100 protein-coding genes and 7 pseudogenes (1 of these 107 cut by a window edge) are annotated in these 111,989 nt (G+C 71.6%); 70 read left to right on the forward strand and 37 right to left on the reverse strand.

Translation table 11 applies throughout. The features are described from left to right. The 11 genes and pseudogenes from map to ABZV31_RS10055 all read left to right on the forward strand — a co-directional run. On the forward strand, positions 1-812 hold the 3' portion of the coding sequence (map, locus tag ABZV31_RS10005) for a type I methionyl aminopeptidase (protein ID WP_355890619.1). Its footprint begins 25 nt before the window's first position; the window shows 812 of its 837 coding nt (coding positions 26-837); its start codon lies beyond the left edge, outside the window; the stop codon is at positions 810-812. A 141-nt stretch (positions 813-953) separates the two neighbouring features. Further along, the gene (gene infA, locus ABZV31_RS10010) at positions 954-1,175 is read left to right on the forward strand and encodes a translation initiation factor IF-1 (RefSeq protein WP_003948620.1); all 222 of its coding nucleotides are present in this window, start codon (positions 954-956) and stop codon (positions 1,173-1,175) included. A gap of 82 nt (positions 1,176-1,257) precedes the next feature. Then, positions 1,258-1,371, forward strand: a complete 114-nt coding sequence (gene rpmJ / locus ABZV31_RS10015) for a 50S ribosomal protein L36 (protein ID WP_003998809.1) — start codon at positions 1,258-1,260, stop codon at positions 1,369-1,371. A 188-nt stretch (positions 1,372-1,559) separates the two neighbouring features. Continuing rightward, positions 1,560-1,940, forward strand: coding sequence for a 30S ribosomal protein S13 (gene rpsM / locus ABZV31_RS10020; RefSeq protein ID WP_355890622.1), 381 nt, complete (start codon positions 1,560-1,562; stop codon positions 1,938-1,940). Positions 1,941-2,004: 64 nt separating this feature from the next. Beyond that, a complete protein-coding gene (gene rpsK / locus ABZV31_RS10025) occupies positions 2,005-2,409 on the forward strand; it encodes a 30S ribosomal protein S11 (RefSeq protein ID WP_003956432.1) in 405 nt (134 codons plus the stop codon). A 143-nt stretch (positions 2,410-2,552) separates the two neighbouring features. After that, entirely contained in the window at positions 2,553-3,575 is a 1,023-nt protein-coding gene (locus ABZV31_RS10030) for a DNA-directed RNA polymerase subunit alpha (RefSeq protein WP_003966937.1), read from the forward strand. Positions 3,576-3,788: 213 nt separating this feature from the next. Then, the gene (gene rplQ / locus ABZV31_RS10035) at positions 3,789-4,352 is read left to right on the forward strand and encodes a 50S ribosomal protein L17 (protein WP_355890625.1); all 564 of its coding nucleotides are present in this window, start codon (positions 3,789-3,791) and stop codon (positions 4,350-4,352) included. A gap of 74 nt (positions 4,353-4,426) precedes the next feature. Further along, complete coding sequence (gene truA, locus ABZV31_RS10040) at positions 4,427-5,293, forward strand: tRNA pseudouridine(38-40) synthase TruA (protein WP_355890628.1); 867 nt, start codon at positions 4,427-4,429, stop codon at positions 5,291-5,293. Next, a pseudogene (locus ABZV31_RS10045) lies at positions 5,294-5,475 on the forward strand (hypothetical protein); the annotation flags it as partial. It lies immediately after the preceding gene. A 17-nt stretch (positions 5,476-5,492) separates the two neighbouring features. Further along, positions 5,493-5,654, forward strand: a pseudogene (locus tag ABZV31_RS10050) (UDP-glucose 6-dehydrogenase); the annotation flags it as partial. 168 nt (positions 5,655-5,822) lie between these two features. Continuing rightward, entirely contained in the window at positions 5,823-6,578 is a 756-nt protein-coding gene (locus ABZV31_RS10055) for a polyprenol monophosphomannose synthase (RefSeq protein ID WP_355891203.1), read from the forward strand. Between the two features lie 17 nt (positions 6,579-6,595). Here the strand turns inward: ABZV31_RS10055 and ABZV31_RS10060 are convergent, their stop codons facing one another. Beyond that, a complete protein-coding gene (locus tag ABZV31_RS10060; RefSeq protein WP_355890631.1) occupies positions 6,596-7,474 on the reverse strand; it encodes a hypothetical protein in 879 nt (292 codons plus the stop codon). A 347-nt stretch (positions 7,475-7,821) separates the two neighbouring features. Between ABZV31_RS10060 and rplM the strand changes: the two genes are divergently transcribed. From rplM to glmM, 3 genes are all read left to right on the forward strand, one after another. Further along, positions 7,822-8,265 carry a 50S ribosomal protein L13 gene (gene rplM / locus ABZV31_RS10065; protein ID WP_355890633.1) on the forward strand — a complete coding sequence of 148 codons (444 nt, stop codon included), beginning with the start codon at positions 7,822-7,824 and terminating at the stop codon, positions 8,263-8,265. A gap of 42 nt (positions 8,266-8,307) precedes the next feature. Beyond that, positions 8,308-8,820 (forward strand): 30S ribosomal protein S9, encoded by a 513-nt coding sequence (rpsI, locus tag ABZV31_RS10070; protein WP_355890636.1) that lies wholly within the window; start codon positions 8,308-8,310, stop codon positions 8,818-8,820. 303 nt (positions 8,821-9,123) lie between these two features. After that, positions 9,124-10,482, forward strand: a complete 1,359-nt coding sequence (gene glmM, locus ABZV31_RS10075) for a phosphoglucosamine mutase (RefSeq protein ID WP_355890639.1) — start codon at positions 9,124-9,126, stop codon at positions 10,480-10,482. A 148-nt stretch (positions 10,483-10,630) separates the two neighbouring features. Here glmM and coaA read toward each other — a convergent pair whose 3' ends face one another. Continuing rightward, positions 10,631-11,599: a type I pantothenate kinase gene (gene coaA, locus ABZV31_RS10080; RefSeq protein WP_355890642.1), complete on the reverse strand. Its 969-nt coding sequence runs from the start codon at positions 11,597-11,599 to the stop codon at positions 10,631-10,633. Between the two features lie 237 nt (positions 11,600-11,836). Between coaA and ABZV31_RS10085 the strand changes: the two genes are divergently transcribed. Both ABZV31_RS10085 and glmS read left to right on the forward strand, forming a co-directional pair. Then, the gene (locus tag ABZV31_RS10085) at positions 11,837-12,631 is read left to right on the forward strand and encodes a hypothetical protein (RefSeq protein WP_355890645.1); all 795 of its coding nucleotides are present in this window, start codon (positions 11,837-11,839) and stop codon (positions 12,629-12,631) included. Between the two features lie 101 nt (positions 12,632-12,732). Then, positions 12,733-14,580 (forward strand): glutamine--fructose-6-phosphate transaminase (isomerizing), encoded by a 1,848-nt coding sequence (glmS, locus tag ABZV31_RS10090; RefSeq protein WP_355890648.1) that lies wholly within the window; start codon positions 12,733-12,735, stop codon positions 14,578-14,580. On the opposite strand, the gene ABZV31_RS10095 is transcribed toward glmS, so the two are convergent. From ABZV31_RS10095 to ABZV31_RS10110, 4 genes are all read right to left on the reverse strand, one after another. Further along, the gene (locus tag ABZV31_RS10095; protein WP_355890651.1) at positions 14,541-14,756 is read right to left on the reverse strand and encodes a DUF397 domain-containing protein; all 216 of its coding nucleotides are present in this window, start codon (positions 14,754-14,756) and stop codon (positions 14,541-14,543) included. The two genes, glmS and ABZV31_RS10095, sit on opposite strands and share 40 nt — an antisense overlap. 138 nt (positions 14,757-14,894) lie before the next feature. Further along, positions 14,895-15,053 carry a hypothetical protein gene (locus ABZV31_RS10100; RefSeq protein ID WP_355890653.1) on the reverse strand — a complete coding sequence of 53 codons (159 nt, stop codon included), beginning with the start codon at positions 15,051-15,053 and terminating at the stop codon, positions 14,895-14,897. Between the two features lie 153 nt (positions 15,054-15,206). Next, complete coding sequence (locus ABZV31_RS10105) at positions 15,207-15,425, reverse strand: DUF397 domain-containing protein (protein WP_355890655.1); 219 nt, start codon at positions 15,423-15,425, stop codon at positions 15,207-15,209. 9 nt (positions 15,426-15,434) lie between these two features. After that, the gene (locus ABZV31_RS10110; protein WP_355890657.1) at positions 15,435-16,286 is read right to left on the reverse strand and encodes a helix-turn-helix transcriptional regulator; all 852 of its coding nucleotides are present in this window, start codon (positions 16,284-16,286) and stop codon (positions 15,435-15,437) included. Between the two features lie 236 nt (positions 16,287-16,522). Here ABZV31_RS10110 and ABZV31_RS10115 point away from each other — a divergent pair, with 236 nt between their 5' ends. Then, on the forward strand, positions 16,523-16,930 hold the full coding sequence (locus ABZV31_RS10115) for an ATP-binding protein (protein WP_355890660.1): 408 nt from the start codon (positions 16,523-16,525) through the stop codon (positions 16,928-16,930). Between the two features lie 156 nt (positions 16,931-17,086). Here the strand turns inward: ABZV31_RS10115 and ABZV31_RS10120 are convergent, their stop codons facing one another. Further along, positions 17,087-17,293: a hypothetical protein gene (locus ABZV31_RS10120; protein ID WP_355890662.1), complete on the reverse strand. Its 207-nt coding sequence runs from the start codon at positions 17,291-17,293 to the stop codon at positions 17,087-17,089. A 212-nt stretch (positions 17,294-17,505) separates the two neighbouring features. Here ABZV31_RS10120 and ABZV31_RS10125 point away from each other — a divergent pair, with 212 nt between their 5' ends. The 6 genes from ABZV31_RS10125 to tsaE all read left to right on the forward strand — a co-directional run bounded on the left by ABZV31_RS10125 (position 17,506) and on the right by tsaE (position 23,708). Beyond that, positions 17,506-17,877 carry a holo-ACP synthase gene (locus ABZV31_RS10125; RefSeq protein WP_355890665.1) on the forward strand — a complete coding sequence of 124 codons (372 nt, stop codon included), beginning with the start codon at positions 17,506-17,508 and terminating at the stop codon, positions 17,875-17,877. A gap of 163 nt (positions 17,878-18,040) precedes the next feature. Further along, complete coding sequence (locus ABZV31_RS10130) at positions 18,041-19,543, forward strand: NAD(P)H-hydrate dehydratase (RefSeq protein ID WP_355890666.1); 1,503 nt, start codon at positions 18,041-18,043, stop codon at positions 19,541-19,543. Positions 19,544-19,608: 65 nt separating this feature from the next. Continuing rightward, entirely contained in the window at positions 19,609-20,466 is an 858-nt protein-coding gene (locus ABZV31_RS10135; RefSeq protein WP_355890669.1) for a L,D-transpeptidase, read from the forward strand. A gap of 59 nt (positions 20,467-20,525) precedes the next feature. Next, positions 20,526-21,707, forward strand: a complete 1,182-nt coding sequence (gene alr / locus ABZV31_RS10140) for an alanine racemase (protein WP_355890672.1) — start codon at positions 20,526-20,528, stop codon at positions 21,705-21,707. Positions 21,708-21,853: 146 nt separating this feature from the next. Beyond that, positions 21,854-23,095: an alpha/beta hydrolase gene (locus ABZV31_RS10145; RefSeq protein WP_355890675.1), complete on the forward strand. Its 1,242-nt coding sequence runs from the start codon at positions 21,854-21,856 to the stop codon at positions 23,093-23,095. Positions 23,096-23,183: 88 nt separating this feature from the next. Next, positions 23,184-23,708 carry a tRNA (adenosine(37)-N6)-threonylcarbamoyltransferase complex ATPase subunit type 1 TsaE gene (gene tsaE, locus ABZV31_RS10150; RefSeq protein WP_355890678.1) on the forward strand — a complete coding sequence of 175 codons (525 nt, stop codon included), beginning with the start codon at positions 23,184-23,186 and terminating at the stop codon, positions 23,706-23,708. 188 nt (positions 23,709-23,896) lie between these two features. Here the strand turns inward: tsaE and ABZV31_RS10155 are convergent, their stop codons facing one another. Next, on the reverse strand, positions 23,897-24,430 hold the full coding sequence (locus ABZV31_RS10155; protein WP_355890681.1) for a hypothetical protein: 534 nt from the start codon (positions 24,428-24,430) through the stop codon (positions 23,897-23,899). Positions 24,431-24,564: 134 nt separating this feature from the next. Here ABZV31_RS10155 and tsaB point away from each other — a divergent pair, with 134 nt between their 5' ends. Genes tsaB through ABZV31_RS10175 form a run of 4 tightly spaced genes read left to right on the forward strand, consistent with a single transcriptional unit; the run spans position 24,565 to position 27,143 of the window. Next, a complete protein-coding gene (gene tsaB, locus ABZV31_RS10160) occupies positions 24,565-25,218 on the forward strand; it encodes a tRNA (adenosine(37)-N6)-threonylcarbamoyltransferase complex dimerization subunit type 1 TsaB (protein ID WP_355890684.1) in 654 nt (217 codons plus the stop codon). 59 nt (positions 25,219-25,277) lie between these two features. Further along, positions 25,278-25,796, forward strand: coding sequence for a ribosomal protein S18-alanine N-acetyltransferase (rimI, locus tag ABZV31_RS10165; RefSeq protein WP_355891206.1), 519 nt, complete (start codon positions 25,278-25,280; stop codon positions 25,794-25,796). Then, positions 25,789-26,889, forward strand: a complete 1,101-nt coding sequence (tsaD, locus tag ABZV31_RS10170; RefSeq protein WP_355890687.1) for a tRNA (adenosine(37)-N6)-threonylcarbamoyltransferase complex transferase subunit TsaD — start codon at positions 25,789-25,791, stop codon at positions 26,887-26,889. Before rimI ends, tsaD begins: the two co-directional genes overlap by 8 nt. Beyond that, complete coding sequence (locus tag ABZV31_RS10175) at positions 26,886-27,143, forward strand: hypothetical protein (protein WP_355890689.1); 258 nt, start codon at positions 26,886-26,888, stop codon at positions 27,141-27,143. The genes tsaD and ABZV31_RS10175 overlap by 4 nt, the downstream gene beginning before the upstream one ends. A gap of 108 nt (positions 27,144-27,251) precedes the next feature. Here the strand turns inward: ABZV31_RS10175 and ABZV31_RS10180 are convergent. Next, positions 27,252-27,500: pseudogene (locus tag ABZV31_RS10180) on the reverse strand (fibronectin type III-like domain-contianing protein); the annotation flags it as partial. Between the two features lie 61 nt (positions 27,501-27,561). Here ABZV31_RS10180 and ABZV31_RS10185 point away from each other — a divergent pair. After that, positions 27,562-27,828, forward strand: a complete 267-nt coding sequence (locus ABZV31_RS10185; RefSeq protein WP_355890692.1) for a Uma2 family endonuclease — start codon at positions 27,562-27,564, stop codon at positions 27,826-27,828. 6 nt (positions 27,829-27,834) lie between these two features. On the opposite strand, the gene ABZV31_RS10190 is transcribed toward ABZV31_RS10185, so the two are convergent. Next, positions 27,835-29,124: a class I SAM-dependent methyltransferase gene (locus ABZV31_RS10190; protein WP_355890695.1), complete on the reverse strand. Its 1,290-nt coding sequence runs from the start codon at positions 29,122-29,124 to the stop codon at positions 27,835-27,837. Here ABZV31_RS10190 and ABZV31_RS10195 point away from each other — a divergent pair. The 4 genes from ABZV31_RS10195 to groL all read left to right on the forward strand — a co-directional run bounded on the left by ABZV31_RS10195 (position 29,107) and on the right by groL (position 33,411). After that, positions 29,107-30,045 carry a polysaccharide deacetylase family protein gene (locus tag ABZV31_RS10195; protein WP_355890698.1) on the forward strand — a complete coding sequence of 313 codons (939 nt, stop codon included), beginning with the start codon at positions 29,107-29,109 and terminating at the stop codon, positions 30,043-30,045. The genes ABZV31_RS10190 and ABZV31_RS10195 overlap by 18 nt on opposite strands. Positions 30,046-30,047: 2 nt before the next feature. Beyond that, on the forward strand, positions 30,048-30,854 hold the full coding sequence (locus ABZV31_RS10200; protein WP_355891209.1) for a polysaccharide deacetylase family protein: 807 nt from the start codon (positions 30,048-30,050) through the stop codon (positions 30,852-30,854). 490 nt (positions 30,855-31,344) lie between these two features. Continuing rightward, a complete protein-coding gene (gene groES, locus ABZV31_RS10205; RefSeq protein WP_009190181.1) occupies positions 31,345-31,653 on the forward strand; it encodes a co-chaperone GroES in 309 nt (102 codons plus the stop codon). 132 nt (positions 31,654-31,785) lie between these two features. Beyond that, on the forward strand, positions 31,786-33,411 hold the full coding sequence (groL, locus tag ABZV31_RS10210; RefSeq protein ID WP_355890700.1) for a chaperonin GroEL: 1,626 nt from the start codon (positions 31,786-31,788) through the stop codon (positions 33,409-33,411). A gap of 190 nt (positions 33,412-33,601) precedes the next feature. Here the strand turns inward: groL and ABZV31_RS10215 are convergent, their stop codons facing one another. From ABZV31_RS10215 to ABZV31_RS10225, 3 genes are read right to left on the reverse strand one after another with little or no spacing between them, the layout of a single operon-like run. After that, positions 33,602-33,844 carry a hypothetical protein gene (locus ABZV31_RS10215; protein WP_355890703.1) on the reverse strand — a complete coding sequence of 81 codons (243 nt, stop codon included), beginning with the start codon at positions 33,842-33,844 and terminating at the stop codon, positions 33,602-33,604. A 51-nt stretch (positions 33,845-33,895) separates the two neighbouring features. Further along, positions 33,896-34,360, reverse strand: a complete 465-nt coding sequence (locus ABZV31_RS10220; RefSeq protein ID WP_355890706.1) for an ATP-binding protein — start codon at positions 34,358-34,360, stop codon at positions 33,896-33,898. Beyond that, a complete protein-coding gene (locus tag ABZV31_RS10225) occupies positions 34,357-34,797 on the reverse strand; it encodes a hypothetical protein (protein ID WP_355890709.1) in 441 nt (146 codons plus the stop codon). Before ABZV31_RS10225 ends, ABZV31_RS10220 begins: the two co-directional genes overlap by 4 nt. A gap of 149 nt (positions 34,798-34,946) precedes the next feature. Between ABZV31_RS10225 and ABZV31_RS10230 the strand changes: the two are divergent. The 6 genes and pseudogenes from ABZV31_RS10230 to ABZV31_RS10255 all read left to right on the forward strand — a co-directional run. Then, positions 34,947-35,471: pseudogene (locus tag ABZV31_RS10230) on the forward strand (DUF5753 domain-containing protein); the annotation flags it as partial. Then, a complete protein-coding gene (locus ABZV31_RS10235; RefSeq protein ID WP_355890712.1) occupies positions 35,468-35,674 on the forward strand; it encodes a DUF397 domain-containing protein in 207 nt (68 codons plus the stop codon). The pseudogene ABZV31_RS10230 and the gene ABZV31_RS10235, both read left to right, overlap by 4 nt. Positions 35,675-35,912: 238 nt before the next feature. After that, the gene (locus ABZV31_RS10240) at positions 35,913-36,674 is read left to right on the forward strand and encodes a class I SAM-dependent methyltransferase (RefSeq protein WP_355890714.1); all 762 of its coding nucleotides are present in this window, start codon (positions 35,913-35,915) and stop codon (positions 36,672-36,674) included. After that, entirely contained in the window at positions 36,671-39,322 is a 2,652-nt protein-coding gene (locus tag ABZV31_RS10245) for an SUMF1/EgtB/PvdO family nonheme iron enzyme (protein WP_355890717.1), read from the forward strand. The genes ABZV31_RS10240 and ABZV31_RS10245 overlap by 4 nt, the downstream gene beginning before the upstream one ends. Continuing rightward, positions 39,319-39,585, forward strand: a complete 267-nt coding sequence (locus ABZV31_RS10250) for a hypothetical protein (RefSeq protein WP_355890720.1) — start codon at positions 39,319-39,321, stop codon at positions 39,583-39,585. Before ABZV31_RS10245 ends, ABZV31_RS10250 begins: the two co-directional genes overlap by 4 nt. Further along, entirely contained in the window at positions 39,582-40,937 is a 1,356-nt protein-coding gene (locus ABZV31_RS10255; protein WP_355890723.1) for a hypothetical protein, read from the forward strand. Before ABZV31_RS10250 ends, ABZV31_RS10255 begins: the two co-directional genes overlap by 4 nt. 123 nt (positions 40,938-41,060) lie before the next feature. Here ABZV31_RS10255 and ABZV31_RS10260 read toward each other — a convergent pair. The 4 genes and pseudogenes from ABZV31_RS10260 to ABZV31_RS10275 all read right to left on the reverse strand — a co-directional run. Beyond that, positions 41,061-41,390, reverse strand: a pseudogene (locus tag ABZV31_RS10260) (RloB domain-containing protein); the annotation flags it as partial. Positions 41,391-41,932: 542 nt separating this feature from the next. Beyond that, positions 41,933-42,640: an ester cyclase gene (locus tag ABZV31_RS10265; RefSeq protein ID WP_355890725.1), complete on the reverse strand. Its 708-nt coding sequence runs from the start codon at positions 42,638-42,640 to the stop codon at positions 41,933-41,935. Positions 42,641-42,793: 153 nt separating this feature from the next. Beyond that, a complete protein-coding gene (locus tag ABZV31_RS10270; RefSeq protein ID WP_355890728.1) occupies positions 42,794-43,567 on the reverse strand; it encodes an SDR family oxidoreductase in 774 nt (257 codons plus the stop codon). Between the two features lie 202 nt (positions 43,568-43,769). Next, entirely contained in the window at positions 43,770-44,438 is a 669-nt protein-coding gene (locus tag ABZV31_RS10275) for an MOSC domain-containing protein (protein ID WP_355890730.1), read from the reverse strand. A gap of 80 nt (positions 44,439-44,518) precedes the next feature. Here ABZV31_RS10275 and ABZV31_RS10280 point away from each other — a divergent pair, with 80 nt between their 5' ends. Then, complete coding sequence (locus ABZV31_RS10280) at positions 44,519-45,415, forward strand: LysR family transcriptional regulator (RefSeq protein ID WP_355890733.1); 897 nt, start codon at positions 44,519-44,521, stop codon at positions 45,413-45,415. Positions 45,416-45,497: 82 nt separating this feature from the next. Here ABZV31_RS10280 and ABZV31_RS10285 read toward each other — a convergent pair whose 3' ends face one another. Further along, positions 45,498-45,827 (reverse strand): WhiB family transcriptional regulator, encoded by a 330-nt coding sequence (locus ABZV31_RS10285; RefSeq protein WP_355890736.1) that lies wholly within the window; start codon positions 45,825-45,827, stop codon positions 45,498-45,500. A 381-nt stretch (positions 45,828-46,208) separates the two neighbouring features. Between ABZV31_RS10285 and ABZV31_RS10290 the strand changes: the two genes are divergently transcribed. The 4 genes from ABZV31_RS10290 (at position 46,209) to ABZV31_RS10305 (ending at position 50,990) form a co-directional block, all read left to right on the forward strand. Then, on the forward strand, positions 46,209-46,820 hold the full coding sequence (locus ABZV31_RS10290) for a response regulator transcription factor (protein ID WP_003948568.1): 612 nt from the start codon (positions 46,209-46,211) through the stop codon (positions 46,818-46,820). Between the two features lie 612 nt (positions 46,821-47,432). Further along, a complete protein-coding gene (locus ABZV31_RS10295) occupies positions 47,433-48,020 on the forward strand; it encodes a sigma-70 family RNA polymerase sigma factor (RefSeq protein ID WP_355890739.1) in 588 nt (195 codons plus the stop codon). Positions 48,021-48,174: 154 nt separating this feature from the next. Next, entirely contained in the window at positions 48,175-49,683 is a 1,509-nt protein-coding gene (guaB, locus tag ABZV31_RS10300) for an IMP dehydrogenase (RefSeq protein WP_355890742.1), read from the forward strand. Positions 49,684-49,865: 182 nt separating this feature from the next. Then, a complete protein-coding gene (locus ABZV31_RS10305) occupies positions 49,866-50,990 on the forward strand; it encodes a GuaB3 family IMP dehydrogenase-related protein (protein ID WP_355890745.1) in 1,125 nt (374 codons plus the stop codon). A 72-nt stretch (positions 50,991-51,062) separates the two neighbouring features. Here ABZV31_RS10305 and ABZV31_RS10310 read toward each other — a convergent pair whose 3' ends face one another. Beyond that, positions 51,063-52,271 (reverse strand): nucleotide sugar dehydrogenase, encoded by a 1,209-nt coding sequence (locus tag ABZV31_RS10310; protein ID WP_355890748.1) that lies wholly within the window; start codon positions 52,269-52,271, stop codon positions 51,063-51,065. Between the two features lie 272 nt (positions 52,272-52,543). Between ABZV31_RS10310 and ABZV31_RS10315 the strand changes: the two genes are divergently transcribed. From ABZV31_RS10315 to ABZV31_RS10340, 6 genes are all read left to right on the forward strand, one after another. Then, the gene (locus ABZV31_RS10315; RefSeq protein WP_355890751.1) at positions 52,544-54,250 is read left to right on the forward strand and encodes a glycerol-3-phosphate dehydrogenase/oxidase; all 1,707 of its coding nucleotides are present in this window, start codon (positions 52,544-52,546) and stop codon (positions 54,248-54,250) included. Between the two features lie 359 nt (positions 54,251-54,609). Next, positions 54,610-56,682: a serine/threonine-protein kinase gene (locus ABZV31_RS10320; protein WP_355890754.1), complete on the forward strand. Its 2,073-nt coding sequence runs from the start codon at positions 54,610-54,612 to the stop codon at positions 56,680-56,682. A gap of 152 nt (positions 56,683-56,834) precedes the next feature. Next, complete coding sequence (locus tag ABZV31_RS10325) at positions 56,835-59,480, forward strand: protein kinase (RefSeq protein ID WP_355890757.1); 2,646 nt, start codon at positions 56,835-56,837, stop codon at positions 59,478-59,480. Positions 59,481-59,615: 135 nt separating this feature from the next. Next, a complete protein-coding gene (locus tag ABZV31_RS10330; RefSeq protein ID WP_355891212.1) occupies positions 59,616-61,241 on the forward strand; it encodes a protein kinase in 1,626 nt (541 codons plus the stop codon). 58 nt (positions 61,242-61,299) lie between these two features. Next, positions 61,300-62,934, forward strand: a complete 1,635-nt coding sequence (locus ABZV31_RS10335; protein ID WP_355890759.1) for a serine/threonine-protein kinase — start codon at positions 61,300-61,302, stop codon at positions 62,932-62,934. 137 nt (positions 62,935-63,071) lie between these two features. Beyond that, positions 63,072-64,736 (forward strand): serine/threonine-protein kinase, encoded by a 1,665-nt coding sequence (locus tag ABZV31_RS10340; RefSeq protein WP_355890761.1) that lies wholly within the window; start codon positions 63,072-63,074, stop codon positions 64,734-64,736. On the opposite strand, the gene ABZV31_RS10345 is transcribed toward ABZV31_RS10340, so the two are convergent. Continuing rightward, a complete protein-coding gene (locus tag ABZV31_RS10345; protein ID WP_355890764.1) occupies positions 64,652-66,043 on the reverse strand; it encodes a hypothetical protein in 1,392 nt (463 codons plus the stop codon). The genes ABZV31_RS10340 and ABZV31_RS10345 overlap by 85 nt on opposite strands. Before the next feature lie 233 nt (positions 66,044-66,276). On the opposite strand from ABZV31_RS10345, the gene ABZV31_RS10350 reads away from it, so the two are divergent. Next, positions 66,277-67,890: a succinic semialdehyde dehydrogenase gene (locus ABZV31_RS10350; RefSeq protein WP_355890766.1), complete on the forward strand. Its 1,614-nt coding sequence runs from the start codon at positions 66,277-66,279 to the stop codon at positions 67,888-67,890. Positions 67,891-67,938: 48 nt separating this feature from the next. After that, complete coding sequence (locus ABZV31_RS10355) at positions 67,939-69,753, forward strand: GMC family oxidoreductase (protein WP_355890768.1); 1,815 nt, start codon at positions 67,939-67,941, stop codon at positions 69,751-69,753. Between the two features lie 149 nt (positions 69,754-69,902). Here the strand turns inward: ABZV31_RS10355 and ABZV31_RS10360 are convergent, their stop codons facing one another. The 4 genes and pseudogenes from ABZV31_RS10360 to rpmG form a co-directional block, all read right to left on the reverse strand. After that, entirely contained in the window at positions 69,903-70,871 is a 969-nt protein-coding gene (locus tag ABZV31_RS10360) for an LAETG motif-containing sortase-dependent surface protein (protein ID WP_355890771.1), read from the reverse strand. A 495-nt stretch (positions 70,872-71,366) separates the two neighbouring features. Continuing rightward, positions 71,367-71,444 (reverse strand): annotated as a pseudogene (locus ABZV31_RS10365) (30S ribosomal protein S18); the annotation flags it as partial. Next, a pseudogene (locus ABZV31_RS10370) lies at positions 71,432-71,584 on the reverse strand (50S ribosomal protein L31); the annotation flags it as partial. The pseudogenes ABZV31_RS10370 and ABZV31_RS10365, both read right to left, overlap by 13 nt. A gap of 5 nt (positions 71,585-71,589) precedes the next feature. Further along, positions 71,590-71,754 carry a 50S ribosomal protein L33 gene (gene rpmG / locus ABZV31_RS10375; protein ID WP_355890774.1) on the reverse strand — a complete coding sequence of 55 codons (165 nt, stop codon included), beginning with the start codon at positions 71,752-71,754 and terminating at the stop codon, positions 71,590-71,592. Between the two features lie 84 nt (positions 71,755-71,838). Between rpmG and rpmB the strand changes: the two genes are divergently transcribed. Next, on the forward strand, positions 71,839-72,075 hold the full coding sequence (rpmB, locus tag ABZV31_RS10380; RefSeq protein WP_355890776.1) for a 50S ribosomal protein L28: 237 nt from the start codon (positions 71,839-71,841) through the stop codon (positions 72,073-72,075). Further along, entirely contained in the window at positions 72,075-72,380 is a 306-nt protein-coding gene (gene rpsN, locus ABZV31_RS10385; RefSeq protein WP_355890779.1) for a 30S ribosomal protein S14, read from the forward strand. The genes rpmB and rpsN overlap by 1 nt, the downstream gene beginning before the upstream one ends. Positions 72,381-72,950: 570 nt before the next feature. On the opposite strand, the gene ABZV31_RS10390 is transcribed toward rpsN, so the two are convergent. Further along, the gene (locus tag ABZV31_RS10390) at positions 72,951-73,238 is read right to left on the reverse strand and encodes a chorismate mutase (RefSeq protein ID WP_355890782.1); all 288 of its coding nucleotides are present in this window, start codon (positions 73,236-73,238) and stop codon (positions 72,951-72,953) included. 413 nt (positions 73,239-73,651) lie between these two features. Between ABZV31_RS10390 and guaA the strand changes: the two genes are divergently transcribed. Beyond that, on the forward strand, positions 73,652-75,238 hold the full coding sequence (gene guaA / locus ABZV31_RS10395; protein ID WP_355890785.1) for a glutamine-hydrolyzing GMP synthase: 1,587 nt from the start codon (positions 73,652-73,654) through the stop codon (positions 75,236-75,238). 27 nt (positions 75,239-75,265) lie between these two features. Here the strand turns inward: guaA and ABZV31_RS10400 are convergent, their stop codons facing one another. After that, complete coding sequence (locus ABZV31_RS10400) at positions 75,266-75,739, reverse strand: pyridoxamine 5'-phosphate oxidase family protein (RefSeq protein ID WP_355890788.1); 474 nt, start codon at positions 75,737-75,739, stop codon at positions 75,266-75,268. 162 nt (positions 75,740-75,901) lie between these two features. Here ABZV31_RS10400 and ABZV31_RS10405 point away from each other — a divergent pair, with 162 nt between their 5' ends. Beyond that, complete coding sequence (locus ABZV31_RS10405) at positions 75,902-76,690, forward strand: class II aldolase/adducin family protein (RefSeq protein WP_355890791.1); 789 nt, start codon at positions 75,902-75,904, stop codon at positions 76,688-76,690. Between the two features lie 49 nt (positions 76,691-76,739). On the opposite strand, the gene ABZV31_RS10410 is transcribed toward ABZV31_RS10405, so the two are convergent. Beyond that, positions 76,740-77,624: a DUF4429 domain-containing protein gene (locus ABZV31_RS10410; RefSeq protein ID WP_355890794.1), complete on the reverse strand. Its 885-nt coding sequence runs from the start codon at positions 77,622-77,624 to the stop codon at positions 76,740-76,742. A gap of 161 nt (positions 77,625-77,785) precedes the next feature. On the opposite strand from ABZV31_RS10410, the gene ABZV31_RS10415 reads away from it, so the two are divergent. Together ABZV31_RS10415 and ABZV31_RS10420 are read left to right on the forward strand one after the other, a co-directional pair. After that, complete coding sequence (locus ABZV31_RS10415) at positions 77,786-79,063, forward strand: hypothetical protein (RefSeq protein ID WP_355890796.1); 1,278 nt, start codon at positions 77,786-77,788, stop codon at positions 79,061-79,063. Between the two features lie 264 nt (positions 79,064-79,327). After that, positions 79,328-79,858, forward strand: a complete 531-nt coding sequence (locus ABZV31_RS10420) for a DoxX family membrane protein (protein ID WP_355890799.1) — start codon at positions 79,328-79,330, stop codon at positions 79,856-79,858. A 1-nt stretch (position 79,859) separates the two neighbouring features. On the opposite strand, the gene ABZV31_RS10425 is transcribed toward ABZV31_RS10420, so the two are convergent. Continuing rightward, positions 79,860-80,105, reverse strand: coding sequence for a hypothetical protein (locus ABZV31_RS10425; RefSeq protein WP_355890802.1), 246 nt, complete (start codon positions 80,103-80,105; stop codon positions 79,860-79,862). Further along, on the reverse strand, positions 80,092-81,669 hold the full coding sequence (locus ABZV31_RS10430) for a PspC domain-containing protein (RefSeq protein WP_355890804.1): 1,578 nt from the start codon (positions 81,667-81,669) through the stop codon (positions 80,092-80,094). The genes ABZV31_RS10425 and ABZV31_RS10430 overlap by 14 nt, the downstream gene beginning before the upstream one ends. Positions 81,670-81,867: 198 nt before the next feature. Between ABZV31_RS10430 and ABZV31_RS10435 the strand changes: the two genes are divergently transcribed. Both ABZV31_RS10435 and ABZV31_RS10440 read left to right on the forward strand, forming a co-directional pair. Further along, positions 81,868-83,160, forward strand: coding sequence for a PspC domain-containing protein (locus ABZV31_RS10435; protein WP_355890807.1), 1,293 nt, complete (start codon positions 81,868-81,870; stop codon positions 83,158-83,160). Continuing rightward, entirely contained in the window at positions 83,157-83,888 is a 732-nt protein-coding gene (locus ABZV31_RS10440; protein ID WP_355890810.1) for a response regulator transcription factor, read from the forward strand. The genes ABZV31_RS10435 and ABZV31_RS10440 overlap by 4 nt, the downstream gene beginning before the upstream one ends. A 30-nt stretch (positions 83,889-83,918) precedes the next feature. On the opposite strand, the gene ABZV31_RS10445 is transcribed toward ABZV31_RS10440, so the two are convergent. Further along, positions 83,919-84,980, reverse strand: coding sequence for an NlpC/P60 family protein (locus tag ABZV31_RS10445; protein WP_355891215.1), 1,062 nt, complete (start codon positions 84,978-84,980; stop codon positions 83,919-83,921). Between the two features lie 433 nt (positions 84,981-85,413). On the opposite strand from ABZV31_RS10445, the gene ABZV31_RS10450 reads away from it, so the two are divergent. Continuing rightward, complete coding sequence (locus ABZV31_RS10450; protein ID WP_355890813.1) at positions 85,414-85,767, forward strand: hypothetical protein; 354 nt, start codon at positions 85,414-85,416, stop codon at positions 85,765-85,767. 3 nt (positions 85,768-85,770) lie between these two features. On the opposite strand, the gene ABZV31_RS10455 is transcribed toward ABZV31_RS10450, so the two are convergent. Together ABZV31_RS10455 and ABZV31_RS10460 are read right to left on the reverse strand one after the other, a co-directional pair. Continuing rightward, positions 85,771-86,109 (reverse strand): hypothetical protein, encoded by a 339-nt coding sequence (locus ABZV31_RS10455; RefSeq protein ID WP_355890816.1) that lies wholly within the window; start codon positions 86,107-86,109, stop codon positions 85,771-85,773. A gap of 135 nt (positions 86,110-86,244) precedes the next feature. Beyond that, positions 86,245-87,435 carry an NlpC/P60 family protein gene (locus ABZV31_RS10460; RefSeq protein WP_355890819.1) on the reverse strand — a complete coding sequence of 397 codons (1,191 nt, stop codon included), beginning with the start codon at positions 87,433-87,435 and terminating at the stop codon, positions 86,245-86,247. A gap of 477 nt (positions 87,436-87,912) precedes the next feature. Between ABZV31_RS10460 and pcrA the strand changes: the two genes are divergently transcribed. Further along, entirely contained in the window at positions 87,913-90,393 is a 2,481-nt protein-coding gene (pcrA, locus tag ABZV31_RS10465; RefSeq protein WP_355890822.1) for a DNA helicase PcrA, read from the forward strand. Between the two features lie 99 nt (positions 90,394-90,492). On the opposite strand, the gene ABZV31_RS10470 is transcribed toward pcrA, so the two are convergent. Beyond that, positions 90,493-92,031 carry a M23 family metallopeptidase gene (locus ABZV31_RS10470; RefSeq protein WP_355890824.1) on the reverse strand — a complete coding sequence of 513 codons (1,539 nt, stop codon included), beginning with the start codon at positions 92,029-92,031 and terminating at the stop codon, positions 90,493-90,495. Between the two features lie 313 nt (positions 92,032-92,344). Continuing rightward, positions 92,345-93,214, reverse strand: a complete 870-nt coding sequence (locus ABZV31_RS10475) for an alpha/beta fold hydrolase (RefSeq protein ID WP_355890827.1) — start codon at positions 93,212-93,214, stop codon at positions 92,345-92,347. 574 nt (positions 93,215-93,788) lie between these two features. Here ABZV31_RS10475 and ABZV31_RS10480 point away from each other — a divergent pair. Beyond that, the gene (locus tag ABZV31_RS10480; RefSeq protein WP_355890830.1) at positions 93,789-94,205 is read left to right on the forward strand and encodes a cobalamin B12-binding domain-containing protein; all 417 of its coding nucleotides are present in this window, start codon (positions 93,789-93,791) and stop codon (positions 94,203-94,205) included. 191 nt (positions 94,206-94,396) lie between these two features. On the opposite strand, the gene ABZV31_RS10485 is transcribed toward ABZV31_RS10480, so the two are convergent. Further along, entirely contained in the window at positions 94,397-96,028 is a 1,632-nt protein-coding gene (locus ABZV31_RS10485; RefSeq protein WP_355890832.1) for a DUF5691 domain-containing protein, read from the reverse strand. A gap of 348 nt (positions 96,029-96,376) precedes the next feature. After that, positions 96,377-97,732 (reverse strand): SWIM zinc finger family protein, encoded by a 1,356-nt coding sequence (locus ABZV31_RS10490; RefSeq protein WP_355890835.1) that lies wholly within the window; start codon positions 97,730-97,732, stop codon positions 96,377-96,379. Between the two features lie 133 nt (positions 97,733-97,865). Between ABZV31_RS10490 and ABZV31_RS10495 the strand changes: the two genes are divergently transcribed. From ABZV31_RS10495 to sucD, 7 genes are all read left to right on the forward strand, one after another. After that, positions 97,866-99,083 carry an AAA family ATPase gene (locus ABZV31_RS10495; RefSeq protein ID WP_355890838.1) on the forward strand — a complete coding sequence of 406 codons (1,218 nt, stop codon included), beginning with the start codon at positions 97,866-97,868 and terminating at the stop codon, positions 99,081-99,083. A 141-nt stretch (positions 99,084-99,224) separates the two neighbouring features. Continuing rightward, positions 99,225-101,720: a DUF5682 family protein gene (locus tag ABZV31_RS10500; protein WP_355890840.1), complete on the forward strand. Its 2,496-nt coding sequence runs from the start codon at positions 99,225-99,227 to the stop codon at positions 101,718-101,720. Beyond that, the gene (locus ABZV31_RS10505; protein WP_355890843.1) at positions 101,717-102,892 is read left to right on the forward strand and encodes a VWA domain-containing protein; all 1,176 of its coding nucleotides are present in this window, start codon (positions 101,717-101,719) and stop codon (positions 102,890-102,892) included. Before ABZV31_RS10500 ends, ABZV31_RS10505 begins: the two co-directional genes overlap by 4 nt. 228 nt (positions 102,893-103,120) lie before the next feature. Next, the gene (locus ABZV31_RS10510) at positions 103,121-104,158 is read left to right on the forward strand and encodes a hypothetical protein (RefSeq protein ID WP_355890845.1); all 1,038 of its coding nucleotides are present in this window, start codon (positions 103,121-103,123) and stop codon (positions 104,156-104,158) included. 221 nt (positions 104,159-104,379) lie between these two features. Beyond that, positions 104,380-106,383 (forward strand): hypothetical protein, encoded by a 2,004-nt coding sequence (locus ABZV31_RS10515; RefSeq protein ID WP_355890848.1) that lies wholly within the window; start codon positions 104,380-104,382, stop codon positions 106,381-106,383. A 733-nt stretch (positions 106,384-107,116) separates the two neighbouring features. Continuing rightward, positions 107,117-108,298, forward strand: a complete 1,182-nt coding sequence (gene sucC, locus ABZV31_RS10520) for an ADP-forming succinate--CoA ligase subunit beta (protein ID WP_355890851.1) — start codon at positions 107,117-107,119, stop codon at positions 108,296-108,298. 21 nt (positions 108,299-108,319) lie between these two features. Continuing rightward, a complete protein-coding gene (gene sucD / locus ABZV31_RS10525; RefSeq protein ID WP_355890854.1) occupies positions 108,320-109,204 on the forward strand; it encodes a succinate--CoA ligase subunit alpha in 885 nt (294 codons plus the stop codon). Positions 109,205-109,409: 205 nt separating this feature from the next. Here the strand turns inward: sucD and ABZV31_RS10530 are convergent, their stop codons facing one another. Next, positions 109,410-110,366: a sigma factor-like helix-turn-helix DNA-binding protein gene (locus ABZV31_RS10530; protein ID WP_355890858.1), complete on the reverse strand. Its 957-nt coding sequence runs from the start codon at positions 110,364-110,366 to the stop codon at positions 109,410-109,412. Positions 110,367-110,537: 171 nt separating this feature from the next. Between ABZV31_RS10530 and ABZV31_RS10535 the strand changes: the two genes are divergently transcribed. Next, positions 110,538-111,989: DUF6350 family protein (locus ABZV31_RS10535; protein ID WP_355890861.1), on the forward strand; the 1,452-nt coding region annotated here is incomplete at its 3' end.

Here is a 111,989-nt window from a genome sequence, read left to right on the forward strand (position 1 = left end):
AGATCGCCAAGATGCGTGCGGCCGGGCTGGTCGTCGCTGCCATCCACGCGGCCACCCGCGAGGCGGCCGTGCCCGGGGCATCCACGAAGGACCTGGACGAGGTTGCGCGGAAGGTCCTCGCGGAGCACAACGCCAAGCCGAACTTCCTCGGCTACGGCGGCTTCCCCGCGACGATCTGCACGTCCGTGAACGAGGTCGTCGTCCACGGCATCCCGTCCGACGACGTGGTCCTCAAGGACGGGGACATCATCTCCATCGACTGCGGCGCGATCGTCGACGGCTGGCACGGCGACGCCGCCTACACCGCGTTCGTGGGCTCCGGTCACGCCCCGGAGTTGGTCGAGCTCTCCCGGGTGACCGAGGAGTCGATGTGGGCCGGCATTGCGGCGATGAAGCAGGGCAACCGGCTGGTCGACATCTCCCGGGCCATCGAGACGTACATCCGCCGCCAGCCGAAGCCCGGCGGCGGCCGGTACGGGATCATCGAGGACTACGGCGGCCACGGCATCGGCACCGAGATGCACATGGACCCGCACCTGCTGAACTACGTCGACCGGCGGCGGGGGAAGGGGCCGAAGCTCGTGCCCGGCTTCTGCCTGGCCATCGAGCCCATGGTCTCCCTGGGCACGCCGAAGACCCGGGTCCTCGAGGACGACTGGACGGTCATCACGACGGACGGCACCTGGTCCTCCCACTGGGAGCACTCCGTGGCGCTGACCGAGCAGGGTCCGCTGGTGCTCACCGCCCCCGACGGCGGCAAGGCCAAGCTCGCCGAGTACGGCATCACGGCCGCCCCCGACCCCCTCGCATAATGATCTCCGGCGTGGGGCAGACTGCTCCGATTCGTCTTTCCGGGTGTGCTGACGTAGACTGACTCGTCGGCTCTTGTGCACCCGCATGTCCGCATGCGCTCGTACAGGGCCGATCAAGGTAGTCGATTCGAAGGGCGAAGCGTGGCCAAGAAGCAAGGTGCCATCGAGATCGAGGGCACTGTCGTCGAGTCTCTGCCGAACGCCATGTTCAAGGTCGAGCTCCAGAACGGCCACCAGGTCCTGGCACACATCAGCGGCAAGATGCGTATGCACTACATCCGCATCCTCCCTGACGACCGGGTCGTGGTGGAGCTGTCTCCGTACGACCTGACGCGTGGCCGGATCGTCTACCGCTACAAGTAGATCTTGCCCGCACCCCGCGTCAGTGGGGTGTGCATCCCGCTTGCGCGGGGTGGTGGCACTGACCCGGAGAACCTCACATCCCATGAAGGTCAAGCCGAGCGTCAAGAAGATCTGCGACAAGTGCAGGGTGATCCGCCGTCACGGCCGGGTCATGGTCATCTGCGAGAACCCGCGCCACAAGCAGCGCCAGGGCTGACGCACGACCGCACCCTCTGCGATTCGCAGAACTTCGCGCGACGCGAGCTGAATATGTTCATACGCAGGGCCCGGAGCCGATCGGTTCCGATACCCCCGGCTCGGAGGCCGGGGACCCAGTCCGTACCTGATACGGCGGCTGGGAGCCGGTTCTGCGGAAGACCTCCGAAGACCAACTGGAGCCATTGAATGGCACGCGTTTCCGGTGTTGACATCCCGCGCGAAAAGCGCGTGGAGGTCGCCCTCACCTACGTGTTCGGCATCGGCCGGACCCTTTCGAAGCAGACGCTGGCTGCTACCGGCGTGAACCCGAACACCCGCGTTCGCGACCTCTCCGAGGAGCAGCTCGTCGCGATCCGCGAGTACGTCGACAACAACATCAAGACCGAGGGTGACCTCCGTCGCGAGATCCAGGCCGACATCCGCCGCAAGGTCGAGATCGGCTGCTACCAGGGTCTGCGTCACCGCCGCGGTCTGCCCGTCCGCGGCCAGCGCACCAGCACCAACGCCCGCACCCGCAAGGGCCCGCGTCGCGCCATCGCCGGCAAGAAGAAGCCGGGCAAGAAGTAGTCCGCAGCGGACCTCATTCCACGGTCTTCGCTGTAGGACCGACCACCTCCCGAGGAGTTAGAGGATGCCCCCCAAGGGACGTCAGGGCGCTGCCAAGAAGGTGCGCCGCAAGGAAAAGAAGAACGTCGCTCACGGCCACGCGCACATCAAGAGCACGTTCAACAACACCATCGTTTCGATCACCGACCCGTCCGGCAACGTGATCTCCTGGGCCTCCGCCGGCCACGTCGGCTTCAAGGGCTCCCGGAAGTCCACGCCGTTCGCCGCGCAGATGGCCGCCGAGTCGGCCGCCCGCCGCGCCCAGGAGCACGGCATGCGCAAGGTCGACGTCTTCGTCAAGGGCCCGGGCTCCGGTCGTGAGACCGCGATCCGCTCCCTGCAGGCGACCGGCCTCGAGGTCGGCTCCATCCAGGACGTCACGCCGACCCCGCACAACGGCTGCCGTCCGCCGAAGCGTCGCCGCGTCTGACGCTTCGCGGTCCGCGGTTCCGGGCGGTACGGCTCCTTCGGGTCGTACCCCCCGTACCCTTGCAGTACCCGCCCCTGCCGAAGGGGGCGGCTTGGTCGGGCGTCATATAGCGGGCGCCCCCGACTGAAGGATCTGATCCACACATGCTGATCGCTCAGCGTCCCTCGTTGACCGAAGAGGTCGTCGACGAGTTCCGCTCCCGGTTCGTGATCGAGCCGCTGGAGCCGGGCTTCGGCTACACCCTCGGCAACTCCCTCCGCCGTACGCTCCTGTCGTCGATCCCCGGCGCTGCTGTCACCAGCATCCGCATCGACGGCGTCCTGCACGAGTTCACCACCGTGCCGGGCGTCAAGGAGGACGTCACCGACCTGATCCTCAACATCAAGCAGCTGGTCGTCTCCTCGGAGCACGACGAGCCGGTCGTGATGTACCTGCGCAAGCAGGGTCCGGGTCTGGTCACCGCCGCCGACATCGCGCCCCCGGCCGGTGTCGAGGTGCACAACCCCGACCTCGTCCTCGCCACGCTCAACGGCAAGGGCAAGCTGGAGATGGAGCTGACCGTGGAGCGCGGTCGCGGCTACGTCTCTGCCGTGCAGAACAAGCAGGTGGGCCAGGAGATCGGCCGTATCCCGGTCGACTCGATCTACTCGCCGGTTCTCAAGGTCACCTACAAGGTCGAGGCCACGCGTGTCGAGCAGCGCACCGACTTCGACAAGCTGATCGTCGACGTCGAGACCAAGCAGGCCATGCGTCCGCGCGACGCCATGGCGTCGGCCGGCAAGACCCTGGTCGAGCTGTTCGGTCTGGCCCGCGAGCTCAACATCGACGCCGAGGGCATCGACATGGGTCCGTCCCCGACGGACGCCGCCCTGGCCGCCGACCTGGCGCTGCCGATCGAGGAGCTGGAGCTCACGGTCCGCTCCTACAACTGCCTCAAGCGTGAGGGCATCCACTCCGTGGGTGAGCTCGTCGCCCGCTCCGAGGCCGACCTGCTGGACATCCGCAACTTCGGTGCGAAGTCCATCGACGAGGTCAAGGCGAAGCTGGCCGGCATGGGCCTGGCCCTCAAGGACAGCCCGCCCGGATTCGACCCGACCGCCGCGGCCGACGCCTTCGGCGCCGACGACGACGCGGACGCGGGCTTCGTGGAGACCGAGCAGTACTGATCGGTCCCACGAGACCGTTTTCGGCTGCGGGCCGGCTGTGGCCGGTCGCGCCCACGCGGCCGAGCCGCATAATGTAGCGGCCCCGCGCCCCTTTGGGGCGCACCCCCGCCCCTCCTTCGCGGGAGGGGCTGGTTGTTGCCGGTGAGCGCCCGCTCATCGGGCCCTGACCCCGGTACCTGATACGGCCGGGGCAGATACCAAGGAGAAACAGAAATGCCGAAGCCCACCAAGGGTGCCCGTCTGGGCGGCAGCGCCGCGCACGAGAAGCTGCTCCTCGCGAACCTCGCGAAGTCGCTGTTCGAGCACGGCCGTATCACCACCACCGAGGCGAAGGCCCGCCGCCTGCGCCCGTACGCGGAGCGTCTGATCACCAAGGCGAAGAAGGGTGACCTTCACAACCGCCGTCAGGTGCTCCAGGTCATCACGGACAAGAGCGTCGTCCACACGCTCTTCACCGAGATCGGCCCGCGCTACGAGAACCGTCCGGGTGGTTACACCCGCATCACCAAGATCGGTAACCGCCGTGGCGACAACGCGCCCATGGCTGTCATCGAGCTGGTCGAGGCGCTGACGGTGCAGCAGAAGGCGGTCGGCGAGGCCGAGGCGGCGACCAAGCGCGCCGTCAAGGAGTCCGAGGCTGCCAAGGCCGACGAGACCAAGGCCGACGAGACCAAGGCCGACGAGACCAAGGCCGACGAGGCCCCGGTCGAGGACGCCAAGGCCGAGGCCACCGAGGCTCCGGCCGAGGAGGCTGCCGAGGAGTCCAAGGACGCCTGAGGCACTGCCGAGCGTTGACAGCGGGTCCGTCCCTCGGGGCGGGCCCGCTTTCGCGTACCTGAGAGGATCCCTGTGTGAGTGACGAAGTACAGCCCGGTTACGTCCGTATCCGTCTCGACCTCTCCTACGACGGCACCGACTTCCACGGCTGGGCCAAGCAGGTCGGCGGGAAGCGGACCGTGCAGCAGGAGATCGAGGACGCCCTCCGTACGGTCACGCGGTCGAAGGACACGACCTACGAACTGACCGTGGCCGGGCGGACCGACGCCGGGGTGCACGCGCGCGGGCAGGTGGCGCACGTCGATCTGCCCGAGGAGCTGTGGGCGGAGCACAAGGAGAAGCTGCTCAAGCGGCTCGCCGGGCGGCTGCCCAGGGACGTACGCGTCTGGTCGCTCACCGAGGCCCCGGCCGGCTTCAACGCCCGTTTCTCGGCCGTCTGGCGCCGGTACGCCTACCGCGTCACCGACAACCCGGGCGGTGTGGACCCGCTGCTGCGCAACCACGTCCTCTGGCACGACTGGCCGCTCGACGTCGACGCCATGAACGAGGCCGCCCGGCGGCTGCTCGGCGAGCACGACTTCGCCGCCTACTGCAAGAAGCGGGAGGGCGCGACCACCATCCGTACGCTCCAGGAGCTGAGCCTGGTGCGCGGCGAGGACGGCATCATCACCGCCACCGTCCGGGCCGACGCCTTCTGCCACAACATGGTGCGCTCGCTCATCGGGGCGCTGCTGTTCGTCGGTGACGGGCACCGCCCGCCGGACTGGCCCGCCAAGGTGCTCGCCGCGGGGGTGCGGGACTCCGCCGTGCATGTCGTGCGGCCGCACGGGCTGACGCTGGAGGAGGTCGGCTATCCGGCCGACGAGCTGCTGGCCGCGCGGAACAGGGAGGCGCGGAACAAGCGGTCGCTCCCTGCAGCGACAGGCTGCGCAACCTGTTAGTCACCTGTCAGTTGGCGCCGGCATGCGCTGCTCGGCCTGCTGCTGTGCGGCACGGCCGTGCTCGCGCCCGCCCACCAGATCCACCTGGGCACCGTGGTGTCGCTGTTCCAGCACGTCGGCGTTCCAGCACGTCGGCGTTCCAGCACGTCGGCTTCGGGCTGCTGTTCGCCGTGCCGATGGCGGAAGAAAGGCCGTAGCCATGCGGCTCACCGTCATCGGCACCGATTACCTCGGTGCCACCCACGCCGCCTGCATGGCGGAGCTCGGACACGAGGTGGTCGGGGTCGACGCCGACAAGGTCGCCGCGCTGTGCGCGGGCAGGATGCCGTTCCACGAGCCGGGCCTGGCGGAGCTGATCGCCACGAGTGGCCGCAGTTCCCGGCGATCGGCCCGGAGTGGGCCCGGTCACTGGTGTACCGTCCGGGCATCGTGGACGGCCGGGGGATGCTGGACGCGAACCGGTGGACCGCGGCGGGGTGGCAGTTCCGGGCGCTGGGCAGGCCCGCGTCCCAGGCGGAGGGGGAGGAAGATGACGGACCACGAGGCGTACGGCGACCTACGGGTCACCGTGGTGATGCCGACGTACAACGAGGCGGCCAACCTGCCTCGGATGGCCGAGGCGGTGCTGGGGCTGCCGCTCGACGGGCTCCACCTGAAGATCGTCGACGACTCCAGCCCGGACGGCACCGGACGGATCGCGGAGGAGCTCGCCGAGAAGTACAACGCGGACGGGCGGCGCCGGATGAGCGTGCTGCACCGCACCGAGAAGGACGGGCTGGGGCGGGCGTACACGGCGGGCATGAGCGCCGCGCTGGACGAGGCTGCCGCGTACGTCGTCCAGATGGACGCCGACGGCAGCCACCCGGTGGAGGCGGTGCCGCGCATGCTGAGCACGGCGGTGGCCTCCGGCGTCGGCCTGGTCATCGGCAGCCGGTACGTGGAGGGCGGCTCGCTGGACGAGGACTGGGGCGCGCACCGCGTGCTGCTGTCCCGGTTCGCCAACCGCTACGCGCGCACCGTGCTCGGCACGAAGATCCGGGACATCACGGCGGGCTTCAACCTGTGGTGGGCGCAGGCCCTGCGGGACGTGGACTTCTCCTCGCTGGACAGCGCGGGCTACAGCTTCCAGGTCGAGTTGAAGTACAAGGCCGTCCGTGCGGGTCACAGCGCCGTCGAGATCCCGATCCGGTTCGCGGAGCGCACGGAGGGTGTCTCGAAGATGACGCTGCGCACCCAGCTGGAGTCGGCGGTGGTGCCGATCCGGCTGCGCCTGAAGCACAGGTAGGGGCCAGGGGCGGCCGGCTACTGGTTGGCCGCCGCCGACGCCTGTGCCTCGCCGCGCCGGCGAATCTGCCGGAACGTGAACTCGGCGAGGTCGTCACCGGCCCGGAACACCTTCGTGTCCTTGGCCGTGACGTCCTTGCCGCTGGTGAAGCCGGTGAGGGTGAAGTAGGCGTAGCGGCCGTAGGAGTTGGTCGTGGAGCGGCAGACGGCGCCGGCGCAGAAGGCCTTGATCCCGTCGCCGGACAGCGGCCTCACGATGCTCTTCTTGTCGGCCTGGCCCTTGGCCTTGGTGGCCTGTGCCTCGGTGTCGAAGACGGCGACGCCCACGGTCACCGCGATGCCGTCCTTGACGTAGGTGACCCGCATCAGGCGGGTGCAGCCGCCCGTGGTGAGGATCTTGGGGAGGGTGCCCTGGGCGGCGGAGGCGCAGTTCTTCGTGTCGGCCGTCGGGCCCTTCTTGTACACGGTCGAGCCCATGGTCAGCTGCGTGCCGGGGAAGAGCGTCTCCGGGCTGAGCGGAGCCGTGTCCTTCTTCGCGCTGGATATGAAGTCCTTCGGGTCCAGCGGCGGCGGTGCGCTGGTGGGCGCGAACGACGGGGCCGCGGCCGAGTCGCTCGGCAGGGCCGCGGTCGAGGGCAGCTGGGAGGCCGGCTGGTTCGAGGCCTTGTTGTCGCCGTTCGCCGACACCACGGCCATGGCGACGGCCGCGCCGACCGCGACGGTGGCGAGCGCACCACCCCCGATGAACAGCAGCCGACGCCGCTTGTTCCGCGTCTCCGACGCCTCGGCGAGCGCGGCCCAGTCCGGAGTCTGGCTGCCTCCGCCGTTCCACGGCTGCTGGGAATGCGGTTTCCAGGGATCCCACTGGGACTGCGAGCCCCCCTGCCCATAACTCATGGGGCGCATCTTAGACGGGGGCCGGGGGATGCTGGAGTGCCTGTGGAGACCCTTCGGTGCAGGCCGGTACAAAGCCCCCGCCCGGGCCCCGTAAACTGGGTGCGGAACACGCAGGACCAGCGGCGGCAACCCCGTTTTGACCCCCGGAGGGCCGCGCAGGTATCCTGCATGTTCGTTGTGTATTGGCTTGCTCATTCTCACGGGACGGGCCCTTACACCGGCCACCGGGCCGATGACCAGCGACCCCACGCATGCGGTTTGCGTCGCCGCCGTGCGGTCAAGGCTGTCGTGATCGTCTTCGGTGACCTTGTCAGGACCATTCACTGAAGAAGCGAAGGCTACGAACCGTGCGTACGTACAGCCCCAAGCCCGGCGACATCACGCGCCAGTGGCACGTCATTGACGCCCAGGACGTCGTCCTGGGCCGCCTGGCGTCCACCGCCGCCACCCTTCTGCGGGGCAAGCACAAGCCGATCTACGCGCCGCACGTCGACGCTGGTGACTTCGTCATCATCATCAACGCCGACAAGGTGCACCTCTCCGGCAACAAGCGGTCCCAGAAGATGGCGTACCGCCACTCCGGCTACCCGGGTGGTCTGCGCTCCGTCCGTTACGACGAGCTGCTCGAGAAGAACCCCGAGAAGGCCATCGAGAAGGCCGTCAAGGGCATGCTCCCGAAGAACTCCCTGGGCCGTCAGATGCTCTCGAAGCTGAAGGTCTACAAGGGTGACCAGCACCCGCACGGCGCCCAGCAGCCGGTGCCGTTCGAGATCACCCAGGTCGCGCAGTAAGTCCGGCCACCCCCTAAGACTGAAGAGAAGCTGAGGAGAATCGTGGCCGAGACCACTGCCGAGCAGCCGCTCGAAGAGCTTGACATCGACAGCTACACCACCGAGTCCGAGGTTCCCGTCGAGGGCGAGTACACCTCGGAGTCGCTCGCGTCCCGCTTCGGCGAGCCCCAGCCCGCCGCCGGCCTGGGCCGCCGCAAGAACGCCATTGCCCGCGTCCGGATCGTTCCGGGCTCCGGCAAGTGGAAGATCAACGGTCGCACCCTCGAGGACTACTTCCCGAACAAGGTGCACCAGCAGGAAGTCAACGAGCCCTTCAAGGTGCTCGAGCTCGAGGGCCGTTACGACGTCATCGCCCGCATCTCCGGTGGCGGTGTCTCCGGTCAGGCCGGTGCGCTCCGTCTCGGTGTCGCCCGCGCCCTGAACGAGGCCGACGTCGACAACAACCGCGGCCCGCTGAAGAAGGCCGGCTTCCTCCGCCGCGACGACCGTGCGGTCGAGCGCAAGAAGGCCGGTCTGAAGAAGGCCCGCAAGGCTCCGCAGTACAGCAAGCGCTGATCCTCGCTGCCTGCTCGTACCCCGAACGCCCCGGCGGCACGCCATTGTGCCGCCGGGGCGTTCGTTTATCACAGGACTTGGGCGTATAACGGCACAAGGCGCTCAAAGGCTTGTGTGATCCGATGTTCAGGCGTCGAATGCCTGGGATGCGGGAGCCGCAAGCGCATCGAGAACATCGGACGCGTCGAGAACATCGGACGCGTCCAGAACATCGAACGCATCAACAGCATCCAAGACAGTGAACGCTTCGGACGACCAACGCTTCGGACGGGCTTCCGAACTGACGCTTCCTCAGGAGGACAAGTGGGACGACTCTTCGGCACGGACGGCGTGCGCGGCGTCGCCAACGCGGACCTGACGGCCGAAATGGCGCTCGGCCTCTCCGTCGCCGCGGCGCACGTACTGGCCGAGGCGGGCACCTTCGAGGGCCACAGGCCGACGGCGGTGGTCGGACGGGACCCGCGCGCGTCCGGGGAGTTCCTGGAGGCCGCCGTGGTCGCGGGCCTGGCGAGCGCGGGCGTGGACGTGCTGCGCGTCGGCGTGCTCCCGACGCCCGCGGTGGCGTACCTCACCGGCGCGCTCGGCGCCGACCTCGGCGTGATGCTGTCCGCCAGCCACAACGCCATGCCCGACAACGGCATCAAGTTCTTCGCCCGCGGTGGCCACAAACTCGCCGACGAGCTGGAGGACAAGATCGAGGCCGTCTACGAGGAGCACCGCACCGGCGCTCCCTGGAACCGCCCGACCGGAGCGGGCGTCGGCCGTGTGAGGACGTACGACGAGGGCTTCGACCAGTATGTCGGCCATCTCGTCGACGTCCTGCCGAACCGGCTCGACGGGCTGAAGATCGTCCTTGACGAGGCGCACGGCGCGGCGTCCCGGGTCTCACCGGAGGCCTTCACGCGGGCCGGGGCCGAGGTCGTCACCATCGGTGCCGACCCGGACGGGCTCAACATCAACGACGGCTGCGGCTCCACCCACCTGGACAAGCTGAGGGCGGCCGTCGTCGAGCACGGCGCCGACCTGGGCATCGCGCACGACGGCGACGCCGACCGCTGCCTGGCCGTGGACCACACCGGCGAGGAGGTCGACGGCGACCAGATCCTGTCCGTGCTCGCGCTGGCGATGCGGGAGCGTTCCGCACTGCGCTCCGACACCGTTGTCGCGACCGTGATGTCGAACCTGGGCTTCAAACTGGCCATGGAGCGCGAGGGCATCCGTCTCGTGCAGACCGCGGTCGGCGACCGCTACGTCCTGGAGGAGATGAAGGAGCACGGCTTCGCCCTTGGCGGCGAGCAGTCCGGCCACGTCATCATCCTCGACCACGCCACCACCGGCGACGGCACGCTGACCGGCCTGCTGCTTGCCGCCCGGGTCGCGGAGACCGGCCGTACGCTGCGGGACCTCGCCTCCGTCATGGAGCGCCTGCCGCAGGTGCTGATCAACGTCCCGGACGTCGACAAGTCACGGGTCAAGACCTCCGCGGACCTCGCTGCCGCGGTCGCCGAGGCGGAGCATGAGCTCGGCTCCACCGGGCGGGTGCTGCTGCGGCCTTCCGGCACCGAGCCGCTGGTGCGGGTGATGGTCGAGGCCGCGGACATCGACCAGGCCCGGTCGGTGGCCGGGCGGCTGGCCGATGCGGTGAAGTCGGCGCTCGGTTAGCCGAGTTTCGGGGTGCGCTCGCGCTGTCTCGCCCAGAACCACTTCTGGGCGAACAGTGTGAGCGTGCTTCTCGATCAGACGCACCACGTCGTCGGTCTTGTCGGACGGAGTGATCAGGCGCAGATGCAGCATGGCCGCAGCGTAGAGGTCAGAGCTTGCGCAGGCTCAGCCGCTGCACCTTGTGGTCCGGGCCCTTGCGCAGGATCAGGGTGGCACGGCCGCGGGTGGGGGCGATGTTCTCGACGAGGTTGGGCTTGTTGATCGTCCGCCACATCGTGCGGGCGTAGTCGAGGGCCTCCTCCTCGGACACCTGGGTGTACTTGCGGAAGTAGGAGGACGGGTCCTGGAAGGCCGTCTCGCGCAGCTTGCGGAACCGGTTGAGGTACCAGTGCTCGATGTCCTCCGTGCGCGCGTCGACGTACACGCTGAAGTCGAAGTAGTCGGCGAGGCCGACCCGGGTGCGGCCGTCCTTGCCGGGCAGGGCGGGCTGGAGGACGTTCAGGCCCTCGACGATCAGGATGTCGGGGCGGCGGACGGTGAGCTTCTCGCCGGGGACGATGTCGTAGATCAGGTGGGAGTAGACGGGGGCCGTGACCTCGGCCTTGCCGGCCTTGATGTCGGCGACGAAGCGGGTCAGGGCGCGGCGGTCGTACGACTCGGGGAAGCCCTTCCGTGACGTCAGGCCGCGGGCCTTGAGCTCCTTCATCGGGAGCAGGAAGCCGTCCGTGGTGACCAGCTCCACGCGCGGATGCTCCGGCCAACGGGCCAGGAGGGCCTTGAGGAGACGGGCGACCGTCGACTTGCCCACGGCGACGGAGCCCGCGACTCCTATCACGAAGGGGGTGCCGGACTGGGAGCCCTGCTCGCCGAGGAAGGTGTTCAGGGCGCTGCGGAGGCCGTCCGTGGCGCCGACGTAGAGGTTGAGCAGCCGGGACAGCGGGAGGTAGATGTCCCGCACCTCTTCGAGGTCGATGACGTCGCCGAGGCCGCGCAGCCGCTCGACCTCCTCGGCGGTCAGCGGCAGCGGCGTCTTGTCGCGCAGCGCGCTCCACTCGGCGCGGGTGAGGTCGACGTAGGGAGTCGCCTCCGGCCGGGACCGGTGGGCGCTCCGGGGCATCGGGGAGACCGGAGAGATCACAGTCCATTGTTAACGGAGTTTGAACGGGACGGCGGGTGGGGTCCGTCACGCCCCCGGGCGCGGGGGCCCGAACCGATGGGGACGAACAAGATCACGTCGGTGTCACGGTCGGATACCGGGTAGTAGCTGTGTGATCAACTGTGCGTCTGCTGTGCGTGAAGGGCAGGCAAATTCCCGCGGTCGACCGCCGCAGGTCCAACAGAAAGAGTTTCCTCCGTGCGACCCAGCGTCCTTCGCCGTACCGCTCTCGCCGCTTCCGCCGCCGCCCTCGCCCTGCTCGCCACCGCCTGCGGCGGCTCCTCCGACGGCGGGGACAAGGGCGGCGACGACAAGACCGCCCAGGCCGACAAGACCGCCTCCGCCGCGCCGGCGGCCGCCAAGGCGCTGACCGCCGCCGAACTGGAGAAGGCCGCGCTCGCGCAGGCGGACGTCAAGAGCGGCAAGGTCACCACCAAGGTGCCGGCGCAGGACGACATCGCGCAGGACAAGGTGAAGGCGGACGGCGAGGCCTGCGCGCCGCTCGCATACGTCCAGACCGGCAGCTACGTCGGCAAGCCCGCGGCCACGGTGAAGCGGTCGTGGGTGGGCGACGCGAAGAAGCCCGCGGCGGGTGCCAGTGCCGAGGACACCATGATGGCCGCCCTCGACCGGGCGAAGGTCGTCGAGACGCTCGCCTCCTACGAGGACGGCGGCGCCGAGCAGGCGATGAAGGACCTGAAGGCGGCCGCACAGAAGTGCGCCGGCGGTTGCTCCTTCACCGTGGGCGGTACGAAGACCAAGGACCTGAAGGTGGTCACGACCCAGGCGCCCGACGGGGCGGACGAGGCACTCGCCCTGACGCTGACGGTGGACGCCGAGGAGGGCATCAAGGCGCCGGTGAAGGCCGTCGTCGTCCGCAAGGGCGCCACCCTTGCCTACTTCCCCGCCGTCAACCTCGCCTCCGCCGCCACCGGCAAGGACTTCGACTTCCCCACGGAGATCGTCCAGGCGCAGCTCGCCAAGCTCGGCTGATGCGGTTTCCACCGGGGCGGCCCTCCGTGCCCGGTGGAAATTTCCGAATTCGGGCACGGAGTGCGGTGATCGGGCGGGGCTCGGCCCGTAGGCTGCGGCCCATGTGCGGAATCGTGGGATACGTGGGGTCGCAGTCGGCCCTCGAAGTCGTGATGGCCGGGCTGAAGCGGCTGGAGTACCGGGGGTACGACTCGGCGGGCGTCGCCGTGCTCGCGGATGGCGGGCTGGCGGCCGCGAAGAAGGCGGGGAAGCTGGTCAACCTGGAGAAGGAACTGCTCGAGCGGCCGCTGCCGACCGGTTCGACGGGCATCGGGCACACCCGGTGGGCCACCCACGGCGGACCCACCGATGCGAACGCGCACCCGCACCTGGACAACGCCGGGCGGGTCGCCGTCGTCCACAACGGCATCATCGAGAACTTCGCCGTGCTGCGGGCCGAGCTGGAGGAGCGCGGCCACGAGCTGGCCTCCGAGACGGACACCGAGGTCGTCGCGCACCTGCTCGCCGAGGAGTTCTCCTCCTGCGCGGACCTGGCGGAGGCGATGCGGCTGGTGTGCCGACGCCTGGACGGCGCGTTCACGCTGGTCGCGGTGCACGCCGACGAGCCGGACGTGGTCGTGGGCGCGCGGCGGAACTCGCCGCTGGTGGTGGGCGTCGGCGAGGGCGAGGCCTTCCTCGCCTCGGACGTCGCCGCGTTCATCGCCCACACGCGGTCGGCGATCGAGCTGGGCCAGGACCAGGTGGTGGAGCTGCGCCGCGACGGCGTGACGGTGACGGGCTTCGACGGCCGCCCCGCGGAGGTCCGCTCCTACCACGTCGACTGGGACGCGTCGGCCGCGGAAAAGGGCGGCTACGACTACTTCATGCTCAAGGAGATCGCCGAGCAGCCCAAGGCGGTCGCCGACACACTGCTGGGCCGCATCGACGCGAACGGCTCCCTGACGCTCGACGAGGTCCGCATCTCCGCCTCCGAACTCCGCGAGATGGACAAGGTCGTCATCGTCGCCTGCGGTACGGCCTTTCACGCGGGGTTGATCGCCAAGTACGCCATCGAGCACTGGACCCGCATCCCGTGCGAGGTGGAGCTGGCAAGCGAGTTCCGCTACCGGGACCCGATCCTCGACCAGCAGACGCTGGTGATCGCCATCTCCCAGTCCGGCGAGACCATGGACACGCTGATGGCCCTGCGGCACGCCCGCGAGCAGGGCGCCAAGGTGCTGGCCATCTGCAACACCAACGGCTCGACCATCCCGCGCGAGTCGGACGCGGTGCTGTACACGCACGCCGGCCCGGAGGTCGCGGTCGCCTCGACGAAGGCGTTCCTGACCCAGCTGGTGGCGTGTTACCTGGTGGCGCTGTACCTGGGCCAGGTGCGGGGCACCAAGTGGGGCGACGAGATCCAGGACGTCATCCGGGACCTGTCGCAGATCGCCGGTTCGGTGGAGCAGGTCCTGGAGACGATGGAGCCGGTACGGGCACTGGCGCGGTCGCTCGCCGACAAGAACACGGTGCTGTTCCTGGGCCGGCACGTCGGCTATCCGGTCGCCCTGGAAGGCGCCCTGAAGCTCAAGGAGTTGGCGTACATGCACGCCGAGGGCTTCGCGGCGGGCGAGCTGAAGCACGGGCCGATCGCGCTGATCGAGGAGGACCTCCCGGTGGTCGTGGTCGTCCCCTCGCCGCGGGGGCGGTCCATCCTGCACGACAAGATCGTGTCCAACATCCAGGAGATCCGGGCGAGGGGCGCGCGCACGATCGTGATCGCGGAGGAGGGCGACGAGGCAGTCGTCCCGTACGCCGACCACCTCGTCCGCATCCCGGTCACCCCGACGCTGCTCCAGCCGATGGTCGCCACGGTGCCGCTACAGGTCTTCGCCTGCGAACTGGCGACGGCACGCGGCAACGAGGTGGATCAGCCGCGGAACCTCGCCAAGTCGGTGACGGTGGAATAGGTCTCACCCTTCAGGGCTTCGACGAACGTGGTGAAGGCTCCGGCCGGGAAGGAGAGCGTGGCCCTGGCCGGGGCCTTGGAGTCGCGTATGGCTACGTGGGTGTTCGAGTTCGCGATCTCCACGCAGTCGTTGCCGTCGTCTGGACCTGAGTAGGACGACTTCCGCCAATTGGTCATGGGGTGCCTCACAGCTCTTTCGCCAGCCGGTGGATGAAGTCACGGGACCGTTCGGGGTCGAGTGACTCAGCTTCTAATGGCCGCTGCGGGCGGTCAGGGCAGCAGGTAGCGATCATGCGGGCGGTGCCGGCCGGGTCCTCAGTCGCAGGGGAACACGTAGTCGGACTTGTAGTCGATGTACAGGCTGGTCGAGCTCTGCCCCATCTTTGCGGTCACGGGTGCGCAGGCGAAGCTGGAGACGTAAACCGGTCCGGCGTACGAGCTGGGATCACCTTGGCTGCGTAAGTGGAAGATCACGCCTCGCGTGAAGAATGGCTGAACACAGACGCTTCGCGGAACGCGCAAACGCGACAATCCCCTGCCGGGTCGTGCGGCGGCCGCCGTCGATGTCGGCCTTGGCCCTGCCCGGGCTTCGCCTGAACTGGCGGCGGCTCGCGGCAGCGAGGTGGATCAGCCGCGGAACCTGGCGAAGTCGGTGACGGTGGAGTAGGTCTTCAGGGCTTCGACGAACGTGGTGAAGGCTTCGGTCGGGAAGGAGAGGGTGGCCCTGGTCGGGGCCTTGGAGTCGCGTATGCGTACACGTGCGGGGTGGGCTGCGATCTCTACGCAGGCGTTGCCGTCGCCGGGGCCTGAATAGGATGACTTCCGCCACTGGTCGGGGGTCGTCATTGGGGCACCTCACAGTTCTTTGGCCAGCCTGTGAATGAAGTCGCGCGACCGTTCGGGATCGAGCGACATGGCCTTCACTCTACGGAAGAGTGTTCGAGATGCCACTAGTTGGGCTTCGGAGTCGATGAAGGCCGTGCCGTGGGGCGTGTCGCGTACGACGGTGTCCAGCTTGGGGACGGCGCCTCCTGCGTAGACCATGGCGCTGGTGGCACCGGCGAAGCCATCCAGGTCCAACGGGATCACCCGTACGGTGATGTGATCCGCTTCGGAGAACTCCAGGAGGCGTGCGAGCTGAGCTCGTGAGGCGGCACGGTCGCTGACTCGGATGCGCAGTGCCGCCTCATGGATCACCGCTTCGTACGGAGGGGGAGCCGTCCGCTCGAAAATCACCTTTCGATGCATCCGGTGGCGGACGCGCAACTCGAGTTCCTCCTCAAAGAGTTCGGGTACCCGGTAGGAGAAGACGGCCCGAGCGTAATCCTCCGTCTGGAGCAGACCGGGGACGTACAACAGAGCCACCTCTTGCAGGAACGTCGCGTGGTGCTCCAGTTCGGCGAGGTCGAGAAACGGGGTAGGCAGTGATCCCCGGTATTCCTCCCACCAGCCGCTCGTTCGATCGGTGGCCATGGCGACCAGGGATGCGACCAACTCGTCGTCTGTGCAGGAGTAGTGAGCGGCAAGACGTCGCACCCGCCCCTCGCTCACTCCCGAGATCCCGGACTCGATCTGACTCATCTGGACGGAGTCGGCCCCGAGTCGTTCGGCGGCTTCGCGCGCCTTGAGGCCCGCGGCTTCGCGTAGTTTCCGCAGTTCAAGGCCCAGGCGGCTCTGGCGTGCCGTGGGCTGCTGGCGACGCGGCATGGCTTCCTCCTCGCCCCCCAACTGCCGGGAGCCCGGGACTCGTTCGAGGGCAAGATTACGGCAACGACTTGCATTGACCTAATTTTAGGTCTTACCGTCAGTGACGCGACGCACACGCTGCGGAGCCCCGGGATCCCGGAAGCGCACCGCTCCGTCCTGCCACGACGGCTGCGGCAATGCCACCGCCCGCCACCGCCGCCGACCTTCAACTTCCCTCTTTCCGGCAGGAGTTGACCATGCCCGAGAACGCCCCCTGGGAGTACTGCCTCTACATCCCGAACGACCTGCGTGCCGTCACCATCAGTCGCCGCACCCTCCGTCTGATTCTGACCATTCACGGTCTGATCGGCCTGGTCGACGTCGCCGAGCTGCTGGCGGCGGAGCTGATCTCCAATGCCGTACGCCATACCAAGGGGCCGGCCGCCCTGCGCGTGCGCTGGGCGGCGGGTGTGCTGCGGATCGGTGCGTGGGACGCCGACCCGGAACCGCCGGAACCACCGGTGCCGTTGGGGCAGGTCGTCGACAGCGAGGAGGGCCGTGGCCTGGCCCTGGTCAAGGCATGCGCCGACCTGTGGGGCTGGCAACCCCTGGCAAGAAACGGCAACCGGGGCAAGGTCGTGTGGTGCGAGCTCACCGCCGCATAGCCGGGGCGCTTATGACGGGTTCCTCACCCGCCGTAGCGCGAGGAGCCGAGGGTCACCTGGTGATCGACGAGGTCGATCTCGACGCCGTCCGCGGCGGCGCGCGCCGCGGTGAAGACGACGCCGGTCGGGAGGCCCACCCTCCAGACAGCGAGTTGCCTACGGAAGGTACTCCACGGTCACCGGTGCGGTGTTGTTGTCCTGGTTGGGATCGACGGCCGGATCGGAGGGTGCCGTGATGCTGCCGCGGGCTCCCTCGACGCGCTTGTCGATGCGCACCCGCAGCACGGTGCCGGCGGGCTCCGGGCCGGGGCAGGCGACGGGGCCGCCCTTCTTGCGCGGCGAGGGCCGACCGGGGGCCTGCACGCCCGGCGCGCTGTTCGGGCAGCGAACTCGCCGAGAAGGCAGGGTGGCAGTTCCTCCTGGGCGAGGGAGCGTAACGAGGGCCCCCTCGTCCCGCTCGGGGGCCCGTCTCGACGCCGACGCCGACGCCGACGCCGACGCCGGACACGGTCTCCGGCCCGATCGCGGTCCGTGCCGCAAGGGCCGGCGGGACGACCGCACGTAGGGTGCTCGGCATGAGCATCATCGGGGTTGGTATCGACGTGGCCGAGATCGACCGGTTCGCGGCGTCGTTGGAGCGCACGCCCGGGCTGGCTCAACGGCTGTTCCTGGAAAGCGAGTTGGTGCTGCCCAGCGGGGAGCGCCGGGGCATCGCCTCGCTCGCTGCCCGCTTCGCCGCGAAGGAGGCGGTCGCCAAGGCCCTGGGCGCCCCGGGCGGCCTGCACTGGACGGACGCGGAGGTGTACGTCGAGGACTCCGGCCGGCCGCGCCTGAGGGTGAAGGGGACGGTGGCGGCGCGGGCAGCCGAACTCGGCGTCCGCTCCTGGCACGTGTCGCTGAGCCATGACGCGGGGGTGGCCTCGGCGGTGGTGGTCGCGGAGGGGTAGCGCAAAACCCCGCGAATTCCAGCGCGAATTCCAGCGCGGACCCCCGCGCGAATTCCAGCGCGGATCCCCGCGCGAATTCCAGCGCGGATCCCCGCGCGAAACCCCGCACCGTTCGCGGGAGTCCAGATGCAGTCCCGCCGCACTTCGGGGCAGACTCGACCGCATGCGTACCGCGTACAGCGTAGAGACGGTCAGGACAGCCGAGCGTGAGCTCATGGCGAGGCTCCCCGACGGGGCGCTCATGCAACGTGCCGCCGCCGGACTCGCCGCCGCCTGTGCGGACTTGCTCGGGCGGGTCTACGGCCGCCGCGTCGTGCTCCTCGTCGGCAGCGGCGACAACGGCGGGGACGCGCTCTACGCCGGCGCCCGCCTGGCCCGCCGCGGCGCCGGTGTCACCGCGGTGCTGCTCGCCCCCGACCGCGCGCACCCCGGCGGCCTCGCGGCCCTGCGCCGCGCGGGCGGCACCGTCGCCCGTCCCGGCACCGCCGAGGACCCGATCGACCGGGCCGACCTGGTCGTCGACGGCATCGTCGGCATCGGCGGCAAGGGCGGCCTGCGCCCGGACGCCGCGCCGCTGGCCGAGCGGGCGGCGCAGTCCCGGGCCGCCGTCGTCGCCGTCGACCTGCCGAGCGGCGTCGAGGCGGACACCGGCGAGGTGCGCGGCGCCGCCGTCCGCGCCGACCTCACCGTCACCTTCGGCACCCACAAGCCGGGGCTGCTCATCGACCCCGGCCGCGAGTACGCCGGCACCGTCCGCCTCGTCGACATCGGCCTCGACCTGCCCGCCGAAGCCGAACTGGAGGCGCTGCAGCACGCCGATGTGGCCGAGCTGCTGCCGCTGCCCGGCGCCGAGAGCGACAAGTACCGGCGGGGCGTCGTCGGTATCGCGGCCGGCTCCGCGCGCTACCCGGGCGCTGCCGTGCTCGCGGTGTCGGGCGCGCTGCGCGGCGGGGCGGGGGCCGTACGGTACGTCGGCCCCGCCGGGCAGGCCGTGATCGCCCGCTTCCCCGAGACCCTCATCTCCGACCGGGGACCGCACAAGGCGGGCCGCGTGCAGGCGTGGGTCGTGGGCCCCGGAGCCGGGGACGACGCCGCCACCGTCGCCGAGGTGCTGGAGGCGGACGTCCCGGTGCTGATCGACGCGGACGGCCTGCGCCTCGCCGACCGCGACGCCGTACGCGCCCGCACCGCACCGACCCTGATGACCCCGCACGCCGGAGAGGCCGCCGCTCTGCTCGGCGTGGCCCGCGAGGAGGTCGAGGCCGCCCGCCTGTCCTCCGCCCGCGAACTCGCCGCCCGCTACGGCGCGACCGTCCTCCTCAAGGGCTCGACCACCCTGGTCGCCGACCCGGCCGGCGGCCCCGTACGGGTCAACGCGACCGGCACGCCCTGGCTCGCCACGGCCGGAAGCGGCGACGTGCTGTCCGGCCTTGCCGGATCCCTGCTGGCAGCGGGCCTGTCCGCCCGGGACGCGGGCAGCGTGGCCGCCTACCTGCACGGCCTGGCCGGCCGTTTCGCGGCGGACGGCGCGCCGGTGGGCGCCCACGACCTGGCCGAGACCATCCCGGAGGCCTGGCGGGACGTGCGGGACGTGCGGGACGTGCGGGACGTGCGGGACGTGCGGGACGTGCGGGACGTGCGGGACGTGCGGGACGTGCGGGACTGAGCGTACGGGTGACTCCTCCCGCGCGGCGCACCCGGCACACCTCACCACCGCGTTTGTCTGATCGCATGATCAGCAGAACTGTGGGCCCGCCTCTCCGCCACCATATTGCCCGCCACAGCACCGCCGTCCTGCTCGCCGCGGCCGCCGCCCTCCCCGCGCTGCCCGGCAGGACCGCCTGGGCCGGCCCCGCGCCGTCCGCGCCCGCACCCGCGCCCGGCCCCGAGGTCGGACTCGTGCCCGGCGTGGCCCCCGGCGCGTATCAGCCCTGGCAGGTCGACACGCCCGACCAGGTGCTGGCGCCGAAGGTGTACACGCCGTCGGCGAAGGAGGACGCGGTCGAACCGCGGGAGGCCACCGGGCCGTACCAGCGGCAGGTCGAGCGGTGGCTGAAGCTGAAGGTGGACGGGAAGCAGTCGGCGGCCGACTGCAAGGCCATCTTGGCCTTCCAGGTGAAGGAGCACATCACGCCCGCCACCGGCTTCGCCGGTCCCGTCACTTGGGCACGGATGATGCTGCGGTCCGCGAAGAAGAACCCCAACGCGGCCGGGAAGTGTCCTGTTCGGTCGTACCGGGTCGCCTGCGTCGATCTCGACCGGCAGCTGACCTGGGTGCAGAAGGGGAGCGAGGTACTGTTCGGGCCGGTGCCCATGCGCAGCGGACGGGCGGGGCACCCGACCCGGCGCGGGTGGCACAAGATCTACTGGCGGCACAAGAACCACTGGTCGACGCTCTACAACACCCCGATGCCGTACGCGCAGTTCTTCGACGGCGGAGAGGCCTTCCACGCCGTCCACGGCAGCATCTTCACCACCGTCGGCTCCTCGGGCTGCGTCAATCTGCAGGTCGGCGACGCCCGCAAGCTGTGGGGCGTGCTGAAGACGGACGACCACGTGTACGTCTGGGGGCGCCGGCCGGGTACCTAGACCGCTGCGGGCCCCGGTGCCGAGGGGCTGTCCGACCCCTCTGAGACACTGGGGGCGCGATGACTGAGACAGCACACCCGCGGACGGCACCGCTGCGCGCCCGCGCCGAGATCGATCTGGCCGCCCTGCGGGCCAACGTGCGGGCCCTGCGCGCCCAGGCGCCCGCCGCGGCCCTCATGGCCGTGGTCAAGTCCGACGCGTACGGCCACGGCGCGGTCCCCTGCGCCCGCGCCGCCGTCGCCGCGGGGGCGACCTGGCTGGGCACCGCCACGCCCGAGGAGGCCTTCGCCCTGCGCGCGGCCGGGCTGGGGTCGCCGGTCAGGATCATGTGCTGGCTGTGGACCCCGGGCGGCCCGTGGCGGGAGGCGATCGAAGCCGACCTGGACGTGTCGCTGAGCGGGCTGTGGGCCCTGGAGGAGGTCCGCGAGGCCGCCCGGAGCGCGGGCCGTCCCGCGCGCGTGCAGCTGAAGGCCGACACAGGGCTCGGGCGCAACGGCTGCCAGCCCGCCGACTGGCACGGCCTCGTCGCCGAGGCCCTGCGCGCCGAGGCCGAGGGGCTCGTCCGCATCACCGGGCTGTGGTCCCACTTCGCCTGCGCCGACGAGCCGGGGCACCCCTCCATCGCCGCCCAGCTCACCCGCTTCCGGGAGATGGTGGCGTACGCCGAGCAGCAGGGCGTCCGGCCCGAGGTGCGGCACATCGCCAACTCGCCCGCCACGCTCACCCTCCCCGAGGCCCACTTCGACCTCGTACGGACCGGGATCGCCCTCTACGGCATCTCGCCCAGCCCCGAGATCGGGACCCCGGCCGACTTCGGACTGCGCCCCGTGATGACCCTGGCCGCCTCGTTGGCCCTGGTGAAGCACGTTTCCGGTGGTCACGGCGTCAGTTACGGGCACCACTACATCACCCCGGGCGAGACGACCCTCGGCCTCGTGCCCGTCGGCTACGCGGACGGCATTCCCCGCCACGCCTCCGGCGCCGGCCCGGTCCTGGTCGGCGGCAAGTGGCGGACGGTCGCGGGGCGGGTCGCCATGGACCAGTTCGTGGTCGATCTGGGGGGAGACGAGCCCGAGGTCGGTTCCGAGGCGGTGCTCTTCGGCCCCGGCGACCGCGGCGAGCCCACCGCCGAGGACTGGGCGCAGGCCGCGGGCACCATCGCATACGAGGTCGTCACGCGGATCGGAACGCGCGTTCCTCGCGTCTATGTGAACGAGGAGCGGAACGGGCAGGACGGATAACCCGCACAGCGGCCCGGCACCACCGCAGCACCAACAACAGCGCAACAGCGCAACAGCGCAACAGCACGGCAGCACCGGCACCACCGGAACCAGCCGGACCGGCATCACCCCATCACCGAACAGCAGTACGGCGAAGAGGAGCGTACGTGAGCGAGAGCAGTGCGGAGGCCGTCGCGAACGCCGCCACGGCGGCCGTCGCCTCCGCCACGGGGGCACCCGGCAGCTGGCGCCGGGCGACCGGCATCGCGGGCGCCGCGATAGGCGTGGTCGCCGCGGGGGCGGCCGCCGGTGTCGCCATCGAGCGGATGACCGTCGGCCGCGGCATGCGCAGGAAGGCCCGGCTCGCCCTGGACTCGGCCGGCCCCTACGGGGCGCTGCGCGGCACCCCCGGCAAGGCGCACGCCGACGACGGCACCGAGCTGTACTACGAGGTCGACGACCTCGACCCCGACACCACCGCCAACCTCAGCCCGCGCCGCCGCCGGCTCTTCGGGCGCAAGGCCCCCGCCCCCGTCACCGTCGTCTTCAGCCACGGCTACTGCCTCAGCCAGGACTCCTGGCACTTCCAGCGCGCGGCACTGCGCGGCGTCGTACGGACCGTGCACTGGGACCAGCGCAGCCACGGCCGGTCCGAGCGCGGCGTGTCCCAGGTGCAGAACGACGTGCCCATCACCATCGACCAGCTGGGCCGCGACCTGAAGGCCGTCATCGACGCCGCCGCGCCCGAGGGGCCGCTCGTGCTGGTCGGACACTCCATGGGGGGCATGACGGTCATGGCCCTGGCCGCCCACTACCCCGAGCTGATCCGCGAGCGCGTCGTCGCCACCGCCTTCGTCGGTACGTCGTCGGGGCGGCTCGGTGAGGTCAACTTCGGGCTGCCGGTGGCCGGCGTCAACGCGGTCCGCCGGGTGCTCCCCGGAGTGCTGAGGGCGCTCGGGCAGCGGGCCGAGCTGGTGGAGAAGGGGCGGCGGGCCACCGCCGACCTGTTCGCCGGGATCATCAAGCGGTACTCGTTCGGGTCCCGGGACGTCGACCCGGCGATCGCCCGGTTCGCGGAGCGGATGATCGAGAGCACGCCGATCGACGTGGTCGCCGAGTTCTACCCGGCCTTCACCGACCACGACAAGACCGAGGCGCTCGCCCTCTTCAAGGACATGCCGGTGCTCGTCCTGGCCGGGGTCAAGGATCTGGTCACGCCCAGTGAGCACAGCGAGGCGATCGCCGACGTTTTGCCGGACGCAGAGTTGGTGTTGGTGCCGGACGCCGGTCATCTCGTCATGCTGGAGCACCCGGCAGTCGTCACCGACCGCCTCGCTGATCTGCTCGCCCGCGTAGGGGCGGTGCCAACCACGGCTACCGTGGGTGGCTGTGACTCCGCCTCCTCCTGACGGAGGTGGCTTCCAGCCTTTGGCTGCGGTCCAGCCCGGACCGACCCCTTGCGGGGCGTGACAAGCGTAATACAGCAAGTGAGTGACGATGGAAGACATCGCAGCATCGCACGCCGCGGCGCCTGATGGGGTTGCCGTTGAGATCACCGTCAACTCCCCTGAGCAGATGCGGGAGTTGGGCCGCCGCCTGGCCAAGCTGCTGCGCGCCGGCGACCTCGTGATGCTCACCGGGGAACTCGGCGCGGGCAAGACGACGCTGACGCGCGGGCTCGGCGAAGGCCTCGGCGTGCGCGGCGCCGTCACCTCCCCGACCTTCGTGATCGCCCGTGTGCACCCGTCCCTCGGCGACGGTCCGCCGCTGGTGCACGTCGACGCCTACCGCCTGTCCGGCGGGCTCGACGAGATGGAGGACCTCGACCTCGACGTCTCGCTGCCGGACTCCGTGATCGTCGTGGAGTGGGGCGAGGGCAAGGTCGAGGAGCTGGCCGAGGAGCGGCTGCAGATCCTGATCCACCGGGCCGTCGGCGACACCACCGACGAGGTCCGGCACGTGAGGGTGACCGGGCTCGGCGAGCGGTGGGAGGCCGTGGACCTCGGGGTGCTGACCGCCTGAGGAGCAAGCCGCAGCCGCCGCCGTACGTGGTCGCCCGGTGTGTCCGTGCGCGACCTGCCGGCCTCCCGTGCCGCCGCGGACGTGATCTCCCGGCCGCCGCGCGAGGAGGAGCCGGAGGCCGCCCGGCCGGTGGACGAGCACCGCGAGGCCGCGTAGCTCCCATCGGATGACCGCGGGGTGGCCTCGCCCTAGCGGATGACGACGACCTTCTGCCCGATCGTCGCGAACATCCACATCGCCTCTCCGTCCGCCCGCGACTCGCGGATGCCGCCGGTCTTCACGGTCGGGGCGGGGGTCGGCGTGGAGCCGTCCACCGCCGCGCTGAAGCCGATGACGACCCCGCTCACGCTGGTGAAGCGCACGACGTGCTCGATGGGGGTGCCGTCGGTGCCGGTGACCGCGTTCGAGCGGGACGTGACCGCGTAGGTGCCCGGGAGGGGGTCGACGCTGCCCGGGGTGACCTTGAAGGTGTTCTCCACCCTGCTGCCCGCGCCGACCAGCCACACCCGGTCGTCGTCCACCGAGTACACGACCCGTTCACCTGTGCCGGAGCCCTGGGGCAGGGCGGCGGGGTTCTTCTTGTCCCGGGGCGCCTTGGTGGCGCTCGCGGCGGGCGTCGCGCGCGGGCCGGGCCTGCCGCCCAGGCTCTCGGGGACGCTCGCCTGCGCCCGGTAGGCGAGGAAGCCGACCGCGGCGACGGCTGCCGCGGTGAGCCCGGCCACGAATCCCGAGCTGCTCCTTGCCACCGTCCACCTCTGCATCACGTCGTACGAGCTGCTTCGTGGTGACGGTAGCAGCCGAGGAGCGCACCACCGGGGCGGCCGTGCCGGGGCCGCAGGAGCCGTAGGCTGTTTGCGTGCTCTTGCTCGCTCTGGATACCGCCACCCCTGCCGTCACCGTCGCCCTGCACGACGGCACGGCCGTCATCGCCTCGTCGAGCCAGGTGGACGCCCGCCGGCACGGAGAGCTGCTGCTGCCGGCCGTCGACCGGGTGCTCGCCGAGGCCGGGCTGAAGCTGGACGCCGTCACGGGCATCGTCGTCGGCATCGGCCCCGGCCCGTACACCGGACTGCGCGTCGGGCTGATGACCGCCGACACCTTCGGGCTCGCCCTCGGCGTCCCCGTGCACGGCGTGTGCACCCTCGACGGCCTCGCCTACGCGGCCGACGTCCCCGGCCCCTTCGTCGTGGCGACCGACGCCCGCCGCAAGGAGGTCTACTGGGCGCGGTACGCCGACTCCCGCACCCGCGTCACCGACCCGGCCGTCGACCGGCCCGCCGACATCGCCGAGCAGGTCAGGGGCCTGCCCGCGGTCGGCGCGGGCGCCCTGCTCTACCCCGACACCTTCCCGCAGGCACACGAGCCCGAGCACGTGTCGGCCTCTTCCCTCGCCTGCCTGGCCGCCGAGAAGCTGGCGGCGGGCGAGGAGCTGCCCGCGCCCCGGCCGCTGTACCTGCGGCGGCCCGACGCCCAGGTGCCCAAGAACTACAAGGTGGTCACCCCCAAGTGACAGGACAGACGACGACCGGATCCGCGACCGGCGGTCCCGCGACTCCTGTGCTGCGCGAGATGCGCTGGTGGGACATCGACCCCGTGCTGCAGCTGGAGAAGGACCTGTTCCCCGAGGACGCCTGGTCCCGGGGCATGTTCTGGTCCGAGCTCGCGCACTCCCGGGGCCCGGCGGCGACCCGGCGGTACGTCGTCGCGGAGATCCCCGGGGAGAACGGCGACCGGATCGTCGGGTACGCGGGCCTGGTCGCCTCCGGTGACCAGGCGGACATCCAGACCATCGCCGTCGCCCGCGACTACTGGGGCACCGGGCTCGGCTCCCGGCTGCTGACCGAGCTGCTGCGGGCCGCGACCGCCTTCGAGTGCGCCGAGGTGATGCTCGAGTGCCGCGTGGACAACGTCCGCGCGCAGAAGCTGTACGAGCGCTTCGGCTTCGAACCCATCGGTCTCAGACGCGGCTACTACCAGCCGGGGAGCGTGGACGCCCTGGTGATGCGCCTGTCCACAGCGTCCGACAGCGGCTCCGCCGCGGGTGCAACCTCCGTCAACGGCGTACAAGGAACCGAGATCCATGACTGACATGCGGGACGAGCCGCTCGTCCTCGGCATTGAGACCTCCTGCGACGAGACCGGCGTCGGCATTGTCCGCGGCGCCACCCTGCTGGCGGACGCGGTCGCCTCCAGCGTCGACGAGCACGCCCGTTTTGGCGGGGTCGTGCCGGAGGTGGCGTCCAGGGCGCACCTGGAGGCGATGGTGCCGACCATCGACCGCGCGCTGAAGGAGGCGGGCGTCTCGGCGAAGGACCTGGACGGCATCGCGGTCACCGCCGGCCCCGGGCTGGCCGGCGCGCTGCTGGTCGGCGTCTCGGCGGCGAAGGCGTACGCCTACGCGCTGGGCAAGCCGCTGTACGGCGTGAACCACCTCGCCTCCCACATCTGCGTGGACCAGCTGGAGCACGGCCCGCTGCCGGAGCCGACGATGGCGCTGCTGGTGTCCGGTGGGCATTCCTCGTTGTTGTTGTCGACGGACATCACGTCCGACGTACGTCCCATGGGCGCGACGATCGACGACGCCGCGGGCGAGGCCTTCGACAAGATCGCGCGCGTGCTGGACCTGGGCTTCCCGGGCGGCCCGGTCATCGACCGGTACGCGAAGGAGGGCGACCCGGAGGCGATCGCGTTCCCGCGCGGCCTGACCGGCCCCCGGGACCCGGCCTACGACTTCTCCTTCTCCGGCCTGAAGACGGCGGTCGCCCGCTGGATCGAGGCCAAGCGGGCGGCGGGGGAGGAGGTCCCGGTGCGCGACGTGGCGGCCTCCTTCCAGGAGGCGGTCGTGGACGTGCTGACGAGGAAGGCGGTACGGGCCTGCAAGGACGAGGGCGTCGACCACCTGATGATCGGCGGCGGCGTCGCGGCGAACTCCCGCCTGCGGGCCCTGGCGCAGGAGCGCTGCGAGGCCGCCGGCATCCGCCTCCGCGTCCCCCGGCCCAAGCTGTGCACGGACAACGGCGCGATGGTCGCCGCGCTGGGCGCGGAGATGGTGAGCAGGGGCCGCGCGGCATCGAGCTGGGACCTGTCGGCGGACTCGTCGCTGCCGGTGACGGAACCGCACGTGCCGGGGCACGACCACGACCATGTGCACGAGGTCGGCGAGGAGAACCTCTACTCATGACGGTCGCCGTGATGTGGGAGGCGCGGGCGGCCGCGGGCCGGGGCGAGGAGCTCCTGGCCTGGGCGCGGGCGCAGAGGCTTGCGCGCGAACCCCTGCGCCGGGAGACCTTCCGCGCCCCCCAGGACCGTGTCCTGGTCATCACGTGGTGGGACGCGCCCTGCGATGCCGACCTCCCCGAACTTCCGGAGCCGGACGGGGAGTTGGTGACGCGGGCGGTGCACCGCTGGCGGTTCGAGTCGGTGGGGACGGACTGACGGGCAGTACGAGAGCTTCCACGGCCGGTCCGGGACGCGGGGCGTACCCGACCATCGACTTCCCCCACCGTCCCCCCGGCGCGGTGGGTCACGCGGTGGGTCAGTGGGTCACCCCACCCCCGACACCTCCGTCTCGCACCGCAGCCGCCGGTCCGGGCCCAGGACCCCTACCGGTCCGGTCAGCGTGAGCCGTGCCGTGTGCCGTACCTCGGCGCTGGATGCCGCCACCCGTAGTTCCAGCGCGCCCGGCTCGACCACCCGCGCGCCCGAACGGTCGGTGAACGCCGACAGGTCCGCGTGGAAGCGGAAGGTCACCCGGCGGGACTCGCCCGGGGCCAGCTCCAGCCGCTGGTAGCCCCTCGACCTCGACGAGATCCCCGACGAGGAGGGCCTCGGCGTCGATGCCGCCGGGGTCAAGTTGGTCGTCGAGGTCACTTCGCCCGGACACCGGAACCTCCAGCGGGACCGTGTCCGCAAGCGCCGCGAGTACGCCCGGGCCGGGATTCCGGTCTACGTGATCGTCGACGACTTCGACGACGACGGAGCCGTCGTCGTCCTGACGTCCCCCGACCCCAAGAAGGCCAGGTACACCGACGAGCATCGCGTTCCGTACGGTACCGACGCGGTGATTCCGGAGGGGCCGGCCAAGGGTTTCGCCGTCGGCAAGGCGATCGTCGCGTCCTGACGGGCCTCAGCCGGACGGGTGGCCGATCAGCATCGTCGGCGCCGCCGCCACCCGCGTCAGGAAGACGGTCGCCGCGTTCGGCCCCTGCGGCTTCGGAAGCACCTTCCTGCGCAGTTCCTCCGGCTCCACCGCCGACCCCCGCTTCTTCACCGTCAGCGTGCCGACCCCGCGTTCCCGAAGCAGTGCTTTCAGCTTCTTGACGTTGAAGGGGAGTTGGTCGGTGATGTCGTAGGCGGAGGCGTAAGGCGTCGGGCGGAGCTCGTCGGCCGTCACATACGCGATGGTCTCGTCGATGAGGCCCCCGTCGAGTTCTTCGGCGACCTCGGCGACCAGGTGGGCGCGGATGACGGCGCCGTCGGGTTCGTACAAGTAGCGGCCCACAGGACGGACTTGGGGGTTTGGGAGGCCGCGGCCGCGCAGGGTGCGCGGTCCCGGGAGCAGGGTCGCCCGCACCAGTCCCGGCTCGGTGCCGAACCACAGCACCGCCTCCTTCACGTCCCCGCCGTCGGAGATCCACTCCGCCTCGGCCTCGGCGGGGACGGCCTCGTGGGGGATGCCGGGGGCGATCTTCAGCGCCGCGCGGGGTGCCTTGAGCGCCGTGTCCACCGCCCACGAAAGGGGCGGGGAGTACGCCTCGGGGTCGAAAATCCGGCCGCGTCCACCGCGCCGCGCCGGATCCACGAACACGGCGTCGTACGGCGAGGTGTCGACGTCCGTGACGTCCGCCTCCCGGACCTCGATCAGGTCGGCGAGCCCCAGCGCCTCGGCGTTCGCCCGCGCCACGGCGGCCGTCAGCGGGTCCCGGTCCACGGCGAGGACGCGGATCCCGGCGCGGGCGAGCGCGATCGCGTCGCCCCCGATCCCGCAGCACAGGTCGGCGACGGAGGTCACGCCGAGTTCCCGCAGCCGCCCCGCCCGGTACGTCGCCACCGTTGTCCGGGTCGACTGCTCGACCCCGTTCGGCGTGAAGAACATCCGCTCCGCGTCCTGGGCCCCGAACTTCGCCGCCGCCCGCTGCCGCAGTCGGGCCTGCCCGAGCGCCGCCGACACCAGTTCGGCGGGGTGCTCGCGGCGCAGGCGGGTGGCGACGGCGAGTTCGTCGGCCGGGTCGGTGCCGCGCACCTCGTCCAGGAGGGCACGGCCCTCGGGGGTGAGCAGCGAGGCGAAGGCGTGGAGGTGGTCGTTCACCGGCTCATTGTGGGCCAGTCGGTGGATGGTGCGCCTGCGGCCGCGGTGTCGGCCCCGGTTCCGGGCGGTGGCCTGGGAGGATCCGGCACCATGCGAGTAGTAGTACAAAATGACAAAAAGTGTGACAGTGGGGGCGCGTACCGCACGGCGGGGATCCCCGGCGGTCTCGCGGCCCTGGCAGTCGCCGCCCTCGCCGCCGGCTGCGCGCAGCCGGACACGCCCGTACGGCCCGCCCACGGCCAGCAGCGCCTCCAGGCGCCCCCGGCCCGCGCCCTCGACTCCTACGCCACCCGGCTGCACGCCTCCTACGAGACCCGCGCGGCCGCCGCCAGGCGCTGGGGCCTGAACAAGGTCCCGCTGACGCCTCCACCGCCGCCCGCGCAGAAACCGAGGATCACCGCCCGCGAGGGCTTCGAGGTGGACCAGCAGGAGGAGCTGAACCTGCCCCCGGTCTTCACCACCATCCCCACCAGGGACAGGGTCGTCTTCCTCACGATCGACGACGGCGAGGAGAAGGACCCGGCGTTCCTGAACATGATGCGGGACCTGAAGATCCCCTACACCGCCTTCCTCAGCAACTACCTGGTGAAGGACGACTACGGCTACTTCCGGAAGATGCAGGCCTCGGGGGTCACCCTCAACAACCACACCCTCCACCACCCCTACCTGCCCGGCCTGTCCTACGAGGAGCAGAAGCACGAGATCTGCGACATGCAGGACATCATGAGGCGGCAGTTCGGCAAGCGCCCGCAGGTCTTCCGCCCGCCCTACGGCTCCTACAACCAGGACACCCTGCGCGCCGCCAAGTCCTGCGGCATCAAGTACGCGCCCATCTGGGACGAGGAGGTCTTCGTCGACCACTGGGAGTACCGCGAGACGGACCAGGACCTGCACCCCGGCGACATCGTCCTCACCCACTTCCGGGGCCGGAACGACTGGAAGGGCACGATGCCCGACATGGTCCGCCGGTTCCTGCACAAGGTCACGGCCGAGGGGTACGCGGTGGCCCGGCTGGAGGACTACCTGTGAGGCTGCGGCGCGCGGCCGCGGCCCTGCTCGCGGCCGCGCTGCTGACCGGCTGCGCGCCGTCCGTGGACCCGATCGAGCGGCTGGGCAGGAAGGCGGCCCAGCGGGTACGGCCGCACGGGCCGGCCGCCGAGCAGCCATACCGCCGCTGGGGTCTCGCAGCCCCGCTGGCCCCGGCCCCGAAACCGCCGGCCCGGCCCCGGCTCCCCGGCACGTCGGGCCCGGGGCTGCCCCCGGTGGTGAACCACATCCGCACCTCCGACAAGGTCGTCTTCCTCACCTACGACGACGGGGCGGAGAAGGATCCGCGGTTCGTCGACATGGTCCGTGAACTGCGGCTGCCGGTCAGCATGTTTCTCACGGACAGAGTCGTCGGCCCGGGCTACGGGCACTTCGCGCGGCTGCTGTCGGTCGGCGCGGACCTGCAGAACCACACCCTCGACCACCCCTCGCTGCGCGGCCTGCCCTACGCCGGCCAGCGCGCCGAGATCTGCGGCCAGCGGGACAAACTCAGGTCCCGCTTCGGCGTCCGCCCCCGCCTCTTCCGCCCGCCCTACGGCGCGTACGACGCGACGACCCTGCGCGCGGCCGCCGACTGCGACGTCTCGGCAGTCGTCCTGTGGCGGGCGTCGATGACGGAGACCGGCCTGCACTTCACCCGGGGCCGCGACCTCCACCCCGGCGACATCCTCCTCGTCGCCTCGGACGACGACGACCTCAACGACCTGACCCTCCGCGAACGCACGACGCGGCTGCTCCGCCAGATCCAGGGACGGGGGCTGACGGTGGGGCGGCTGGAGGACTACTTCTGAACCGGGTGACCTGGGTCTTCTGAACCGGGTGACCGGCAGCAACAGGCAGCCACCGGTAACCGCGTCCGCCCGGACGGAGGACCGCTCAGGGGCGGGCTCGGGCGGGGAAGGCGGCGGTGGAATACGCCAACCGGGGCGTGGCGGAATACCCCAACCGGGGCGTAAGGGCACAACACCCGTACGGCCCTACGGAATCCGGTCCTCCGGCCCGCGCTTCGCCCATCCGGGACCGAGCTCCCGGGGACGGTCGCCGCAGCGCCGGGCAGGCTGCACAGACGTACGCCCACCACGAATCCCGGACGACGCGCCGCGGGCAATTGGCACTCCGCTTGACCGAGTGCTAACGACGGTCATAGTCTCGGTCCTGGCACTCCCCCCTGGAGAGTGCCAACTACGCGACGGGCAGGTCCGGCACCCGCGACGACGGATCGACCTGGTCGCCACCTCAGACAGTTAACCCCGTGAGATCTCCGAAGGGGGAGGTCGGATCGTGACGACCGCCAGCTCCAAGGTTGCCATCAAGCCGCTCGAGGACCGCATCGTGGTCCAGCCGCTGGACGCCGAGCAGACCACGGCCTCTGGCCTGGTCATTCCGGACACCGCCAAGGAGAAGCCCCAGGAGGGCGTCGTCCTGGCCGTGGGCCCGGGCCGCTTCGAGGACGGCAACCGTCTTCCGCTCGACGTGAAGGTCGGCGACGTCGTGCTTTACAGCAAGTACGGCGGCACCGAGGTGAAGTACAACAACGAGGAGTACCTCGTTCTCTCGGCTCGCGACGTGCTCGCGATCATCGAGAAGTAGTTCACCTCGAGCGCTTCTGCTCCGAATTGCGCCCCTGGCCCCCGCGACCGATAAGAAGCCGGGCGCCGGGGGCGCCGTTCGTTCACCTTTGCACCCCTGCACCTCTAGATTCCCGAGAGGGCCAACGCTCCCATGGCGAAGATCCTGAAGTTCGACGAGGACGCCCGTCGCGCCCTCGAGCGCGGCGTCAACAAGCTCGCCGACACGGTCAAGGTGACGATCGGCCCCAAGGGCCGCAACGTCGTCATCGACAAGAAGTTCGGCGCCCCCACCATCACCAACGACGGCGTCACCATCGCCCGCGAAATCGAGATCGAGGACCCGTACGAGAACCTCGGCGCCCAGCTGGTGAAGGAGGTGGCGACCAAGACCAACGACATCGCAGGTGACGGTACGACCACCGCCACCGTGCTCGCCCAGGCCCTGGTGCGCGAGGGCCTGAAGAACGTCGCCGCCGGCGCCTCCCCGGCCGCCCTGAAGAAGGGCATCGACGCCGCGGTCAAGGCCGTCTCCGACGACCTGCACGCCTCGGCGCGCCCGATCGACGAGAAGTCCGACATCGCCGCCGTCGCCGCGCTGTCCGCCCAGGACGAGCAGGTCGGCGAACTCATCGCCGAGGCGATGGACAAGGTCGGCAAGGACGGTGTCATCACCGTCGAGGAGTCCAACACCTTCGGTCTCGAGCTGGACTTCACCGAGGGCATGGCCTTCGACAAGGGCTACCTGTCGCCGTACTTCGTGACGGACCCGGAGCGCATGGAGGCCGTCCTCGACGACCCGTACATCCTCATCCACCAGGGCAAGATCTCCGCGATCGCGGACCTGCTCCCGCTCCTCGAGAAGATCATCCAGTCGAACTCCTCGAAGCCGCTGCTGATCATCGCCGAGGACGTCGAGGGCGAGGCCCTGTCGACCCTGGTCGTCAACAAGATCCGCGGCACCTTCAGCACCGTCGCCATCAAGGCCCCGGGCTTCGGCGACCGCCGCAAGGCGATGCTGCAGGACATGGCGGTCCTCACCGGTGCCACGGTCGTCTCCGAGGAGGTCGGCCTCAAGCTCGACCAGGTCGGCTTGGACGTCCTCGGCTCCGCCCGCCGCGTCACCGTCACCAAGGACGAGACCACGATCGTCGACGGCGCCGGCAAGAAGGAGGACGTCGAGGGCCGCATCGCCCAGATCAAGGCCGAGATCGAGACCACCGACTCCGACTGGGACCGCGAGAAGCTCCAGGAGCGCCTCGCCAAGCTGGCCGGCGGCGTGTGCGTGATCAAGGTCGGCGCCGCCACCGAGGTGGAGCTGAAGGAGAGGAAGCACCGTCTGGAGGACGCCATCTCCGCGACCCGCGCCGCGGTCGAGGAGGGCATCGTCTCCGGTGGTGGTTCCGCGCTCGTCCACGCCTCCAAGGTCCTCGAGGGCAACCTCGACAAGACCGGCGACGAGGCCACCGGTGTCGCGGTCGTCCGCAAGGCCGTCGTCGAGCCGCTGCGCTGGATCGCGGAGAACGCGGGCCTCGAGGGCTACGTGATCGTCTCCAAGGTCAAGGAGCTGGACAAGAGCCAGGGCTACAACGCCGCCACCGGCGAGTACGGCGACCTGATCAAGGCCGGCGTCATCGACCCGGTGAAGGTCACCCGCTCCGCCCTGGAGAACGCCGCCTCCATCGCCTCCCTCCTCCTGACGACCGAGACCCTGGTCGTCGAGAAGAAGGAGGAAGAGGAGCCGGCCGCCGCGGGCCACGGCCACGGCCACGCCCACTGACGTCTTACGTCGGCAAGCCTTGAGCAAGGCCCGGCGCCCCTGACGGGGTGCCGGGCCTTCGCCGTGCCTTGTCGGCTGATCAGCCGCCTCAGGAACCTGACGCCCTCCGCGAGCACCGCACGCGCACCGTCCTTGTCCGCCAGCCGAGCCGCGAGGGCGGCTTCCGCGAGCCGCTGGGGCAGGGCCTCGGCTATTTCAGCCCCCGCACGGCACGCACATCGACCTCGGGCAGGGTGAGGCCGGCTCGCGCGTCGGCCACAGCCGCCTGCCAGCTCTGCGCCGTCAGGTCGTCACGCAGCCGGATGAACCGGTCTTCCACGCGCCGGTGCGGCACAGTGACGGAGGAGAGGGAGACGGCCAGGGTGGCGTTCGCCCGGTGTCCGGCCCAAGTCCACCAGCGCACGTCGCCGTCGCCCTCCCGGACGATGACCATGCCCGCCGGGTGCACCGCATCCAGATGCGCTGGTCCTGCGCGGTGTCGGTGTCACCGGAGCCCGGTGGGCACGACGGCCCAGACGATCTTGCCGGGGGCGCCGGGCCGCGGGGCCGTGCCCCACTCCTTGGCGAGGGACGCGACGAGGACGAGTCCCCGGCCGCCGTCCTCCTCCGTCCCGGTTCCGCGTGCCACGGGCAGCCGCTCGCCGCGGGCGTCGCTCACCTCCACCCGTACGTGCCCTGCGTCCTGCGCGCTCAGCCGCAGCCCGGCGTCCCGGCCGGGCACCCGGCCGTGGGTGACGGCGTTCGCGGCCAGCTCGGCGACGACCAGCTCCACGGCGTCGTGGGCGGGTGATCCGTAGCTCCACCCCCAGGCGTCCATCTGGTGCGAGGCGAGCCTGCGGGCGAGCCGGGCACCGCGGGGCGAGGCGGTGAAGCGGAGGGTGAAGACCCTCTGGTCGGCCGGCCGCTGCGGCAGGTGCGCTGAGTCCTGTCGGTCGGGGGGTGTCGTCATGGACCGAAGATGTCGTGGCGGTGTCCGCCGTCGCCAGGTCCGACGCCCTTACGGTCGGGGTCTGTCGGGGTGGGGAGGGACCGGGTCGTGCTTGTCGGGGGCGTCGGGCCGCGGCTCCCCCCAGAGGTCTTCGTCGTCGACGGGTTCGGGCGCGTGTGTAGGCGGCCGCCGGGGCGGTGGACCGGGGTGCCGTCGTCGGGCAGGCCGCGCAGGATGTGCGTGCGGATGCCGCTGGGGGTGTGGCCGGCGGCGAGCCAGCGGGCGGTGAGGCGCGTCAGCTCGTCGTGCATGCCACGGGGGATCTGGCGGAGGGCGGGGGAGAGGCGGGGGAGGGTGGCTACGAAGGCGCCCGCCGCTTCGAGGGCGTGGGGGTCTGCCTCGGGGCCGCCGGTCTGCCCGGTGAGCGGCGCCGGGGGATGGTGGGAGGTGTTTCCCACGGGGTCTTTCTTTGGATGACCGTCGGTGAGCCGAGGAGTCGGGACACCGACGGCCGGAATCCGGGGACTCGGTGCGACCTGCGGCGACACGGGGTTCGAGGGGGGTTGTACGGCGTGTACGGGCGTCTGTGCCAGGAGCTTGGCCAGATGCAGTCGAACTGCACGCCTACGCCAACCACGTGGTCAAGGGACTCTTGCAGACCGAGGAGTACGCACGCGCAGTCTTCCGCATGTGGCGCCCGCTGCTGGACGAGGAGACGATTGAACAGGGCGTGGCCACTCGGATGGAACGCCAGAAACTGTTCACGCGACGGCCTGCCCCGCTCCTGAGCTTCGTCATCGAGGAACACGTACTGCGTCGGCCCCTGGGCGGTCCGGACGTGCTGCGCGGCCAACTGGAACAACTGCTGCTCTACGGGCACGAACGCAACGTCGAGATGCAGGTCATGCCGACCTGGCGCGACGAACACGCGGGTCTGGCCGGGCCGTTCACATTGATCCACCTCGGGGATCAGCGCAGGATGGCCTACACGGAAGTGCAGGACACGAGCGCCCTGTACTCGGACCCAAAGAAGGTCAGCCCGCTGGAGGCAACCTACGGCGTTCTCAGAGCGCAGGCGTTGACTCCGAGGGAGTCGCTGGCCTTCATCGAGAAGTTGTTGGGAGAGCTATGAAGACAGGCAGCCCCGCGCCTGCCGCTGGTGAACTGCGCTGGTTCAAGAGCAGTCACAGCGCGGGCAACGGCGGTGATTGCGTCGAGGTCGCAGACGCGGGTACGGCCGTGCTGGTCCGCGACTCCAAGCGGCCGAACGAAGCGGTCCTCACCGTCCCCGTCGCCCAGTGGACAGCGTTCGTACGGATGGCCGCGCGCGGTTGAGAGGGGCGAGGGGCGGTCGGGAGCCGTTGCGCTCCCTACCGCCCCTCACTCATGCCCGTATGTCAGTCACTCGTTTCCTCTGGCGACCGCGAGCCTTCTTCTCAGGACGCCCAGGCGGACATGCAGACCGACGCGTTACTGACTGTTGTCGCGCAGGTACCCGCGATAGCCTGCACGGTGTCCGTACGGCACTACCGGTGACGCGAGGGGCGCGAGGGGGACCGTGGAACGGGGCGACGTGCGAGGGCATTACGAGGGGCTCGCAGCCGAGTACGACGAGCACTGGGTCTACGACCCGGACTACGTCCCCTGGATGTCCGGCCGGATCGCCGAGGCGCTGCGGCTCACTCCCACGGACCGGATCGCCGACATCGGCTCAGGTACGGGCCTGTTCGCCCGGGAAGTGGCCAGACAGATCCAGCCACACCATTCCATCCTGTGTGTCGATCCCTCCGAAGCGATGCTCCGCGGGCTCGGCACACCGCCTCCGGCCGCCCTGACGCCGATCGTCGCCTCCGCGGAGGACATCGCCGAAGGGCGTGCCCGCCTGCCGTACGAACAGCTCGACGCCATGTGGCTGAAGGAATCGGTGCACCACGTGGCCGACCCGGCGCACACCCTGCGAGGCCTCGCCGGCCGACTGGCCCCGGGCGGCCGGCTGCTGGTGGCCATGCTCTCGGCCACCATCCAGTACCCCCTGTTCAAGGCGGCCCTCGCACGATTCGAGGAACTGCAGCCCGACCCGGCGGTCATCGCGGGACACCTGCGGGCGGCCGGGCTGGAGACGACACTCGGCCATGTCGAGCACGAGCTGCGCATCGACCGGGACAGGTACTTCGGCATGGTGCGTGCCCGCTACATGTCCCTGCTCTCCACCTTCACCGACAGCGAGATCGAGAAGGGCATCGAGGAGATGCGAGTCGCTCATCCGGAGCCCGTGCTGGTCTTTCCCGACCGGTTCGCGTTCGTTCTCGGCCGACGGCGGGGTGAAGGCGCGTGAGCACCGTGGTCGACGAACGGCTGCGGCGCCTGCGGAGAGAACTCGACGACCACTCGCGGATCGCCGATCGCCTGGGACTCGATCTGGAACGGCCGTTACGGTCTCTCGACGACGGATATCCCGAAAACGCGGTGGCGCTGGTCGGGAAATTGACCGAGAAGCTGCTCAAGGAGCTGTGGCGGCACCATGGCGTCGAGGGCGACCCCGCGACGAAGGCCCTGAACGACCTCGTCAAGCGCTGCCGTCCCTACATCCGCAGCAGCACCGTCCTGGACGCGCTCGACGACATCCGACGCCTCCGCAACCGTTCCACGCACGACGGGTACGACATCAGCGATGAGGACGGACTGCTTGCGGTCCGTAGGCTCGTCGACGTCCTGGTCTGGTTCACCGACACCGGGAGCGCGGCCCTTCTCGGCGGCGAACCCGACATGGCACCCGAGGTGGCGCGCCGCTGCGAATTCCTCGCCGGGCTGTACGTCACCCTCGGCTACCGGCAGGCCAAGCGGTTCGTCCTCAGCCCGGACACCGTGTACCAGCTCTTCTGCCGGGAGTCGGGGATGCGGCTCGAGTACGTGGAGCTGATGCTCTCCCGTGACGCCGACGACCTCAGCACCGTCCTCGCCTCCAGCGGTGGCGAGTTGCTGCGCACCCGGCTGCCCAAGCTCACCCGGTTCGTCGTCCTGGACGATGACGGCGGCGCGGCATCCGGAGCCCTCCACCAGCTGCTGGGCACCGACTTCCGGATTGTGCGATACGACGGTTTCGTCGACACCCTCGTCAATCTCGACGCCCATCTCGCCGGGTTCACCACCGCCGACGCCTCGTCCGAGCCCCAGGCCGTCGCCGCGGCGGTGCTCACCACCGACCCGCGCACCGGCGAGACGAAGGTGACGGAATCCGGCGACGCGGCGGAACTGCTGACGCGCCTCGCGCGCGGCAGCGCGAACGTCCTGGTCACCGGTCGGGCCGGAAGCGGCAAGAGCACACTCCTGCGCACGCTGGCCGGCAACCCGGAAGTCCGCCGCTTCCGTTTCTACTTCGACCTCGGTCTCAAACCCAAGGACGAACCGTTCTCCGAGTACGTGGCCCGCCTCCTGGCGCCGGCCATGGCGTCGGACCGCTCCCGCGCGTATGACCTCTTCCTTTACCTCATCCGGTCGGGAACCGCGCTGTGCGTGCTCGACGCCGTCGACGAGGGCGTCGAGGAACCGAGTCCGGCCGGTTTCCTGCGGCTCTTCACCGATCTCGCGGCCGTCCTGTCCGCCGAATCGGCGGTCGTCATGAGTTCGCGGGTCTCCTTCCTCGCGGACTCGCCCCAGGTGCGTCAGCTACTGGACAGCGGCGCCGGCCGCTCCGAACAGCTCGTCGAGCAGATGTACGCCAACGGCGTCGACCCGTCACGCGTCCCGCACTTCCACGTCGTACGTCTGACCGAGCCGGAGGCAACCCCGCTCGAGCAACGCCTCACCGCGCAGCTGGGCCTTCCGCCGGGGAAGACGCTCGCGGACATTCTCAGCACACACATCACACGGACGTTGGCCGAGTGCGGGCGGCCCGACCTGGAGCGGCGGCTGCCCGCGGCATTCGGACGGGCCTTCCTTACCGACCGCACCGTCTTCTCCCTCCTCGACCTCCACCGCGAGCTGGGGGGCGACGCCTTCGAGGACGGACGCCTCGATCCAGAGGCCTGTCTCCTCGGACCGCTGCTGCGCCCGGCGGGGCACGACCACTTCGCCTTCGTGCACGCGGCGTACCAGGAACTCCTCGCCGCCAGGTACCTCGCGGACCCCGCACACCTGAATGCGGCGGCGGACCTCCCCGGCGGTGCCTACCTCACCGAGCAGGTGCGTGCCTTCCTCGCCGGCATGCGCGCCGGCGCGGAGAACAACGACTGCGTACTGCCCGCCGGGGCATACCTGGTCGGTCCGGCCGAGCGGCTGCTGATCCGCCGCGTCGAGCGCTCCGTGCGCTTCGACCGCCAGGCCGTGACCGTCGCACGGTACCGCCGCTTCCTCGACGCCCTCGACGCGGACGGCACCTCGCCATGGGACCACCCGGACCAGCCGGCCCACGTCACCCACCGCCCCTGGACCGACCGGCTGCGGCGTCCCGACTACTACGAAAACCCACGCTACGACGACCATCCGGCGATCTGCGTCAGCTGGTGGAGCGCGTACGCCTTCGCCGCGTTCGAGGGCAAGCGGCTGCCGACCGCCCTCGAATGGGAGGCGGCCGCGCGGGGCACCGACGGGCGGCTCTTCCCATGGGGCGACACACCGGACAGCACCCGAGTCAACTGCGCCGACTCGTGGGTCGGCCGACCCGTCGTGACGTACCAGGCCTGGTACCGGGACTTCGCGGGCGACGCCGTCCGCCGGGCCGGCGTGACACCCTCCGGTGAACGCCTCGGCAACTGTTCCCCGTTCGGCGTTCTGGACATGGTGGGCAACTGCTGGGAATGGACGTCCACCAGCCTGGTCGATCCCGGAGAGGCCGTCATCTGCGGCGGTAGCTACGACAACCCCATGCGTGCGGTACAGGCCAGTACCAAAGGTCTCTATCGGAAGCGTGGCGGAAGCAACGCAGTCGGCTTCCGGTGCGTGCAGGACATCGACTCGGCCGAGGCAGAGGAGACCACAACATGAGCGGCGGCGGGCCGCGACACGGCACCATCGTCGACAGGCGGCCGAGCGGCGGAGGGCTGAGCGGTGCACTCGGCTCCTACATCGTCCGGGACGACGAGGACGAGCGGTACTACAGCTTCGACTACCGGCAGATCGTGACCGAGGGTTTCCGGACCATCCGCACCGGCGAACGCGTCCGCTTCCACGTCAGCGGCGACAGTCCCTACCGGGCGGAGTTCGTCATTCGCCTCGACCAGCCCGACCCGGCCGAGTACTACCGGTGACCAGCGACGGAGTACCCCTGCTCGACGACGTCACCGGGGCCCGCCAGGAACTGACCGTCGTCCTGCCCGTGCGGCTGCTGCGCGTCCCCGACTGGCCGGAAGGCCCCTTCCCGTTCGCGTTGGGCAGCCGCCGCACCGACGCCCGAACCAGGTCCACCTACTTCGCCCCCGCCTCCGCCCGGGCCCTCTACGGTGCACCCGGGCGACCGCGACGCTGGCACCTGCCACTGGACGTCAAGCACGACGGACTGCATCTGCTCGGCATGGAACTCCTCCGCGCGGCCACCGCACGCAACCCCGAACACGCCCTGGCTGTCCTGCACTTCACTGTGGAGCGACCGCTGCTGCCCGTCCTGCGGGCTCTGTCCGGACGGACGGCTGCCCTCGACGAAACGCTCACCGGCCCGTTCGACCCGGCCAGGTTGCTCGCCGGCATCGTCGACGTCCGTGCTCACAACGCCCCGTTCGCCATCGCCCGTCCCTACACGATCGCCTTCCTGACCCCGACGGCTAGGCACACTCCCGCTCTCCGTGCCGCCCCGGAAGAGGAACTGCCCGCCTCCGCGTACCGGTGGCTGTGGCAACTGGCCTCGCGCTCCACCCCGCAGGACTTCCCCCTGCCACCGGAGACCGCAGGTGAACACTTCAAGGACGCCGTGCGCATCTCGGCGGACTGGAGCGCCCTGGTACTGAGACAAGGCGCCGCCTTCCTCGGCCACCGGCCCGACAGCGGTGTGGGCGACTTCTTCGATTTCGGCGCACTGCACTCCCGTACCGTCTACCTCGATGCCCTGCTCCTCGGCTCCCTGCAGCGCGACCACATCGACGAACTCACCGACGAACTCTCGGAGGTGTTCACTTCCGCCCGCCGGCTGGCACGCCGTGTCGCCGCATTGGAGCAGAACATCGCGGTCTTCCGCAGCAGCTACTGGCGACAGCACCTCACCGCCCACGGCCCGGCGAACGAACTGCTGCTCGCCTTCCAGAACCAACACCGGCTGCCCGCCCGGTTCACCGAGATCCTCGCCGAAGCCGCCGATTACAGCAGGCTCGTGCAAACACAGGAAAGTCAGCAGATCAGCGGGGCCCTGGGCGTCCTGACCATCCTGGGCCTGCCACTCGGCACCGCCCTTGGCATCCTGCAGGTCCTCGACGACCACTCCGTGCCCCACCTGCTACTGGCACTCGCCCTGTCGGTCGCAGCGACGGCGGCAGTCCTGACCACCCGCTACGGCCGCCTCGTTCTGTCGTCGCTGCGGGGCGGGGACGGCGAGGAGCGAAGCCATGCTCGTGACAGAGAAGGTGCTGCTGTTCGACGAGGCCCTCGCCAGGGAGGGGACCAGGACCGATGACATCGTCGACCAGGATTCCGGCGTGAATGCGCTGCCCATGCCTCTCGCCCTCCTCTTTGCCACCTGGTTGACTTGAGCGGGATCGAGCAACTCCCTGACCCCGGCTTCGCGACACCGGCGCGGTCACCGGATGGCCGAACAAACTGGAGCCTGCCGCCTGACCAGTAGTAGCGCAGTCCCCGAGTCAGCCTTGCAGATGCGCCGGCACGATCTGCCGGACCAGCCGCCACATCCCGTTCGACGGATTCGCCTTGCGCTCCTCGCCGGCGACGCGAGCTTCCTCGCCCGTTCGACGGCCTCCGGCCACCCCGCGCGGTAACGACCGAAGTCGAACTCACGGGCCGTCTTGCTGTAATCGGGATGGTAGGCGACGAGGTGTCTTTTGGCCTGCTGGTAACCGGTGACGACGGCGCGGTGGTCGCGGAAGTGGAGCAGGAGCCACAGCTCGAAGCAGGAAGACGCATCAGCGGGGTGAGCTGCCCGACGTACGCGTCGAGATAGGCGTCGAGCCGTAGATCGGACTCGCGATGCCGGAACAGGATGGCCGGACCGCCCTGGTGCTCGCGGATCTGCACCGCCTGCACGATGCCGCGGTGGTTGATGCTAGAGACCGCCGGGAACCGCGATCAGAACATCGCATTCGTTGATCCGGCCGGACGCCCCGGTGAACTGGAACGTCGCCCACGCGCGGTACGGCTCAGTCTTCGGCATCAGGCCCTTGAGGTGGTCCAGCCCCTCTTGTTCCCACCGGAACCCGGACCGCCGCGGCTGGAACCATCGCTCACGCGGAGCGGGAGCTGTTGGCTTGGGAGCAGCGGGCAACGAGCACCTCCGAAACGGCAGTAAGACAGAGAGACGACTGTGCGGGCAGCGGGATCCCTCCGGTGGCAGGCCCGAAATCCTAGTCGGCCCCTCCGACAATCGGGCCGGCCGCACGAGAAGCCCCCTGCCTCGCCAGGCAGGGGGCTTCTCCGGACGCCCGTCTAGTTCTTCTACTAAGTCTCCAGTGCGTCCAATGCGCCGAGCTGCTGCATCAGCCCCAGCTGGTCGTGCTGCCACCAGGTCTCGGCGATCTTTCCGTCGTCGCCGAACCGGAACAGGGTCATCCCGGTCATGGTGACCTGCTTCCCGGTGGGCGCGATACCCAGGAACTCGCCCTTGTGCGTGGCGTTCCAGGTCCAGCGCGCGCAGGCCCGGTCGCCCTGGGCGATCAGATCCTCGATCGTGAACGTGAAGTCGAAGGCGCTCCGCCACATCCGGTACTCGCTGCGGACGGAGTCCAGACCGATCGTGTCCTGCGGGTTGACCGGATCGTGGCTGTGAATGTCCTCCTCGAGCAGGTCGTTGAGCGGCGGCAGGTCGCCCTCGGTCGCCAGCGTCTCGAAGAACCGCCGTACGGTGATCGCGTACAACTGCTCGTCCCGCACCACGTCGAGATCCGTGAACGTGGGCGTCTCGTCGCAGAGGGCGACCATCTCCTGGAAGATCCTGTCGGTTTCCGGCAGCTTCGAGTTCCGCATCGCCTCCTCGTACGACGGGAACTCCACCAGCTCGATGACGTGCGACGCATCCGACCGGTCCTTGCCGACCACCGCGTGCGTCGCGGTCCGCTTCCCCTTGGTCTGCGCGACCCAGGTGTCCATCAGCCGGTTCATCTCGTCCAACCGGCTCGTCCTGCACTCGATGAGCTGTACGAAGGTCATGACGCCGCCTCCGGCCCCCCTGGTCCGGTTCCGTCACGGCCATTGTCCCACCGGGGCACCGACGTCACCTCCGTACCGTCACCGCGGTCCGTACTACTGCGGTCCGTACTACTGCGGCCGGTACCACTGTGGCCGGTACCACTGTGGCCGGTACTACTGCGGCCCGTACTTGCGTCCCGTCTTCGACGTGATCCCGCCCAGCAGGCCGCGGGGCGTGACCTTCACCAGGCCCATCAGCGCCTTGTAGCGAGGGTCCGGGATCGACAGAGTCTTACCGCGGGCCAGGTCCGCCAGGGCCGTGGCGACGATTTTGTCGGCGTCCAGCCACATCCAGTTCGGGATGTTGTCCGTGCCCATGCCGGCCCGCTGGTGGAACTCGGTGCGGACGAAGCCGGGGGCCAGCGCCATCAGGCGTACACCGCTGCCCGCCAGGTCGCGCGCCGCGCCCTGCGTGAACTGCACGACCCACGCCTTGGAGGCGCCGTACGTGCCCCGCGGGACGAAGGCCGCCACGGAGGCGACGTTGACGACCCCGCCCCGGCCTCGCTCCCGCATCGCCTCCGTCGCCGCCGACGTCAGCCGCAGCACCGCCTCGATGTGCACCTTGAGCATCCGCAGCTCGTCGGCCATCGGGACGTCGAGGTAGCGGCCCTTGTTGCCGAAGCCCGCGTTGTTGACCAGCAGGTCGACGGGGTTCCTGCGGTCGCCCAGCCGGGCGGCGACCGCCTCGATGCCCTCGTCCGTCGCCAGGTCGGCCGTCAGCACCTCCGCCTCGATGCCGTGCCGGTCGTGCAGTTCGGTCGCCTGGTCCGTGAGGCGCTTGGTGTCCCGTGCCACCAGCACGAGGTTGTGCCCGTCCGCCGCCAGCCGCCGCGCGAACGCGGCGCCGATGCCCGCGGTCGATCCCGTAATCAGAGCCGTTGTCATGGCGAAAGATTAGTGGCCCGAAGGCATGTGGCTCGGATCTCTGCACAGGCCCTCCCGATCGGTGACGACCAGGTGTCGGACGGGTCGGCGACGCCCGGTCCGTCGCCTGTGACTCCGCGTACCGACGCACGGTCGGTCCATGCACGCCGCCGCATACTGACGCCACGCCAGCCCGCCTACGCCTCAGTGTGCTGACACCCAGTCAGCCCGCGTACGTCTCCGCGTACTTCCGCGCCGCCGCCAGCGACTCCGGGTGCAGGGCCGTACCCGCTGCGAGCAGCCGGGGCAGCAGCGACCGGTCGGTCGTGCCGGCCCGGAACTCCAGGGCGACGGTCACGTCGTGGTCTGGCCGGTGCACGATCTCGATCGGATCGCCCGCCTGGATCTCACCCGGCTCGATCACCCGTAGATACGCACCCGGCGCACCCTTCTGCGTGAACCGCTTCACCCAGCCCTTTTCACCCAGATGGCCCTGGAAGGTCCGGCAGGGAATCCGCCCGCAGGTGACCTCCAGGACCACCGTGGAGCCGATGCGCCAGCGCTCGCCGATCCGCGCGCCGGATATGTCGAGGCCCTCCGTGGTGAGGTTCTCGCCGAACGCGCCGTTGGCCAGCGTCCGGCCCAGTTCGCGCTCCCAGTCGTCGAGGTCCTCGCGCGCCACCGCGTACACCGCCTGGTCGTCGCCGCCGTGGTGGCGCGTGTCGCACACCGCGTCCCCGGCCAGGCCGCTCGCCCCGACGCCCTTCGGCCCGGGCGCCGCCACCCGCACCGGTCCGTCGGCCGGCCGCTTGTCGATGCCGGTCAGGCCCTCGGGCTGATCCGTGTACGGCACGGCCTGCGGACGGCCCAGGTTCACAGACAGAAGCTTCATGCCCGCACGGTAAAAAACCGGCGACCAAAGTGTCGACGCATTATTCGCCGCCGTATCCAAGGCTCACTTATGCTCAAGGGGTGATCGAGGCTCGTCATCTCCGCGTGCTGCGCGCCGTGGCCACCACCGGTTCGTTCTCCGCGGCGGGGCGCGAACTGGGCTGCACCCAGCCCGCCGTCAGCCAGCAGATGAAGGCCCTGGAGGCGTCCGTCGGCACTCCGCTGCTTGTCCGCAGCGGCCGCGAGATTCGCCTGACGCAGGCCGGCGAGGCGCTCGTCCGGCACGCCAACGGCATCCTCGCCGGGCTCACGGCCGCCGAGGAGGAGATCGCCGCCATCGCGGGGCTGCGGGCAGGACGTGTCCGGCTCGTCTCCTTCCCGAGCGGCAGCTCCACGCTGGTGCCGACCGCGCTCGCCGCGCTGCGCGCCGCCCACCCCGGCACCCGGGTCTCGCTGGAGGAGGCCGAGCCGCCGAAGTCCGTCGAGCTGCTGCGCGAGGGCGACTGCGACGTGGCGCTCGCCTTCCGCTACGGGGGGGCCGCGGGCGCGGAGGAGTGGGAGGACCTGGTCGTACGGCCGCTGCTGACCGACCGGCTCGTGGCGCTGGTGCCCGAACGGCACCGGCTGGCCCGCGCCGGCTCCGTCGCCATCGGGGAACTCGCCGCCGAGCCGTGGATCGCGGGCTGCCCGCGCTGCCGCGGCCAGTTGGTGGAGGTGTGCGAGAGCGCCGGCTTCACGCCCCGCATCGACTTCGCGACGGACGACTATCCGGCGGTGGTCGGCCTCGTGGGTGCCGGTCTCGGCGTCGCCGTCCTGCCCCAGCTCGCGATCGAGTCCGTACGTCCCCGGGGTGCACGCACGGTGACCCTGGAACCGGCGGTGCGACGGGAGATCGTCGCGCTCACCCTGCCCGACCTGGCCCAGGTGCCGGCGGTGGCGGCGACGCTGGAGGAGCTGGCGCGCGCGGCGTCCCGGTAGCCCCGGTCCGGGGGCGCGGCGCAACGGCGCCGCCAACGCACCAGGCACGCGTGTGCCTGCCCTGTAGTGCAGAAACGTTCCTTCAGCTTTTCGAGGCGGTGTGCCCGCTGGTCGACGATGCCGAGACCAGCCGCTTCCGTGCCCGCCCCATGAGTTCTTCGCGCTCGTCCTCGGTCAGGCCGCCCCACACGCCGTACGGTTCGCGCACCGCCAGCGCATGCGCCGCGCACTGCGCGCGGACCGGGCACCTCATGCAGACCTCCTTGGCCGAGTTCTCTCGAGCGCTCCGAGCCGCCCCGCGCTCACCCTCCGGATGGAAGAAGAGAGAGCTGTCGACCCCACGGCAGGCAGCCAGGAGCTGCCAGTCCCACAGGTCCGCGTTCGGTCCGGGAAGGCGGGAGAAATCTGCCATTGCGTGACCCCTTGTAGCCGTTCTGGGCGGATGTGGTGCCGACGACCGTACATCTCCGATCTAAGGAGATGAAAATATGACTCATTGAGAATCTAGCCCCAGACACTATGAAACGGGAAGAAAATGGGCTAAATGGGGCACGGGTTGTGATGAAAAGTTGAGGGCCGGTACGACATGTCTGCGCTGTATCCGCTCCCTCACGTAGAGTGCCGAAGATGGCACACAGCCCCGTAACTCTTTCGAGTGACCGTCGTTGAGAGTGCGGAGGCGGTTGAAAACACAAGCGCTCGGGCAGGCGTCCGAGACGGTCAACCGCACAGGTGACGATTTCGTACCAGCCTGGAGGCTCAAGGTGACGCGCATCAGCTGCGGAGGGCGGCCATGACATCCGTCCTCGTCTGCGACGACTCCCCGCTTGCCCGAGAGGCGCTCCGCCGCGCGGTCGCGACCGTGCCCGGCGTCGAGCGCGTGACGACGGCGGCCAACGGCGAGGAAGTCCTCCGCCGCTGGGGTGCCGACCGCTCGGACCTCATCCTGATGGACGTGCGCATGCCCGGACTGGGCGGCGTCGAAACGGTCCGGCGTCTGCTGTCCGCCGACCCCGGTGCGCGCATCATCATGCTCACCGTCGCCGAGGACCTCGACGGTGTGGCCCTCGCGGTCGCCGCCGGTGCCCGCGGCTATCTGCACAAGGACGCCTCCCGCGCGGAGCTGCGTGCCACGGTGACCCAGGCCCTGGCCGACCCCACCTGGCGGCTCGCCCCGCGTCGGCTGCGCTCCGCCGAGATGGGCGCCGCGCCCACGCTCACCGCGCGCGAGATCCAGGTCCTGGAGGGCATGAGCCACGGCCGGTCCAACGCGGAGATCGGCCGTGAGCTGTTCCTCTCCGAGGACACCGTCAAGACGCACGCCCGCCGCCTGTTCAAGAAGCTCGGCGCCTCGGACCGCGCGCACGCGGTGGCACTCGGCTTCCGGTGGGGCCTGGTCCGCTAGGTCCTGTCCGGTTCCGGGCCGATCGACGGCCTGGGTCCGGCGCACCGGGCGGCCTCCCGGCGGCGGGGACTGGCCGGCCCGGCCGAGCGGAAACGTGACGGCGCCCCCCACGCGCGCGGGATCGAGCGTGGGGGAGCGTCCGGCCGTACGGCGCAGGCGAGGGTCAATGCGGCGGGGGCGTGCCCGATCCGGCGCTGCGGGGCCGGTCCTGGGAGCCGCTGCCCGAGGGCCCCGAGGGCGCCGACAGCGCTGCGGATACGTCTCTGCTCACGGGCCCACCCGGAGCGAGTGACGTCGAGAAACGCAGGAGAAGCCGAATGCCAGGGGGAGGAGGCGCCCGGACGCAGTGGCCCCGGGGGCGGCCGTATCCGGGCTGCGGGCATCGCCGCCTACCGCAGGAGGGACGCTCGGGGCCAAGCGGCCCGCCGGGCGCCGCTGCTTGTTTCGCCGCGGATGCCGCATCCTTGAGGTGTGGAGTTCCTCGGGGACAAGTCGGTCGAGCGGAAGGGGAGGGCGCAGGGGATGACTTCCGGCGCACCTGCTCATAACGCTTCGGTGCACAACGAAGGGCGCGGTGTCACGGAGCGGACGACGCCAGGGCACCATGGACCGATGCGTGACGACGAGGCGGCACTTGCCCAAGGGGCGATCGGTGCGCTCGTCCACCGCGCGGTCGACGGGGACGAGCAGGCCACGCACGATCTGCTCGCCCGTGTCCACCCGCTGGCGTTGCGCTACTGCCGCACCCGGCTGTCCCGGCTCCCGGGCGACGCACGCCACTTCGTCGAGGACCTCGCCCAGGAGGTCTGCGTGGCCGTGCTGCTCGCCCTGCCGCGCTACAAGGACACCGGACGCCCCTTCGAGGCCTTCGTCTTCGCCATCGCCGCCCACAAGGTTGCGGACCTGCAGCGCGCGGCCATGCGGCACCCCGGTTCGACGGCCGTCCCGTCCGACGAGATGCCCGAGCGCCCGGACGACTCCCTCGGCCCGGAGGAGCGCGCCCTGCTCAGCAGCGACGCCGAGTGGGCCAAGAAACTCCTGGCCAACCTTCCCGAGAACCAGCGCGAGCTGCTCCTGCTGCGCATCGCCGTGGGCTTGACGGCCGAGGAGACGGGTCAGATGTTGGGAATGTCACCGGGAGCGGTGCGAGTGGCCCAACACCGGGCGCTGAGCCGGCTGCGGGCGCTCGCCGAGCAGTAGAAGAGCCCCTTCCCGGGCCTCATATGAACAGGCGACCCGCCGTTTCCGTACGAACATACGAAGCCCGGCGTCACCTCACACCGTGGAATGTGAGAAGCCCGCTTCCCGTTAGCATGGACATCCGCACCGATCAAGGCCATTTGGGGAAGGTGTCATGACTGCCAACGTCGACGGAGTGCCCGAGAAATTCGCGACACTCGGGCTGACCTACGACGACGTGCTGCTGCTGCCGGGCCCGTCGGACATGGCACCCGACGAGATCGACACCGCCTCGTACGTCTCCAAGAACGTGCGGGTCAACATCCCGCTGCTGTCCGCCGCCATGGACAAGGTCACCGAGTCGCGCATGGCGATCGCGATGGCCCGCCAGGGCGGCGTCGGCGTTCTGCACCGCAACCTGTCCATCGAGGACCAGGCCAACCAGGTCGACCTGGTCAAGCGCTCCGAGTCCGGCATGGTCGCCGACCCCATCACGGTGCACCCGGACGCCACCCTTGCCGAGGCCGACGCGCTGTGCGCCAAGTTCCGCATCAGCGGCGTGCCGGTCACCGACGGCAACAAGAAGCTGCTCGGTATCGTCACCAACCGCGACATGGCCTTCGAGACCGACCGAACGCGCCAGGTGCGCGAGGTCATGACGCCGATGCCGCTGGTCACCGGCAAGGTCGGCATCTCCGGCCACGAGGCCATGGAGCTGCTGCGCAAGCACAAGATCGAGAAGCTGCCCCTGGTAGACGACGAGGGCGTCCTCAAGGGCCTGATCACGGTCAAGGACTTCGTCAAGGCGGAGCAGTACCCGCGCGCCGCCAAGGACGCCGAGGGCCGCCTCCTCGTCGGTGCGGCGGTCGGCGTGGCCGGTGACGCCTTCGAGCGCGCCCAGGCCCTGATCGAGGCGGGCGTCGACTTCATCGTCGTCGACACCGCGCACGGCCACTCCCGGCTGGTCGGCGACATGATCGCCAAGATCAAGTCGAACTCGTCCGGCGTCGACGTCATCGGCGGCAACGTCGCCACGCGCGACGGTGCCCAGGCACTCGTCGACGCGGGCGCCGACGGCATCAAGGTCGGTGTGGGCCCCGGCTCCATCTGCACCACCCGCGTGGTCGCCGGCGTCGGCGTCCCGCAGGTCACGGCCATCTACGAGGCCGCGCTGGCCGCCAAGGCGGCCGGTGTCCCGGTCATCGGCGACGGCGGCCTGCAGTACTCCGGTGACATCGCCAAGGCCCTGGTCGCGGGCGCGGACACGGTGATGCTGGGCTCGCTGCTCGCCGGCTGCGAGGAGTCCCCGGGCGAGCTGCAGTTCATCAACGGCAAGCAGTTCAAGTCCTACCGCGGTATGGGCTCCCTGGGCGCCATGCAGTCCCGCGGCGACCGCAGGTCGTTCTCCAAGGACCGGTACTTCCAGGAGGGCGTCGCCTCCGACGAGCAGCTGATCCCCGAGGGCATCGAGGGCCAGGTGCCCTACCGCGGTCCGCTGTCCTCCGTCGTCCACCAGCTGGTCGGCGGCCTGCGCCAGTCGATGTTCTACGTCGGCGGCAGGACGATCCCCGAGCTCCAGGCCAAGGGCCAGTTCGTGCGGATCACCTCGGCGGGCCTGAAGGAGAGCCACCCGCACGACATCCAGATGACGGTCGAGGCGCCGAACTACAGCAGCAAGAAGTGACGCACGCACGCGTGCAGCGTGTCGTGATCCACGGGCAAGCGCACGCGTGCAGCGTGTCGAGGCGTGGCCGAGGGCGGTCCCGGATGCTCCGGGGCCGCCTTCGCCGTACCTGCGGAGGGCCGCTGTCGTACCCGTCGGCGATACTGGAAGACGCTGAAACGCATCAGGGAAAGGCCACAGACGTGACTGAGATCGAGATCGGGCGCGGCAAGCGCGGCCGCCGGGCATACGCGTTCGACGACATCGCCGTCGTCCCCAGCCGCCGCACCCGGGACCCGAAGGAGGTCTCGATCGCCTGGCAGATCGACGCCTACCGCTTCGAGCTGCCCTTCCTGGCCGCCCCCATGGACTCGGTCGTCTCCCCGGCCACGGCCATCCGCATCGGCGAGATGGGCGGCCTGGGGGTGCTCAACCTCGAGGGCCTGTGGACGCGGTACGAGGACCCGCAGCCGCTGCTCGACGAGATCGCCGAGCTGCCCGCCGAGTCCGCGACGCGCCGCCTGCAGGAGATCTACGCGGCGCCCATCAAGGAGGAGCTGATCGGCGCGCGCATCAAGGAGGTGCGCGACTCCGGCGTGGTCACCGCAGCCGCGCTCTCCCCGCAGCGCACGGCCCAGTTCTCCAAGGCGGTCGTGGACGCCGGCGTGGACATTTTCGTCATCCGCGGTACGACCGTGTCGGCGGAGCACGTCTCGTCCTCGCACGAGCCGCTGAACCTGAAGCAGTTCATTTACGAGCTCGACGTCCCGGTGATCGTCGGCGGCTGCGCCACCTACACCGCGGCCCTGCACCTGATGCGCACCGGCGCGGCCGGCGTCCTGGTCGGCTTCGGCGGTGGCGCCGCGCACACCACGCGGAACGTCCTCGGCATCCAGGTCCCGATGGCCACGGCGGTCGCCGACGTGGCCGCCGCCCGCCGCGACTACATGGACGAGTCCGGCGGCCGCTACGTGCACGTGATCGCGGACGGCGGCGTCGGCTGGTCCGGCGACCTGCCCAAGGCGATCGCCTGCGGCGCCGACGCCGTCATGATGGGCTCCCCGCTCGCCCGCGCGGTCGACGCGCCCGGCAAGGGCCACCACTGGGGCATGGAGGCCGTCAACGAGGAGCTGCCGCGCGGCAAGAAGGTAGACCTCGGCACGGTCGGCACCATCGAGGAGATCCTCACCGGCCCGTCCCACACCCCCGACGGCTCCATGAACTTCTTCGGCGCCCTGCGCCGCGCCATGGCCACCACCGGCTACAGCGAGCTCAAGGAGTTCCAGCGGGTCGAGGTGACGGTGGCGGACTCGCAGCACAAGAGGTAGGCCGCACGGTGCCGCAGGGGCCCGGACCGTGGCATAGGCGGTCCGGGCCCCTCGGCGTCCCGAGGCGATGGTCTACAGCCGGTGTGCCGCCCCCGTCGGCGCCGCCCCGCGCGTGTCGAGGAGCAGCTGGGCCTTCACCGACAGGCCCTGCAGGTCGTACGTACGGTGGTGCTGGAGCAGGATCGTCAGGTCGGCGTCGGCCACCGCGTCGTACAGGGAGTCGGCGCGCGGGACCGGGCGGTCCAGGACGCTCCAGGCCGCCACATGCGGGTCGTGGTAGCTGACGGCGGCGCCGAGCTCCATCAGCCGGACCGCGATCTCCTGTGCGGGTGTGCCCTGCAGGTCGGCCAGGTCGGGTTTGTAGGTGACGCCGAGCAGTAGCACGCGCGCGCCGCGGGCCGACTTGCCGTGTTCGTTCAGCAGCGTGGCGGCGCGCTGGATGACGTACTGCGGCATCCGGCTGTTGACCTGCTGGGCCAGTTCCACCATCCGCAGGGTGCGGCTCGCGTGCCCGGTCAGGTCCTGGGGGACGCCGTGGCCGCCGACGCCGGGGCCGGGGCGGAACGCCTGGAAGCCGAACGGCTTGGTCTCCGCGCAGCGGACGACGTCCCACAGGTCGACGCCCAACTCGTGGCACAGGACGGCCATCTCGTTGACGAGGGCGATGTTGACGTGCCGGTAGTTGGTCTCAAGGAGCTGCACGGTCTCCGCCTCGCGCAGTCCGCGTGCGCGGACCACCTTGTCGGTGAGCCGCCCGTAGAAGGCGGCGGCCGACTCGGTGCAGGCCGGCGTCAGGCCGCCGATCACCTTCGGCGTGTTGGCCGGGGTGAAGTCGCGGTTGCCGGGGTCGACGCGGCTCGGCGAGTAGGCGAGGTGGAAGTCGCGGCCCGCGCGGAGTCCCGAGCCATCCTCCAGGAGCCGCCGCAGGAATTCCTCCGTGGTTCCGGGGTGGACGGGCGATTCCAGGATAACCGTGGTGTGCGGACGCAACCGCTCGGCCAGCGTGCGGGCGGCCGCCGCCACCTGGCTCAGGTCGAGCCCGCCGTCCGCGTCCCGCGGGGTCGGCGCGCAGATGACCGCGGTGCGCACCCGGCCGAGCTCGGCCGGGTTGGTGGCCGGCCGGAAGCCCCCCGAGAGCATCCGGCGCAGTTCGGCGGGGCTGAGGGAGCCGGACTCGGGCCCGGTCCGGTATCCGAGGGTGGGGATGCCGGCGGCGACGGCGGCCTGGGCCAGGGGCAGGCCGAGAGGACCGAGTCCGATGACGGCGAGATCTGCGGGCATGGCGTGGGCCGTCCTTCCCAGTAACCGAGGCGGGGCAGGTGCGCAAGCCCGGTGGACAGGACGGGCCAGCGCAATGTCAGACTAGGAGTAAATATGACCGTTTTGTGGGATTGACCAGCGTGTTTCTCGGGGAGCCGTGACGGTTGTCCACAGGCTGGGGGCGACTGGTGGCCGAAGTTGGGCAACCCGGTCAGAATTTGGGCATGGGGGATGGCAGACAGCGAGCTTCGCCCGACGGGCGCGGCCGACGCGACCGAAAGCGGGAGGCAGCAGTGAGGACAGCGACACTGGGGCCGGCGCAGCGCGCCGAGTCACTGGCGGGAATGGCCGAGCGCGAGCTGGACGTGCTGGTCGTGGGCGGAGGCGTGGTGGGTGCGGGCACGGCCCTCGACGCCGTGACCCGTGGCCTGTCCACGGGGCTGGTCGAGGCCCGCGACTGGGCGTCAGGCACGTCGAGCAGGTCCAGCAAGCTGATACACGGCGGACTGCGCTATCTGGAGATGCTCGACTTCGCGCTCGTCCGGGAGGCGCTGAAGGAGCGCGGCCTGCTGCTGGAGCGCCTGGCCCCCCACCTGGTCAAACCCGTGCCGTTCCTGTACCCGCTCCAGCGCAAGGGCTGGGAGCGCCTGTACGCCGGCTCGGGCGTCGCGCTCTACGACGCCATGTCGATGGCCCGCGCGCACGGCCGGGGCCTGCCCCTGCACCGCCACCTGACCCGCCGTCACGCCCTGCGCGTCGCCCCCTGCCTGAGGAAGGACGCACTGGTCGGAGCGCTGCAGTACTACGACGCCCAGGTGGACGACGCCCGCTACGTGGCGACGCTGGTGCGCACGGCGTCGTCGTACGGCGCGAAGGTCGCCAACCGTGCGCGCGTGACCGGCTTCCTGCGCGAGGGCGAGCGCGTCGTCGGCGCCCGGGTGCAGGACGTGGAGGGCGGCGGGGAGTACGAGGTCCGCGCCAAGCAGGTCGTCAACGCCACCGGGGTGTGGACCGACGACACCCAGGCGATGGTGGGGGAGCGGGGCCAGTTCCACGTCCGGGCGTCCAAGGGCATCCACCTGGTCGTGCCCAAGGACCGCATCAACTCCTCGACCGGGCTGATCCTGCGCACCGAGAAGTCCGTGCTGTTCGTGATCCCGTGGGGCCGGCACTGGATCATCGGGACCACCGACACCGACTGGAATCTGGACAAGGCGCACCCGGCCGCATCCAGTGCCGACATCGACTACCTCCTGGACCACGTCAACTCGGTGCTCGCGGTGCCGCTCAGCCGCGACGACGTCCAGGGCGTGTACGCGGGCCTGCGGCCCCTGCTCGCCGGCGAGTCCGACGCCACCAGCAAGCTGTCGCGCGAACACACCGTGGCCCATCCGGCGCCCGGGCTCGTGGTGGTCGCGGGCGGCAAGTACACGACGTACCGGGTGATGGCCAAGGACGCGGTGGACGAGGCGGTGCACGGCCTCGACATGCGGGTCGCCGAATGCGTCACCGAGGACATCCCGCTGCTGGGCGCGGAGGGCTACCGGGCCATGTGGAACGCGCGAGCGCGGACAGCCGCCGAGACCGGCATCCATGTGGTGCGCGTGGAGCACCTGTTGAACCGGTACGGGTCGGCGGCGCAGGAGGTCCTCGACCTCATCGCCGAGAACCCGTCGCTGGGCGCGCCGCTGCAGGCGGCCGACGACTACCTGCGTGCCGAGGTCGTCTACGCCGCCTCGCACGAGGGCGCACGGCACCTGGACGACGTGCTGACCCGGCGGACGCGCATTTCCATAGAGACCTTCGACCGGGGCACGCTCAGCGCCCGCGAGGCCGCCGAGCTGATGGCGCCGGTGCTGGGCTGGGACAAGGACCAGATCGAGCGCGAGGTCGAGCACTACCAGAAGCGGGTGGAGGCCGAACGGGAGTCGCAGCGCCAGCCCGACGACCTGACCGCCGACGCGGCGCGGCTGGGCGCGCCGGACATCGTGCCGTTGTAGGTCTGCGCAGGGCTGCGTCCGTCGTGAAGCCGCCCGCGCGAAGGGGTTCTGCGCGGGCGGCCTACCGTGCGTCGGTGTGCACGGGGTTTCGCGCGGGCGGCTTCCGTGCGTCGGTGTGCACGGGGTTTCGCGCGGGCGGCTTCCGTGCATCGTGTGAGGGCACGGCGACACGGTTATGGCCGGAAGTGTCCGAAGCGTCGGCACCCGCGGCGCCTCCCTTGTCACGGCCCGTCATTCCGCCATGCCGAACGCGTCATTGAACGGTGCTCCGCGGCCTCGCCACGGCACCCTGGGCGTTGGGCACTCGTCGGGTGAGAGACAATGGAGGCTCTGTCAGGGCGGGTTGCATGAGGGGACGCATGTCGGAGGCGGAGCGGGCGGGGACATCCCGTCAGGACACTCGTCAGGACAACAGCGAGCGTCTTCTCGCCGGGCGGTACCGGCTGGGAGACGTGCTCGGCCGCGGCGGCATGGGCACGGTGTGGCGTGCCGAGGACGAGACCCTGGGCCGGACGGTCGCCGTCAAGGAGCTGCGGTTCCCGTCGAACATCGACGAGGACGAGAAGCGACGCCTGATCACGCGTACGCTGCGCGAGGCCAAGGCGATCGCGCGGATCCGCAACACCAGCGCGGTGACGGTCTTCGACGTGGTCGACGAGGACGACCGGCCGTGGATCGTGATGGAGCTCATCGAGGGCAAGTCCCTCGCCGAAGTCATCCGCGAGGACGGCCTGTTGGAGCCGAAGCGGGCGGCGGAGGTCGGGCTCGCCATCCTGGACGTGCTGCGCTCCGCGCACCGCCAGGGCATCCTGCACCGCGACGTGAAGCCGTCCAACGTGCTGATCGCCGAGGACGGCCGGGTCGTGCTCACCGACTTCGGCATCGCGCAGGTCGAGGGCGACCCGTCCATCACCTCCACCGGCATGCTCGTCGGCGCCCCCTCCTACATCTCGCCGGAGCGGGCCCGCGGGCACAAGCCGGGCCCGGCGGCGGACCTGTGGTCGCTCGGCGGCCTGCTGTACGCGGCGGTCGAGGGCGTGCCGCCGTACGACAAGGGCTCGGCGATCGCCACCCTGACCGCGGTGATGACCGAGCCGCTGGAGGAGCCGAAGAACGCCGGGCCGCTGAAGGACGTCATCTACGGCCTGCTCACCAAGGACCCGGCGAAGCGGCTCGACGACGCAGGTGCCCGGGCGATGCTCAAGGCCGTCATCAACGCGCCCGAGTCGAAGGAGGCCGAGCCGGAGCCGCCGGCGGACGCGACGAAGGTCGTGCCGCTGCCGGCGCAGCCGGACGGGCCTGCGGGCAGGGGGAGTTCCGCGGACGCCGACGGCAAGCGGGGCGAGGAGGCGGCCGAGCGGTTGCGCGGGGCGCTGCGCTCCGTGCGCAGGGCCGCCGTGGCGGCGGGGGTGGCCACCTCGGCGGCCGCGGCCCGCACCAAGTCGGCGGTGGACGGGAACGGTTCGGCGGGCTCCGGGGCTGCTGTGGGGACCGCCGAGTCCCGGACTCCGCATGCGTCCGCGCCCGGCGCGGCTGCCCCCGGCCCGGCGGTGTCCGGTGCGCGTGAGCAGGGGATGACCGGTACCGACACCCGGGCCGGTCGGCCCAGTTCGGGGTGGCCCGTGGTGCCGCCGCCGGACATGCCGCCGCGGCCGGCGCCCAGGGCGCCGCTCACCGACGTGGTGCCGCGGCGCACGCTGGTGATCATTGCGGTGGCCGTGCTGCTCGCCGTGATCGGCACCGTGCTGGCCTTCACCCTCGGCGGCGACGACCACGGCTCGAAGGAAGACAAGCCCGGCACCGGCAGCACGTCCGCCACCGCCGGCGCGTCCGCGAGCGCCGCGACCAAGGAGGACGCGCACAGCGGGACCCGTGCGGACGGGGACAAGACCGACTCGGCGACGACGGGCACCGCCTCGGACGGCACGCCCGGCGCGAGCGCCGGTACGAGCGCCTCGGTCGACGGCGACTCCGGCTCGGCCGGCTCCGGGGACGACAGCGCGGCGGCGTCGACGTACAAGGGGGGCCAGGGGTTCTCCATCGGGCTGCCCAAGGGGTGGAAGTACACGACCACGGACTCCGCGGGGGCCCGCTTCACCGGCCCCGACGGGCAGAAGCTGCTGATCGCCTGGACGTCGACACCCAAGGGCGATCCCGTCGCCGACTGGAGGAACCAGGAGCGGTACATGGTGCGTTCGCAGTACCACCGCATCCGTATAGAGAAGGCGGACTACCGCGGCTGGAACACCGCTGACTGGGAGTTCACCTACGTCGACGGCGGGACGGAGTACCGCACCATCGACCGCGGGTTCGTCGTCAACGACCATCTCGGGTACGCCCTGATGTACACGGCGAAGGCCGCGAAGTGGGACAGCGGGCTGCGCAAGAACACATGGCAGACGCTGACGAAGACCTTCGAACCGAAGTCGTGAGGCGAGCGGTCCCGGGTTTGCGCACTGAGATCTGTCATCCCCTCATTGCAGGTTGCCTCCGGCACGTATCGTGAGTGGTTGCGGATGGTACGCAGCCGGAACGGGACGCATGGCGAACGGACTTGACCGACCGGGCGGCCGGGGGAGGCAACGTGGACGACTATGCGGGACGGGTACTCGCCGACCGCTACCGCCTGCCGCTGCCGCCGTCCGACGAGTACGAACTCACCGAGACCCGGGCCTTCGACACCTACAGCGGGCAGGAAGTCCTCGTCCGGCAGGTGCCGTTGCCGGAGGTGGTCGAGGCGGAGGTGCTCGACCCGGACGGGCTGCCGGACGGTTTCACGGCCCGCGACGGCGCCTCGCGGCGGCCCCTGGCGCGGACGGCGACGCGACGCCCCGCCGACCCGGCGGTACGGCGGGCGGTCGAGGCCGCGCAGGCCGCGGCGCGGATCCCCGACCATCCGCGGCTGGACCAGGTCTTCGACGTGTTCGCCGAGGGCGGTTCGCTGTGGATCGTCAGCGAGTTGGTGGCTGCGCGGCCGCTGGCGGCCCTGCTCGCCGAGAAGCCGCTGACACCGTACCGGGCGGCCGAGGTCGCCTCCGACATCCTCATGGCGCTGCGGGTGCTGCACGCGCACGGCTGGGTGCACCGCAACATCACCGCCCGCACGGTCCTCGTCTGCGACGACGGCCGCGTGATGCTGACCGGCCTCGCCGTCGGCGCGGCCGAGGAGGCGCTGTGCGGCTACGACCCGGTGCCGGCTCAGGACGGGGAGGGGGACGCGGATTTCCCGCGTCCCGGTGACACGGGCTCGTCCGGTGGGGCCGGCACGTTCGGCGCTGCCGGGAACCCTGGAGGCCCCGGAGGGAACGGCGGGGCGGGCCGTACCACGGGGGCCGGTGGCTTCGGCGGCCCCGCGGGCGGCGCAGGTTCCGCCGGCGTGGATCCCGAGGCCGCGAGGCGGGCCGCGATCGAGGCCCGGGCGGCCGGAGGGTTGCCGGTGCCCGGGGCGGACACGGCGAACGGCACGGGGACGGCCGGGACGGCCGGGACGCTTGAGCGCCGGACGCCGGAGAGCGGCGGAGACATCCGGGCAGCGCGGGCCGGGGCGATCGCCGCCTACCGCGCGGGGGCCCGGGCGGCGGCCCGGGTGCAGGAGGCGCAACAGAGTGCGCGTACCGCGCTCCCCGGGGCTCGGCCGCCCGCCGAGGGTGACACCCGGGCGGACGGCCCGGCTCAGCCGCCGTACCTCTCCGGACCGGCCGTGGATCACCGCAGCACCACCACGCCCCCCGGGCAGATTGCCGACCCCTACGGCGTCGACCCCACCTCATGGCCTGGCGCCGCACCCCGCACGGAAGCCGGCGGCACGCCCCCGACCGGGGGCCACGCCACGGGCCGTACGGCACTCCCCGCCGGGGGGAACGGCGACGTCACGGGGTCCGACTCCCCGCCCTCCGGTGACGCGGCCCCGCCCGCCCGTTGGGACGACCTCGTCGCCGGCACGCCCGCGCGGCGGGGGCCCGCCACCGCGCTGGCCGCCGAGCGGGCCCGGCAGGCGCGGATGACCGTGGTGGGGCCGGTGACCGAGCGGTGGGCGCCGGAGCAGGCCGGGCCCGTGCACGAGAACTGGCAGCTGGCCGCGCCCATCGGGCCCGCGACCGACCTGTGGGCGCTGGGCGCGCTGCTCTTCCGGTCCGTGCAGGGACATGCCCCCTACCCGGAGGAGTCGACCGCCGAGCTGGTGCAGATGGTGTGCGCCGAGCCGCCCGCCTTCGCCGAGGAGTGCGGTCCGCTCCGGCCGGTCGTGGAGTCGCTGCTGCGTCAGGACCCCACCGAACGGCCCGACTTCGAGGAGCTGCGCGGCTGGCTGCGCTCCCTGGTGCGCTCCGCCCCCGAGCCGGAGGCCGGCGTGCACATCGTCGCGGCCCCGCCCGCCGACCCGAGCCGGCTGCCGGTCGTCCGCCGCCGGGGCGAGCTGGTGCGCAGGCGGCGCGCCGGGCTGCCCGCCCAGCACGGGCGGCACAAGCGGGCCAAGCAGGAGGCCCGTTCGCCGCGTCGCCTCGGCCGCACCCTGCTTCTGCTGATCCTGCTCCTGCTGGCCGCGGCGATCGCGTACGCGATGCTGTTCATGCCGAAGGCCGGCCCCAGCGGCGCGGCGAGCGGCGACCGCACCGGAGCCGCCGGTGAGGCATCTCCCGCCCCGGCACGGTCGGGCGGCGGCGACGCGAGCAGCGCACCACGGCCCGACCAGACCGCGCCGGGCGCGGACAACAGCCCCTCGCAGTCGGCCGGGCAGTCGGCCGGTTCGACCGAGACGCAGACCACCGACCCCGACGTCGCCGACGGCTTCACCCTGCGCAAGGACCCCGCGGGCTTCCAGGTCGCCGTCGCCAAGGGCTGGGACCGCACTCTCAGGTACGACCGGGACCAGGTGGTGTACTCCCACGGCGACTTCGAGCTCGTCGTCGTGCCCGGCCGGGACAGCGCGGCCGAGTACGGCAGCGATCCGATGGCCTATCAGCGGGAGAAGGAGCAGGAACTGCAGGGCTACCGCGACTCCAGCTGGGCCACCTCGTCCGGGATGCGGACCATCGAGGTGGGCGGGCGGACCATGGCCGAGGGGCAGTTCACCTGGACCGACGCGAACGGGCGGGAGTTGTTCGTGCGCAACCTCGCCGTCCTCCTCGACGGGCGCTACCACGTGGTGCAGGTACGTGGCCCGGAGGCCCAGCGGGACGAGGTGACCAAGCTGTACGAGCAGGCGTCGGCGACGTACCGGTTCACCGGCTGAGCCCCGCGGTTCCCACCTGTCCGAAGAAGCGACAACCGTCACAGTGCGGTTTCCTTGGTACCCCGCTGGTTCCCTGTTCGGGGGCCGGTCCTTACTCTGACCCTGTCAAAACCATTGCGGGGAAACGTGAATCAGATGCAGGGCCTGCTCCTCGCGGGCCGCTACCGGCTCGCCGACGCCATCGGCAGCGGCGGCATGGGCCGGGTGTGGCGCGCGCACGACGAGGTGCTGCACCGGGCCGTCGCCATCAAGGAGTTGACCGCCGCGCTCTACGTCTCCGAGAGCGACCAGGCGGTCCTCCTCGCGCGCACCCGGGCGGAGGCGCGCGCGGCCGCGCGGATCAACCACTCCGCCGTGGTCACCGTGCACGACGTGCTGGAGCACGACGGCCGCCCGTGGATCGTGATGGAGCTGGTCGAGGGCCACTCGCTGGCGGACGCGGTCAAGGAACAGGGCCGCGTGGAGCCGAGGGAGGCGGCGCGGATCGGCCTGTGGGTGCTGCGCGCCCTGCGCGCCGCGCACACCGCCGGGGTGCTGCACCGCGACGTCAAGCCGGGCAACGTGCTGCTCTCCCACGACGGCCGTGTGCTGCTCACCGACTTCGGCATCGCCCAGATCGAGGGCGACACCACCATCACGCGCACCGGGGAGGTCGTCGGCTCCGTCGACTACCTGGCCCCCGAGCGCGTCCGCGGCCACGACCCCGGCCCGGCCTCCGACCTGTGGGCGCTCGGCGCCACCCTGTACACCGCGGTGGAGGGCCTGTCCCCGTTCCGCCGCACCTCGCCGCTGACCACCATGCAGGCGGTCGTCGACGAGGAGCCCCGCGATCCGCAGCACGCCGGCCCGCTCGCGCCGGTCATCACCGCGCTGCTGCGCAAGGATCCGGCCGTACGACCGGACGCGGCCGAAGCCGAGCAGATGCTCGCGGAGGCCGCGGAGGGGCGGCGGCCCAGCGCCGCGCAGGCGTATGTGCCGACGCAGTCCGTCGGCTCCTCCCGGGAGACGGCCGCCCAGCCCGCGTACCGGACGGCCGCCACGACGCCGTACCAGCCCGTGACCGCGCCCACCGCGGCCGGCCCCACGCACACCGGAACGGCCGCACCCGCGCCGCCGAAGCGGCGCCGCCTGCGCACCCTCGCCCTCGTGGTGGTCCTTGCCGCGCTCATCGGCGGCGGAACGGCCGTGATGCTGCAGAAGTGGGACAAGGGCCGGCGGCAGAGCGAGGGCGCGTCCACGTCGCCCTCGCCGAGCCCCACGCCGACCAAGGACGCCGGTGGGGCGAGCAACCTCCCGGCCGGCTGGGTACGCCGCAGTGACCTTTACGGTTTCAGCATCGCCGTGCCCGGCGAGAGCTGGAAGCGGCAGGTGTTCGACGAGAAGACCCACCAGGTGGACTACACGCCCGACGGCGGCCGGCACTTCATCCGCATAGCCGTCGACGACTCGCCGGACTTCGACGACCCGCACGAGCACCAACGCGACCTGGAGCAGCAGCTCCAGCGGCTGGTCGACTACCGGCGCGTGACCCTGCAGGGCAACACCTACCGCGACCGTCCGGGCTCCCTGTGGGAGTACACCTGGACCGCGCTGGCGAAGGACACGCCCTTCCCCGGTCCGCGCCGCGCCACCGAGGAGACCTACATCTCCCGCGACGGGGTCGAGTACGCGATCTACATGTCCTCGCCCGCGAAGGACTGGGCCACTGCGCAGAAGCAGTTCACGGTGCTGCTGCAGAGCTGGCGGCCGAAGGCACCCTGACGGGGATGGCCGGTCACCGCCCCGGAGTGCGGCCGTCCGATGCGGCATGATGGGGCGCATGGGGACCGAGGGGGACGACTTCCGTGTGATCGCGGGCCGTTACTGCCTTCAGGCGCGGCTCGGACGCGGGGGCATGGGCGTCGTGTGGCGGGCGACCGACCAGCTGCTCGGCCGGCAGGTGGCAGTCAAGGAACTCCCGTTCGACGAGACGCTCTCCGCCGAGGAGGCCCGGCTCCAGCGCGACCGCACGCTGCGCGAGGCCCGCGCGGTCGCCCAGCTGCGCCACCCGCACATCATCGTCGTCCACGACGTCGTCGAGCAGGACGAACGTCCCTACATCGTCATGGAGTTGATCGACGGCGGATCGCTCGCCGACCGGATCGCCGCGCACGGCCCGGTGGACCCCGGCGAGGCCGCCCGGATCGGCATCGCCCTGCTGAGCGCGCTGCGCACGGCGCACGAGGCCGGTGTCCTGCACCGCGACATAAAGCCGGCGAACGTCCTGGTGGAGTCCGGCACCGACCGGGTCGTCCTCACCGACTTCGGCATCGCCCAGGTCGCGGGCGCGACCACGCTCACCGAGACCGGGTCCTTCGTCGGCTCACCCGAGTACACCGCGCCCGAGCGGATGTCCGGCGCCAGGACCGGCCCGGAGTCCGACCTGTGGTCGCTGGGCGCGCTGCTGTGCACGGCGCTGAGCGGCGAATCGCCTTTCCGGCGCGACTCGTTGGGCGGCATCCTGCACGCGGTCGTCGTCGACGAGATCCGGCCGCCCGCGCAGGCCGCGCCGGTCCTTCCCGTCGTACGGGGCCTGCTGGAGCGCGATCCGGACCGGCGGCTGGACGCGGCCGAGGCGGAGCGGATGCTGCGGGCCTTCCTGGAGTCGGGCCGCACCCCGCAGCCGCCGTCCCGCTACACGCCGACGCAGCGGGACGTGCCCCGGTCCCTGCCGGTGACGCCGCCGCCGACGCGGGCGCCCGAGGCCACCGCCCGGCACTCCACCCGGGGCGTGCTCATCGCGGCGCTGCTGGTCGCCGCGATGGCCGGGGCGGGCGTGTCCGCGGCAGCGCTGCTGATGCACCACGGCGGGGACGGGGGCGGCACCCCGACGAGTTCGGCCCCGCGGACGGCCGCGAGCACCTCGGCGAGCACGTCACCCTCGTCGCCCTCGCCGTCGTCCCCCGCGCCGACCACCCCGGCCTCCACGGTCACCGTCACCCGGTCCGCGTCCCCCGCCGCCAACGGCCCCACCGCACCCTCGGGTTACCACATGGTCCGGGACCCGGCCGGCTTCTCGGCCGCCGTGCCGGACGGCTTCACCCGCAAGCCGCAGGGCGAGCGGATCTTCTACATGTCGCCGGGGGAGACCTTCCGCCTCGGCATCAAGATCACCGACCCCGGGGCCGGCGGCCCGCTCGCGGTGATGCGCCGCGCGGACGCCCACGGCCCGGCCACCAACCCCGGCTACCACGACGGCCGGGTCACCGGCACCACGCACGACGGACACCCCGCCGCCCTCTGGGAGTTCTCCTGGAACGGCTTCAGCACGGCGGAGGGCGCCCGGCACACGTACGACCTGTGCTGGGAACAGGACGGGCAGATGTACGACGTGTGGGTGTCGGCCCCGGTCGGTAAGGTGCGGGAGGCCAAGGAGTACTTTGATGTTGCGGTCGACACGTTCGTACGTGTGTAGCCGCCACATTCGTACGTACCCGATCGGCACGTTCGTACGTATAGAAAAGGGGGATAAGCGGCGGCGCGGGTCACGGGTCTGTGACCACCGGCCCCCCCGGTGGAGGCGGGCGCGGCCGACGCGATATGGATGGAGTCATGAGTAGTAACGGGGGATCCCACCACTGGGCCGACGAGCCGACGAGTTTCGCCCTGCAACAGCCCAACCCGCAGGCGTGGGTGCCGCATCCCCAGAACCCGTACGCCGCGCCCGCCGCGCCCGCGGCTCCCGCAGCGCCCGCGGCTCCCGCAGCGCCCGCGGCTCCCGCAGCGGACGCCGGAGCCGGGCGGCTGATCGCCGGGCGCTACCGGCTGCTCGCCAAGCTCGGCCACGGCGGCATGGGCACCGTGTGGCGGGCCAAGGACGAGACGGTGGACCGCGAGGTCGCCGTCAAGGAGCCCCGCGTCCCCGACCATCTTCCCGAACGCGAACGCGCCAACGCCTTCGAGCGGATGCGTCGCGAGGCCCGCGCCGCGGCCCGGCTCGACCACCCGGCGGTCGTCAACGTCCACGACGTCGCCGTCGTCGACGGACAGCCGTGGATCGTGATGGAACTGGTGCAGGGCCGCTCGCTCGGCAGCGCCCTGCAGGAGGGCACGCTGGACGCGCGCGAGGCGGCCCGGATCGGCCTTCAGATACTCGGCGCGCTGGAGGCCGCGCACGCGGCGGGCATCCTGCACCGGGACGTCAAGCCCGACAACATCCTGCTCGGCCGCCACGACCGGATCGTCCTCACCGACTTCGGCATCGCCCAGATCGAGGGCGAGACCAACCTCACCGACACCGGTGGCTTCGTGGGCTCGCCCGAGTACATCGCGCCGGAACGGGTGCTGGGCCGGCGCCCCGGACCGGCATCGGACCTGTGGTCGCTCGGCGTGGTGCTGTACGCGGCCACGGAGGGCGTCTCCCCGTTCCGCCGCAGCAACACCCCCGCCACGCTCCAGTCGGTCCTCAACGCCACGCCCGCACCTCCGGCGGCCGCCCAGGGCCCGCTCGCCGAGGCCATCACGGGCCTGCTGCAGAAGGATCCGGCGCAGCGCCCGAACGCAGCCCAGGTCCGCGCCCTGCTGGAGGCGGCCGCCAACCCGCCCGCGCCGACGCCCACGCAGGTCGTGCAGTACGTCGGGGAGGGTGCCCGGCGCGGCCTCCGGCTCGGCCGCAGGGCGTGGTTCGGCCTCGGCGCGGCGGTCGTCGCGGCGGCGGTGGCGGCGTACCTGCTGATCGCGAACCCGTTCGCGGGCCCGCTGCCCGACGGCTGGACGACCCACCACGAGAAGGACGTCGCCGCGACGCTCGCGGTGCCCGCCGGCTACCAGAGGCAGGTGCCCGACCGGTCCTCGGACGAGGGCCACTGGGTGACGTACAGCGACTGGAGCGGGACCATCCGGATCAGCCTGGCCCTCGCGAAGAAAACCGAGGACACGAGTCACTCCATCAAGGACAACGCGGCCGCCCAGATGTACGACGAGGACGGCACCTTCAAGGAGTCGGGGAGCTACGAGCTCGACATGCCCAAGGGCCCGAAGACCTATCCGAAGCAGTCGACGTACCAGGGCAAGCCGGCCGCCGAGAACACGGTCGCCTACATCACCGACGACAGCCAGAACCCTGTCCCGCGCGAGCTGAAGATCTTCTACTACAGGACCACCGGGGGCGACATGTACCGGCTCCAGATCAGCTACCCCGGCAAGGGCGACTTCACCGAACGCGGGCGCGAGGTGGCGAACACGGCGATCGCGAACCTGGACGTCGACAAGCTCTGAGCCGCCGCCCGCTCAGGGCTTGACGCGGCGGGCGACCGCCCGGACCAGGTCGGTCCTCGCGACCTGCAGGGCGAACCGCTCGCTGCCGTCCGGGGCCGGCTTGGCGTACCAGGGCAGGCCGCGGCGGCGCCACTTGGCCGGGCCGAGCTTTCCGGGCAGCGCGGGCAACGGCACCACCCAGTTCCCGCGGTCGCCGAGACGGAGTTCACCGCTCCACAACCCGGCGTCGAGCCGCTGCACGTCCACACGCACGGTAAAGGTGTCGGTGTGCGGGATGCGCGCCGCCGGGAAGACCTCCGTCGCTCCGCTGTCGCTGGTGAGGACGACGACGAGCGTGTCGTACGGGCAGGCCGCGAGGGCGCAGCGCCCGTCGAGCACCAGCTCGGTGGGCGCGCTCGCCGACCAGCGCCCGTGCCGATGCCGAGGCCCCGGGCGACGCGGTGCTTCCTCTCCCCGAGTTCGAGAGTGAAGTTGCCGTGCGGGTTGGTGGTGTAGAGCGTGACCGCACGCAGGCCGTCCGCCGTGCGGACGACGCGGGTGCTCGCCCTGCCGGAGACGCGGTCGGCGCGCTTGCTGCCGATGCGGACCTCCTTGGTCAGCCCCTGGGCGCCGATGGCGAGGGAGATGTCCCACAGGCCGTCGCCGAGCGGCCTGCCGTCGGCGGCCGTGGTGATGTCGACGGCGGCCTCGAAGCCGGCCAGGTCGTACGCGTACCGCCCCTCGTCCTCGGCCGCGCCCAGTCCGGGCGTCGCGGTGTGCGTGACGGGCAGCCGGAACTCCGTACCGCTCTCCCGCTCGCGCAGCACGAGCTCGGTGGTGACGTCACGCGTCTCGACCCGGTGCAGGTAGCCGTACCCGGCCAGGTGCAGCGTGGTGTCCCGCAGCTCGGCCCGGGTGACGTGGTGGCGCACGCCGAGCTGGGCGGTGACGTCGTAGCAGTCGTCCGGGACGGCGCGGGCGGGGGCGCGGAAGAAGGGGTAGCGGGCGTAGGCGCGGCCGCCGTCGACGACAACCGGGGTGGCCACCTTGCTGCGCGCCAACTCCTTCTCGAACCACACCAGTTCGAGCACCTCGTCCAGCATCCGGTGGCGTACCAGGTGCAGCCGCAGCCGGGCCATCGCCGACAGCCGGTCGTTCATCCCCTCGTGCCACAGCGGCGCGATGATCTCGGCGAGCCGGCTCCCCGCCGTCACCCCGAACTCCCTGGTGAAGGCATGGGAGACGTAGGGGCTGCTGTAGCCGGTTTCATGGGCGACCGTGGCGAGCGGGGCGTCCGTGTCCCTCAGGCGGGCGGGGTCCTTCGTCAACAGCCGCCGGATCGGGCACTTGTGACCGCTCAAAATCCGGCACGCGTGACCGCTCGGGATCCGGCACGTGTGACCGCTCGGGACCGTAGAAAGTGACCCCGTGCTGATCGTCCCCGCACAACGGCCTGATCAGTGCATTCATTGCCAGTGATCACTGGCGCCTTGTGAGCACTCGGTGAATCCCCATTACCGACGGGTACACAAAGCCCCCGCTGCGGCATACCCTGCGCCTCATGACGGACTCGCAGGCCCCGGAAAAGACCGGCACGAATCCCCTGGCCCCCGCCCCCGCGGGCGCCCGCACCGCCGCCGACGTGGTCACCCCCGAGCTGGTCGCCCAGCTCACCAAGGGCGTCGTCGGGTCCGGCCGGACCGCCAACCACACGCCGTTCACCGGGGAGAAGCTCGCCGACCTGCCCGAGTCCACCCCCGAGGACGTCGCCGTCGCCTTCGAGCGGGCCCGCGTCGCCCAGGCCGTCTGGGCGCAGATACCGGTACGGCAGCGCGCCGCCGTCCTGCTCCGCTTCCACGACCTGGTGCTGGAGCGCCAGGCCGAGGTCCTCGACCTCATCCAGCTGGAGACCGGCAAGGCGCGGCTGCACGCCCACGAGGAGGTGCAGGCCGTAGTGGTGGCGGCCCGGCACTACGGCCGCAGGGCCGCCGCCTACCTGAAGCCCAAGCGGCGCGCCGGCGCCATGCCCACCCTCACGCGCGTCACCGAACTGCGCCACCCGCGCGGTGTCGTCGGCCAGATCGTTCCCTGGAACTACCCGCTGGAGCTGTCGGTGGGCGACGCGCTCCCCGCCTTCGTCGCGGGCAACGCGGTGGTCATGAAGCCTGACACGGAGACGTGCCTGACCGCCCTGTGGGCGCGGGACCTGCTGATCGAGGCCGGGCTGCCCGCCGAGGTCTTCCAGGTCGTGATCGGCGACGGACCGGTCGTCGGCCCGGAGGTCGTCAAGCACGCCGACTACGTCTCCTTCACCGGCTCCACCCGCACCGGCCGCGAGGTCGCCCAGAGCGCCGCCGCCCGCCTGGTCGGCGTCTCCCTCGAACTCGGCGGCAAGAACGCCATGCTGGTGCTGGAGGACGCCGACATCGAGAAGGCCGCCGCGGGAGCGGTCCGCGCCTGCTTCTCCTCCGCGGGCCAACTGTGCATCTCCATCGAGCGGTTGTACGTCCACGAGTCGATCGCGGACGCCTTCCTGGAGCGCTTCGCCGCCCGCACGAAGGCCCTGCGGCTCGGTACGTCCCTCGCATACGGCGCCGACATGGGCTCGCTGGTCGGTGAGCGCCAGCTGGAGACGGTCAAGCGGCACGTGGAGGAGGCCGTCGCCCAGGGCGCCAGGGTGGTGGCCGGTGGCGTCGCCCGCCCGGACATCGGCCCGTACTTCTACGAGCCGACCATCCTCGACGGCGTCGAGGCCCCCATGGCCGTCTGCACGGAGGAGACCTTCGGCCCGGTCGTCTCGATCTACCGCTTCAAGACCGACGACGAGGCGGTCGAGCGCGCCAACTCCACGCCGTACGGCCTGAACTCGTCCGTCTGGACGAAGGACGCCCGGCGCGGCCGCGAGGTCGCCGCCCGGCTGCGCACCGGCACCGTGAACATCAACGACGGCTACGCCCCCGCGTACGGCAGCGTCCAGTCCCCGATGGGCGGCATGAAGGACTCCGGCCTGGGCCGCCGGCACGGCTCGGAGGGCATCCTCAAGTACACCGAAGCCCAGACCGTCGCCCACCAGAGGCTGCTGCCCATGGCCCCGTCGCTCGGCATGGACGACGAGAAGTACGCGGCGTTCATGAGCCGGAGCCTGAGGCTGATGAAGGCGTTCCGCTTCCGCTAGAGCCCGTCGGGGCCGCCGGTTCTCGCCAGTTCTCAACGAGGAGAGCACGTGTCACAGGAGAAGTCTGTCCCCGAGCAGGATGCACGGGACGAGGACGGGTACGACTACGACGTCATCGTCGTGGGATCGGGGTTCGGCGGATCGGTGTCCGCGCTCCGCCTGACCGAGAAGGGTTACCGGGTCGGCGTCCTGGAAGCCGGCCGGCGCTTCACGCGCGAGTCGCTGCCGAAGAACTCCTGGGACCTGAAGAACTACCTCTGGGCCCCGAAGCTCGGCATGTACGGTATCCAGCGCATCCACCTGCTGGGCAACGTGATGGTGCTGGCGGGCGCCGGGGTCGGCGGCGGCTCGCTCAACTACGCCAACACCCTTTACATACCGCCGAAGGCCTTCTTCGACGACCCCCAGTGGCGGGACATCACCGACTGGCAGGAGGAGCTGAAGCCGTACTACGACCAGGCGCAGCGCATGCTCGGCGTGCGGCTCAACCCGACGATGACCCCGTCCGACGTGCACCTGAAGGCGGCGGCGGAGCGGATGGGCGTGGGCGACACCTTCCACATGGCGCCCGTCGGGGTGTTCTTCGGGGACGGAAAGGACGCCGACGGGACGACGAAGGCGCGGCCGGGCGAGCAGGTGGCGGACCCGTACTTCGGCGGCGCGGGTCCGGACCGCCGGGCCTGCACGGAGTGCGGCGAGTGCATGACGGGCTGCCGCCACGGCGCGAAGAACACCCTCAACGAGAACTACCTCTACCTCGCCGAGAAGGCCGGCGCGGTCGTCCACCCCATGACGACGGTCGTGTCCGTCACGGACGACTCGCGGGGCGGGTACGCGATCGCCACGCTGCCCACCGACAACAAGAAGAAGGGCAAGGGGCGGATCTTCACGGCCCGCCGAGTCGTCCTCGCCGCCGGCACCTACGGCACCCAGACGCTGCTGCACCGGATGAAGGCGGGCGGCCAACTGCCGTACATCTCCGACCGGCTGGGCGAGCTGACCCGCACCAACTCCGAGGCGCTGGTGGGCGCCCAGACCGACAACCGGCGCTACCGCAGGGCGACCGGCGAGCCCAAGGCCGACTTCACGCGCGGGGTCGCCATCACGTCCTCGATCCACCCCGACGAGAACACCCACATCGAGCCCGTCCGCTACGGCAAGGGCTCCAACTCGATGGGCAGCCTGTCCATCCTCCAGGTCCCGTACGCCGAGGGCTCGTCGCGCGTCGTGGCCTGGCTGAAGAACGCCGCCCGCCATCCGTTGCTGGTCCTGCGTTCGCTCTCCAACCGCCGCTGGTCGGAGCGGACCATCATCGGCCTGGTGATGCAGTCCCTGGACAACTCCCTGACGACGTACCTGAAGCCGGACGGCGTGGGCAAGGGCCTGCTGACGGCCCGCCAGGGCCACGGCTCGCCCAACCCCAAGCAGATCAAGGCGGCCACGGAGGCCGCCTCCGCGCTCGCCGCCGAGATCAACGGCTTCCCGGGCTCGAACGTGGGCGAGCTGATGGGCACCCCGCTCACCGCCCACTTCCTCGGCGGCTGCCCCATCGGCTCCTCCCGCGAGACCGGCGTCATCGACCCCTACCACCGCCTCTACGGCCACCCCGGCATCTCGGTCGTCGACGGCGCCGCCGTCTCGGCGAACCTGGGCGTGAACCCCTCCCTGACCATCACCGCGCAGGCCGAACGCGCCATGGCGTTCTGGCCCAACAAGGGCGAGGCCGACCCGCGCCCGCCGCAGTCGGCGCCGTACGTGCGCCTCGAGCCGGTCGAGCCGAAGTCCCCGGCGGTCCCGGCGGACGCGTTCGGCGCGCTGCGGCTGCCGTTCCTGGGGATGCCGGCGGTACCGCCGAAGAAGTAACGCACGGGCGGGCCGTCGAGAAGCGGCAGGAAGCCGTCGAGAAGCGGCAGGAAGAAGAGAAGGACCTGCGCCCCCCTCCTGGCGCAGGTCCTTCTCTTCTTCCGGAGAGCTCTACGACGCGTCACGCGTCACGCGTCACGCGTCGCGCGTTACGCGTTCGCCCCCGTCTTGCGGCGGCGCACGACGAAGACCGCGCCCGCACCGGCAACGACCGCGGCGCCACCCATCAGGCCGATCATCGGCAGGGCGGAGCTGGAGCCGGTCTCGGCCAGGCTGCCCTCGACCTTGGGCGTGTTGCTGTCCGGCTTGGTGTCGGTGACCGGCGCCTCGCCGCCTTCCTGCGGCTTGGTGCCGTCGGTGTTCGTGCCGGCGGCCACGATCTGGAACTTGTAGGCGACCTGGCCGAAGCCGGTGCACTGGCCGTCACTGTCGCCGTAGATGGTGGCGCCGAGCGAGAAGCCCGCACCGACCGGGGCGGAGGACTTCACGTTGAGGCGCAGCGGGATGTCGACCTCGTAGTCGGGCTTGAGCTCGTCGGTGTAGCCGACGTAGCCGACCGCGTAACCGCCCTCGTCGAGGTCCTCCCAGGTCTTGGCGTCCGGGTTCCAGGCCTGGAGCTGGACCTGCTTGCTCTTGAACAGCTCCTCGCCGTTCTTGTCCGAGGAGGCCCCGGCGAAGAAGTCGAGGTCCTTGAGGGTGGAGGCGGAGTTGTTGATCACGTCCAGCGAGAACTTGTGCCAGCCGCTGCCCGCCGCGATCTTGCCCGGCAGACCGGCGATGCTGACGTCCACCTTGGAGTCCTCGCACGCGGAGGGCTCGGGCTCCGGGGACTCGGACTCCTCCGGCGCGGAGGTGCTCGGCGCCGGAGTGGAGGCGGAGGCGGACGTGCTGGGCGCCGGGGCGGAGGTGCTCGCGGAGGCGCTGGCGGAGTCGCTCGGCGCGGGAGCGGTCGTGGTGGCGGACTCGCCGGTGGACGGCGATGCGCTGTCGGAGGGCGACTCGCTGGCGCTGGCGCTGGCGCTCGGAGAGGCGGAGTTCTGGTCGTCGGACGCGTACGCGGCCGGTGCCGCGAGCAGCGCCAGCGGGGCTATCGCGGCCGTCGCGGCGGCTGCTGCCATGGCACGGCGAAGCTTCATGAAGACCTCGGGAAGTCCGGCGTACTGCGGTGTCGCAGTACGAACTTGGGGGAGGCCTCCGCGTGTGGGGCGCGGGTGTGGCCCTGGGTTCTGCAGGTGTGACACGGGAACCCTGTGAAAAGTTGCGCTCTCTTTCACAGGACCCCTGTGTGTTCTGCGTCACACCCTGGCCCTTCTTGTGAACCCACTCTCGAGGCTTCCAGAACTGAGCCTCGTGCCTGAGAAGCCCCGGACAAGCCTGGGGCAGTAGAAGCGATTCCCATTTCATTTGGCGCCGTCAACAGCGGTGAGCCCGCGCGTTCCGAAGCAGCAGCGGCATCCAGCCCACGCTTTCTCAACTCTTCGCAGCGTTTGGCAAGTCGAGTGAACGATGCTGTGACAGCACACACTCTTGGTGTGCAGCCGCGTCCGTGCCGAACGCCGGCGCGGACGCGGCCCTGGTGGTCTTGCCCGGGTCGACCGGAGGCGGCCGGACGGCTATCGCGAGCTGTAGGGCAGCAGGGCCATTTCGCGAGCGTTCTTGATGGCCTGGGCGATCTGCCGCTGCTGACGACGTCGATGACCGGATAGGTGTTGCCGTCCTCCCACTCGATCGTCTTGCCACTGGTGGCCGTGGAGCGGGTGAGGAAGGCGAAGTCGGCGGACCGGTCGCGGAAGACGACCGGTCGGTACTCGGGGTGTATGCCGGGCTTCATGACGGTCAGCGCTCCTCACGGAAGTCGACGTGGCGGCCGACGACCGGGTGGTACTTGCGCAGGGTCAGCCGGTCGGGATCGTTACGGCGGTTCTTACGGGTCACGTACGTGTAACCGGTGCCGGCGGTGGACCTCAGCTTGATGACGGGGCGTAGTTCGTTACGGGCCATGCCCAGCACCATGCAAGAAGTTGGTTATCATTTTCATCTAGGACTGTGCTGTCACAGCCAGGAACGCACAAGAGAAGAGGGACCATGTCCGCCCACTGCCAACTCACCGGCCGGCAGCCCGGCTTCGGCAACCACGTCTCCCACTCCCACCGACGCAGCAAGCGCCGCTTCGACCCCAACGTCCAGCGCAAGCGGTACTGGCTGCCCAGCGAGGGCCGCCACGTCCGACTCACCCTCAGCGCCAAGGGCATCAAGGCGGTCGACACCATCGGCATCGAGGCCGCCGTGGCCCGCATCCGCGCCAAGGGAGGAGAGGTCTGATGGCCAAGAAGAGCAAGATCGCAAAGAACGAGCAGCGGCGCGCGATCGTGGCCCGCTACGCCCAGCGCCGTGCCGAGCTGAAGGCGGTCATCGCCTCTCCGCACACATCCGACGAGGAGCGCGCCGCCGCCCAGCGGGAACTGCGCCGCCAGCCGCGCGACGCCAGCGCCACCCGGGTCCGCAACCGCGACTCCGTCGACGGCCGCCCCCGCGGCCACCTGCGCGCCTTCGGCCTGTCCCGGATCCGCCTGCGCGAGATGGCGCACGCGGGCGAACTCCCCGGCGTGACCAAAAGCAGCTGGTAACCCAAAGGCGGCCGCCAACCACGGCAAAGCGCCGAGCGGGGCGCCCCCTTCGGGGGGCGCAAGGGCCCCGACACCGTCTCGGCCCAGCAGCTCATGGGCGAGTACGCCGCCGCCTGCGCCCACCGCCCGCGCAAGGACGTAGTCGGGCACCTGGGCCGAGAGATTGGCAAGTTGCCGGCCGAGGGCATCGAAGCCGACCACATCCGGGCCGGGCTGGAGCGGCAACGGGCAAGGGCCTGCATCCCCACCACCGGTCGAGCCGAGGGCTGATGGCGCGTGCCTGTCGGATGGCGACCAGGACGTAACTGTCGCCGTACTGCCAGACCGGTGCTGCTTGTGGGAATCCGGCCTGCCGCAGCAGTTCGACATGGTCGGAGGCGGACAGACCGTTGTTGTCGCAGCCGGGCATGCCGGACTGCCGTCGGCGGCGCTCGGCGAGCGGCCCGGCCAGTTCCAGCTCCTGGGACACGGCCGCCCCGCGGGGCCCTTCGCTGTTTCAGGTCCGACCGGCCACGCACATGCGCCGTACGGGTAGGTACGTGCGCGGAGCGCGGATCCGGCCGCCGGGGTTCAGATCTTGCCCCGGCACAGCTCCAGCAGGGTCATCGCGAGGGTCGTGCCCGGCTTGCCCAGCGCCTCCCTGTAGTGGCTGAGGACCTCCATCTCGCGGGAGAGGTTCACGCGCCGGCCGCCGGAGGCGATCCGGGCCTTCTGGATGACGGCGGAGACGGCCATCCGTTCCTGGACGAGGCCGATGATCCGGTCGTCGAGCGCGTCGATGCGCTCCCGGGCTTCCGTGATCACGCTCGCGGCCTCGTCGGTCCGGGCGCCGGTCTTCTCTGCGGCGGTGGCAGTCATGGCGGGGGCTCCTCGTCGGGTGGGTTCGTTCTTCGGACCCGGTACCCCGGAGCGACAGGACCCGGAAACGCCAGGCGCCCCGGACCTTGTCGGCCCGGGGCGCCTGGGAAGTCGCTTGTCAGTAACTCAAGCAGCACGACCATGGCAGCCGGCGGGCCGGTTGCCATAGGTAAAGAGGAAGGTCGGGTGCGTGAGCATGGGTCCAGTATGCCGTGCTTTGCGGGGGTGTCCAACAGGGTTCGCATGGTGAGACGCGGGGGTGATTCGGCCCGTTTGGCGTGGTGCGACGAGGCCGTTCAGGCCGTAGCGGGGCCAGGGGGCGGCAGCCCCCCGGAAGCGGCGGGACGGCACCCACGGCCACCTCGGTAGAATCGGCAAGCACAAGGACCCGCCCAACCGCCGGAAGGCACCCCGTGTCATCAGCGACTCCCGCTGCCGCCGCCCCCGACACCGTCCTGGTCGTCGACTTCGGCGCGCAGTACGCCCAGCTCATCGCCCGTCGCGTCCGCGAGGCCCGGGTCTACAGCGAGATCGTGCCGAGCACCATGCCGGTCCAGGAGATGCTCGCCAAGAACCCGGCGGCGATCATCCTCTCCGGCGGCCCCGCGTCGGTGTACGAGGAGGGCGCGCCCCGCCTCGACCGCGAGATCTTCGAGTCCGGCGTCCCCGTCTTCGGCATGTGCTACGGCTTCCAGCTGATGGCGCAGACCCTCGGCGGCACCGTCGACAACACCGGCGCCCGCGAGTACGGCCGTACGGAGCTCACCGTCTCCAAGCCGTCCTCCACCCTCTTCGAGGGCACCCCGGCCGAGCAGCTTGTCTGGATGTCCCACGGCGACGCCTGCTCCGCCGCCCCCGAGGGCTTCACCGTCACGGCCTCCACGGACGTCGTCCCGGTCGCCGCGTTCGAGAACGACGAGAAGAAGCTGTACGGCGTCCAGTACCACCCGGAGGTCATGCACTCCACGCACGGCCAGCAGGTGCTGGAGCACTTCCTGTACCGCGGCGCGGGCCTGACCCCCTCCTGGACCACCGGCAACGTGATCGAGGAGCAGGTCGCCGCCATCCGCGAGCAGGTCGGCACCAAGCGGGCGATCTGCGGCCTGTCCGGCGGCGTCGACTCCGCCGTCGCCGCCGCCCTCGTGCAGAAGGCCATCGGGTCCCAGCTGACCTGCGTGTACGTCGACCACGGCCTGATGCGCAAGGGCGAGACCGAGCAGGTCGAGAAGGACTTCGTCGCCGCCACCGGCGTCCAGCTGAAGGTCGTCGATGCCGAGGAGCGCTTCCTCACCGCCCTCAAGGGCGTCACCGACCCCGAGGAGAAGCGGAAGATCATCGGCCGCGAGTTCATCCGGGTCTTCGAGCAGGCCCAGGCAGAGATCGTCGCCGAGGCCCCGGGCGACCAGCCGGTCGAGTTCCTGGTCCAGGGCACCCTCTACCCGGACGTGGTCGAGTCCGGCGGCGGCACCGGCACCGCGAACATCAAGTCGCACCACAACGTCGGCGGCCTTCCCGAGGACCTGGAGTTCAAGCTCATCGAGCCGCTCCGCAAGCTCTTCAAGGACGAGGTCCGCATGGTCGGCCAGGAGCTCGGCCTGCCGGAGGAGATCGTCCAGCGCCAGCCGTTCCCCGGCCCCGGCCTCGGCATCCGTATCGTCGGCGAGGTCACCAAGGAGCGCCTGGACCTGCTGCGCGAGGCCGACGCCATCGCCCGCGAGGAGCTGACGGCGGCCGGCCTCGACCGGGACATCTGGCAGTGCCCGGTGGTCCTGCTCGCGGACGTCCGCAGCGTCGGCGTCCAGGGCGACGGCCGCACCTACGGCCACCCGATCGTCCTGCGGCCGGTCTCGTCCGAGGACGCGATGACCGCCGACTGGTCGCGCCTGCCGTACGACGTGCTCGCGAAGATCTCGACCCGGATCACGAACGAGGTCCGGGACGTCAACCGCGTCGTCCTGGACGTCACGAGCAAGCCGCCGGGGACGATCGAGTGGGAGTGATCCCACAGGGCCCACCGGCCCCAGAGGTCACGTCCGCTTGAGAGTCCGCACCGGCTCTCCGGGCTTCCAGACCTCGGCGACCAGGTACGTGTCGTCCTCGACGTAGGTCCGTACGACCTCCGTCAGCTCGGTGCGGAAGAGGTGGAACTGCTGCGGCGGTTCCACCTCTTTCACATACGCCCCCTTCACCTCCGGGTCCGTCACCTCGATCGCCCGGCCGCCGATCCGCACGTCGCCGTCGCCCGTCCCGGTGTCCGGCCCCGGATTCGCCTGCAGCGCGAACCTCGGATCCCGGCGCAGATCGAGCGCCTTCAGCGAGCCCTGCATCATGCCGAGCCACAGCTCGCCGTTCAGGAAACGCACCTCGAGGCCGGTGGTGCGGGGCGAGCCGTCCTTGCGCAGGGTCGCGAGGACGTGATGCCGGAACGCCCCGAAGCGCTGCTCGACGGTCTTGGCCAGGTCGGGTTCCGCCGCGGCAAAAGCCGCCCAGTTCGATGCCATACGGCGAGTGTGGCGCCGAAACCAGACATCTCCTGTCGGGTATTCCTGGGCATCCTCGGCCGGGTGTCCGGTGTGCGCGTCATCTTTACAAACCAGCGCTGTCATCCTGGCCTGACCGACGGTAACTTCCGGCCCGTACAGCAACCCAGTGCCGGAGGACCCATGCACGGCCCCACTCCGCCCCTGCCCATCGACAAGCTGCAGTTCGCGATGCCGCCGATGCACGAGTCGGTCGAGGACGAACGCCGGCACCGCAAGGAGCGGCTCGCGGGCGCGCTGCGGGTCTTCGGGCGGTACGGACTCGAGGACGGCGTCTCGGGACACATCACTGCCCGCGACCCCGAGTTCAGCGACTGTTTCTGGGTCAACCCCTTCGGCATGCCGTTCAAGCACGTCACCGTGAGTGACCTGGTGCTCGCCAACCAGGACGGGCAGGTGATCGAGGGCCGCTACCACGTCAACCAGGCCGCGTTCACCGTGCACTCCCAGGTCCACGCGGCCCGCCCGGACGTCGTCGCCGTCGCCCACTGCCACTCCGTGCACGGACGCGCCCTCGCCGCCCTCGGCGACCTGCTGGATCCGATCACCCAGGAGAGCTGCGCCTTCTACGAGGACCACGCCCTGTACGACGCCTACACCGGCGTCGCCGTCGACGCCGAGGAGGGCCGCCGGATCGCGGCCGCGCTGGGCTCGCGCAAGGCGCTCGTCCTGCGCAACCACGGGCTGCTCACGGTCGGCGACTCGGTGGACGCGGCGGCCTGGTGGTTTCTGTCCATGGAACGCTCCTGCCAGGTGCAGCTGGCGGCGAAGGCGGCGGGCCGCCCCGTGCTGATCGACCACAAGATAGCGGTGGCCACGCGCGAGCAGCTCGGCGGGGACCTCGTGGCGTGGATCAACTACCAGCCGCTGTGGCAGGACATCAGCCGCAGCGAGCCCGATCTGCTCAGCTGAGGGCGTCAGAAGCTTCGTATGCGGGTGTCGGAAGCCTCGCACGAGGGGGTCAGAAGCCCCGCAGAACGGCCGCCTTGGTCATCGCGAACTCCTCGTCCGTGAGCACGCCGTCCCGATGCAGTTCGCCCAACTCCCGCAGGCGGCGCAGCAGTACGTCGTGGTGGTCGGCCGGCGGCGGTACGGCGGCGGCGAGCTCGCGCCGGTCCGCGAAGTCGCCGCCGGCCCGGGTGGACGGGTGCGGCAGCCGGGCGGTGACCGCGGTGGCGACCAACGCAGTGAGCAGGTCCCGGCGGGCGCTGCCCCACAGGTCGAGGGCGTACGGGTCCTTCTCGGGCGGCAGTTTGGAGAACACCGTCTCGCGGGTCACGAAGCGCAGGAAGCCGTCCTCGTAGCCGGAGTTGGGCAGCCATTCCACCTGCACGAGATCGCCCATCGAGATGATCCGCGGCCCGGTGGCCCGCTTGACCCGGTCGGAGGTGTCGGCCCAGTCGATGCGGACCTGGGTGCCGTCGAAGGAGACCGTGCCGTCGGAGGTAGGGACCGAGACCGGCACCGGCGGCCCGGCCAGGAGATAGGCCTTGGTGGGCTCCTTGGGGATCTGGTCGAGTTGCAGGGCCCGGCGGATCTCCTCGGCGACGTACTCGGCGACCCCGGAGCGGTCGATGTCCACGAGGAGCCGGTACGGGTCGGCCGCGTCCGGCAGCCGGCCGCCGGTCGCCCGGAGCAGGGGGTCGGCGCCCTCGCGCAGCCGCATGCGCAGGCGGCCCCGCTTGCGTTCGGGTTCGTAGACGATGCTCGACACGGCCTCGAGTGGCACGGCGATCTCTCCGTACGTCTGCCGGAACAGCGGCACGGAGCGGTGGAGTCCCGGCGTGATCCTGACCGTGCTGCCGTCGAAGGCCCAGGCCCCGTCGCGCTGGATGATCTCGGCCATAAGGGAATTCTCGCAGCCAGGTCAACACGGCGGCCCGTGCTTCACCCGCGCTGACCGGACCTGGCGGACGCGGGCGGGGTGGTGTACGGCACAATTCGCTGTCGTCGTAGGGGTGTTGTCTGCAGGTCGTTTGCAGGTCTCGGGGAAGGCGGGCGTCGGGCGTGGCGGTGCAGGAAGCGAGAGGCGGCACGGGGGCGGGTGCCCACGCAGGCGGCTGCACCTGCGGGGACTGCCCGCACGGGGCGCGTGAGGGACACCGACGGGCGGTTGCCGAATTCCTGCTCAAGCGGGACGAGTTCGCGGCCGGGCAGGGGCTGCCGGCGGCGGTGGCCCACTCGGCCTCGGCCTCCCGCCAGTGGGTCTCCGAGGAGTTGACGCAGTCCGCGGAACTGGTCGCCGAACGCGGCCGGGCCGAGGGCGAGGCGTGGCTGGGACGGCTGTGGCGCCGGACCGCGTACGCGGTGTGGGCGGCGGTCGTGCTGCTGCTTGTGGTGCAGGCGCTGACGGCGATCGGCGCGGGCTGGACGACGGCGCGCACGGCCGGGCTGCTGGCGGCGCTGGTGGTCGCCGGTGCGCTGACGGCTGCCTCGTGGTTCCACCGGGCGCGTGGTGGGGCGCTGGCTCCGGTCATCGGCGAGGACAACCGGTTGTCCACGTCACGTGCGGTGGCGGCGGGGTGGGTGCTGTTCGTGGCGTACGCGGTGCTGGTGCTGGTGGGCCGTTTGGCGGTGGCCTCGGATCATGCGGAACGCGACGCACTGATCTCCGGGATGGAACTGTCCCGTGGGGCCGGTGTGGTGACCGTGCTCGCGGTGGTGTGCGGGATCGCGGTGCTGGTACGGCGGGTGGTCGGGCTGCGGGTGCTGGGGCAGCGGCTGCAGAAGGTGCGGGCGGACCGGCCCCGGGCGGCGGACCTGCTGACGGACGACGCGGGACGGGGTACGTTCGCGGACATCCAGTACGTCGTGATCAGCGCGGTGGCGTTGGTGTTCGCCGCGGTCCGGCTGGCCCGGCGGCCCGACCAGCTCCCCGACCTGCCGTGGGGGCTGGCGGTGGTGGTGCTGGTGTCGGCGGCGACGTATCTGGCCGGCAAGTACGCGGAGGGCGGTCGGCCGGTGATCCTCTCGGTCGTCCGGGCCCGGGAGGCCGGTGCCCTGGACGCGCCGATCCGCACGGGCGACGACATCGAGATCCGCGGGGCGGGGTTCGTTCCGCCGGGTGCGCAGGGAGCCGACCGTTTGTCGCGGATGGTGGTCCGTGTCGGCGCGGTGAACGTCCACGTGCCCCTGGTCCCGGTGACGGGCGGCTTCAGCAACCCCACGGACACGGTGCTGACGGTGCCGGTTCCGGCGGACGTCGAGCCCGGGCGGGTGGAGGTGCAGGTGGTGACCGCCGCTGGGGTGGAGACGAACCGGTATGCGATCGACGTGACGGAGTGACGAGACCCCCGGCGGTGGGTGTCCCCGGGGTGGGCGTCGCTGGGGGTGGGCGTTGGGGTGCTCCCCGCTCGAAGAGCTCGGGGAGGCAATCCGTCAGCGCCCGGTCGCGCGACCCACGGACGGGAACCGCAGCGCCGGGGTGCCCCGGGAACAAGCGGTGCCGAAGTCGGAAAAACGGTCCCGCAGGATTGAGCGGGCCTCATTCGTCGTACGTATGGTCTCTTGAGGGATAAATGGCATAGCGGTGAGAGGCGGCTGGCAGCGATGACTCACGGGATTCGTACGGGCAGGCACACTTCGTATGCCGACCGACGCGGAGACTGGCGGGACATCGCCACCCGGTACGCCCTGCTCCCCCTCCGTGTGTTCCTCGGCGTCACCTTCACCTACGCCGGCCTGGACAAACTCACCGACAGCGCCTTCATGAAGGACGGCGGCTCGGGCTCGATCGGCGACACGATGCGCGCGGTCCGTGACTCCTCCGCCATCCCGGCCCTCGTCGACCTGGCCCTGAAGAACCCGGTCGGCTTCGGCTACGCCATCGCCCTCGGTGAACTGGTCGTCGGCATCGGCATCCTGCTCGGCCTGTTGGGCCGCCTGGCGGCGCTCGGCGGCGCGCTGATCTCGCTCAGTCTGTGGCTCACGGTCAGCTGGGCCTCCACCCCCTACTACTACGGCAACGATCTCGCCTACCTGATGGCCTGGCTGCCCCTCGTCCTCGCCGGCACCCCGATGTTCTCCGTGGACGCCGCCCTCTGCGCACGGCGGCGGCTGCGGGCGGGGGACTACCGGTAGCTCACCTCGCTCCGTCGGTCCACGCCTCGCCGGCGCCCGTACCGCCCGCCCGCCCACGGCGCCTTCGTAGGCCGCGGTTCAGGACCGCCACCGCGCCCGCCAGGCAGAGGCCGCCCACGACGAGGGGGACCACCACGAACCACGGGGTCTGCCAGGCACCGCCCGCGTCTCCGGCGTAGACGACGCCCGCGCCGGTGAGAAAGACGCCGGCGACCAGCTTCCCGGGCTGGAACTCATGACGCAGCACGGCTCACCTCCGCCTGTCCCATGCCTACCTGCAGGTTGAGGTCGAGTGTGCCGGTGCCGGTGTCGCCCGGTGCCGGGGGCAGTGTCACTTGCTGGTGTTTGCCCGGCGCCACGTCCACGTCCTGTGGGCTGTCTCCCGGCAGCTGGATGTCGCCGACCCCCACGTCGATGGTCGCCCGCACGGTCACCCCCGGGGGAACGATCACCCGCAGCCGCCCCACGCCCACCTGCGCCCCCGTCGTCAGCGTCTGTCCCTTGCCGAGGTGTATCCGGGTCAGGTCCAGGGTGCCCTCGCCGGTGCCGAGGTCGTAATTCTGCTGTACGCCCGCCACCGCGGTGGGCTGCCATGTCCTGTGGATCCAGTGTGTGCTGATGTCCTTGGGCAGCGCCGCCGATCCGGCGAGCAGGGCCGCCGTGATGATCGCCAGCAGCACCGAACCCACGCCCGTGCGCCCCACGAACGCGCTCACCGCGATGCCCAGGCCGAAGACGGCCAGCGCGCAGGACAGTCCGGTCTGCAGGCTGGTGCCGAGCGCGTGATCGTCCCAGGTCAGGCCCGTGCCGAGGCCGCCGGCAACCAGGGCGAGCAGGAAGACCCAGCCGCCGATCCAGCGGGGGCCGCGCGGCCGTGGCGGTTCGGCGCGCGGGGGGCGTATGTCCTCGCTCCCGTAGGTGCCGAGGCTGATGGTGACGGCCGCCGCGATGTCCCGGTCGTGCGAGTCCCGTGGGCCCCACAGGTAGCCCGTGCCGCCGACGTGGGTGCCGTCCTTGACGATCGGGTCGCGCCACCAGGAGGGGTAGGCGGTGGGGACCGGCGGTGCCTGGGCCTCCGGCGGGGCGTCGGCGACGGCCTGGGCGGCCAGCGGGTCGGGGTCGGGGGTGCCGCGGTGCTGCGACCAGTAGCCCGCGCCCGCGAGGAGGAGGGAGAGGACGGCCGCGAAGGTCAGCACCCCGCCGTTGCTCAGCATCGACAGGAACACCCCGCAGCCGACCAGTGCGAACAGCACGGCCGCCAGCGCCTGGCCGTCCACCCGGCCGGTGAGGAGCTTGCGCACCTCGTTCTCGTCCTCGTCGTCGTACGGCACGAAGAGCCAGGCGAAGCCGTAGAAGATGAGGCCGATGCCGCCGGTCGCGGCGAGCACGGCCAGCGTGATCCGAAAGATCACCGGGTCCATGTCGCACTGCCGCCCGAGCCCCGCACACACCCCGGCGATCATCTTGTGCCGCCGGTCCCGCCGAAACCTGCGGGAGGGCTCGGCGGCCTCCGCGTCCGCCTGCGCTTCAGGCTGCGTCGCGGTGTCCGCCTTCGCATCCGTGCCCTCGGCCGCCTGCCCGGCGGCCGTCGTCTCCCCGGTCGCCCCCGGTGTCCCGGTCGCCCCCGTCTTTCCCGTCACGCTCGCCTTTCCGGTCGGGGCGGCCCCGTCGGCCGTACCCGGATGTCCGCCCGCTGCAGGCACGCCCGTCTCCTCGTGCGCGCGCGGTTCTTCACCTGCACCGGCCGCGCGGCCCGCGCCGGAGCCGGGGCCGGGTCCCGGACCCGGCGCGGCGTGCTGGTGATTCGTCATGCGTCCATGGTGACGGGCGCACCGCCGCGACGGCAGCCGGGACGACCCTGGCCGAACCCTGATATCGCCCCTGACGCGCGGACGGGGATGCGTTCGACGGGCCGGCGGCGGCGGGCGTACCGCGTTTTCGAAGATCAGGGGAGTCTCGGGGGCCGACCCTGATGCCGCGGTCCCCGCGGCCGTGTGACCATCGATGGCATGCCGGAAGCCGCAGCACTGCCTCTCGACGACCCGCGGCCGCCGCGCAAGCTCTACCGCAGCAGCGACGGACGCTGGCTCGGCGGAGTGGCGCGGGGCCTCGCCGGGCACCTCGGGCTGCCGGTGGTCTGGGTGCGGCTGGTCTTCGTCGGCCTGTTCCTGGCCGACGGCCTCGGCGCGCTGCTGTACGCGGCCTTCTGGTTCTTCGTACCCCTCGGCGTCGGCGGTGTCGGCGACCAGAAGCCCCCGTCCCTCGTCAGCACGGAGACCTCGCCGGACGGCCGCCGCAGAATCGTCGCCCGCAAGCCGGACAAGGGCCAGCTCGTCGCCCTGCTCCTCATGGTCGTCGTGGCCACGGTCTTCGTGGGCAGTGTCAACCTCGGCAGCGGCGCCAAGGCGTACCTCCTGCCCGCCGTCCTCGTCGGCGCGGGCGTCGCCCTGGTCTGGCGCCAGGCGGACAACGCCCGCCGGGCCCGCTGGGTCGAGGTCGGCCGCCGCCGCCGTACGCTCACGCTGCTGCGCGCCGGCGCCGGCGTCCTGCTGGTCACGGCCGGCGTCTCCGGCATGTTCGTCCTGCAGGGTTCCGCCGCCCACCTCGGATCGGTCCTGCAGGCGACGCTCGCGGTCCTAGTCGGCATAACGCTCCTTGCGGGCCCGTACCTCGTGCGCATGACCCAGGACCTCTCCGAGGAGCGACTGATGCGCATCCGCGCCCAGGAGCGCGCCGAGGTCGCCGCCCACGTCCACGACTCGGTGCTCCACACCCTGACCTTGATCCAGCGCAACGCGGAGAGCCCGAACGAGGTGCGCCGCCTCGCCCGCGCCCAGGAGCGCGACCTGCGGGCCTGGCTCTACAAGCCCGAGGGCACCGGCAAGGACGACGCCGACGAACCGACCACCCTCGCCGACGCGGTGAAGCGCAACGCCGCCGAGGTCGAGGACAAGCACGGCGTCCCCATAGAGGTCGTCGTGGTCGGCGACTGCCCGCTCGACGAGCGGATCGGCGCCCAGATGCAGGCAGCACGGGAAGCTATGGTGAACGCCGCCAAGTACGGTGGCGAGGGCGGCGCCGTGCAGGTCTACGCCGAAGTCGAGGGCAGGACGGTCTTCGTGTCCGTCCGGGACCGCGGACCCGGCTTCGACCTCGACTCGATACCCGCCGACCGCATGGGCGTCAGAGAATCGATCATCGGCCGCATGGAGCGCAACGGCGGCACGGCCCGGCTGCGTGCGATGCCGGGCGGCGGCACGGAGGTCGAGCTGGAGATGGAGAGGGCGGAGAACACGTCATGAGCGACCCGACCGAAGCGAACGGTACGGCGGAGGAGGCGGCCGGGGCCGCCGACGGCGGTGCGGGCAGGCGGCACGTGCGCGTGGTCCTCGTCGACGACCACCGCATGTTCCGTACGGGCGTCCAGGCCGAGATCGGCCAGACCGAGCAGACCGGCGTGGAGGTCGTCGGCGAGGCCGCGGACGTCGACCAGGCGGTCACGGTCATCACCGCGACCCGGCCCGAGGTGGTCCTCCTCGACGTCCACCTCCCCGGGGGCGGCGGCGTCGAAGTGCTGCGCCGGTGCGCCGTGTTGATGGCCGACACCGAGCGGCCCGTCCGCTTCCTCGCGCTGTCCGTCTCGGACGCGGCGGAGGACGTGATCGGGGTGATCCGAGGCGGTGCGCGGGGGTACGTGACGAAGACGATCACGGGCTCCGACCTCATTGACTCCATCTTCCGCGTCCAGGAGGGCGACGCCGTGTTCTCCCCGCGTCTGGCCGGCTTCGTCCTGGACGCCTTCGCGTCCACCGACGCACCACCGGTCGACGAGGATCTCGACCGCCTCACCCAGCGCGAACGCGAGGTGCTCCGCCTCATCGCCCGCGGCTACGCGTACAAAGAGATCGCCAAGCAGCTGTTCATCTCCGTCAAGACGGTGGAGTCCCACGTCTCGGCGGTCCTGAGGAAGCTGCAGCTGTCCAACCGCCATGAGCTGACTCGGTGGGCCACGGCACGTCGGCTGGTCTGAGCCGCCTCCGACGGCATGGAGCCGGTCCCGTCACACCACCCGGCTGGCCCCCGCGAACGGCATTTCGTCGATCGGGGCCAGGCGGACCGGGGCCGAGGGGTTCGGGGCGTGGATCATCCGGCCGTTGCCCACGTAGATGCCGACATGGCTGATGCCGGAGTAGAAGAACACCAGGTCGCCGGGGAGAAGTTCGGCCCGGGAGACGCGGCGGCCCGCGTTGATCTGGGTGTAGGTCGTGCGGGGGAGCGAGATGCCTGCGGAGCGGTATGCCGCCTGGACCAGGCCCGAGCAGTCGAAGGCGTCGGGGCCGGTCGCCCCCCACACGTAGGGGCTGCCGAGCTTCTGGTAGGCGTATGCGAGGGCCGCTGCCGCGCGGGAGTTGGGAGCCGCGACCGATCCCGGGGCGCCGAGTGCGTCCCGCGCGCCGGCGGCGGAACGCGAGACGCGCCCCGTGTCCCCGCCCTGGCCGATCCCCGCACGCTGCTGCGGTGACAGCCGGGACAGCAGCTGCCGGGCCTCGCCCAGCTTGCCGGTGACCGTCTTCTTCTGCCGCTTCAGCTCCGCCTGCCGTGACCGGAGCGACGCCAGCTCGATGTGTGCGACCCCGCGCAGCTGCTCGACCTCCCTCAGCTGCTTCCGTACGCGCGCCACGGCGGCCGTCTGCCGGACCCCGGCCCGCTCGGCGAACTCGGCCCCGTCCAGGTACTGCCGGGGGTCGTCGGACAGCACCAGTTGCAGCGCGGGGTCGATCCCCCCGTCCCGGTACTGCGCCGCGGCGATCGAACCCAGCGCGTCCCGCGCCGAGTTGAGCTTCTCCTCGGTGCGCGCCGCCTCGTCCCGCAGCGTGTTCAGCCGCTTCTCGGCCGCGTCCGCCTTCTCCTTCGCGCCGTTGTACTTCTCGGTGGCGACCTCCGCCTCCTGGTACAGCTTGTCCACCTTGGCCTTGACCTGCTCCGGCGTCAGCTGCGGCTCGGCGTGCCCGGTCCCGTCGAAGCCCGTCGCGGTCGCCGCGCCCGCCAGGGCGATCGTGGCGGCCGTCCGGGCCGTGGTGCCGCTGAGCGAGCGCTTTCGAGGCTTGCGATGCGCTGCCACGTGGACCGTCACGTCCCTTCCTACGACCGCGGGGGCGGTGTGCGCGTCCGGCGGCGGCCCACACAGGGGGAGCAGGCCGCCGCCGGACCTTCTCGGCGGTGGTGTCCGACTGCCGCCCCTGGCCCGGGCGGCGGTGGGAAGCCGGTCACCTGGGGGAGGACGCTAAACCGCTCCGTGTCGGCCCGGTAACGCCATGTACGGAACTGGCGCGAGGGGACCGCCGGGTGACCGTATGTGACCGTGATCCCGTCCCAGGGGTTCCGACTTCACGCAGAGCGATGACCGATGCGGCGGTTTACGGGGCATGCGGGGGCGGTGGGGTGCTATGGGTCGCATATATGCATCGGTAGGCGTGGCCTCACGCATCGGTTGCGGGGCTCGTAGGCGGGCCGGTGTCCGAGGGCGTACAGGCCTCTGATTAGGCTCCCGCCTCATGGACGTACTCATCCATCTCTTCGTCGGCCTGCACATCATCGGCATCGCCGCGCTGCTCGGCGGTTTCCTCACCCAGATGAAGGCGATGGGCCAGGGCACGGCCCGGTTCGTGCCCGGGATGCTGCACGGCGCGCTGACCATGCTCGTCACCGGCGCCATCCTGGTCGGCCTCAACCAGGCCGACGGCCACCACGTCAACAACATCAAGATCGGCCTGAAGCTGGCGCTCCTGGTCGTGATCCTCGGCCTGGTCTACGTCAAGCGGGACGACGAGAAGGTGGACAAGAGCCTGTTCGGCCTGGTGGGGCTGCTGACCACGGCGAACATCTTCATCGCCGTGCTGTGGACGTGAGGATCAGCGCACGGTCCTGAGGCCGGCGCGCGCGTCCGCGACCGCGCCCGCGGTGACGGCCAGCCACGCGGCGACCGCGATCCACAGCAGCGCCTCCCCGGGCCCCTCGAGCCCCGGAACGGCGAGGGCGGCGGCGACGGACAGCGTCGCCGCCGCCGTCATGCCCAGCGGGAACACGGTCGCCCAGCGGCGCACGCAGGCAACCGCGAGGACGACGCGGGACAGCAGCTCGTACCCCGTCAGGTTCAGCCCGACCGACACGATGCCGACCGCCATCACGGCGGCCCCTGCCGCCGACGCATGCTGCGCCCACCAGGCGCGGAAGGGGGAGGTGCCGGGCATGACCCCGATGCTGGAGAGCTCCGCGCGCCATGTGCGCGGGGCACGCGCGCCGCGTGCGCACGCCAAAACGCGCGGGCGCCGGGCCACCGGGCGCCCTTCGGACGTGCACGCGCGCGTGCCGTACGTCGCTCCGTCTCACGCCGGGCGCACCACGCTGTGGATCGCCGACTCGCCGTCGTAGTAGATCGACTCCTCGCGGACGTAGGCGCCGGGCTTCGGGGCGTGGATCATCATGCCGTTGCCGATGTAGATGCCGACGTGGCTGACGTCGTCGTAGAAGAAGACGAGGTCGCCGGGCTGCGCCTCGTGGAGCGGCACCGTCGTCCCCGCGTCGACCTGGTCGTACGTGGTGCGCGGGAGGGTCACCCCGGCGGCCTTCCAGGCGGCCTGGGTGAGGCCGGAGCAGTCGTACGACTCGGGGCCCGTCGCGCCCCAGACGTACGGCTTGCCGATCTGGGTGCGGGCGAAGGCGAGGGCCTTCTCGGCCTTGGTGGCGTACGAGGAGTCGGACGCGGAGGAGCCCGTGGAGCCCGTGGGCCCCGTGGAGCCCGCCGAGGATCCGGGCGAGCCCGTGGTGGAGCCCGAGGTGCCGCTCCCCTGCCGGGCGGCCTGCTCCTCGGCCTGCTGCTTCGCCAGTTCCGCCGCCTTGCGCGCGGCCTCCTGCTGCTTCTGCTTCTCGATCGCCGCGAGCCGCGCCTTCTCCTCGGCCGTCAGCTTCGACAGCAGTTCGCGGGCGTCGGCGAGCTTCTTCTGGACGGTGGCCTTGGCCGTCTTGATGTCGTTCTGCGACTCGGTCAGCGTCTCGAGGCTCTTGGCGGCCTCCTGCCGCTTCTTCATGGTCGCGGACTGCTGCGTGACGTACTCGTCGACCATGCTCTTCTGTCGCGAGGTCAGCCGGCTCATCAGCTGGGTCTGCTCGAAGTAGTCCTGCGGAGTGTCCGCGAGCAGGAAGGTGGCCGTGTCGGGGGCGGCGGCCCCGGTGCGGTACTGGGCCGCGGCGAACGAACCCAGCTTCTCGCGCGCCTTGTTGAGCATGTCCGTGCGCTTGGCGACGTCGTCGAGGAGAGCGGCCACGCGCCCGCGCTGCTTGGCGGTCTTCTCCTTGGCCGCGTTGTACTTCTCGGTCGCCGACTCCGCCTGGCGGTACAGGTCGTCGACCTTCTTCTCGACCTCTTCGATGCTCGGCCTGCCGTCGTCGTCCGAGGGGGCGGCGTTGGCCGTCTGGGAGAGCAGGGCCACGGAGGTGAGGGCGGCCGTGGCCAGGGCGGGGGTGCGTATGCCTGCTACGCCCGTACCCGCGGGGCGCGTCTTGCGGTGCGACGCCAAGGGAGGCGACTCCTTCCATCGTCCGCCTACCGGGTCAGCGGTGGGGGTGCCCCCGGGCCGTTCAGGCTCTGGGGAGGGTTCGGGCGGGTGGTTCGGAAGGGTTGCCCTACGGTCCTCGCTCGCGGGGAGGGTCGGACCGATTCACCCCGGGGTCGGTGTGGGTCCCCGGCTCCGGCTCGCATGGCGGCGGGACCGGACTCGGCGGAGGCCGCGTGGCCCGGCGACGTTCGCCGGTGGGGGTCGCACGGCCCGACGGCACGCTAGCGAACTCGTGTGGCTCGTGTGAAGGATGATGTGCGATATGCCCGATACATTTTCGTGACCTCGTGATTCTGGTGCCGTCGCCGTGACAGTGCAGCTCCGGAGCGTGAGGGGCCGGCTCGCCGGTCGGGCGGGGAAGATCGCCGGCCGGCAAAGGCGGGGATGTTCTCAAGGCGGCCGCGGGCTGTCGGTGCGGCGCCCTAGACTCGTAGAGCGATGAGCAGCCTCTTTGACGACAGCTTCCTGGCGGACCTCCAGGCCCCGCGGGGCCACGGGGAAGAACCTCCACCACCGCCCGAGGACGATCACGCTCCGGAGTCGGTTCCGGACGATCTGTTCGGTGGGAAGTTCGACGTGCCGCCGGAGTGGGACACGTACTACCGCGGCGGCGCCCCGCGCCCGGTCGTGGACTCCGCCGCGCTGCTGGAGGGGCTGAACGACAACCAGCGCGCCGCCGTCGTCCACTCCGGCTCTCCGCTGCTCATCGTGGCCGGCGCCGGCTCCGGCAAGACGCGCGTGCTCACGCACCGCATCGCCTACCTGCTCGCCGAGCGGGGCGTCCACCCCGGCCAGATCCTCGCGATCACCTTCACCAACAAGGCCGCCGGCGAGATGAAGGAGCGTGTCGAGCAGCTCGTCGGCCCGCGCGCGAACGCGATGTGGGTGATGACCTTCCACAGCGCGTGCGTGCGCATCCTGCGGAGGGAGTCGAAGAAGCTCGGCTTCACGTCGTCCTTCTCGATCTACGACGCCGCCGACTCCAAGCGCCTGATGGCCCTGGTCTGCCGCGACCTGGACCTCGACCCCAAGCGCTACCCGCCGAAGTCCTTCAGCGCCAAGATCTCCAATCTGAAGAACGAGCTGATCGACGAGGAGGACTTCGCCGCCCAGGCCTCCGACGGCTTCGAGAAGACCCTCGCCCAGGCCTACGCCCTGTATCAGTCGCGGCTGCGCGAGGCGAACGCCCTCGACTTCGACGATCTGATCATGACGACGGTCAACCTGCTCCGCGCGTTCCCGGACGTCGCCGAGCACTACCGCCGCCGCTTCCGTCACGTCCTCGTCGACGAGTACCAGGACACCAACCACGCCCAGTACGCCCTCGTACGGGAACTCGTCGGCACCTCCGAGCACCCCGTGGACGTGCCGCCCGCCGAGGACGACCTCCCGCCCGCCGAGCTGTGCGTGGTCGGCGACGCCGACCAGTCGATCTACGCCTTCCGCGGCGCGACGATCCGCAACATCCTCCAGTTCGAGGAGGACTACCCGGACGCGACGACGATCCTGCTGGAGCAGAACTACCGCTCCACCCAGACGATCCTGAGCGCGGCCAACGCGGTCATCGAGCGCAACGAGTCCCGCCGCCCGAAGAACCTGTGGACCAACGCGGGCGCGGGCGAGCGCATCACCGGGTACGTCGCCGACACCGAGCACGACGAGGCGCAGTTCGTCGCCGACGAGATAGACCGCCTCGTGGACGCGGGCGAGGCCAAGGCCGGCGACGTCGCCGTCTTCTACCGGACGAACGCCCAGTCCCGTGTCTTCGAAGAGGTCTTCATCCGCGTCGGCCTGCCCTACAAGGTCGTCGGCGGCGTCCGCTTCTACGAGCGCAAGGAGGTCCGGGACGTCCTGGCCTACCTGCGGGTGCTGGCCAACCCGGAGGACTCGGTGCCGCTGCGCCGCATCCTCAACGTCCCCAAGCGGGGCATCGGCGAGCGCGCCGAGGCGATGATCGACGCACTCGCCCAGCGCGAGAAGATCAGCTTCCCGCAGGCGCTGCGGCGCGTCGACGAGGCCTACGGCATGGCCGCGCGGTCGACGAACGCGGTCAAGCGGTTCAACACGCTGATGGAGGACCTCCGCACGATCGTCGAGTCGGGCGCCGGCCCGGCCACGGTCCTGGAGGCCGTCCTCGAACGCACCGGCTACCTGGCCGAGTTGCAGGCCTCCACCGACCCGCAGGACGAGACCCGCATCGAGAACCTCCAGGAACTCGCCGCCGTGGCCCTGGAGTTCGAGCAGGAGCGCGGCGAGGGCGAGCAGGGCACGCTGGCCGACTTCCTCGAGCAGGTGGCGCTGGTCGCCGACTCGGACCAGATTCCCGACGAGGAGGACGGCGACGGCGTCATCACGCTGATGACCCTGCACACCGCCAAGGGCCTCGAGTTCCCGGTGGTCTTCCTGACCGGCATGGAGGACGGCGTCTTCCCGCACATGCGCGCCCTCGGCCAGACCAAGGAGCTGGAGGAGGAGCGGCGCCTGGCGTACGTCGGCATCACCCGCGCGCGGGAGCGGCTCTACCTGACCCGGTCGGTGATGCGCAGCGCGTGGGGCCAGCCGTCGTACAACCCGCCCTCCCGCTTCCTGGAGGAGATCCCGGCGGTGCACGTGGACTGGAAGCGGACCGGCGGCGCGGGACCGGTGTCCTCCGGTCCGGCCTCCGGGGTGGCGGCCTCGCTGTCGTCGTCCCGCTCCAGCTCGTCGGCGTCCGGCGCCTCCGGCTTCGCCACGCGCCGGGCCTCGGAGAAGCCGGTGGTGTCCCTCGCGGTCGGAGACCGGGTCACGCACGACCAGTTCGGCCTCGGCACGGTGGTCGCGGTCAAGGGCACGGGCGCCAATGCCGAGGCGACGATCGACTTCGGCGACGCGAAGCCGAAGCGGCTGCTGCTGCGGTACGCGCCGGTGGAGAAGCTGTAGTCCGAAGAGCCTGCGGAGAAGCGGTGGTCCGAAGACCCCGTGGAGAAGCGGTAGTCCAAGAGATGAGCCCCCGCTGAAGTGGCGGGGGCTCGCTCGCGCTCACGTCGGGTCGAGCCCGTGGCTGCGCAGCCAGGGGAGCGGGTCTATGGGCGCCCCTCCGGCGGGCCTGACCTCGAAGTGCAGGTGGGGGCCGGTGGAGTTGCCGGAGTTCCCCGAGTACGCGATCGGCTGCCCGGCCTTCACGGTCGTACCGGACGGGACCCGGTAGCTGGAGAGGTGGCAGTACCACGTCTCCGTGCCGTCCTTTGCGGTCACGATCATCATGTTGCCGTACGCGCTGTTCCACTGCGTACGGACCGTGCCGTCGGTCGCGGCCATCACCGTCGTCCCGTACGAGACGGGGAAGTCGATGCCGGTGTGCACGGACATCCAGTTGACCCCGGCCTGGCCGAAGTAGGCGCTGAGCCCTCTCTGCGTCACCGGAAGGACGAACTTGGGGCGCAGCCGCTCCTTGCGGGCCGCATCCTCCGCCGCCTTCTTCTTCTGGGCCTCCTGCTGCGCCTTGAGGTCGATGCGCTCCTGGGTACGGCTGGCCCGGTCGGCGAAGTCGTCGGCACCGGCGGACAGGCTCTGCAGCTGGGTGTCCAGCTTGTTGTTGGCGGCCGACGGCTGCACGGAGTGCGCGTCGGACGCGGATGCGGAGGAGTCCTGGCCGCTGTCGGTCAGGTTGCCGACGGAAGCGGCGGCGATGCCGGCGACGCCCATCACGCAGGCCGAGGGCACGGCCACGGTCAGCAGCGCGGAGCGCTTGGCCGGGGGGCGGCGCCGGGAGCGGCCCGCGCTGCGGGACGCGGCGCGTGAGGCCGGGACCGGGGTGACCTCTTCCTGGTCGTCGAGCAGCGGGGCGACGGCGGGCAGCTCACCGGTGGCGGCCAACTCGCCTTCGCCGGAGGCGGTTTCGTCGTACGGACCCGGCTCGAAGACGGGGGTCGTCTGCGCGTCCTGGAGCTGTTCGAAGGTCGCGGTCGCCTGCTGGTCGAAGGGCTCGGCCTGCTGCTCGTACTCGTCGTACCCCTCGGGGGCCGTGGCGCCCTCGCCCGCAGCGTCGGTGTTCCACTGCGTGGCGTCGTACGCGCCGGTGTCGAAGGTCTGCGTGCCCCATTCCCACTGCTGGGTCCGGTCGGCGGCGGTGCCGGTCTGGTCCGACTGGAGCCAGACGTTCGCGTCCCATGAGCCGGTGGCGTCGACGGGTCCGGTCTGGTGCGGTACGGAGGCGAGCTGCTGGTAGCCGGTCGCCCAGGCGGTCGTGTCGTACGTACCGGTGTCGTAGGCGGCGTGGTGCTGGGCCGCGTACGGATCGTAGTTCAGTGTCTGGTGGCTGCCCGTGGGCCAGTGGGCGGTGTCGTACGAGCCGGTGGCGTGGCCGCCGTTGCCCGGAAGATCGCCGAAGAGGGGGTCCGTCGCGAAGCTCGTCGTGGTGTGTGTGCCGGTGTGAAAACCGGTGGCGTCGTAGTTGCCGTACGTGGTGAAGTCGCCGTACGCGGCTTCCTGCCCGCCGTACGACGCGTAGGGCGTCGAGGCGGCATCGGAGGCCGGAGCCGGGGTGGTCACGGTCCCCGACGGGTGACGGTCGTTCACCAACTTCTCTTTCGCCTCGACAACAGGGGCTGCCAGAGCAGTGCGGCGACTGTACCCGGCGGTACGCGGACGCGACAATCTTCGGCTCGTTTCCCGCGCGTGGGAAATGGGCATTCGGCCGTGATTCGGGGGACTGCGGACACGGCTATGGCTTTGTGTTCGAGTGTCGTTCGATCCCGATCGGCCGTCGGCCCTCTAAGTAGGCCGTGCGGGACGGGCGTTGCGCCGCCCGGCCCATCTGCTCATGGGGTCGGCCTCGGCGCACTGCGGCGCCGAGGCTCAGCCCGAAGCCGGTCCCCGGCTCAGCCCGCCGTCACGCCACGGTCAGGCCGCCGCCGGCGCGCGCTGCGGCCCGGTCGCCCGGCCGCACGGCGTCCAGGGCCTGCCGTATTCCGGCCGCGACGGCGGGGTGCACGGACAGGGCGAGGTGTCCGATACCGGTCACCTGCACGTTCTGCGCCATCAGGTCGGGGTGGTCGATGCAGGCCGAGTCCAGCGGGTCCATCAGGTGGTCGAGGTCGCTCCAGAAGCTGACGAAGTGCGTACGGCAGCCGGGCGCGGGCCGGGCCAGCTCCTCGATCACCTCCGAACCGGGGCGCATCTGGCGGACGATCGGGTGGGCGTTGGCCAGCGGGGCGACCCGGGTGCCGGAGTGCGGGGTGCCGAGGGTGACGAGGGTGCGGACCCGCAGGTCGCCGCCGAGCCGCTGCACGTAGTAGCGGGCGATCAGCCCACCGAGGCTGTGTCCGACGACGTCGACCTGCTCGCTGCCGGTGCGCTCGCAGATCTCCTCTATGTGCCGGCCGAGCAGTTCGGCCGCGGTGCGGATGTCACAGGTCAGCGGCGAGTAGTTGAGGGACTCCACCCGCTGCCGGCCGTTCTGGGCGAGGCTGCGGCGCAGCAGGACGAACACCGACCGGTTGTCGATGAAGCCGTGCAGCAGCACGACCGGGGGCTTGGCCTCCGTCGGCAGCTGTGCGGCGCCATCCGGCGCGGGCAGCGGGCGGGCGGGGCCGCGGCGCTCCTGAACGATGCCCGAGGGATAGAGCAAGAGGTGTCCCGCGAGGATCGCAAGCTCCAGGGCGGTCGCCTTCAGGAGAGCCAGCGAAAGTCCCGCCAGTCTGATCGGGACCAGGCGCTGGCAGAGCGGAAGAATGGGCACTGCGACCTCGGTGACCTTCATGGCCGACCTCCTGTCGGCACGCGGGAGGACGGCCCTGTCCCCCGTGTGCCCTCGTGGGCAGTCGCGACAAAGTCCAACGGGGCATGAGTGGGGCAGGCCGGGTGAGTCCGGCGTGTGGCGTGTGCGACGCCGATGACGTGACGAGGCCCCCTGCCGGTGTGGCGACGAGGTTCCCCGCTGTCGTGCCGTACCTGCCCTGCGTGCCCTTCGTGCCCTCGCCGGTGCGACGACCTCGTTGCGGCTCCCGTGGCGCTTGTCCCCGCTGCGGTCCTTGTGCCGCGGAACTGTGCGGCGCGTGGGCCGCGAAGATATGGAACAGTGCGCGGCGAACGTGTCCCACCGTGTGATTTCCCCCTCGGTCTGCACCGTGAAACTGCCGGTTGCGGGATGCTGGCGATAACGTTCGTTCACTTCCCCGGACTGCGTGGTGCGGGGCGTCCGTGCCGTAGTGGCGCGCCCGGTGCGGTGAGCGGCGGAGTGCATGGCATGTGCGGTATGCCCGGCATGTTCCATGCGCTCGACATGTGCGGTACTTGTCGGTACGGATGGATGTAGTCGCTTCATGGAGGCAGTGATGGGTGTGGCAGCCGGTCCGATCCGCGTGGTGGTGGCCAAGCCGGGGCTCGACGGCCACGATCGGGGCGCCAAGGTGATCGCGCGGGCGCTGCGCGACGCCGGTATGGAGGTCATCTACACCGGGCTCCACCAGACCCCGGAGCAGATCGTCGACACGGCGATCCAGGAGGACGCCGACGCGATCGGGCTCTCCATCCTCTCGGGCGCGCACAACACGCTGTTCGCCGCCGTGATCGACCTGCTCAAGGAGCGCGACGCGGAGGACATCGTCGTCTTCGGCGGCGGGATCATCCCCGAGGCGGACATCCCCCCGCTGAAGGAGAAGGGCGTCGCGGAGATCTTCACCCCGGGCGCGACCACGCAGTCGATCGTGGACTGGGTCCGGGCGAACGTCCGCCAGCCTGCGGAGGCGTAGGACCTCCGGCGGCTGGGCCGGGGATGTCCGGGTGGCGTACACGTGCAGACGCAGGTCGGCACCAGTGAGCCCGTCCTGGGGGTCCCCCCTGCCCGCAGAGCTTGGGGGAGTTGGAGGGCGAGCCCGTTCGGGCCGAAGGGGGGTCTGGGGGCGCAGCCCCCAGGGACGGCCGCTCCGGCTGGGGGCGAGACTCAGCCGACCTTCGGTGAACCCAGCTCGTCGGCCATCGCCGCGCGCAGGCGCAACGTAGTGACGAGCCGCTGGAACGCCTCCGCCCAGTACCCTCCGGCGCCGGGCGACGCGTCCTCCGCCTCGTCCGGCACCGCCAGCAGACCGTCCAGCCGGCTCGCCTCCGCAGGATCCAGGCATCGCTCGGCCAGCCCCATCACTCCACTGAAACTCCATGGGTAACTCCCCGCATCCCGCGCGATGTTGAGCGCGTCGACCACCGCCCGCCCGAGCGGCGCGGTCCACGGCACCGCACACACCCCGAGCAGCTGAAACGCCTCGGACAGGCCGTGCGTCGCGATGAATCCGGCCACCCAGTCGGCCCGTTCGTCGGCGTCCAGCGTGCCGAGCAGCTTGGCGCGCTCGGCCAGGGACACCGAGCCCGGCCCGCCGGCCTCGGGTGCCGAGGGCGCCCCGAGAAGCGCCCGCGCCCACTGTGCGTCCCGCTGCCGCACCGCCGCCCGGCACCACGCGGCGTGCAGCTCGCCCTGCCAGTCGTCCGCGACCGGAAGCGCCACGATCTCCTTCGGCGTGCGCCCGCCGAGCCGCGCCGGCCACGTCCCGAGCGGGGCCGCCTCCACCAGCTGACCCAGCCACCAGGACCGTTCGCCCCGTCCCGTCGGCGCCTTGGGAACGACACCGTCGCGCTCCATGCTCGCGTCGCACTCGTGCGGCGCCTCGACGGTGATCGTCGGCGTCCCGCGCGTGTGGTCGACGGCCACGCACGCGCCGGCCCGGGCCGCCATCCGTGCGGCGAGCGCCGACCCGGGCAGCGCCGACAACAACTCCGCCGCCGTGGCCCGGACGTTGCGGCTGCGGTCGGTCAGGGCCTGCTCGAGGAACGGCTCGTCGTCCGGACCCAGGCCCGTCCGCAGCGAGTCGAGGAACATCAGCCGGTCCTCCGCCCGCTCCGTCGCCCACGTGGTGGCGAGCAGCTCGCGCGCGGCCGCGGGCCTGCGTGCGCGTATCGCCGCCAGGAGCGCGACCCGCTCCGCGAACAGGCCCTCCTCCCACAGCTGCTGGATCCGGTCGGTGTCCTCGGGGCCGGGCAGCGCCGCACCGCCGCCCGGGATCGCCCGCAGGGCGAACCGCCAGTCCGGGTTCAGCCGTGCGAGCCAGAGCGCGCGCGGGCCAGCGAAGGTCAGCACGGCAGGGCGCAGGTCCGTACGCCCCCGGGCCGCATCCAGCAGCGCGGGCAGCACCTCCGGGGGCGCCGCGAACCCGCGCGCGTTCGCCGCCGCGAGCCACTGGGGCAGCAGCTCCACGAGGTCGGGCACCGTGCCTCTGCGGCCGCCGCCGGCCACGCCGGGCCGGTCCGCCAGCAGCATCGCGAGCCTGCGGGCCGCCGCTGCGGGCAGCGGCGGGCGCGGGTCCTCGGGCGCCGGCTCCGGGCGCTCGGCCGCCGGCGCCGGGCGCAGCCCCGCCCGTCGTCGTACGGTCTCCACGGCCGCCGCGTCCAGCAGCGCCACCGGTGCGTCCCGGCCCGGCGTGCGGCCCGGGGGCGTACGGCGGTCGGTGCCGAGCAGCGCCGCGGTGACCAACTCCTCCCAGGCGCCCGGGGTGGGCGCAGCCACAGGAGCGGAGGTCCTGGTCATGAGCTTCCTTTCCGTTACCGGGTACCCGCAAGCGAGGGAAGGGTCACGTCTTCGAGTTTCCCCTGGGGCGGAACAAATGCGCGGATCGGGTGAGAAAGGACGGACTGGTGTGCTGTGTGAGGTGCACGCCGGGGCATCCGTGGCGGGTGCGAGCGCTGTTCGTGCGCTGGTCGGGCGTGTCGGCCGCTGGCGTGCGCGCCCTGTGCGGCGTCCGCGGCCGGTGTGCGCCGTTCAGGTGAGGCGTCACCGTGCGCCGGTCGTGTCCGCCTCTTCGCCGAGGCATCGCTGCGTGCGAACCGTGCACCACCGGTGACACGGAGTGATCGCGCGCCGGCCGTCGACCCCCGCTCAGCACAGCGTCACCGCCTGTCCCTCGCCCTCCGGCCACGCCGTCAGCGGGGTGAAGCCCCGGTGGCCGCACTCGCCGAAGACCCTGACGGGGGTGCCGCCCGACAGCGCGACCAGCCGCCACAGACCGGGGCGGGTGCGGGCGACCGGGGTGAGGGGCAGCGCGGAGTCGGTGTCGGCGTCCGCCAGCTGCCAGGAGTCGCCGTCGGGGACCGGTACGACCCGGTCCAGCGTCACCGGGACCGACTCCAGCCACGGGTCGTCCCGCAGGGCCTCGCCGTAGCGGGCGGCCGCCTGCGCCGTCGTCACCCCCGGTGGGCGAATCCGCGTCGGCGCCGGGGGCGCGAACTGCTTCCCCAGGGCCGCACGCAACTGCCCGGCGCCCGGATATCCGGACACCTCCGCATCCAGGGCCAGGCCCACCGGCAGCGCCGTCTCCGGGGCGCGGCCCGCGGCCCCGTAGGACAGCAGCAGAGCCGTACGGCCGGACTCGGCGCCGTACAGCCAGATCCTGCGGGTCGTCAGCTTCGCGTCCGAGGTGTCGTACTGGGCGAGGACGAGCCAGCGGTCCCGCACCGGCGGGCCGTCCGCGACACCGGGCAGGCCGACGCGGGAACGGACCGTCGCCGCCAGCCCGTCCGGCAGCCGCTCGCGGCGCAGCCAGCCCTGGTCCAGGAGGTGGAGCAGCGCGCACTCCTCCAGCAGACGCACCGGCCAGCCGGCTCCGGACGACGGGATCGCCCCCAGTTCCCGCACCCGCGCGGCCAGGCCCGGTGCCTGCGCGTCGACCATGCGGGCCGCCGTCTCCTCCCACAGCCCGTACCCCGCCTGCTCGGCCGCGGCCAGGCCGCCGCGCAGCAGGTCGGCCAGGCGCTGCTCCAGCTCCGTCGCCCCCGAGGTGATCCGCTCGGCCCGGCGCTCCGCCCGGCGCCGCGCCGCCTCTGGATCAGCGGACGCCGACGCGGAACCCGCCGCGCCCGCCGTCCGTTTCTCCTCCGCCCGCCTGCGCCTGCCCGCTATCCACTGCTCGGCCCAGTCCGGGGCCTGTCCAGACGGCACGACACCGTCCCCGCCCGCCCACAGCAGCAGCAGTCCGAGCGCGTGCTTGCACGGGAACTTGCGGCTCGGACAACTGCACTTGTACGCCGGCCCGGCCGCGTCCGCGATGTCGACGACCGTCTGATACGGCCTGCTGCCACTGCCCTTGCACAGCCCCCACACCGTCCCCTCGTCGGAACTCCCGGCCTCGGACCACGGCCCGGCCGCGCCGAGTTTGCTTCCCGCTTTGCGTGACGCGTCGTCAGGCGCCAGTGCCAGCACCTGGTCCGCGGTCCAGCGCACCCCCTGCTGAGTCATGCCATCGAAGGTAGATCCCGCCACTGACAATCGCCCTCGCGAGCACGTTTGCGCAGGTCGGAACGCATTGTCAGTGCCGTGGTGCACGGTGGATGCCAGATCCGAACCGGCCGAGCTGGAGGGGGCCTCAGCCATGTCTGTGTCCGTCGATCCGACGTCCGTCGAACCGAGCCAGAACCACTCCGCGCCCGCGAACGCGGGTACTCCTTCATCCGCGGGCACCCGGGCGTCCGAGGGCGCGGGTGCGCGTAAGCCCGCGGGCGCAGGCGGACCGGACGCGCTGCGGCCGCACGCCGAGGACGCCTTCGCCGCCGAACTCGCCGCGCTGACCGCGCAGGACGACCGCCCGCGCCCGGCCCGCTGGAAGCTGTCGCCGTGGGCCGTCGCGACCTACCTCCTCGGCGGCACGCTCCCGGACGGCACGGTGATCACACCGAAGTACGTGGGCCCGCGCCGCATCGTCGAGGTCGCCGTCACCACCCTCGCCACCGACCGTGCCCTGCTCCTGCTCGGCGTGCCCGGCACGGCGAAGACGTGGGTGTCCGAGCACCTGGCCGCTGCGGTCAGCGGCGACTCGACGCTGCTGGTGCAGGGCACGGCGGGCACGCCGGAGGAGGCGATCCGCTACGGGTGGAACTACGCGCAGCTGCTGGCACACGGCCCGAGCCGCGACGCCCTCGTGCCCAGCCCGGTCATGCGGGCCATGGCGCAGGGTATGACCGCCCGCGTCGAGGAGCTGACCCGCATCCCGGCCGACGTGCAGGACTCGCTCATCACGATCCTGTCGGAGAAGACCCTGCCGATACCGGAGCTGGGCGAGGAGGTGCAGGCGGTCCGCGGGTTCAACGTGATCGCCACGGCCAACGACCGTGACCGCGGGGTCAACGACCTGTCCAGCGCCCTGCGCCGCCGCTTCAACACGGTGGTGCTGCCGCTGCCGGAGAGTGCCGAGGCCGAGGTCGACATCGTCTCCCGCCGCGTCGACCAGATCGGCCGCTCCCTCGACCTGCCGGCCGTGCCCGACGGCATCGACGAGATTCGCCGCGTCGTGACGGTCTTCCGCGAGCTGCGCGACGGCGTGACGACCGACGGCCGCACGAAGCTGAAGTCGCCGAGCGGCACGCTGTCGACGGCTGAGGCGATCTCCGTCGTGACCAACGGCCTTGCGCTGGCCGCTCACTTCGGCGACGGCGTGCTGCGGGCCGGCGACGTCGCCGCGGGTATCCTCGGCGCCGTCGTCCGCGACCCCGCGGCCGACCGCGTCATCTGGCAGGAGTACCTGGAGACGGTGGTCCGCGAGCGCGACGGCTGGAAGGACTTCTACCGGGCCTGCCGGGAGGTGAGCGCGTGAGCGGCAACGGTCGGCTGTTCGGGTACGGCAAGTCGGTGGTGTCGGCGGTGGCGGCGGCGGGCGGATCCGCGACTCGGGACACGGTGGCGCGGACACACGCCGACGAGGAGCCCAGTTGGACGGGGGGACGAGGGGGACGGTGTGACAGGGGTTGACGCGGGCGGCGGGGCCGGCAGCCGGTGGCCCGGCGCGGGGCCGTTGCTGCTCGGTGTGCGGCACCACGGGCCGGGGTCGGCGCGGGCGGTGCGGGCCGCGCTGGAGGCGGCGCGACCGCGGGCCGTGCTGATCGAGGGCCCGCCGGAGGCTGACGCACTGGTCCCGCTCGCCGCCGACGAGGGCATGAGGCCGCCGGTCGCCCTCCTCGCGCACGCCGTGGACGAGCCCGGCCGCTCGGCGTTCTGGCCGCTGGCCGAGTTCTCCCCGGAGTGGGTCGCCATCCGCTGGGCGCTGGAGCATGACGTCCCTGCCCGCTTCATCGACCTGCCGGCCACGCACACGTTGGCATGGGGGAGAGACGACTCCGGCACACCCCCGGAGGAGGAAAGCCCTGCGGAAGACGGGAACTCCGCGAACGAGGAAGGCTCTGCGGAAGACGGGAACTCCGCGAACGAGGAAGGCTCTGCGGAAGACGGGAACTCCGCGAACGAGGAAGGCTCTGCGGAGGAGGGGACCGCGGAGCGCCCGGCCGGCCCCGATGTCCGCCTCGACCCGCTGGCCGTGCTCGCCGAGGCCGCCGGCTACGACGAGCCCGAGCGCTGGTGGGAGGACGTCGTCGAGCACCGGGGTGCGGGGCAGGGGGACGCGTTCGCCCCGTTCCTCGCGCTCGAGGAGGCCATGGGGGCGCTGCGGGAAGCGTACGGGAGCGGGGGCCACGACCGGGACCTCGTGCGGGAGGCCCACATGCGGCTCCGGATACGGGCCGCTCAGCGCGAGTTCGGGCACGGCGTCGCCGTGGTGTGCGGGGCCTGGCACGTGCCGGCGCTGCGGCAAAAGACCGCCGTCGCCGCCGACCGGGCGCTGCTGAAGGGGCTGCCCAAGGTCAAGGCCGACATGACGTGGGTGCCATGGACGCACCGCAGGCTGTCCCGGGTCAGCGGCTACGGCGCGGGCATCGACTCGCCGGGGTGGTACGCCCACCTGTTCGGCGCGCCGGACCGGCCGGTCGAGCGGTGGCTGACCAAGGTGGCGGGGCTGCTGCGCGAGGAGGACCGGGTGGTGTCCTCGGCGCACGTCATCGAGGCGGTGCGGCTGGCCGGGACGCTCGCCGCGATGCGGGGCCGCCCGTTGCCGGGGCTGAGCGAGACGACGGACGCCGTGCGGGCGGTGATGTGCGACGGCTCGGATGTGCCGCTGGCGCTGGTCCACGACCGGCTCGTCGTCGGCGAGGTGCTGGGGGAGGTGCCGGAGTCGGCGCCCGCGGTGCCGCTGCAGCGGGACCTCGCCCGGCTCCAGCGGCGGCTTCGGCTCAAACCGGAGGCGCTGGAACGGGAGTTGGAGCTCGACCTGCGCAAGGAGACCGACGCCGGGCGCAGCAGACTGTTGCACCGGCTGCGGTTGCTGGGGATCGGGTGGGGCGAGCCCGCCGCCTCACGGGGCAGCACGGGCACGTTCCGGGAGACGTGGCGGCTGCGCTGGGAGCCGGAGCTGTCGGTGCGGGTCGCCGAGGCCGGGGTGTGGGGGACGACCGTGCTCGCCGCGGCGACCGCGAAGGCGGAGTCGGACGCCCTCGCCGCGCAGACCCTCGCCGAGGTCACCGCGCTGGCCGAGCGCTGTCTGCTCGCCGAACTCCCGGACGCGCTGCACGTGGTGATGCGGGTGCTCGCCGACCGGGCGGCGCTCGACGCGGACGTCGGACACCTCGCCCAGGCCCTGCCGGCCCTGGTCCGCTCGCTGCGCTACGGCGACGTGCGCGGCACGGACACGCAGGCCCTGGCGGAGGTCGCCGCGGGCCTGGCCGAACGAATCTTCGTCGGCCTGCCCCCGGCCTGCGCCGCGCGGGACGCGGACGCGGCCGAGGAGATGCGGCGCCATGTGGACGCGGTGCACGGAGCCGTGGGCCTGCTGGGCGACACCCCGGCGGCCGGGCACGGCGACCTGCGCGCCCGCTGGCACTCCGTGCTCCGGGTCCTGTCGGGGCGGGAGACCGTGCCCGGCGTCATCAGAGGACGTGCCGTACGGCTCCTGCTGGACGACGGGGAGTTGGAGCAGGACGGGTCAGCGCGGCTCATGGGGCTGGTGCTGTCTCCGGGCACGCCGCCGGCGGACGCGGCCGCGTGGATCGAGGGCTTCGTCGGCGGCGGGGGCGGGATGCTGCTCGTGCACGACGAGCGGCTGCTCGGACTGGTCGACGCCTGGCTGACCGGGGTGCCGGCGGAGGCGTTCACGGACGTGCTGCCGCTGCTGCGGCGCACCTTCTCGGCGTACAAGCCCGGTGTGCGCAGAACGCTCGGCGAGCTGGTTCGGCGCGGCCCGGGGCAGGACGGCGGTGCCGGGGCCACGGCGGTCGGCGTGCCCGGCTTCGCCCCGGGCCTCGACGAGGAGCGGGCGGGCGCCGTGCTGCCGGTGGTGCGGCTGTTGTTGGGGCTGGACGGCGCGGAAGAGGGCGCCGGGCACGAGCTTGCGGGGGTGGCGGGATGACGGCGGGGGAGAGGTACGACGTGAGGGACCCGGCGCAGGAGCGCCTCCGCCGCTGGCGGCTCGTGCTCGGCGGCGACGCGGCCGACGGCACCGGATGTGCGCTGTCCGGACAGGACGCCGCGATGGACGGGGCGCTCGCCGCGCTGTACGGCAAGGGGGACAAACCGCAGACCGGGCGGGACCGTTCGACGGGGCTGGGGGCCTCGGCGCCGTCGGTGGCGCGGTGGCTCGGGGACATCCGGACGTACTTCCCGTCGTCCGTCGTGCAGGTCATGCAGCGGGACGCCATCGACCGGCTCGGGCTGGCCACGCTGCTGCTGGAACCCGAGATGCTTGAGGCGGTGGAGGCGGACGTGCACCTCGTCGGCACGCTGCTGTCGCTCAACAAGGCGATGCCGGAGACGACGAAGGAGACGGCGCGGGCCGTCGTGCGCAAGGTCGTCGAGGATGTGGAGAAGCGGCTCGCGACCCGCGCCCGGGCCACCCTCACCGGCGCCCTCGACCGCAGCGCCCGTATCCACCGGCCGCGCCACCACGACATCGACTGGAACCGCACGATCGCGGCCAACCTCAAGCACTACCTGCCGGAGTACCGGACGGTCGTGCCCGAGCGGCTCATCGGCTACGGGCGCGCGTCCCAGTCCGTGAAGAAGGAGGTCGTCCTCTGCATCGACCAGTCCGGGTCGATGGCGGCGTCCGTCGTGTACGCGTCCGTGTTCGGGGCGGTGCTGGCGTCCATGCGGTCCATCAGCACGCGGCTGGTCGTCTTCGACACGGCGGTCGTCGACCTCACCGACCAGCTCGACGACCCGGTCGACGTCCTCTTCGGCACCCAGCTCGGCGGCGGCACGGACATCAACCGGGCGCTGGCGTACTGCCAGTCGCAGATCACCCGGCCCGCGGAGACGGTGGTCGTGCTGATCAGCGACCTCTATGAAGGAGGGATACGGAACGAGATGCTGAAGCGGGTGGCGGCGATGAAGGCGTCGGGGGTGCAGTTCGTGGCGCTGCTCGCGCTGTCGGACGAGGGGGCGCCCGCCTACGACCGGGAGCACGCGGCCGCGCTCGCGGCCCTCGGTGCACCGGCGTTCGCCTGCACGCCCGACCTGTTCCCGGAGGTGATGGCGGCGGCGATCGAGAAGCGTCCGCTGCCGATACCGGACACCGCATGACGAACAGGGGGCGAAACGGGAGACGGTCGTTGGTCGGCTGACGACTTGTCGACCGAATCCTGCCAGCAAAACGGACATGCCTACCCATCGGTAACAGGGGGCTTGCGCAACCTCGGGAGTCGCGTGCGAGGATCGACGCCTCGTCGGCGGTGTGCCGCGCACCAATCGCCCGCACCGCGTCGTACCGACCCGTCACTCGTTCCGCCGCACGGGAGGACCCGCCCCCTCTTGACCTGGCCAGCCGCCCTGTCCGGTGCCGCTCTGCGCATGATGCGTACGGCGGCCGGGCGGCGTGCGCTGCAACTGGGGTTGCTGGTGGGGGCGTTGTTCGCGCTCGGTTTTCTCTGCGGGGAACAGGCGCACGCCGCGGACGGTGTGTCGACGGCGAGCTCGTCCGGGACCGTGCCGCCGCCTTCGGCGGACGGCGTCCGGTCGTTGACCAGCAGCGCGGTCGGACAGGTGGCGAACACCTCGGCCGGGCTTGTCGGTCACGGTCCGGCGACTCCCCAGGACAAGGCCGACCTCCCTCCCAAGGGCAGGGACAAGAGCCACCTCCCGATCACCAAGGGCACCCCGCAGAACCCGGGCGGCTCCAAGCCCGTGAGCAGCACCGGCCCCCTCCTCCACCCGACCTCCGACCAGGTCCTCCGCCCGGTCACCGATGCCGTCGTCCCGCCCGTGACCGGGCGGGTCGTGCAGCCGGTCGGGGACCTGGTGGGGGCCGTGGTGGACGGGCTGGCCGAGGCGCGGACGAAGGTGCCGCCGGTGCCGTCGCTGCCCGGTCTGCCGAAGCAGCCCGGACCGCCCTCGCTGCCGTTGCCGGGCCTGCCCGGTCTGTCCGAGCTGCCGGGACAGCTGCTGCCGGCGCCCGTCACCTCGGCACCCCGGCCGCAGCAGCCCGGTGACGCCCCGTCGGCCGGCGGGCACGCCCCCGGCGGACGGTCCCGTGCGGCGGCACGTACGCCGGAGGCCGTCGGCCATGGGCCGCGGTTCACCGCCGAGGACATCTGGGCGGGCACCACCCTGCCCGCCCACCCCACCTCCCGTGCCGCCCACACCCCCGCGCAGCAGGCGCCCGCCGGTGACCCGAACGGCGCGCTGGGCAGCCAGTCGACGGCCGAAACCGGCACGTCACGGCACGGCGACGCACACGCCGTCACTCTGCACGACCGGGCCCCGCTGCGGCTGGTGCCCGGCGCCGCCGCGCGCGTCGACGCGGCCTGTACCCGGGACAGGCACCGGGACATTCCCCTCTTCCCCGGCTAGGCAGAACCGCCGCTTCCCCCGCCCAGACCTGCCGCGCGGGGGCGGAAAAGGTCTGCCCGCCCGTCCGGACACCCCTCCGATCTCCGGACGGAAGCCGCCGGAGCCGTACCGCGTCCCCGGTCCCCGACTCCCTGGACCGCGACCGCGACCGGCGCCGGAATGTCCCCACCCCGGAGTCCCTCTTCCGGGCGTCTCGGAACCCCTAAGGATCTGACGCACGCATGAACAAGAACATCCGCCGCTCCATCGTCATAGCCGCCGGCGTCACCGGCGCGTGGGCGCTCGGCTCGGCCGTCGCCAGCGCCGACGAGCTGCCCGCCTCGTCCCTGTCCGCACCGGACGCGACCGCCGACGCCGGTGACACCGTCGGTTCGGTGACCGGTGCGGTCACCGACACGGTCGACGGCGTCGTCTCCGGTGTGCAGAACACCGTCTCCGGTGTCACGAACGGCACCGCCGTCAAGGGCGCGACCTCGACCGTCTCGGACACCGCGGCGCAGGTGAAGTCCACGGCCGCCGACCTCACCGGCACCGCGACGAAGGCGACCCGGGCCCGGACGGCCGCCGGCGCCACCGAGCAGGCCCGCCGGTACGTCGACGCCGAGGTCGCCGTTCCGCACGCCGCCGGGATCCGGGGCGCGCAGGTCATCCAGGGCGCCCAGGCCGCGCGTGCCGCGAAGGCCAAGGCCACCGCCGTCGCCGGCACGGCAGCCGACCACGCGGCCCGCAAGGCGACCGACGCGGTCTCCGACGCCTCCGCACCCCAGGACGGCATCGACTACCTCTTCGGCCCCCTCTCCGCCTTCGCGCCGGAGCTGGAGGAGGCCCTCGCCGCCGCACAGACGAAGCTCCAGGGCACCCAGGCGGCCGCCCGCACCCAGGCGCAGGGCGTCGACGGCGCCGTCCGCACCAAGGCGCAGCACGTGGTCGCGGGCGCGGGCCGGACGGCCGCGGGCGTGACCGGAGCCGGGCAGGCCGCGGTCACCGGCGCCGAGGGCCGGGCCGCGGGCGCGGCCGCCACCGCCCAGGCCGCGGCTGCGGACGCCCGGGCGGCCGCCGAGGCCGGTGTCTCCTCCGTGCCGAGCCACGTCACCGGCACCGTCGGCAGCGTGAAGCAGCAGGTGGTCGGCACGGTCGCCGCCGCGCCCGGCACGGCCACCCCGGTCGTCGAGCAGACCGCGGCCGCCGTCGTCCCGCCCGTGGCGGGCGCCGCCGTGTACGGCGTGACGCCGGTCGCCGAACGGGCCGTGGCGGGCGTGGTGCCCGTAGCCGGGCACGCCCTGCACGGGGTCGGGCCCACCGTCACGGACGCGGTGCACGGTGTGACGCCGGTCGCCACCGGCGCGGTCGAAGGTGTTGTGCCGGTCGCCACGCACACGGTGGACGGCCTGACGCCGGTCGTCGGCCACGCCGTCGGCACCGCCGCCGCGCTGGCGTACGGGGTGGTCGCGGACGTCCAGCCCGTCGCGGGCGGCGTCGTCCAGGACGTGCAGCCCGTCGCCCAGGGTGTGGTCACCGGGGTGCAGCCGGTCGCCGGGGGCGCGGTCACGGACGTGTCGGTCGCGGCGGGCGCGGTGTCCGACGCGCAGCCGGTCGTCGGCGGCCTCGTCGCGGACGCGCCCCCGTACGCCACCGGCCTGGTCGGCCAGGTCGCCGGCGACACCACGGACGCCGTCCTGCCGCCGGTCGCGAACGCAGCCGTGCACGGAGTCGTGCCGGTCGCCGGGCAGGCCGTCGCGGACGCGGGTGCGCTGGCGTACGGCGTCGCGGGTGACGTCCAGCCCTTCGCAGGCGGGGTGGTCGGCGCCGTACCGCCGCTTGCGTACGGCGTGGCCGGACAGGCGGTGCCGTTCGCCGAGGGCGTGGTGGGCGAGGTGCCGCCGTTCGCGCACGGGGTCACCGGTGCCGTTCAGCCCGTCGTCGACACCGTCACCGAGACAGTCCGGCCCGTCGTGCAGGGCGTCGGCGGCAGCGCCACGGCGCTGGCCTACGGGGTCGCGGGCGACGTCGCGCCCTTCGCGGGCGGCGTGGTCGGCGAGGCCGGCCCGTTCGCCCAGGGCGTCGCCGGCCGGGTCGCGCCCTTCGCGCAGGACCTGACCGGCACCGTCGCCTCCACCGGGGGCCCGCTGGCCGGTCACGCGGTCACCGGTGCCGAAGGGGTCGCCCAGTCGATCACCCCGGGTTACGCGCAGGGCACGCAGGACGTGCGCCCGTACTCCGTCTGACCCACCCGAGCCGTACGACGCCGACGCGCGCACCGAGCCGACCGTGGGCCCAGCGCAAGGCGCCGTACGCACCCAGCCGTGCGGCAGCCCTTGCCGGGCCGTCGTACGCACCTAGCCGTGCGGCAGCCCTTGCCGGGCCGTCGTACGCACCTAGCCGTGCGGCAGCTCTTGCCGGGCCGTCGTACGCACCTAGCCGTGCGGCAGCTCTTGCCGGGCCGTCGTACGCACCTAGCCGTGCGGCAGCCCTTGCCGGGCCGTCGTACGCACCAGCCAGCCGTAGGGAGGCCACCCGGTGGAAGCCCCCGTACGGCACCCGTCCGACTCCGCGAGGCGGCAGGTCCCGGACGGCCGAAAGCCGTCGGCCCGTCCGGCCGGCACCCCGCGGACTGGGCCGGGCGGCCCCCATTGGGGTGGGGACCGCCCGGCCCGCGCCCGATGGGCGGCGCGCGTATGCCCCCTTCGGGTTGTTCAAGGGGCCTCACCGGGTCAACCCCAGCCCGGTGAGGCCCTGCGCCCGTGCTGCGTAGGCTGAATCATGTGACGGGTATCACCGCTCAGGTGTGACCTGCGATTTAGAGCCGCCCCGGGAGCGGCGATAACCTGCGAGACGGACATGCCGCGCGCTCGGACACCGTGTGCGCCTCCCTTGTGACACATGCGGTCGTCACGTTGCCCTTCGCGGCACGCCCACGCATCCAACGAACCGCGAGATCACTGATAGGGACGGAAGCGCGTGGACCTGTTCGAGTACCAGGCGAGGGACCTCTTCGCCAAGCACGGTGTACCGGTGCTGGCCGGTGAAGTCATCGACACGCCTGAGGCGGCGCGCGAGATCACCGAGCGGCTGGGCGGCAAGTCGGTCGTCAAGGCGCAGGTGAAGGTCGGTGGTCGCGGCAAGGCCGGTGGCGTGAAGCTCGCCGCCACCCCGGACGAGGCCGTCGCCCGTGCGACGGACATCCTCGGCATGGACATCAAGGGCCACACGGTCCACAAGGTCATGATCGCCGAGACGGCCCCGGAGATCCTCGAGGAGTACTACGTCTCCTTCCTCCTCGACCGCGCGAACCGCACCTTCCTCTCCATCGCCTCCGTCGAGGGCGGCATGGAGATCGAGGAGGTCGCGGCCACCCGCCCCGAGGCCGTCGCCAAGATCGCGATCGACGCCATCGACGGCGTGGACAAGGCGAAGGCCCAGGAGATCGTCGCCGCGGCGAAGTTCCCGGCCGAGGTCGCCGACAAGGTCGCCGACGTCCTGGTCAAGCTGTGGGAGGTCTTCGTCAAGGAGGACGCCCTGCTGGTCGAGGTCAACCCGCTCGCCAAGGTCGCCTCCGGTGACGTCATCGCCCTCGACGGCAAGGTGTCCCTGGACGACAACGCTGAGTTCCGTCACCCCGAGTTCGAGGAGCTCCACGACAAGGCGGCGGCCAACCCGCTCGAGGCCGCGGCCAAGGAGAAGAACCTCAACTACGTCAAGCTCGACGGCGAGGTCGGCATCATCGGCAACGGCGCCGGCCTGGTCATGTCCACCCTGGACGTCGTCGCGTACGCCGGTGAGGCCCACAAGGGCGTCAAGCCCGCCAACTTCCTCGACATCGGCGGCGGCGCCTCCGCCGAGGTCATGGCGAACGGCCTGGAGATCATCCTCGGCGACCCGGACGTCAAGTCCGTCTTCGTCAACGTCTTCGGCGGCATCACCGCCTGCGACGCGGTCGCCAACGGCATCGTGCAGGCCCTGGAGCTCCTCGAGTCCAAGGGCGAAGAGGTCACCAAGCCGCTGGTCGTGCGCCTCGACGGCAACAACGCCGAACTGGGTCGCCAGATCCTGGACGACCGCAACCACCCGCTCGTTCAGCGGGTGGACACCATGGACGGCGCGGCCGACAAGGCCGCCGAGCTGGCTGCTGCCGCGAAGTAAGGGACGAGGTCACACACAACCATGGCTATCTTCCTCACCAAGGAATCCAAGGTCATCGTCCAGGGCATGACCGGCTCGGAGGGTCAGAAGCACACCCGCCGCATGCTGGCGTCCGGCACCAACATCGTCGGTGGCGTGAACCCGCGCAAGGCGGGCCAGGTCGTGGACTTCGACGGCACCGAGGTACCGGTCTTCGGCACCGTCAAGGAGGCCATCGAGAAGACCGGCGCCGACGTCACGGTCATCTTCGTCCCGGAGAAGTTCACCAAGGACGCGGTCGTCGAGGCCATCGACGCCGAGATCCCGCTCGCGGTCGTCATCACCGAGGGCATCGCGGTGCACGACACGGCGTACTTCTGGGCGTACGCCGGCAAGAAGGGCAACAAGACCCGCATCATCGGCCCGAACTGCCCCGGCCTGATCACCCCGGGCCAGTCGAACGCCGGCATCATCCCGGCCGACATCACCAAGCCGGGCCGCATCGGCCTGGTGTCGAAGTCCGGCACGCTGACGTACCAGATGATGTACGAGCTGCGCGACATCGGCTTCTCGACCTGTGTCGGCATCGGCGGTGACCCGATCATCGGCACCACCCACATCGACGCGCTGAAGGCGTTCCAGGACGACCCCGACACCGACCTGATCGTCATGATCGGCGAGATCGGCGGCGACGCCGAGGAGCGGGCCGCGGCCTTCATCAAGGAGAATGTGACCAAGCCGGTCGTCGGCTACGTCGCGGGCTTCACCGCGCCCGAGGGCAAGACCATGGGCCACGCCGGCGCCATCGTCTCCGGCTCCTCCGGTACGGCCCAGGCCAAGAAGGAGGCCCTGGAGGCCGCGGGCGTCAAGGTCGGCAAGACCCCGACCGAGACGGCGAAGCTCGCCCGCGAGAACCTCGCCGGCTGAGTTCCGGCGGCTTCGTCAGCCAGGTCGGTGGGCCCGTTCCCCGGGTGGGGGCGGGCCCACCGCCTTTCTGCGCGCATGACGGGCGTCACTCCGTTCGCGTGACGGGGGCGTCATTCCGTTCGCGTGATGGAGCGTCATTCCGCCTGCGTGACGGGGCGTCACTCCGTTCGCGTGACGAGTGTCATTCCGTCCGCATGGCGAGGCGTCACCCGAGGCCCGGGACCAGCCGCTCCGGCCCCTGCGCCGTCGCCGTCCTCAGCTGGGCCCGCAGCCGGAGCTCCTCCTGCGACAGTGGCCCCAGCACGGCCCGCGGCGGAACCCCGCTCACCTCGTGTCCGGGAGCCACCGGTGCCAGGTAGTGCGTGGGAGCCGTCCGCAGCGTCAGCGTCGTCGCGCCGATGATGGTGACCGTGAAGGCGATGGCGGACCGGGTCCAGAAACGGGTCCGGCGTTCCCCGACGGTCCGCACGGTCCTCGGCCTGGCCGCCCGCAGGCGCTCCGTGGAGGCCAGCCGGACCAGCCGTCGGTGCAGTACCTCCGGGTCCGCCAGCTCCGGCAGGCGCGCGGCGACGACCTCGCGGGCGTGCATCAGCCGGTTCGCCGCGGCCGGTGTGCTCGCCTCCGTCTCCGCCGCCGTCTCGGGCAGGTCGAGGCCGACGCCGTCGTAGAGCACGAGCGTGCGGCGGTACGACGGCGGGAGCTTCATCAGGACGCGCAGCAGCGCGCAGTCGGCGGGGTCGGGGGGCGGATCGGGCAGGGGGTCGCGCCGGCGGAAACGGTGCCAGGGGGACAGGGCGCAGTCGTACGCTGCCGCCCGCACCCAGCCCGCCGGGTCCCGGTCGCGGGCCACTTCCGGCCAGCGCTGCCAGGCCAGTTGGAAGGCCCGCTCCACGGCCTCACGCGCCCGCTCGTGCCGGCCGGTGAGCAGGTAGGTCTGCCGTACGAGGGCGGGGGCGCAGAAGGCGTAGAGGGCATCGAAGGCCTGAGCGGGCGTCAGGGGGGTGGGCTCGGGCGCGTCGGCCTGGGCGGGTGTCGGCTCCCCGGTCGACGTGGGTTCGTCCGGACGGCCCGCCGCCACCTGAGCCTGTGTCAGGGACGTGGTCTCGCAGGGGTGTCGGCGCTCCGTGGGCGGCGGCAGCGGGTTCGCAGGACTCTGGGTCACAGTGCGTCCCTTCGTGTGAAAAAGTACATAAACATATATTGAGCGACACAGCGGAAGTTCGCCTGTTACGCCGGGAAAGCGTGTGCCGTTGGGAGCATGGCGGTCGTGATCCAGACGACCGATCGACGTCCGCCACGTCCGCCACGTCCGCCGCGTCCGCCACGTCCGCCGTTGTCGCCCCTGCGCACCCGGGTGCGGGACCGGTCGCCCGGACTGGGCGCCGGCTTCCTCGGCGGCGTGTTGGCGGCGGGGCTCGGGCTCGGCTCGTTCGCCGTGCTCGTCATCGCACTGTGGATCAGCTCGCCGTATCCCGACAGCGGGCCGGGCGGCGCGCTGCACGTCGCCGCCGCCCTGTGGCTGCTGGCGCACGGGGCCGAGCTGGTCCGCACCGACACGCTCACCGGTGTGTCCGCGCCCGTGGGCGTCACCCCGCTGCTGCTGCTCGCGCTGCCGCTGCTGCTGGTGCACCGTGCGGCGAGAGACGCGACCGACGGAGGCGACGGCGGGCCGCTCGTCCCCGCGCGCACCGCCTGGGCGGGCGTCGTCCTCGGCTACCTCGCCGTCGGCGGCGCGGCAGCGGCATACGCCGCGGGCGGTGCGCTGCGCCCCTCATGGTGGACAGGGGTGTACGTGCCGCTGGTCGCCACGGTAGCGGCGGGGAGCGGGGTGTGGACGGCGTACAGCTGTCCGCGCGCCCCGCTGGAGCCTGTGCTGGGCGTGTTGCCGAAGCACGCGCGGCGTCTGCTCGTCGGGCCGGGACCCCGCGCGCGCCTCGGTGCCGCCGCGCGGGCGGCCGGGGCCGGGGCGGTGGTGTTCGTCGGGGGCGGGGCGCTGCTGCTCGGGGTGTCGCTGGTGGGGCACGCTGCGGCGACCCAGAGGGCCTTCCCGCAGCTGACGCAAGGGTGGATGGGGCGGTTCGCCTTGCTGCTGCTGTGCCTGGCGCTGCTGCCGAACGCGGTGATGTGGGCGGTGGCGTACGCCCTCGGCCCTGGCTTCGTGCTCGGCGTCGGGCACGTCGTGGACCCGCTGCTCTCCGCTCCGGCCCCGCTGCTGCCGCCGTTCCCGCTGCTCGCGGCGGTACCGGACGCGGGCCCCGGCACGCCGCTGAACTGGGCGTCCGGCGCGGTGCCGGCGGCGGCCGGGCTGACGGTGGGGTGGTTCGTCGCGGGGGCGGCGGTGCGGGAGGGGCGGGACGCGGGCGGGGCTGGGTCGAAGAGGCGGGACGCAGGCGCTCGTGGGGCCATGGGGCGGGAGGCAGGTGCCCGGGGTGCGAAGAGACCGGGTGAGGGGAGCGGCGGCGTGTGGTCGTGGAGGCGGACCGTCGGCGCTGCCTGGTGGGCGTGTGCGCTCTGCGCGACGGTGCTCGGCGTGCTCGCCGCGATGGCGGGCGGCCCGCTGGGGGGCGCCGCGCTCGCCCGGTTCGGGCCGGTGGGATGGCAGGTGGGGCCGGCCGTGCTGGCGTGGACGGTGACGGTGGCCGTACCGACGGCGGTGGTGCTGCGGGCGTGGCGCTGCCGCGGGGGCCGGAAACCGGAGCGGCGGTTCGGGAAGCCGGGGGAGGTCTCGGGGGCGCAGCCGCGGGTCGGGAAGTTGGGGGAGGGCGGGAAACCGGAGCGGCGGGTC

The organism is Streptomyces sp. NPDC005202, from assembly GCF_040608235.1.
Classification (GTDB): Bacteria; Actinomycetota; Actinomycetes; order Streptomycetales; family Streptomycetaceae; genus Streptomyces.

Bases quoted from the DNA above. Each gene is read 5' to 3' on its own strand.
- ABZV31_RS10055 (WP_355891203.1), top strand. From the start codon at position 5,823: ATGACGGACCACGAGGCGTACGGCGACCTACGGGTCACCGTGGTGATG.
- ABZV31_RS10330 (WP_355891212.1), top strand. From the start codon at position 59,616: ATGCAGGGCCTGCTCCTCGCGGGCCGCTACCGGCTCGCCGACGCCATC.
- rimI (WP_355891206.1), top strand. From the start codon at position 25,278: ATGCGCTGGTGGGACATCGACCCCGTGCTGCAGCTGGAGAAGGACCTG.
- ABZV31_RS10030 (WP_003966937.1), top strand. From the start codon at position 2,553: ATGCTGATCGCTCAGCGTCCCTCGTTGACCGAAGAGGTCGTCGACGAG.
- ABZV31_RS10450 (WP_355890813.1), top strand. From the start codon at position 85,414: ATGGACGTACTCATCCATCTCTTCGTCGGCCTGCACATCATCGGCATC.
- ABZV31_RS10060 (WP_355890631.1), bottom strand. From the start codon at position 7,474: ATGAGTTATGGGCAGGGGGGCTCGCAGTCCCAGTGGGATCCCTGGAAA.
- ABZV31_RS10115 (WP_355890660.1), top strand. From the start codon at position 16,523: ATGCCCGAGAACGCCCCCTGGGAGTACTGCCTCTACATCCCGAACGAC.
- ABZV31_RS10515 (WP_355890848.1), top strand. From the start codon at position 104,380: ATGAACAAGAACATCCGCCGCTCCATCGTCATAGCCGCCGGCGTCACC.
- ABZV31_RS10350 (WP_355890766.1), top strand. From the start codon at position 66,277: ATGACGGACTCGCAGGCCCCGGAAAAGACCGGCACGAATCCCCTGGCC.
- tsaD (WP_355890687.1), top strand. From the start codon at position 25,789: ATGACTGACATGCGGGACGAGCCGCTCGTCCTCGGCATTGAGACCTCC.
- ABZV31_RS10440 (WP_355890810.1), top strand. From the start codon at position 83,157: ATGAGCGACCCGACCGAAGCGAACGGTACGGCGGAGGAGGCGGCCGGG.
- ABZV31_RS10430 (WP_355890804.1), bottom strand. From the start codon at position 81,669: ATGACGAATCACCAGCACGCCGCGCCGGGTCCGGGACCCGGCCCCGGC.
- sucD (WP_355890854.1), top strand. From the start codon at position 108,320: ATGGCTATCTTCCTCACCAAGGAATCCAAGGTCATCGTCCAGGGCATG.
- ABZV31_RS10475 (WP_355890827.1), bottom strand. From the start codon at position 93,214: ATGAAGGTCACCGAGGTCGCAGTGCCCATTCTTCCGCTCTGCCAGCGC.
- rpsK (WP_003956432.1), top strand. From the start codon at position 2,005: ATGCCCCCCAAGGGACGTCAGGGCGCTGCCAAGAAGGTGCGCCGCAAG.
- rpmB (WP_355890776.1), top strand. From the start codon at position 71,839: ATGTCCGCCCACTGCCAACTCACCGGCCGGCAGCCCGGCTTCGGCAAC.
- ABZV31_RS10505 (WP_355890843.1), top strand. From the start codon at position 101,717: ATGACGGCGGGGGAGAGGTACGACGTGAGGGACCCGGCGCAGGAGCGC.
- ABZV31_RS10195 (WP_355890698.1), top strand. From the start codon at position 29,107: ATGCGAGTAGTAGTACAAAATGACAAAAAGTGTGACAGTGGGGGCGCG.
- ABZV31_RS10135 (WP_355890669.1), top strand. From the start codon at position 19,609: ATGATCAGCAGAACTGTGGGCCCGCCTCTCCGCCACCATATTGCCCGC.
- alr (WP_355890672.1), top strand. From the start codon at position 20,526: ATGACTGAGACAGCACACCCGCGGACGGCACCGCTGCGCGCCCGCGCC.
- ABZV31_RS10410 (WP_355890794.1), bottom strand. From the start codon at position 77,624: ATGGCCGAGATCATCCAGCGCGACGGGGCCTGGGCCTTCGACGGCAGC.
- rplQ (WP_355890625.1), top strand. From the start codon at position 3,789: ATGCCGAAGCCCACCAAGGGTGCCCGTCTGGGCGGCAGCGCCGCGCAC.
- guaB (WP_355890742.1), top strand. From the start codon at position 48,175: ATGACTGCCAACGTCGACGGAGTGCCCGAGAAATTCGCGACACTCGGG.
- ABZV31_RS10290 (WP_003948568.1), top strand. From the start codon at position 46,209: ATGACATCCGTCCTCGTCTGCGACGACTCCCCGCTTGCCCGAGAGGCG.
- ABZV31_RS10340 (WP_355890761.1), top strand. From the start codon at position 63,072: ATGAGTAGTAACGGGGGATCCCACCACTGGGCCGACGAGCCGACGAGT.
- rpmJ (WP_003998809.1), top strand. From the start codon at position 1,258: ATGAAGGTCAAGCCGAGCGTCAAGAAGATCTGCGACAAGTGCAGGGTG.
- ABZV31_RS10435 (WP_355890807.1), top strand. From the start codon at position 81,868: ATGCCGGAAGCCGCAGCACTGCCTCTCGACGACCCGCGGCCGCCGCGC.
- ABZV31_RS10175 (WP_355890689.1), top strand. From the start codon at position 26,886: ATGACGGTCGCCGTGATGTGGGAGGCGCGGGCGGCCGCGGGCCGGGGC.
- ABZV31_RS10110 (WP_355890657.1), bottom strand. From the start codon at position 16,286: ATGCCGCGTCGCCAGCAGCCCACGGCACGCCAGAGCCGCCTGGGCCTT.
- ABZV31_RS10215 (WP_355890703.1), bottom strand. From the start codon at position 33,844: ATGGTCATCGTCCGGGAGGGCGACGGCGACGTGCGCTGGTGGACTTGG.
- ABZV31_RS10250 (WP_355890720.1), top strand. From the start codon at position 39,319: ATGAGCGGCGGCGGGCCGCGACACGGCACCATCGTCGACAGGCGGCCG.
- ABZV31_RS10125 (WP_355890665.1), top strand. From the start codon at position 17,506: ATGAGCATCATCGGGGTTGGTATCGACGTGGCCGAGATCGACCGGTTC.
- rpsM (WP_355890622.1), top strand. From the start codon at position 1,560: ATGGCACGCGTTTCCGGTGTTGACATCCCGCGCGAAAAGCGCGTGGAG.
- tsaE (WP_355890678.1), top strand. From the start codon at position 23,184: ATGGAAGACATCGCAGCATCGCACGCCGCGGCGCCTGATGGGGTTGCC.
- ABZV31_RS10310 (WP_355890748.1), bottom strand. From the start codon at position 52,271: ATGCCCGCAGATCTCGCCGTCATCGGACTCGGTCCTCTCGGCCTGCCC.
- coaA (WP_355890642.1), bottom strand. From the start codon at position 11,599: ATGCCCCGGAGCGCCCACCGGTCCCGGCCGGAGGCGACTCCCTACGTC.
- ABZV31_RS10405 (WP_355890791.1), top strand. From the start codon at position 75,902: ATGCACGGCCCCACTCCGCCCCTGCCCATCGACAAGCTGCAGTTCGCG.
- rpsN (WP_355890779.1), top strand. From the start codon at position 72,075: ATGGCCAAGAAGAGCAAGATCGCAAAGAACGAGCAGCGGCGCGCGATC.
- ABZV31_RS10455 (WP_355890816.1), bottom strand. From the start codon at position 86,109: ATGCCCGGCACCTCCCCCTTCCGCGCCTGGTGGGCGCAGCATGCGTCG.
- ABZV31_RS10320 (WP_355890754.1), top strand. From the start codon at position 54,610: ATGTCGGAGGCGGAGCGGGCGGGGACATCCCGTCAGGACACTCGTCAG.
- ABZV31_RS10270 (WP_355890728.1), bottom strand. From the start codon at position 43,567: ATGACAACGGCTCTGATTACGGGATCGACCGCGGGCATCGGCGCCGCG.
- ABZV31_RS10420 (WP_355890799.1), top strand. From the start codon at position 79,328: ATGACTCACGGGATTCGTACGGGCAGGCACACTTCGTATGCCGACCGA.
- groL (WP_355890700.1), top strand. From the start codon at position 31,786: ATGGCGAAGATCCTGAAGTTCGACGAGGACGCCCGTCGCGCCCTCGAG.
- ABZV31_RS10285 (WP_355890736.1), bottom strand. From the start codon at position 45,827: ATGGCAGATTTCTCCCGCCTTCCCGGACCGAACGCGGACCTGTGGGAC.
- ABZV31_RS10130 (WP_355890666.1), top strand. From the start codon at position 18,041: ATGCGTACCGCGTACAGCGTAGAGACGGTCAGGACAGCCGAGCGTGAG.
- ABZV31_RS10390 (WP_355890782.1), bottom strand. From the start codon at position 73,238: ATGACTGCCACCGCCGCAGAGAAGACCGGCGCCCGGACCGACGAGGCC.
- ABZV31_RS10495 (WP_355890838.1), top strand. From the start codon at position 97,866: ATGTCTGTGTCCGTCGATCCGACGTCCGTCGAACCGAGCCAGAACCAC.
- pcrA (WP_355890822.1), top strand. From the start codon at position 87,913: ATGAGCAGCCTCTTTGACGACAGCTTCCTGGCGGACCTCCAGGCCCCG.
- ABZV31_RS10095 (WP_355890651.1), bottom strand. From the start codon at position 14,756: ATGACCAATTGGCGGAAGTCGTCCTACTCAGGTCCAGACGACGGCAAC.
- ABZV31_RS10335 (WP_355890759.1), top strand. From the start codon at position 61,300: ATGGGGACCGAGGGGGACGACTTCCGTGTGATCGCGGGCCGTTACTGC.
- ABZV31_RS10400 (WP_355890788.1), bottom strand. From the start codon at position 75,739: ATGGCATCGAACTGGGCGGCTTTTGCCGCGGCGGAACCCGACCTGGCC.
- ABZV31_RS10480 (WP_355890830.1), top strand. From the start codon at position 93,789: ATGGGTGTGGCAGCCGGTCCGATCCGCGTGGTGGTGGCCAAGCCGGGG.
- rpmG (WP_355890774.1), bottom strand. From the start codon at position 71,754: ATGGCCCGTAACGAACTACGCCCCGTCATCAAGCTGAGGTCCACCGCC.
- ABZV31_RS10265 (WP_355890725.1), bottom strand. From the start codon at position 42,640: ATGACCTTCGTACAGCTCATCGAGTGCAGGACGAGCCGGTTGGACGAG.
- ABZV31_RS10360 (WP_355890771.1), bottom strand. From the start codon at position 70,871: ATGGCAGCAGCCGCCGCGACGGCCGCGATAGCCCCGCTGGCGCTGCTC.
- glmS (WP_355890648.1), top strand. From the start codon at position 12,733: ATGTGCGGAATCGTGGGATACGTGGGGTCGCAGTCGGCCCTCGAAGTC.
- ABZV31_RS10485 (WP_355890832.1), bottom strand. From the start codon at position 96,028: ATGACCAGGACCTCCGCTCCTGTGGCTGCGCCCACCCCGGGCGCCTGG.
- ABZV31_RS10105 (WP_355890655.1), bottom strand. From the start codon at position 15,425: ATGACGACCCCCGACCAGTGGCGGAAGTCATCCTATTCAGGCCCCGGC.
- ABZV31_RS10295 (WP_355890739.1), top strand. From the start codon at position 47,433: ATGCGTGACGACGAGGCGGCACTTGCCCAAGGGGCGATCGGTGCGCTC.
- ABZV31_RS10235 (WP_355890712.1), top strand. From the start codon at position 35,468: ATGAAGACAGGCAGCCCCGCGCCTGCCGCTGGTGAACTGCGCTGGTTC.
- ABZV31_RS10220 (WP_355890706.1), bottom strand. From the start codon at position 34,360: ATGACGACACCCCCCGACCGACAGGACTCAGCGCACCTGCCGCAGCGG.
- ABZV31_RS10490 (WP_355890835.1), bottom strand. From the start codon at position 97,732: ATGACTCAGCAGGGGGTGCGCTGGACCGCGGACCAGGTGCTGGCACTG.
- ABZV31_RS10275 (WP_355890730.1), bottom strand. From the start codon at position 44,438: ATGAAGCTTCTGTCTGTGAACCTGGGCCGTCCGCAGGCCGTGCCGTAC.